We start from the raw sequence: 81,936 nt of genomic DNA on the forward strand, positions 1-81,936 counted from the left end.
AGCCGCGGGACCGAAGTCCAGCGGCTTTTCGACCAGCACCTCGAAAGGTGCTGTAGCGTAAGAATTAACGCTTCGAGAATTGCTTTGCGCGACGTGCTTTGCGCAGACCAACTTTTTTACGCTCGACTTCACGTGCATCGCGTGTTACGAAGCCGGCTTTAGCCAGTTCCGGTTTCAACGCTGCATCGTAGTCGATCAGAGCGCGGGTGATGCCGTGACGAACTGCACCAGCCTGGCCCGACTCACCGCCGCCATGGACGTTGACTTTGATGTCGAAACGCTCGACATTGCCGGTCAGTTCCAGAGGTTGACGGATGACCATCAGACCCGTTTCGCGCGAAAAGTATTCGTTTGCTGGTTTGCCGTTAACAACGATCAAGCCTGTGCCAACTTTGATAAAAACCCGAGCCACTGCACTTTTGCGACGGCCGGTTCCATAATTGTAATTACCGATCATGTCAGTTCCTTAGAGAACAAGTGCTTTAGGTTGCTGAGCAGCGTGCGGATGGGAACCTTCCGCGTACACTTTCAGCTTCTTGATCATTGCGTAGCCGAGTGGGCCTTTAGGCAGCATGCCCTTGACCGCTTTCTCAAGCGCGCGACCTGGAAAACGCTGTTGCATTTTCTGGAAGTTGGTTTCGTAGATGCCGCCTGGATAGCCAGAGTGACGGTAGTAAATTTTCTCAGTAGCTTTGGTACCGGTCACACGCAGTTTGCCTGCGTTGATGACGACGATAAAGTCGCCGGTATCGACGTGAGGAGTAAATTCTGGTTTGTGTTTGCCGCGCAGTCGGAGTGCCACTTCGCTGGCAACACGTCCGAGGACTTTGTCCGTCGCGTCAACCACGAACCAATCGCGCTGGACTTCATGTCCTTTAGCGGAAAATGTTTTCATGTTGACTTCCTAATAGATTACACGCTCAAATGGTGGTTCCGCCGATGCTGCTATGCGGACTCTGCCTTATTTACTTTTCCTGAGCGAACGGAAAGCCGACAAGTATAAGCGGCTTTGCCTTGCCGCGTCAAGCCACGATGCAGACCGGCTGCGGGCTGGCAGGCGGCACATGGACAGGCATTCCTCTATTACAATACAAAACGCTTACAATTTTCGGAGAGTACGATGGAATGCAAAGTCAGCTGGAATGGCCCGTCGGGCATGAGTTTTCGGGCAGAAACCGGCTCCGGCCACCTGGTGACCATGGATGGCGCGCCCGATGGCGGCGGCCACAACCTGGCGCCACGCCCCATGGAAATGGTCTTGCTGGGCACGGGCGGCTGCACCGCCTATGACGTGGTGCTGATCCTGAAACGGGGGCGCGAAGCCGTCAGTGGCTGCGAAGTGACCCTGAAGGCCGAGCGTGCCGACACCGACCCGAAAGTGTTTACCAAAATCCACTTCCATTTCACCGTGCGGGGCAAGGCCCTGAAACCGACGGCAGTGGAACGGGCCGTGACTTTGTCGCACGACAAATATTGCTCGGCGTCGATTATGCTGGCGAAAACTGCCGAGATTACGCACTCGTTCGAGATTATTGAAGAATAATTCTTACCCCCAGCGACGAAATGCCGGGGTCGGACCCTGAGGGGGAATACGCCCCAGTGGGGCGTATTCCGATCCCGCAGGGACTGACCCGGCTCTTTTCTGCGTCTATATATAGTAAGCCGTCTTGGTCATGACCTTGCCCATCAGCCCCATCAGCGCCTTCACCGGCGCCGGGGTATCGATGGCGCCCAGGCGCTGGGCGGCGGCGCCATGTTCCACTTCATCGATGGCCATCTGTTTGACGATGGCGCGCGATTTCGCGTCCTGCGGCGGCAATTCCTGCAAGTGGCTGGCCAGGTGCGCTTCCACCTGGCGCTCCGTTTCCACCACGAAACCCAGACTGCGGCCGTCGCCCATGCGCGCGGCGATGGTGCCCAGCGCAAACGAACCCGCATACCACAGGGGATTGAGCAGGCTCAGACGCGAGCCCAGCTCCGTCAGGCGCTGCGCCGTCCAGGCCAGGTGGTCTTCCTCTTCGCGTCCCGCCTCGTCGAACTGGGCGCGGATGGCCGGGCTGTGCGCATAGCGCGCCTGCGAGTTGTACAGGGCCTGGGCGCACACTTCGCCGACGTGGTTGACGCGCATCAAGCCGGCGCTGTGGCGCTGCTCGGCCGCGCTCAGCTGCGCATCGGGCGCATGCGTGGCCGGAGTGGGGCGCGAGGCCGAAGCCACGCCCGCGATGACGCGCAAGGCCTTGTCGGCGCCAACAATCAAACGATCCAAGGGGTCAAAATGGCGGTTCGCGGTCATCGTGGCTATGCTCATGAGTAGTAAAGCATGAATTATAGGACGATCGGGGCCAGCCGTACCCACGCCACGCGCAGGGTGAACGGGGCTTTATTGACTTGTGCGCGCTTTTTCCTGCTCGATCCAATCGACCACGGGGCCGACGGCGTCCAGGCCGGACAGGCTTTTCGCCACGCCCAGGTTCAGTGAAACGAGAAAGGAAATGCTGTCGACGGGAATGTCCGGGCAATGCTCGGCAAACGCGGCGCGAAAACGCTCCGACTGCAGCACGCGCAAGACTTTCTCGCCACTCATGAATTGCAGCACGCTAGCAATGCTGTGCCCGCCACCTAGCGAGTGGTAGATAAAGCGGTTGTACTTCGCGTCGATCTGCTTGAAATCGAGCGCTTCTTCCGTCATCAGGCCGGCCAGGTAGTACAAGCCGAGGCTGACACGGAAGAAACCGATGGCTTCGGCACTGGTCATGCCGGCGCGCGCCACGGACAGTACCTTGTCCTGCATCGCCTGATCGATCGTTCGCATTGCACTCTCCCGCGCCGTCCGCCGGCGCCCACCGGGCCAGCTTGCATGAAGATGCTGCTTTTTTCAATAGACCAAACGATATTTCCACCTTGCAAGTTACATTTTTTGCATGCTACTCTCGTTCTTCACCGTCAAATGGATGAAGCACATGATAGAGGTCAAGCACCTGGCAAAACGTTTCCGCATGCCTCCCCACAAGGGCAAGGGCGTGCACGTCAGCGATCCGCGCGAACATGAGGGCTGGTTTCACGCCGTGCGCGACGTCAGTTTCAGCTGCGCCCCGGGCGAGGTGCTGGGCCTGCTGGGCCCGAATGGCGCCGGCAAGACCACCACCTTGCGCCTGCTGTCGACGGCCCTGCAAGCGGACGCGGGCAGCGCCCTCGTCAACGGCGTCGATGTGCTGCGCCAGCCGCTGGTGGCGCGCCAGAGCATCGGTTTCCTGTCCGGCTCGACGGGCTTGTATGGGCGCCTGACGGCGCGCGAGAACGTGGAATATTTCGGCCGCCTGCATGGCATGCCGGCCGACAAGCTGAAACGCCGCTGCGACGAGCTGTTTGCCCTGCTGCACATGGAGGAATACGGCGGCAAGCGGGCCGATCAGTTGTCGACGGGCATGAAACAGAAGTGCGCGATCGCCCGCACCGTCGTGCACGAGCCGCAGGTGGTGATCCTCGACGAGCCGACCACGGGCCTCGATGTGATGTCGGCCAAGATCCTGCTCGACTTCATCGCCAGCTACAAGGCGCTGCGCGTGCCGCTGATCTTTTCCACGCACCACCTGCACGAGGTGGAAAAACTGTGCGACCGCGTCTGCATCATCAACCGCGGCACCACCGCCTTCAATGGCACGGTCAACGAACTGCGCCACCTGGGCGGCAGTACCGATCTGTACGATGCCTTCGTCAGCGTCATCAACCAGGGAACCTGAGCCATGTGGACCATTTATCTGAAAGAGTTGCTGGAACTCACGCGCGACCGCAAGACGCTGATTTTCACCATCCTCATCCCCATCTTTGCCATGCCGCTGATCTTTGGCGGCTTCGCTTATGTTTCAAACAATATGTTCAAGAACGCCAAGACGGCGGAAATGCGCTATGCGCTGTTCGGCAAGGACCATTCGCCGGGCTTGAGCGCGCGTTTTGCGCAGCAGCACAACTTGCGCGAAGTGCCGCTGGCCAGCGAGGCGGAGATTCGCCGCGCCATCGGCGATGACAGCATCAAGTTCGCCGTCGTCATTCCGCCGCATTTTGAAGAGGCGCTGCAGCAACGGCAACAGGCCAAGGTGGTACTGCACTACAACAGCGCCAGCACGGTCGACGTGACCCTGCAGCGGGTGCGCGAGATCGTCGAGGCCTACAACACCAGCCTGCGCGAAAGCGCGCTGTCGGCCCTGAAGCTGAGTCCGGCCCAGCTGGCCTTCGCCCTGCACCCCATCGTGCTCGACAAGCAGTCGACGGCCAATGAGCGTGAGCAGATGGGCGCCATCGTCGGCGGCATGCTGCCCTATCTGCTGCTGATGGTGTGCCTGACGGCGGCCATGTATCCGGCCATCGACCTGGGCGCCGGCGAAAAGGAGCGGGGTACGCTGGAAACCCTGCTGCTGGCGCCCGTGCCGCGCAGCGCCATCGTGCTGGCCAAGTTCCTCGTGCTGTTTACGGTGGGCATGACCTCGGCCGTGCTGATGGTGGGCAGCATGGGCGCCCTGCTGGCCATCTTCGGCAGTTCGCTCGAAGGCAACATGGCCGTCATGGTGCGCAGCATCGGCTTGCCTGACCTGGCCATGGTGACCCTGATGCTGGTGCCGACGGCCGCCATCTTTGCCTCGCTGCTGCTGTCGATCTCGATCTACGCAAAAAGCTACAAGGAAGCGGCCGGCATGATCACGCCATTGATGCTGTTCGTCATCCTGCCCACGGTGGCGGCGATGCTGCCCGGCGTCGAGCTGAACTGGATATGGGCCATGGTGCCGCTGACCAACGTGTCGCTGGCCATGAAGGAGCTGGTCAAGGGCACCATGGATTACCGCATGTTCGGCGTGATCCTGGCCTCGACCACGGTGATCGCGGGCGCGCTGCTGATGCTGTGCCGCTGGTGGTTTAACCGGGAATCAGTACTGTTCCGTAATTGATACTCACGCGGCGCGCCAGCGGGGCAAAACAGCCCCCGATATGGCGCGCCATCCACCCCGCCCATCTGCACTCTGGGCACGCGAAAATGCCGTGTATCGCATGCAACTGCCCAGTACGTCTTAAATTCAATACAATGCCAGCATAGAGTAGCCCTGTAGCATCGGGCAACAACGCATGAGTCAGGAGTTGTATGGAATTGCAGATTCGCAAATTGTCGAAGACCTACGCGAATGGCGTGGTGGCGCTGGATAACGTGTCGCTGACGATACCGCCCGGGATGTTTGGCTTGCTGGGCCCGAATGGCGCCGGCAAGTCGACCCTGATGCGCACCCTGGCCACCCTGCAGGAGTGCGATTCCGGCTCCATCTTCTTCGGCGACTACGACGTGCTCGACGACAAGGACGAGATCCGCCGCATGCTGGGCTACCTGCCGCAAGACTTCGGCCTGTATCCAAAAGTGACGGCGTACGAGCTGCTCGACCACTTCGCCATGCTGAAAGGGCTGTCGCAGCGGGCGCGCCGGCGCGAGGTCGTCGATGGCCTGTTGCAGCAAACCAATCTGTTCGACGTGCGCCACCAGCGCCTGGGCAGCTTTTCCGGCGGCATGCGCCAGCGCTTCGGCATCGCGCAAGCCCTGCTGGGCGACCCGAAACTGATCATCGTCGACGAGCCGACGGCCGGCCTCGACCCGCAAGAACGCGTGCGCTTCCATAATCTGCTGTCCGATATCGGCGAAGACAAGACGGTGATCCTGTCGACCCATATCGTGTCCGACGTGGCCGACCTGTGCGCCAACATGGCCATCATCAACAAGGGCCATTTGCTGCTGTGCGGCAAGACCCAGGAATTGATCGATGAAGTCAGCTGCAAGATCTGGGCGCGCTTTGTCGAAAAGAAAGAACTGGCCAGCTTCCAGCAGCGCCACGCCGTCATTTCCACGCGCTTGCTGTCGGGCCGCACCCTGATCCACGTCTACAGCGACGACGACCCGGGCGACGGCTTCGAGGAAGCCATCGGCGACCTGGAAGACCTGTATTTCGCCACCATTGCCGGGCGCCACCGCGTCGCCCCGCAGTGCGACTGAGGGGGCGGCCATGTTTGCCATCGCCCGCTTTGAAGCGCGACAGCGGCTCAAGCTGCTGTCCACCTGGGTGTATTTCGCCATGTTCCTGGCCCTGGCCATGCTGTGGATGGCCGCCGCCGGCGGCGTCTTCAAGGAAGCGAGCATCAGTTTCGGCGGCAAGTTCCTGATCAACGCGCCCCGCTCGCTGGCGTTCACGTGCAGCCTGCTGGGCTGCTTCGGCGCCGTGGTGGTGGCCGCCATGATGGGCCGCTCGGTGCAGCAGGATTTCGAGTACGGCATGCAGCACTTCTTCTTCAGCGCGCCGATCAAAAAATACCAGTACGTATTTGGCCGCTTCCTCGGCGCCTATCTGGTGCTGGCCGTGGTGTTTTCCAGCATCGTCATCGGGGCCTGGCTGGGCGCCTGGCTGCCCGGCATCGATCCCGAACGGCTGGGGCCGCAACGCGCGCTGGCCTATTTGATGCCGTATGTCTTTACCCTGCTGCCCAACCTGTTCATCTTCGGCGCCATCTTCTTCGTCATCGCGGCCCTGACGCGGCGCATGCTGCCCGTGTACATCAGCTCGGTAGTCATGCTGATCGGCTACCTGGTGGCGCCCTCGCTGGCGCGCGACCTCGACTACAAGACCCTGGCCGCCCTGATCGACCCCTTCGGCACCACGGCGCTGATACGCCTGACGGAATACTGGCCGAATGCGGAGCGCAACACGCGCCTGGTGACCCTGGAGGGCGTGTATTTGCTGAACCGCGCCATCTGGTCCGGCTTCGCCCTGGTGGCCTTGCTGCTCGGCTATTGGCGCTTCCAGTTCCACGCCACGACGGACGCGGGCGCCAGCAAGCGCCGCAGTGACGGCGATGTGCCGCTGCGCCTGTCGAGCGCGTCGCTGTCCACGCAGGAAGCGCCTGATTTTGCGCAGCGCAACCTGGCCGCCCTGCTCGTCAAGATGAGCTGGCTGAACCTGCGCGAAACCATCAAGAACATTTATTTTGTCGTCATCGTGCTCGCTGGCGTGCTGACCATGTATGCGGGCGCGCTCGACATGGGTTCCATGTACGGCACGAATACCTATCCGGTGACGGAAAAAGTGCTGGACATGGTCAGCGCCTCGTTCGCCCTGTTCATGCTGATCATTACCACCTTCTATGCGGGCGAACTGGTGTGGCGCGAACGCGAGACCAGCATCCAGCTGATGCTCGACGCCCTGCCCGTGCCAAACTGGCTGCCGCTGCTGTCAAAGCTGTTCGCCCTGATCGGCCTGCAAGCATTGCTGAGCCTGGTCATCATGCTGTGCGGCATGTCGATCCAGGTCTTCAAGGGCTATTACCGCCTCGACCCCGGCCTGTACCTGGAATCGCTGTTCCTGTCGCACCTGCCCTACTACGCACTGATCGCCGTGCTGGCCATCTTTTTGCAGGTAGTGATCAATCACAAGTACCTGGCGTATTTCGCCATGATTCTGTACCACATCGCCAGCATCAGCTTTGCCTCGCTGGGCCTGGGCGACCCGCTGCTGCTGTACGGCAGCACGCCGGACTTCATCTATTCAGCCATGAACGGCGCCGGCCACTATGTGTTGCGCGAGCGCTGGTACTTGCTGTACTGGAGCGGCGCGGCCATCATGCTGACGGTGCTGTCGCTGCTGCTCTGGCCCCGCGGCGCGCAGGATAGCTGGCGCATCCGCTTGCGCCTGGCGCGCCACGGCCTGACGCAAGGCGTGCTGGCCAGCTTTGCCATCGGCCTGTTGATTTTCGTCAGCGCCGGCGGCGTGCTGTTCTACGTCTTTCACGTGGCCAACGATTACCAGTCCGAATTCGCCCGCGATGCGGACCGCGCCAGCGTCGAGCGCCAGTACCGCAAGTTTGCCGCCACGCCGCAGCCGAGAATCACCGACGTGAAACTCGACGTGGCCATCTACCCGGCGCAGCGCACCCTGGCCGTCACGGGCCGCTATGTGCTGCAAAACAAGACCAGCCTGCCGATCAGCCACATTTTTGTGCAGCAAGACCCCACCGCCACCATGCGTCTGCGTTTTGATGCGCGCGTGCACCCTGGCCTCGATGACGGAAAGCTGGGCTTTTACAGCTACCGCCTGGCCACGCCGCTGGCGCCGGGCGCCAGCCTGGGCCTCGATTTCGACATTGCCTATGCGCCGCGCGGCATCTTCGGCCTGGGCCAGGACACGCCCGTCGTGGCCAACGGTACCTTCTTCACGAATGCCGTGCTGCCGCACATCGGCTACCAGCCGCAGCTGGAATTGACGGACCCGCGCGACCGCAAGAAACACGGCTTGCCGGCGCGCGAACGGGCCTTGCCGCGCGACGATGCACGGGGACTGGCCGACAATTACGTCAGCATGGACGCCGACCGCATCAACTTTGACGCCACCGTCAGCACCGTCGATGGCCAGACGGCCATCGCGCCGGGCATGCTGGACAACGACTGGATCGCCAAAGGCCGCCATTACTTCCATTACACGATGGACCAGCCTATCCTGAATTTCTACGCGTTCCAGTCGGCCCGCTACGCCGTCAGACACGAGCGCTGGCAAGATGTGGCCATCGACGTGTATTACCATCCTGGCCATGAGTACAACCTCGATCGTTTCGTGCGTGGCAGCAAGGAAGCGCTCGATTACTACACGAAAAACTTCGGCCCCTACCAGCACAAGGTCTTGCGCATCGTCGAATTCCCCCGCTACGCCACGTTTGCGCAGTCGTTCCCGAACACGATTCCGTACTCGGAAGGCCTGGGCTTCATCGCCAAGGTGGACGACAAGAATCCGAAAGACCTCGACTATCCGTTCTACGTCACGGCGCATGAAGTGGCGCACCAGTGGTGGGCGCATCAATTGGTGGGCGGCAACACGCGCGGCGCCACCGTGCTCAGCGAAACCCTGGCCGAATATTCGGCCCTGATGGTGATGAAAAAAACCACGGGACCGGCCAAGATGCGCCGCTTCCTGCGCTATGACCTGAATCAATACCTGAGGGGACGCAGCGAAGAACGCAAGAAGGAGCTGCCGCTGGCCGAGAATGAAAACCAGGCCTATATCCATTACCACAAGGGCAGCCTGGCCATGTATTTGCTGCAGGACATGATCGGCGAAGACAAGGTCAACGGCGTGCTGCGCGAGCTGCTGAAGACGTATGGCCAGAAGGGACCGCCGTATGCGAGCGTGACGGCGCTGGTGCAGGGCTTGCGCCAGGTCACGCCGCCCGAGCAGGCTTACCTGATCGATGACCTGTTCGAGAAGATCGTGCTGTTCGACAACCGCGCCCTGTCGGCCACGGCCACCAAACGCGGCGATGGCAAGTACGCCGTCACCCTCAAGGTGCAGGCGAGCAAATTGACGGCCGGCGAACAGGGCGAGGAACACGACGCGCCCCTGCACGACTGGATCGAGATCGGTGTCGACGACGCGAATGGCCTTCCGCTGCTGCGCGAACGCCTGCGCATGACGGCGCGAGAAGCGAGCTACACCGTCATCGTCGGCAGCCGGCCCGGCAAGGCGGGCATCGATCCCGACAACAAGCTGATCGACCGCAAGCCCGATGACAATATGGTCACCGTCGAGCTCGACGAACCATGACGAAAAATGGCCACCCTGGACAGGTGGCCATTTTTTTCAGTGTCACACGGGAATCAGGCCGCGGCGCAGCGCGTCACCAGGCTCAGGCTGATGCCCATCTCCGTCAGGTGCTGCATGTCGACCAGGGTCAGGTCCATCGGCGCATCGACCGTGTCGTCGCCGTTCAACTCCAGTTGCAGCTCGGCCACGATGCGCGGCATGCTGAACGTGACGCCGCGCGAGCGGCACTCGGCCAAGTAGCTGCGTATGCGCGAAGGCAGCACTTGCGCTTTGGACGCCTGCGCAATGACCACTTCGAAGCCGGAATCGAGATGCACGCGACCTGCCGCGCCCTTCGCCTCACCCTTGCGCCATTGCCGTTCCGGATCCGTGGGCAAGACTTCGAGAATGGATTTGAGCGTGGGATCGTCCCCATGCACAGACAGCTTCACCATATTCATATTGCAAGACTTTCTAGTCAGGATGCCGCCAGGAAGACGGCACCATCATCAGACCGACAAGTCTACGCATGGAAGGCAAATATGTCCATACGGCAATATTTTATATCAAGCACGAATTTGTGCTGCATCAAACAGGCGGAACAAATCTGTTCCGCCTGCAACACACGGTTACAAGGCCACGCCGCGTGCCTGCAAGGCGGCCCGTACGCCGGCGCCGTAGGCAGCATCAGCCTGGTCGAAGTGGCCCAGCTGACGCTGCAAGGTTTCCGGCCGCACCTGGCTCAATGGTCCTGCCAGGTTGTCGAACAGGTTCTGCTTTGCCTGGACGGACATCAGACGGAACAGATTGCCGGCCTGCGTGTAGTCGTCTTCCGTGCCGCGGCCATCATAGCGCGCCGCGCCGCCGTCGAGCGCCAGCGATGGTTCACCATGGCCCAGCCCTTGCGGCTGCGTGCCTGCCGCCGCCACGTTGGCGTAATTCTGCGCCGCACCGCCGTTGTGGATCGCCATGCCGCCGTCGCGCTGCTGGTTGTGGAAGGGGCAGCGGGCCGCATTCACGGGCAGATGCTGGTGGTTGGTGCCAACCCGGTACAGCTGGGCGTCGTGATAGGCGAACAGCCTGCCTTGCAGCATCTTGTCCGGCGAGTATCCCATGCCCGGCACGGCATTGGCCGGCGAAAAGGCCGCCTGCTCGACTTCCGCGTGGTAATTGTCCGGGTTGCGATTCAGCTCGAAAATACCCACCGCCAGCAGCGGGAAGTCCGCGTGCGGCCACACTTTCGTCAGGTCGAACGGGTTCCAGCCCGTGCGCTGCTCCCATGCATCGAGTTGCTCCTGCGTCGCCACTTGCAGCTTGACTTCCCACTGGGGAAAATCACCGCGGTCGATGGCGCCGAACAGGTCGCGCTGGGCGTAGTCGGGGTCGGCACCGGCCAGGCGGCCGGCCTCGGAGGCAGGCAGATTCCTGATGCCCTGGCGTGTCTTGAAGTGCCATTTCACGTACACGCGCTGGCCCTCGGCATTGATCAGGCTATACGTGTGGCTGCCGAAGCCATCCATGTGGCGGTAACCATCCGGCGTGCCGCGGTCCGAGAACAGCATGGTGACCTGGTGCAGGCTTTCCGGCGCATGGCTCCAGAAGTCGAACATCATCTCGGCCGATTTCAGATTGCTTTGCGGATCGCGCTTTTGCGTGTGGACAAAATCGGGGAACTTGATCGGGTCCTTGATGAAGAACATGGGCGTGTTATTGCCGACCAAATCCCAGTTGCCCTCTTCCGTATAAAAACGCACGGCGAAGCCGCGCGGGTCGCGTTCCGTATCGGCACTGCCGCGTTCGCCACCGACGGTGGAAAAGCGCGCGAAGGTGGCCGTCTGCTTGCCCACTTCAGCAAACAATTTGGCCTTGGTGTAACGCGAAATATCGTGCGTGACGGTAAAGGTGCCGTAGGCGCCCGAGCCTTTTGCATGCACCACGCGCTCGGGAATGCGCTCGCGGTTGAAATGCTGGAGTTTTTCGATCAGGTGGAAGTCTTGCAGCAGCAGGGGGCCGCGGGGGCCGGCGCTGATGGAATTCTGGTTGTCGGCGACGGGGATGCCCGAGGCGGTGCTGAATGGCGGCTGTTGACTCATGACTGCTTTTCCTTCGTTGTTGACTGATGGAACCAGTGTAATGAAGTCAACAACAAAGGAAAAGATAATTGATTTTATCGAAGCGATAGATATTTACAATGAACAACCGTGGGCATCGCATACGCCGCCCAGCTGCGCCTGCAACTTCGCCGGCTGGCCCAAAAAGCCGCCGATATCGATCACGGACAGCTTGCCGCTGCCATCGTCGAGCACGAACGTGGGAAAGCCCTGCCCGCCCACCTGCGCCAGCAAGGCGCGGCTGGCGTCGATGTGCCGCTGCGTGGCGGCGCCCGCCTGCCGCGCATACTCGGCCTGGAAGGCGACGCCATCCAGGCCCAGCTCTTGCGCCAGCGCCAGCAGCACGGGCAGGTCGGCGATGCGCAAGCCGTCCATGTAATGGGCGCGCTGCACGCGCTGCAGCATGTCCAGGCCCTTGCCGGCCAGAACTTCAGCCGTCAGGATGGCCGTGATCGGTGGTGCGGAATCCATCATGGCCGTGGTGTCGTTCAGCAAGCCGTTGACATAGGCGTCGCCGAAGGGCTGGCCCGACAGTTGCTCGATGCGCCGGTCATGCGGCAACACATAGCCGCGCCATTCGGGCGTGATCTGGCGGCGATTGCTGCCCGTCATCATGCCGCCGCCGTGGAAGGCCACCGTCAGGCCGGGCACGGCGCGCGCCGCCTCGACCAGCGGCGCGGCGCCGTAGCACCAGCCGCACAGGGGATCGAAAATGTAGTGCAGCGTGGGCATGGCGACCTCCTTGTTGCTGTTTACCATTTCATTTCGCCTTTTGCCACTTTCGCGCTGGTCTCTAAAGCGCCATCGAGACCCAGCTTCGGATAGTGCATTTTCATGGCCTCGATCAGGGCGGCAGAATTGGCGGCCTTGGCCGTTTCAGCTTCGAACGTCACCAGGTAGTCGCGCGTAAAACCGATGCTGTCGGGCGTCAGGGGCGAACCGACCTTGAAGTGGCCGGGCACGACGGTGACCGGTTTCAGCGCGGCAATGCCATCGAGCGTCTTGAGCCAGTCCTGGCGTGATTGCAGGCTTTGCGTATCGGCCGTCCAGACGTGCAAGTTGCCAAACAGCGCCACGCCACCGACGACGGCCTTGATCGAGGGAATCCACACATAGGTGCGCGCTGGCGTCGGCCCGGCGATGTCGAGCGACTGGCCTTCCAGCGTGATGCGCTGGCCTTTCAACGCTTCGGGAATGACGATGCCGTGCGGTGCGTTGTCTTTCAGGATCGGGCCCCAGTAGGCGACCTTGGCGTCAGCCTTGCGGCGGATCTCGGCCACGGTTTCCGGCGTGGCGACGATTTTTGCCTGCGGGAAAGCTGCCTTGATCACGTCGAGGCCAAAGTAAAAATCGGGGTCGCTGTGGCTGATGTACACCGTCGTCAGTTTCTTGCCGCTGGCGCGGATCTTTTCCACCAGCTTTTGCGCTTCGGCGCGCGAAAACTGTGCATCGATCAGCACGGCGTCATGCTTGCCCGCGACCAATACGGAAGCGACGGGGAAGATGGCCGCTTCGCCCGGGTTGAACACTTCCAGGGTCAGGGGGGCGCTGGCGGCGGCCGAGGCGGCGCCGGCGGCAAACAGGGTGGAAACAAGAACGCTGCTGATGGATTTGGAGAACATGATGCGCCTTCACAAGATGATTGGGATGACTGCATCTTACGTTGCTTTATTCGGTAGAAAAACCCGATAAAACGCAATAGTTTGTTGCATATTTCGATGCAATTTAAGATGGAGGGTACGCTACGGTGTATTTTTCCAGCGAGGACGTGCGCAAAAGCCACACCGCCTGCGCCTGCGCAGCAGCATCACAAAATGTGTCACAGCGTCATGAGGATGTCACATTGAATTGTTATCTTGCTAGCTCTTTCAAACCTAGCCGGATGAACCACATGACACGCAGAAAAATTTCCGTCGCTGGCTGCAGCGTCGCCATCACCCTGATGCTGGCCGCCTGCGGCAGCGACGCCAAAAAAGAAGACGTGACGCCAGAAGCACCACCGAAAAACGTCATCTTCTTCCTCGGCGATGGCATGGGCCTGACCACCATGACGGCCGCGCGCATCTACTCGGTAGGCGAAGAGGGTGCACTGACCATGGACACCTTGCCGGAAACGGCCTTCGTCAAGACCTTCTCGAACGATGCGCAAGTCACCGACAGTGCGCCATCGATGGCCGCCTACATGACGGGCATCAAAATGAACAATGAAGTCATTTCCATGTCGGCCAACACGCTCGCCATCGATCCGGGCAAGGATGCCAACGGCAACAAGCTGGTCAACAAATGCGGCACCGGCAACGGCACGCCCGCCACCACCTTGCTGGAACTGGCCAAGGCCAAGGGCTACGCGGCAGGCGTCGTCAGCACGGCGCGCGTGACGCACGCCACGCCGGCGGCGACCTACTCGCACATCTGCCACCGCGACCTGGAAAACGATATCGCCGCAGCGCTCGTACCAGGCGGCACGGGCTACAACAACGCCCTGGGCACCACGGGCCTGGAAGTGGTGCTCGGCGGCGGCGCGCAATTCTTTACGCCATTCAAGAACGGCGGCAAGCGTTCCGACGACCGCGACCTGGTGGCCGAACTGAAAGCGAAGAGCTACACCATCGCCAACAACGCCACCGACTTCAAGGCTGTCGATGCGGCCAAAACGGATCGCCTGTTCGGCGTGTTCACCTCCAGCCACATGAGCTACGACCTGGACCGCGATGCGGCCAAGGAACCTAGCCTGGCGGAAATGACCACCAAGGCCATGGATGTATTGGCCAAGAACAAGAAAGGTTATTTCCTGATGGTCGAAGGCGGCCGCATCGACCATGCGCTGCACGAAACGACGGCCAAGAAGGCCCTGCAAGACACGGTTGCTTTTGACAACGCCATCAAGGCCGCCATCGAAAAAGCCAAGCTCACCGATCCGACCCTGGCCAATACCCTGATCGTCGTCACGGCCGACCATGACCACACCCTGGTGCTGAACGGCTACGCCAAGCGCACGGGCAAGACGGCTGCCGGCAACGCTGGCGTGCTGGGCGTGGTGAAGAACTACGTCACCGGCGCGGTCGAGAAAGACCTGGACGGCGCACCGTACTCGATCATCGGCTTCGGCAATGGCGAAAAACGCACGCAATCGAGCCGCGCCGCCATGGCCAGCCTCGATGACACCGTCACCAGCGCCAATACTTACCATCAGGAAGCGGTGATCCGCACCGCGGTCGGCAATGAAACCCACGGCGGCACCGACGTCTTCCTGGGCGCCATCGGCAAGGGTTCGGAAACCTTCCTGGGCACCATCGACAACACCACAGTATTCGGCCTGGTCAAGACCGCCGGCGGTCTGTAATCCCCAAGAGACAAGAATTGGACAAGCACATGAAACCTGCATCGAAACCCGCCGTACTGAAATCGGCCCTGAAACTCTCCTTGCTGAGCACGCTCGTGGCCGCCAGCGTCGCCAGCGCCTACGCCGCCGACGCCAAGAACGTCATCTTCTTCCTCGGCGACGGCATGGGCCCTTCCGTCGTGACGGCGGCGCGCATCTTCAAGTACAAGGAAGAGGGCAGCCTGAACATGGACAAGCTGGAACGCACGGCGCGCATCAAGACGTTCTCGCACGATGCGCAAACGACGGACAGCGCCCCATCGATGGCCGCCTACATGACCGGCGTCAAGATGAACAATGAAGTCATCTCGATGGCGCAGGAGACCATTGCCAAGGAACCGGGCCGCGACGCCAACGGCAACCTGGGCGTGGACAACTGCCCGGCCGGCGGCAAGAGCGTGCCGACCATCCTGGAACTGGCGAAAGCCAAGGGCAAGGCCGTGGGTGCCATCACCACCACGGAATTGACGCACGCCACGCCGGCGACGACCTTCTCGCATATCTGCAACCGCAATGCGCAATACGCGATCGCCGCGCAAACGGCGCCGGGCGGCGCCGGCTACAACATGGCCCTGGGCGACGGCGTGGACGTGCTGATGGGTGGCGGACGCAACCACTTCACGCCATGGTCCGCCAGCAACAAAGCCGGCCGCGCCGACGGCCGCGACCTGCTGGTCGAATTCGCGGCCAAGGGCTACACCGTGGCCGCCAACAAGGCGGAAATGGCGGCCGCGCCGAGCAACAAGAAATTCATCGGCCTGTACAGCGCGAAGAGCCACCTCGACTATGAACTGGACCGCACCTCGTCCAAGCCATCGCCCGACGGCGCCAACCAGCCTAGCCTGTCGGAAATGACGCTGAAAGCCATCGACCTGCTGTCGAAAAACAGCGCTGGCTACTTCCTGATGGTCGAAGGCGGCCGCATCGACCACGCCTTGCACGGCATCAATGCCAAGCGCGCGCTGGTCGACACCATCGCCTTCGACGACGCCATCAAGGCGGCCATCGACAAGGTCAGGGAAACCGATCCGAAGCTGGAAAATACCCTGATCGTCGTCACGGCCGACCACGACCACACCTTGGCCTTCAACGGCTACGGCAAGCGCGGCAACCCTATCCTCGACATCAACCGCGGCTACAAGGATAACGCGCCAAGCAAGGATGAAGACGGCAATACCTACACCACCCTGGTGTTCGGCAACGGCCCGAACCGCCCTGACCTGCGCACCAACGTCGACAGCGCCACGGCCCTGTCCGACAACTACCTGCAAGAAACAGGCGTGCGCCTGGCCAGTGAAACCCACGGCGGCGGCGACGTCAAGCTGCTGGCCACGGGCGCCGGCGCCAAGGCCTTCAAGGGCACGCTGGACAACACCAAGGTATTTGACTTGCTGAAGGCGGCATTCGGCTTCTGATCTGCATCAACACGGTAACCCCACCGGGGCGGATGGCAGTTTTGCCCTCCGCCCCTCTGCACGATAAAGGCAACACCATGAAATCGACCCTGATCGCCGTCCTCCTGGCCGCCGGCTTTGCCGCCAGCGCGCAAGCCGCTCCTGCAGCCCCTTCCGCTCCCGCCGACCTGGACCTGGGCATCACCTATTACAGCCGCGTGCTGACGCCGGAAGGCGTGACGCGCGAAAGCCGCTACGAAGAAAAAATGCTGCGCCGACCCGGCCACGTGTGGGTCGAGCGCGTGCTGGCGCCAGCGACCGACGCGCATGCCGGCCACAAGCATGGCGAAAATACCAAAGTCGCGCTGAAGGCCACGCAACATGAACACAAGCATTTCAATCCTGTGCTGATACCGCGCCACGTGATGCTGGAAAAGAACACCGTGCGCGTGGAATACATCGATGCGCACGACAAGATCGTCGTCTCCATCCCCAAGGCCGAGTATGAAAACGTGAATTTCGACGGTTCCTGGGAAAACAGTTTTTATCTGCTGGACCCGAAACTGGTCACCGCCATGCCATTGTCGAAACAGGCATCGAACGTGACGGGTGCACGCTGGCGCGAAGTGGAAAAGAATGGCGTGTTCCAGCGCATCCTGTGGGATGAGCAAAAACAGATTCCGCTGGTCATCGAAAGCGGCGACCGCGCGAACACCTTCTATCGCCGGGTCGACGTCAAGCTGCAGCCCACCGTCAGCAAGGCGCAACCGTGGGCGAATCTGCAGAACTACGCGCAGCGCGAGTATTCCGACTACCTGGACTAAGAATCAACTAAAATCGGGACGTAAAAAAGCCAGGGACATCCCTGGCTTTTTTGTGGCTGGCGCCCGATTACTCCGCCGCTGCCGCTTTCTTTGCCGGCGCCTTTTTGGCGGCCGGCTTTTTCACGGCCGCAGCTTTCTTCGCTGGCGCCTTTTTGACGGCTGCCGCTTTCTTGACGGCCGTTTTCTTCGCTGGCGCCGCGCCTTCTTCGCCTTCGACCTCGGTCGCTGCCGCCTTCGGCTTGGCGCCCGGCTTGGCCTTGCGCTCTTCAAACTCGAAGCTCACTTTGCCATCCTTGCCGCGTACGAGGAAAGCCTTGAACGGGCGACGGGTACGCTGCGACACAAAGCCCGGCAGCAAGTCCGTTTTGCCATCGTTGAGCAGTTTTGCCATTTGTTCCGGCAAGATTTCCTGCTGCAAGATGATGCGGCCGCTGCGGAAATCGCACGTCTTCGGCTTGGCCATGCTGTGTTCGCACACATAGGCCAGGCCCATCTCGTACACGCCGGCGTTGCACTTGGGGCAAGGTCCCACGGGCGTCTGGCCCGTGAAATCGACACCTTCACCATCTTCGCTTTCGTCGTTCTGGCCGAAATCGAATTCCAGCTTGAAATTCTTGATCTCTTCATCGCGCACGATGCGCAGGATGGCGGCGAACGGACGGCCCATCTTCGAGCGGAAACCTTGCAGCGGGCCAATGGTGCGGTCCTTCAGCAATTGCTCCACTTCGGCGATTTCGAACTGGCGCGAACCCGGCGTCTTGCTCATCGAGAATTCGCACTTGGTGCAGGCGAAACGACGGTAGTTTTCCTTCACCACGCCGCTGCAATTCGGGCATGGCGTTTCCAGGGTGGCGTAATCACCAGGAATGGTGTCGTTGTCGTATTCCTTGGCGCGCTTGACGATAATTTGCGTCATCTGCGCGATTTCACGCATGAATTCTTCACGCGAAATCTTGCCTTTTTCCATTTGCGACAGCTTGTATTCCCACTCGCCCGTCAGCTCCGGCGCCGTCAATTCATTGACGCCCAGGCCCTTGAGCAACGTCATCAGCTGCGAGGCCTTGGCCGTCGGGATCAGTTCGCGGCCTTCGCGGATCAGGTAGCGTTCCGTCAGCAAGCCCTCGATGGTGGCCGCGCGCGTCGCTGGCGTACCAAGACCCTTGCCGGCCATCGCATCGCGCAGCTCATCGTCGTCGATCAGCTTGCCGGCGCCTTCCATGGCCGACAGCAAAGTCGCCTCCGTGAAGCGCGCGGGCGGCTTGGTGACCAGGCCGTTGGCGTTGACGCTTTCCGTCTGTACTTTCTCACCCTTGGCGACTGGCACCAGGTTGCCGTTGCCGTTGCTTTCCTTATCCGCGTCCGTCGATGCTTCCTTGCCGTAGATGGCCAGCCAGCCCGGATTGGTCATGACCTTGCCTTCAGTCTTGAACTGATGGCCGGACACTTCCGTGTAGCGCGTGGTGACCTGGAATTCCGCAGGCGGGAAGAACACGGCCATGAAGCGGCGCGTGACCAGGTCGTACAATTTTTGTTCCGGTTCGGACAAATTCTTTGGCGCGATCGTCGTCGGAATGATCGCGAAGTGATCCGAGATCTTGGTATTGTCGAAGATGCGCTTGTTCGGCTTGACCCAGCCCTTGTCGATGATCTGCTTGGCGAACTGGTGATAGTTGCTGTTTTCCTTGACCGTTTCCAGCGCCTGCAGCACGGTCGGCATGTAGTCTTCCGGCAGGTGGCGCGAATCGGTACGCGGATACGTCAGCACTTTATGCTTTTCATACAGCGCCTGGGCCAGGCCCAGGGTGTTCTTGGCCGAGAAGCCGAAACGCGAGTTTGCTTCGCGCTGCAAGCTGGTCAGGTCGAACAGGCCCGGCGCCATCGAGGTGGTCGGTTTCGATTCTTCCGTGACGATGCCTTGGCGACCGCGGCAGGCGGTGGCGATCGAGTCGGCAGCCGTCTTGCTCCACAGGCGCTCGGCGCGCTTCTCGGGGTCGTTCTCATCTTTCTTGAACTTCGTGTCGAGCCAGCGGCCTTCATAGATACCGGCCGCGCACACGAATTCGGCACGCACTTCCCAGAAGTCGCGCGGCACGAATTTTTTGATCTTGTCTTCGCGTTCAACCACGATCGAGAGCGTCGGCGTCTGCACACGGCCCACGGTGGTCAGATAGAAGCCGCCTTCTTTCGAATTGAACGCCGTCATGGCACGCGTGCCATTGATACCGATCAACCAATCGGCTTCCGAACGGCAGCGGGCCGCGTCCGCCAGCGGCAACATTTCTTCGTCGCTGCGCAGGTGCGAAAAACCGTCGCGGATGGCGCCCGGCGTCATCGACTGCAGCCACAAACGCTTGACCGGTTGCTTGGCCTTGGCGTTTTGCGCGATCAGGCGGAAAATCAGCTCGCCTTCGCGCCCCGCATCGCATGCATTGATGAGGGTGGTGACGTCTTTGCGTTTGATCAGCTTGTTTAATACTTTGAGGCGCGCTTCCGTCTTGGCGATCGGGTTCAGCGCGAAATACGGTGGAATCATCGGCAAGTGCGCGAAACTCCATTTGCCGCGCTTCACGTCGAATTCTTCCGGTACGGCGATCTCCAGCAAGTGGCCAACCGCCGACGACAGGACGTACTCATCCGATTCAAAGTACTCATCGTGCTTGGTGAAGCCGCCAAGCGTCTTCGCGATATCGTTCGCGACAGAAGGCTTCTCGGCGATGATGAGGGTTTTTGTCATATTTTGTGGTCTCGAAAAATGCTCTAGGATAGTTTCAGCATGCGCATCATACAGTGCATTGCCAGGCACCGACGCTTTTGTCTGCGCAATGCCTTGTGACTTGTGGTCTTGTCAAGCGGCCAATGATAAGCGCCTATTGAAGAATTCGGCAAGTTATCTGCAAGCAAGAATGCGCCAGCGCAAACACAATGGGCTGGCGTGTGCGCCGGTGCAGGGCATCTTAAAGGGGATGGCGCGGCAGCGGCGCCAGGATCGGGCCCAACGGCTGCAGTGGCAGCCGCAAGACAGCATAAAAATGTTCAGGGCAAGGCGCAGCGTCGCAGACAGTACGCCAGTACGGCAAGACGCTGTAACGCCGCCATGGACATTTTTATTAGTGCAATAGGCGGGGAGGCAGGTCTTCGTCGTCTACAAACAGGTCGTCGAACATCAGCGCGTCCGGTTCCTTGCCCTGGCTCCACAGCAGCATGAGCACGATGACTTTCAGCTTGCCCAGCGAAACGGGGGCCTCGTCGAGCGCCAGCGCCCGTTCGATGACGATTTCACGCTGCAGCGGCGAGAGCACCTTGGCGCTTTCCAGGAACTGGATGAAACCGATGGCGGCCGTGCCCAGCACGTCGCTTTCCTGCTTGACATAGAAGCGCGTGCCTGTGGAACTGGCCGTCAGGGTTTGCTCGACACCGGCCATGGCGTTCAAGTCCGTCAGCCAGACAAGCGCTTCGGAAATCTCCACGTCGTCGAAACCGACGGCCGACAGTTTGCGCGCCAGGACTGCCGGCTCGGGGCAGGCGTCGGGGCGATAGTAAGTCTCGTAGAGGTACACCAGGATATCGAACATGGCTCTACTCTATCAGCTAAGTTCGCTGCGACACAAGGGTGCGCACCGACAAAGCACGCCCGTGCGGCAAGGCCGCCACACAAGTGACAAGCTGTCATTTGCAGCGTTGAAACAGTCCTCCCGGCAAGCGTTCAAGCAAGCCCGCCAGCTCCAGCGCCAGCAATTCGCCCATCAGCGCGCCCATGGCCAGGCCGCTGCGCGCGGCCAGGGTATCGGCATCGAGCGGATCGTGCCCCAGTGCGGCCAGCAGGGGCGTCTCGTCTGCCACCACTGGCGGCACAAGGGGAACGCCGCCCAGCCAGTGCAACTCTTGTAGCACGTCATCGGCCGACTCGACCAGCTTGGCGCCCTGCTTGATGAGCGCATGGCAACCCTTGGCCAGGGTGGCATGGATGGAACCGGGCAAGGCATACACATCGCGCCCCTGCTCGCCGGCCAGGCGGGCCGTGATCAGGGAGCCCGATTGCGCGGCCGCCTCGATCACCAGCACGCCGCGCGCCAGACCGCTGATCAGGCGATTGCGACGCGGAAAGTTAGCTGGCATGGCCGGCAAGCCCAGCGCGTACTCGCTGACGATGCAACCTTGTTCGGCAATTCTTTGCGCCAGATCAAGGTTGCGTCGCGGATACACCAAATCGGCGCCCGTGCCGATCACGGCCACGGTGGCGCCCGCACCGCGCAAGCCGCCCTCGTGCGCGTGCGTGTCGATGCCCAGCGCCAGCCCGGAAATGATGGTCAGGCCCGCCGCGCTGAGGGCGTGGGCAAAGGCGGCCGCATTCTGCATGCCTTGCGCGCTGGCATTGCGGCTGCCGATGATGGCCACGCCGGGACGCGACAGCAGTTCCACCCGCCCCCGTACATATAACAATAGCGGCGGATCGGCGATTTCCAGCAGCAGGGGCGGATACGCGGCATCGGCCAGGGTCAGCACGGCATTGCCGGGCCGTTGCAGCCACTGCAGGGTGAGCGCCAGCTGGCTGTTGGCCACCGGCTTGGGCGGCTGCACGATGGCACGCGCCACGCTGACCGGCACCACCTCGCGCAAGGCATCGAACGGCGCGGCAAAGATTTGCGGCGGCAAGCCGAAGCGGGCCAGCAAGGCGCGCGCCGCCACCGGCCCCACGCCGGGCAGATGCTGCAGGCGCAGCCAGCCCGCCAGTTCCGTGGCCGTGTCTGCCGTTGCTGCAATTGCATGCATGACAACCTCACTGTGTACTGTGCCCTCCCATGCTAGCGCCCTGCCAGACACGCGATACCGACGCGCGCAAGGATGCGTGCAATGGCGCTGCAAAACGGCCCCGCATCCACAGCGCCATGGGCGTCTGTGATAAAATTTCCCTTTGCAGCAAACGAATAGCGCACTGGCAAACGCATCTGCCGCGCCGTTGCGCCATACGCGCCCCGCCGTAGCGCATACGAATAAAATAGCCCTGCCATCGTCCGCATGGCCCAGGCATGAATAATCCGGCGCACCGCGCCCACCTTAACCAGTCGAATCCGTATGTCCATATTAAATATCCTGCGTTACCCCGATCCGCGCCTGCACACGATCGCCAAGCCCGTCACCGAATTTGGCGAGCGCCTGCAAACCCTGATCGACGACATGGCCGAAACCATGTACGACGCCCCAGGCGTCGGCCTGGCAGCGTCGCAAGTGGACGCGCATATCCAGATGATGGTGATCGACATCACCGAAGAGAAAAACCAGCTGCAAGTGTTCGTCAACCCGGAAATCACCTGGGCCAGCGAAGAAAAGCAGGTCTACGACGAAGGTTGTTTGTCCGTGCCCGGCGTCTACGATGGCGTCGAGCGTCCGGCCCGCATCAAGGTGCGCGCCCTGGACCGCCACGGCAAGCAGTTCGAGCTGGAAGCCGATGGCTTGCTGGCCGTCTGCATCCAGCATGAGATGGATCATTTGCTGGGCAAGGTATTCGTCGAATACCTGTCGCCACTCAAGCGCAACCGCATCAAGGCCAAGATGATCAAGGAAATCCGTGGTCTCGAGCGCGAAGCGAGTCTGCGCGCTCAGAACCGCCGCTTCTAACACCTGACCAAACCTACTGCGCGTCGCGACTTGCGGCCTGCGATGCTCACTGTGCTCCAGCACAGTTCCGCTTCTCAGCCACAATTCGCTTCCGCTCGCTACGGTTTTGTAAGGTGTTAAAGGAGTTTTTGCAGTACTGCTGATAGACTAAGCAGCAACAGTCGCCGTAACACCATGCCAGCCTGGCGCCTCCGGCGCGGGCCTGCGCACCTCACGTCAAGGAACCATATGAAAGTGATCTTCGCAGGCACGCCTGAATTCGCCGCCACGGCCCTGAAAGACTTGCACGAAGCGGGATTCGACATTCCGCTGGTGCTGACCCAGCCCGACCGCCCGGCCGGACGCGGCATGCAACTGCACGCCTCGGCCGTCAAGCAATATGCGCAACAGCATGGCATCGAGGTGCTGCAGCCCTTGTCCCTGCGCTTGGACAGCAAGGACCCGCAGCGCGCCGCCGAGGCAAAAGCGGCCCACGAGCGCCTGCTGGCCACCGATTACGACGTGATGGTAGTGGCTGCCTACGGCTTGATCTTGCCGCGCAGCACACTCGACATCAAACCCTGCATCAATATCCACGGTTCATTGCTGCCGCGCTGGCGCGGTGCCGCACCGATTCACCGCGCCATCGAGGCCGGCGACGATGAAACGGGCGTGACCATCATGCAGATGGAAGAAGGCCTCGATACGGGCCCCATGCTGGCCATCGAGCGCACGCCCATCGAAGCGGGCGATTCCACCGCCAGCCTGCACGACAAACTGGCCACCCTGGGCGGCAAGATGATCGTCGAGACCCTGCGCAAGATGCAACAGCAGCCGCTGGAAGCCGTGCCGCAGCCGGAAGCGGGCGTCACTTACGCGGCAAAAATCGCCAAGGACGAGGCGGCGCTCGATTTCAGCCAGCCTGCGCTGGAACTGGGCCTGAAAATCCGCGCCTTCAATCCGTTTCCCGGCGCCTGCGGCCAGGTCGATGGCGTCACCATCAAGATCTGGGCCGCCGAGGTACTCGAAGCGGACAGCAAGGAAGCGCCGGGCCAGGTGCTGGCGGCCGATGCCCAGCACGGCATCGTCGTGGCCTGCGGCGATGGCTCCCTGCGCCTGACGGAGCTGCAAAAACCGGGCGGCAAGCGCCTGCCCGCGGCCGAATTCATCAAGGGTTTCCCGCTGGAAGGCAAACGCTTCGTTTAAGAACCTGGCGCCATAAAAAAAGGGCTTGCCGCGGCAAGCCCTTTTTACGTCCAGCCACGGCCTTAGCGGCGCTGCACCTGCATCAAACGTCCGCCCACGGACGACGACAGGCTGACCTCGAAACGTCCGCCGGCCGGCAAGGCGCTGACGTCGACGCTGGCATTTCCACCCGTCAAGCCGCTGGCGACCACCGTCTTGCGGCCATCGGCTGCCACGTGCAGCACGGCCGCATACGGCTCCGCCTGGGCATCCCAAACCAGGGCCAGCTGGCCAGCGCTTTGCGTTACCTCAAAGCTGCCATCGTTGGCGGCCTTGCTGTGGCGCGCCGAACGCTCCAGCCGGGTCAATGGCTTACCATTTGACAATACTTCCACGTCGCTGATATCGCCCGGGTTGGCGAAACTGACGCGGAAGTGGCGCATGGCGCTGCCGCCGTGGTCGGCCACGGTGACCGCATCGAAGGGCAAGTCGATAGTTGCTCCCGATGACGTCAGCACCCGCAGGGTGTACGCCTGGCCGCTGCCGCTGGCCGCTGCGCCCACACGCGTGGACGAGGCAACGGCTGGACGCAAGGCTATACCGGCCGGCGTGATGCTGCCGGAAATGGTCAGGTAGCCATTTTCTGCCACGGACATGCTGGCGGCCAACACATTGCTGCCCGTCATTTGCGTGCTGCGTTTTTCCAGGAATTGCTGCACCCGCGCATAGCTGTAGTCGGAGAACCAGGCGCCGCTGCAATAGCTCATCACGTCCTTCATCGGCGTGGCGCCATAGACGGCCTTGCTCAGCTGGCCGATGCTACCCGCATAGTCGCTGTTATACAGCGGTTGCGGGCCCAGATTGCCATCCGTATACGGGTAGTCGGTCACCGCACCAGCCGGGTTGCCGCAGGCAACGTGCTGCAGCGAGTGATTGTGACCCAGCTCATGCACGAGCGTGGTCAGCCATTCAGGCCAGCCATTGCCGAAGGGATCGAACGCCGCGACACTGATAGCACTGGCGTCCAGGCCGATGGCCGAGGTGCTGTCGCTGCCGCTGCTGCGTCCGTTGATATAGGCCAGGCCGGCGGCACGGGTGACAGACATTTTCGGTACGAAACCATAATAATAGGCGCCGCTGTCTTCCTGCATCCGCTTGCTTTCCAGCTCTCCCAGAGCAGTGCTCCACCAGCTGTCGGCCGTGCTGCTGCCAGGCATGCTCAGCGCAGTGCGCGTGGTGATGCTGATATTTTCCGTCGCATACGGATATACGCGCAGCAGCGCGGCGCGGATATCCTTGGCGTCAGGCAGTTGTGCCACGCCATCATCGGTGCTCAAGGGCACGAGTACCAGACGGATGCGCGCCGCGCTGGAGACGGCCGGCGCCGCGTCCTGGCTCACTTGCACGCCATCATTGCCCACGGCCGTCACGCGTACGCGCACGCCGGGCAAGATCCAGCCTGCAGGCAGGACGGCACTGAAATTGCCGTTGAAACTGTAATCGCTTTTCGCCGTCGGCAAGACCGATGGACCGCTCATGCTGATGCTGCCCAGGTTGCTGCCATTGGCGGCGGTCGCCACCAAGGTCACTGCGGGGCTAGCCTGGCCCACTTGCGTGGCCAACACGGACACGCGCACGGCGGCCTGCTTGCCGCGCGTCAGGCGCAAGGCCGTATTGCTGGCGTTCAGGTTCAGTACCTGCGCGAAATCAATGCTGCCCAAGGTAAAGGCCGACACCGTACCCGCATTGACGGCGATGCGCGCAGCGGCTGACAGCATCACATCGCCCGTTGCCGAGCCTGGTGCAGACAACACCAGCTGGCTGGCATTGGCGCTGACGATAAGGGCTGGCGTTTTGCCCACCGAAGCCGAGCTGACCTGGTCAAGATTGCTGCCCTGCAGCGTCACCGACAAGGTCCCGCTGTTGACAGCCGACGTGATCGACGTCACGACCACGCTCGCCAAGACCTGGTACGTATCGCTGCTGATGGCATCGTTGTAAGGACCGCGCACCGTCAGCGCCCCCGTTGCCGCACCCAGGGGCACCAGCACGGTCACGCTGCCGGCCGTCTGGCTTTGCGGCGTCGCCGCAGCACCATTGCCAAACTGCACCGCCGTCACGGCGCCCATGCCACCGCCCGCGATCGTCACGCTGGAACCGACGCCGCCCATCGCTGGTGCGATGCTGCCCACGCTCAATGGCAGGTACACATTGACGTTATAGCTGGTGGCCGCCGTGCCGCTGGCGCTGACCAGGCTCAAGGCGCCCGATACGGGCACGCCCGGCATGGCCAGGGTCACGCTGGTGTCGCTGGCGGCGCTGGTGGCAAGCGTCACGCCGCCCACCTGGAAGGCCGTCACGCGGCCCAGGTTAGTGCCCGTGACTACCAGGCTGCCACCCACGGCGACGTTCGCCGCCGAAACGGCCGTCACGGCAGGAATCACGACGGGATTGCCCGAGGTGGTCGCCACCACCGTGTCGCCACCACCACCGCCACCGCAGGCGGACAGACCCAACATGACAAACAATGCAACAAGCAAATGGTTTTTCACGGCTGGCCCCCATGCTGATGCAGCGCGATGCCGGAGAGAACACGAGAGAAATGTGACATATTGGTGACTTTTGGTGAGAATTTACTTTCGAGGAACCAATATTATCGGTTAATTCGATTCCTAAAGACAACTATTGCTACTTTTGATTCATTAAAAACAGGCTGATATGGCAAAAATAATGTAAAAATTTTTCCACATCCTGGTCGACATCCATTTCTGCCAATTTTGGCGGAAGAATTAACGTTTTGAGCAAGATTTTCAGGAATGTTATTTTCAGAAACAGGCCAGGCGCAAGGCGATGTGTTGCAAGAAAGCTTGCCGTGGGGCGAACGGCCGCTTTTGCTTAAAACCAAAGCAGCCTGATGCCGTATAATTTTAGACCCGGTGAAATCAGGCGATTGCCACCTTCTGCCCGCCCTACCCGGCTGGCACTCTCCGTCAGCGGATCCTGCTGACCCGCAACCGCCCCGTACCTGTCTTGTCGCCGCGCCGCCGCCCGTTTGCCTATTGAAAGCATGAAATGAACGATACCGTGATCCCCGCCATGTCCCCGACCGAAGCCACCTTGCGCGCCATTCTGGCGCAGCGGATCATGATCCTCGACGGCGCCATGGGCACGATCATCCAGCAATACAAGCTCGACGAAGAAGCGTACCGTGGCGGCCCCGCCGGCCGCTTCATCGATTTTGCCGCGCCGGCCGACAGTGGCGCGCGCGAATTGTTCGTTAAAGGCAACAATGAGCTGCTCACGCTCACCCAGCCGCACATCATCCAGGAAATCCACGAGCGCTACCTGGCGGCCGGCGCGGACCTGATCGAGACGAATACCTTCGGCGCCACGACGATCGCGCAAGACGATTACCACATGGCCCACCTGGCCTATGAAATGAACGTGCAGGCGGCCAAGCTGGCGCGCGCCGCCTGTGACAAGTACTCCACCCCGGACAAACCGCGCTTCGTCGCCGGCGCCCTGGGCCCCACGCCGAAAACGGCATCGATCTCGCCCGACGTGAACGACCCGGCCGCGCGCAACGTCAGTTTCGACCAGCTGGTGGCCGCCTACCTGCAGCAGACGCAGGGCCTGGTGGAAGGCGGCGCCGATGTGCTGCTGGTGGAAACCATTTTCGATACCTTGAACTGCAAGGCGGCCCTGTTCGCCATCGACCTGTTCTACGAGCAAAATCCGACCGTCGTGCGCCTGCCCTTGATGATTTCCGGCACCGTCACGGATGCCTCGGGACGCATTTTGTCGGGCCAGACCGTGCCCGCCTTCTGGAATTCCGTGCGCCATGCGAAACCGCTGACCATCGGCCTGAACTGCGCGCTGGGCGCCGCCCTGATGCGTCCGTACGCGGAAGAGCTGGCCAAGATCGCCGACACCTTTGTCTGCATCTACCCGAACGCGGGCTTGCCCAACCCCATGAGCGATACGGGCTTTGACGAGTTGCCAGCCGACACGTCCGCCCTGCTGCGCGAATTCGCCGACGCAGGCTTTTTGAACATGGCGGGCGGCTGCTGCGGCACCACGCCCGAGCATATCGCCGCCATCGGCGAATTGCTGTCAAAGAACACGCCACGCAGCGTGCCGGCCCCATCGCACGACTTGCGCCTGGCCGGCCTGGAGCCGTTCGTCGTTAACGACGAATCGCTGTTCGTCAACGTGGGCGAGCGCACCAACGTCACGGGCTCGAAGGCGTTCGCGCGCATGATTCTCAACGAGCAATACGACGAGGCGCTCTCCGTGGCACGCCAGCAAGTGGAAAACGGCGCGCAAGTAATCGACATCAACATGGACGAGGCGATGCTCGATTCGCTGGCCGCCATGACGCGCTTCCTGAACCTGATCGCCTCGGAACCCGATATTTCGCGCGTGCCCATCATGGTCGATTCGTCGAAATGGTCGGTCATCGAGGCGGGCTTGAAATGCGTGCAGGGCAAGGCCATCGTCAACTCGATTTCGATGAAGGAAGGCGAGGCAGAATTCCTGCGCCAGGCCAAGCTGTGCCGCCGCTATGGCGCCGCCGTGATCGTCATGGCTTTCGATGAAAAAGGGCAAGCCGATACCTTCGAGCGCAAGATCGAGATTTGCGCGCGCGCATATCACTTGTTGATCGATGCGCTGGACTTCCCGCCGGAAGACATCATTTTCGACCCGAACATCTTTGCCGTCGCCACCGGCATCGAAGAGCACAATAATTACGCCGTCGACTTCATCAACGCCACGCGCTGGATCAAGGAAAACTTGCCGTACGCGAAAATCTCGGGCGGCGTGTCGAACGTGTCGTTCAGTTTCCGCGGCAACGATCCAGCCCGCGAAGCCATCCATACCGTCTTCCTGTACCACGCCATCAAGGCTGGCATGACCATGGGCATCGTCAACGCCGGCATGGTGGGCGTGTATGACAACCTCGACCCGGAATTGCGCGAGCGCGTGGAAGACGTGGTGCTGAATCGCCGCGACGATTCCACCGAGCGCATGATCGAGATCGCCGGCACGCTGAAGGCGGGCGGCAAGGCCGAGGCGCAAACCCTGGCCTGGCGCGAAGGCACGGTGCAGGCACGCCTGTCGCACGCGCTGGTGCACGGCATCACGCAATTCATCGTCGAAGACACGGAAGAAGCGCGCCAGGAACTGCTGCACAATGGCGGCCGCCCAATCCACGTGATCGAGGGCCCGCTGATGGCCGGCATGGACGTGGTCGGCGACCTGTTTGGCCAAGGCAAGATGTTCCTGCCGCAAGTGGTGAAATCGGCGCGCGTGATGAAGCAGGCCGTGGCCCATTTGATTCCCTACATCGAGGAAGAAAAGCTGCTGGAAGAAAAACGCACGGGTATCGTCGCCAAGCCGAAGGGCAAGATCATCATGGCCACCGTGAAAGGCGACGTGCATGACATCGGCAAGAACATCGTCACCGTCGTCCTGCAGTGCAATAACTTCGAAGTGGTCAACATGGGCGTGATGGTGCCCTGCTCGGAAATCCTTGCCCGCGCCAAGGTGGAAAACGCGGACATCATCGGCCTGTCCGGCCTGATCACGCCGTCGCTGGAAGAAATGGCATATGTCGCCAAGGAAATGCAGCGCGACGAACACTTCCGCATGCTGAAGATTCCCCTCTTGATCGGCGGCGCCACCACCAGTCGCGCCCACACGGCGGTGAAAATCGCGCACAACTACGAAGGCCCCGTGATCTACGTGCCGGACGCCTCGCGTTCCGTGTCCGTGGCGCAATCGTTGCTGACGCCGGAACAGCGCGACAAGTATGTGCAAGACATCGAACTCGACTACGCACGCATCCGCGAGCAGCACGCCAACAAGAAGGCGCTGCCCATCCTGCCCCTGGCGCAAGCGCGTGCCAACAAGATGCTCGTGCCCTTCGACGGCGCCTGCACGCCTGTGAAACCGAAGTTCATCGGCCGCCGCGTGTTTAAAAATGTCGACCTGGCCACCCTGGCCAATTACATCGACTGGGGCCCGTTCTTCCAGACCTGGGACCTGGCCGGCCCCTTCCCCGCCATCCTCACCGATGAAGTGGTGGGCGACGCGGCCACCAAGGTCTACGCGGAAGGCCAGGCCCTGCTGAAAAAACTCATCGACGGGCGCTGGCTGACGGCCAATGGCGTCGTGTCATTGCTGCCGGCGAACAGCGTCAATGACGACGATATCGAGGTGTACACGGACGATACGCGCAGTAGCGTGGCGTTTACGTATTACGGCATGCGCCAGCAGGGCGTGAAACCCGTGGTCGACGGCGTGCAGCGGCCGAACCAGTGCCTGGCCGATTTCATTGCGCCGAAGGCGTCGGGCGTGAAGGATTACATCGGCATGTTCGCCGTCACCTCCGGCCTGGGCATCGAGAAATACGAAAAGCGTTTCGAGGATGCGCACGACGATTACTCGTCCATCATGTTGAAGTCCTTGGCGGACCGCCTGGCCGAAGCGTTTGCCGAATACCTGCACGAGCGCGTGCGCAAGGATTTGTGGGGCTATGTGCCGGAAGAGCACTTGAGCAACGACGACATGATCGGCGAAAAATACGTCGGCATCCGCCCCGCGCCCGGCTACCCGGCCTGCCCCGAGCACACGGTCAAGAAAGAGATGTTCGAGGTCATGCAGGCCGAGGACATCGGCATGCAGCTGACGGAATCGTATGCCATGTTCCCCGGCGCGGCCGTCTCCGGCTTCTATTTTGCCCACCCGGAGTCGAAATACTTCGTCGTCGGCAAGATCGGCATGGACCAGGTGGAAGACATGGCCAAGCGCCGCGGCGCCAGCATCGAGGACGTGGAACGCTGGCTGGCACCGAATCTGTCGTAGTGCCATAATATAAGCACAAGGCGCGCGGAACTTATCGCGCGCCGCAGCGCACTAACGCAGTATGCCGGTCGGCATGCTGCATGCCCGCTCCGGCCCGTTCCCTGACTGGCTAAGGAGGATATATGGCAAGCAATTTCAAACTGAAACGCTGGCAAGATCAAGTGATCCTGTTGCTGGGCCTGTGGCTGCTCGTTTCGCCTTGGGCCTTTTCCTATCCCGAGGGCTCACCGCAGATGCTCAATGCCTTTGTCTCGGGCCTGGTGATCGCCATCCTGGCCGCCTTCGACCTGTACAAGACCTATTTCTGGGCCGTCGTCGTCAACCTGCTGGTGGGCGTCTGGGTCGCCGTCTCGCCATGGGTCCTGCGCATCGCCGAACAGCGCGTCGTCATGTGGAACGAGCTGATCGTCGGCATCGCCGTCGTCGTGCTGGCCCTGTGGGAACTGCGCACCGACCCCGAGCTGCACAAGCACTGGCCCGGCGCCGCCGCGTAGCGGCGCAAAAAAGCCCTGCCACGGCTAAGCCGTGCAGGGCTTTTTAAAATACGAACAGCACCGCAGATACGCGACGTCTCAGCACCTGACAAAACCGTAGCGAGCGGAAGGAAGAGGTGGCCGAGAAGCGGAGCCGTACTTTAGTACGGTGAGCATCGCAAGCCGCCTATGCCGACGCGCAGTAGGTTTGGTCAGGTGCCAACTACAGAGCGTAGCGGACTACGTTGTCGCTCCACTCGTAGGCGGCCATTTCCAGCTCCACCAGGTCGTCCGGCGACATGGCCAGGTCGCGCAGGGTCGGCACGATCTCGCCTTCCATGTCTTCGATGCGCTCGATGCATTCGGCCAGGCGCAGCAGGTCGCCGTAGAAGCCTTCGCGCGACAGCAGCGCTTCGGCCACTTCATCGATCACTTCGATCTGGCTGAGGATTTCCGACATCGGCACGCCGAACAGGGTATCCATCAGGGACATGATGCCGACCGTAAAGGCGATATCGGCCGAATGGGAATGGTTCGGGCGCAGTTTATGCGCGAGCAACTCCAGCAAACGGCCGCGCGTGGTGGCCAGCATCAGCAGCGGCGTCATGCTATGGCCGCGCTTGCTTGGCTCCGCGTACAGCATGATTTGCAGCCAGCGCTGCAGTTGGCGGCGGCCCAGCACGGTCACGGCCTGGCTCAGCGAATCGATGCGCTGGCGCGCCCCCACGGCCGGTGTATTCACCAAACGCAACAGGTTCAAAGCCAGCGACACGTCGCGCTTGATGGCGCGCTCGATATCCATGTTGTCGGCATCCGACGTCACCAGAGTCATCAGTTCCATGACGGCCAGTTGCGACGGCGACAGCTTCTTGCCCGTCATGATGGCGGGCTTGGCGAAATAATAACCCTGGAAATAATCGAAGCCCAGGTCCAGGCCTGACTTGAATTCTTCGCGCGTCTCGACCTTTTCCGCCACCAGTTTCTTGTGTTCCCGTTTGAAACGGGGCGCCAGCGCCGCCAGCACTTTCGGGTCGACCGTGCTCATGTCCATCTTGACGTACTGCACCAGCGGCAACAATTCCTGCACTTGTGCCGTATCGGCCACCACGTTTTCCAGCGCGAAAGTAAAACCATGGCCCACCAGTTCACTGATGCGCGCGCGCACTTCCGGCGTGACGGGCATCGATTCGACGATTTCCAGCACGACTTTTTCACGCGGCAGGAAAACAAAGATATCGCTCATGATCACGTCGGCATCGACGTTGACGAAACCGAGCGCGTCGCCGATCACCTTTTCCATCCCCAGTTGGGAAGCGTGGGCGATCACGGACGCCGTGGCGGACAGGTCGCTGGTAATGTTGGCGGGGCCGACCGGAGCGTTGCGGAATAGCAACTCATAGCCGAACAGGGCCTGGTTGCGGTCGAGAATAGGTTGTCGACCCAGATAGAACTCGCGCACGCGCAAGGGTTTCGGGGTGATGTCATTGCTGGAAATATCGATCATTAAGTCTTCATCAATCAGGTCGAGTGACACCGGCCGCGCGGTGCCCGCATCAAGGTTCACTATTGACAATACTTTAGCTGAATTTCGCCCGCGCTGTGGGTATTTTGGCAGCAATCCGGCGTATTGTCGTCAACAAATTAGGCCACTGGCGTGTCTTGCACCATCCCGTCGACAAATAATTTCAATTCACCGGGCGCAAACGCCGTCCACTGCTCATTCGTCGTCAGCGGCTGAGTAACGATCACGGCCACGCGGTCCTGGGGCGTCGTCACCTGGGAAAAGTCCACGCTCAGGTCTTCATCGGAGAGTTTAGCAGTTGGAAACGGATGTTGTCGCACCAGATAGTGCAAGCTGGTCGAGCAATGGGCAAACAGCGCCTCGCCGCTCGACAGCATCATGTTGAAAGTGCCGTGGGCGGCGATGCTGGGCAACAATTCCGCCAGCGCGGCATGCAGTTGCGGCAAGGCCGGCGGAGCATCGCCAAAGCGCGCATGCAATTCCTGCAGCAGATAGCAGAAAGCCAGTTCGCTGTCCGTGCAGCCGACGGGGCGGTAACTGCCCGTCAGCACGGGATGAAATTGCTTCAAATCGCCATTGTGGGCGAACACCCAGTAGCGGCCCCACAGTTCGCGCACGAACGGGTGGCAATTTTCCAGCGCCACCTGGCCTTGCGTGGCCTTGCGGATATGCGCGATGACATTGCGCGACTTGATGGGGTAGCGTTTGATCAGTTCGGCCACGGGCGAGGCGATGGCCGCCTGGTGGTCGACGAAATGGCGCACGCCGGCACCCTCGAAAAAGGCGATGCCCCAGCCGTCGTGGTGGGTATCGGTATGGCCGCCGCGCATGGCGAAGCCGGTAAAACTAAAGACAATGTCCGTGGGGACATTGCAATTCATTCCGAGAAGTTGGCACATGGTCTGTTTGCGGCTGGATAACACGGCCACCATACCATGCCGCCCGGCGGATTGGTATGGTGACGATAGCCACCACCCTAGTGCAACAGGACTGGCTGGCTCATGAGGGAATCGTAGCTGCCCAAAAATTCATCGATCTCTTCCATGCTGGGTTCGCTGGCGATCAATTCCGTGACGTCGCGGCGGAAGTTTTGCGCAAGGATGCCGGCGATAAACGTCTCGCGTTTGCCGCCCTTGTCGACGATTTCATAGCCGCCAAAGCGCAAGGCTTCCAGGTCGACGTCGGCGCCGAATTCCACGACGCTGTATTGTTCGCTGTTATAGATCAGGTTCATTTTGCATCCTTCGCTCAAGCAAGAGAAACTCTTGCGGTTTCAGAACAGAGGTGGGGCTGATACGGCGCCATTTCAAGCGCCATGCCACCCGGCGGGCTACAGAGTTGTAACGAGATGCAAACTGCGACTTCGGTAAGTCGATCGAGAAATCGTCAGGAAAGCACGATGTCGGCTTGCAGCGCCAGCAGGACGTCGTAGGGACTGGCAGTGAGCCAGGCACGCAATTGTTCGATGTGCGTGGCATCGGCCAGGCTGATGAACAGGCGCGCGGGAGGATGGCGCAGCAGACGATTCAATGTTACACGCAATACGAGATTGCCGCTGCAGCACAGGCAACCGGGCGCGATGCGCAACAGTTGCAATGGAAATGGTGAAGAAGGGGAAACTTGCCCAGCCAGGTCGGCCAGGATGGCGTTGCCGTCAGCCAATCCCTCAAGGATCACGGCGGCCGGCTCGCCAGGCGCCAAGGCTTGCGCGATGGCGGCCTCGCGCTCGGCGGCGCGTCCACCGCTGACCAGGGTCAGCGGCGTCGGACGCCGCACGGCTGCCGTCACAGGCTTTTCTTGGCCAGCTTGCCCGGTTCGACGCCCAGCTGTTTCAGCTTGCGGTACAAATGGGTACGTTCCAGGCCTGTTTTTTCCGCCACGCGGGTCATGCTGCCGCCTTCGCGGCCCAGGTGGTGTTCGAAATACATGCGCTCGAACGCGTCGCGCGCCTCGCGTAACGGCAAGTCGAACGACAGGTTGTAGCCATGGCCTTCCGCCACCGCCGGTACGGCGATGCCTGGGCGCACCATCAGCTGTTGCGGCGCACTGCCGCCAAAACTGGGCACGGGATGGCTGCTTTCCTCGGCCACCACGGGTGCCACGGGACGCGGCGCCACGCTCGGCGCGCGCACGGTTTCCTGTGCCCGCGTCAAGCCTTGCTGGACTGCTTTCAGCAGTTTTTGCAGGGCAATCGGTTTTTCCAGGAAGTTCATGGCACCGATGCGCGTCGCCTCGACCGCCGTATCGATGGTGGCGTGGCCCGACATCATGATCACCGGCATGGTCAGCAAGCCATCGCGCTGCCATTCCTTGAGCAAGGTCACGCCATCGGTGTCGGGCATCCAGATATCCAGCAATACCAGATCCGGCGCACCGGCGGCGCGCGCTTCACGCGCCTGCTGCGCATTTTCGGCCAGCTGGATAGCATGTCCTTCGTCGCCCAGAATTTCCGAGAGCAACTCACGGATACCCATTTCATCATCCACTACGAGTATGTTTGCCATTCGTGTCTTGCCTTCCTCATTTCGCCGGCCGGCGCGCACAAGATGTACACGACGGACAGCTATGATTTTATTAGTGTTTTAAATACTAAACCAGACCCTCACGCCAGGAAATCCTGGGCAGGAGTGTCGGGAGCTAACTTTAACAGCAAAATGACCACCGAAGCGCCACTGCCGTCGACCCGGTTCTCGATATCGATGCGTCCGCCATGTTCATCGATAATTTTCTTTACCATCGCCAGGCCCAATCCCGTGCCGCGCGCCTTCGACGTCACATAGGGTTCGAAGGCGCGCGCCAGGATTTTTGGCGCGAAACCAGGGCCATTGTCGGTGATGGCCAGCCGCACGGCGATATTCACGCCGCCGTCCGCACTGCGATAATGAATTGCTTCCGTCCTTACGTCAATCCGCGGATGCGGCGAGTCCGGCGGCAGGTCGGCCATGGCGTCTTGCGCGTTCTGCAGCAAGTTATGGATCACCTGGCGCAACTGGGTCGGATCGCCCATCACCATCGGCAGATTCGGCGCCAGTTGCGGGTGGATGATGTCGCCATCATCGCCGCGCAGGTACAGGTTCAGGATCTCTTCGATCAGTTCGTTCAGGCGCAGCGGCGTGAGCACGGCCGGCGGCGTGCGCGCATAGTCGCGGAAGTCGTCGACCATGCGTTTCATCGCATCGACCTGCTTGACGATGGTGGTGGTGGCGCGGTTGAGCAAGTCCGCATCGGGCTGCTCCAGCTTGCCTTCGAGCTTCATCTGCAGGCGCTCGGCCGACAGCTGAATGGGCGTGAGGGGATTCTTGATTTCATGCGCCAGGCGGCGCGCCACCTCGCCCCAGGCGATCGAGCGCTGCGCGGAAATCACATCGGAAATATCATCGAAGACGACGATGTAGCCGCTGCCGGACTCCAGCGGCAAGCGCGAACCGCGCGCCAGCAGGGTGATGTCATGCTCGTCGGCACTGCTGCCCAGGCGGCGCGGAATCTCGATCTGGCGCTGCCAGTGCAGGCGCTGCTGGTTGCGGCCCGACGCCGATTGCGCGCTTTGCGCCGTGAAGGCGCTGATGATGGCGCCGCCAAACTCTTCCATTCCAGCAATATGCGCCAGCGGCTGCCCCACGATGCTCATGCCCGAATGCTGCAAGATGCGCTCGACCGATTCATTGCACGTCACCAGCTTGAAATCACCGTCGAGCACCATCACGCCGGCCGACATGTTCGCCAGCACCGATTCCAGGTGGGCCTTGGCGTTTTGCAGCGCGGCGCGGTTGCTTTCCACGGCCGTGCGCGCGTCGAGCAACTGGCGCGTCATGATGTTGAACGACTGCGTCAGGGTGCCCAGTTCATCCTTGGTGGCGACGATGGGGCGCGGCGACAGGTCACCCTCGGCCACGGCGCGCGTGCCTTCCGCCAGCAGCAGCAGGGGTTGGGCCAGGTTGCCCGCGATCAGGAAAGCGCTGCCGATGGCGCCAAAAATGGCCAGCAGCAAGGTCAAGGTGAGGATTTCCATGTACATCTTGCGCAAGCCCACGCGCGCGACGAAACGTTCCTTGTATTCGCTGTAGGCGGCGCGCAGCACCTCGCCGTTCGTCGCCAGCTTGGGCGGCACCGCCTGCAGCAATTGCAGGTAGCGGGGCGAAACCGAGGGCCCCGGCACGGCCACCAGCACGCGCAAACGCAGGCTGGCCGCCGTTTCCAGCGATGCCGGCGTGCCCGCGCGGAAACCGCCGCCGCCCGACTCCGTGCCGTCGTCGTGCAACTCCAGCCCCCCTTCGGCGGAGGCATAGCCGGCCGGCGAGGCGGCCTGCACCAGCATGGCCGGCGTGGGCAAGTCTGCCGCGCTGTGCGGCCCGGCGCTGGCCAGCAACACGCCGTCACCGCTGACAACCATGACATTTTGCATGCCTTCTTCGCGCAGCAGGCTGGTCAGCACGGCCGGACCGGCCACCGGATCGCTGCCCAGGTCCGCGACCGCCTTGTGACCCCGGTGGTCCAGCTCGACCAGGGCCGCATCGAGGCCGGCGCGGCCCAGCTCAATCCCCGATTCCAGCGCCGCTTCGATCTTGACGTTGAACCAGGATTCGATGGAGTGGGAGACGAATTGCACAGAGACAAGAAAAATCACCAGGCCCGGCAGGATGCCGACGGCGGCGAACAGCATCACCAAACGTGTCATCAGCTTGGAGCCGAACTTGCCGCTCTTGTAGCGCACGTACAGGCGGCCCAGGGAAATGCCCACCAGCGCCAGCAGCGACACGGCCACGGCGGCATTCAGCCCCAGCAGCCAGGTGTAATAACGGTCGAAAAAACCGGAATTGTCGGAAGCCGACGCCAGCAGGAACAGCAGGATACTGACAATGCCGCCGCCCACCACCAGCAGATAGCGCAATGCTTGACTCACTACTCCGCCGTATACAAAAAGGTTTTTTTATTCGAAGCCAGGCGCCAGTCGCTGTTATTGAAGGCATTGACCTGTATCGGCTTGGGCAGGTAGTCGCGGTCCATGCCCATGCGCAAGGTGACGTTATACGTCTGCCCCACTTTCAGCGCGCCGCGCGGCGCCACCAGCCAGCGGCTGGGGCGGCGGATCAGGAACAGCGCGTCGTCGAGCGTGGGGAAGCTTTGCTGCAAGCCGCCGCCCGACACATGATACTGGCGCGTGAGCACGTTGTACGACAGCCGGCTGGTCTGGCGCGCCACGATGGCCTTTTCATCGAACCAGTACCAGCGGGGCCGGGTCAGTTCGATTTCTGTCGTGAAAAACAGCGGCACGCCATGCTGCACAGCATCATCGAGGTCGTGATTGAGATCAAAGGAGTAGGTGGCGGCCAGCTTGTAGCCCTCTTCGCTCGACTCGATGTAGGCACGGGTGATCTCGACCATGTCGGCGGCTTGCGCGCGTGGCATGGTACATGCCAGCATCAGCAGCAGGGCCAGGAGTCGGAAGAGTCGTGTTGTCACAAGTGTGCCGGTGGTGTCCGTAGGAAAAGGTTCGACGAATCGCTCAAGCCGCATTTTTTTGGAATAGCGCATAGAACAAACCGTCATGGTCCTGCTCCGCGCTGCCAGTCGGCAACAGCTGGCCAGGCGCTGTCAATCGGGTCGCATTATTGCGCACCGCAAATGCCGCCGCCTGTGCCTCGGACTCTTGCGGCCACAATGAACATGTCACGAATAGCAATTTACCATCGGGACGCAGCATCTGCCACAGGTTGTCCAGAATTTTGGAGGAAAGTGTTGCAAGTTGGAACGCGTCGCCCTTGCGGCGCAACCAGCGAATGTCCGGATGGCGGCGCACGATGCCCGAGGCCGTGCACGGCACGTCGGCCAGGATGCGGTCGTACTGCTGGCCGTCCCACCACGCGCTCGATTGCGCATCCTGCGCCTTCAAGGTAGCGTCCAGACCCAGGCGCTCGAGGTTTTCCGCGATGCGCGGCAAGCGCTTGGCGTCCGCATCGATGGCCGTCACGTGCACGTCGGCCAGTTCCAGGATGTGGCACGTCTTGCCGCCGGGCGCCGCGCAGGCATCCAGCACGCGCATGCCATCTTGCAAGTCCAGCAGTGGTGCGGCCAGTTGCGCGCCGGCATCCTGCACGGAGACGACGCCCTGCTCGAAGCCGGGAATCAGCGCCACGCCGATGGGCTTGTCCAGGCGTACGGCAAACGGTCCCACCTGGCGCGCGGCAATACCCGCCTCCTGCAACACAGCCAGATACGCTACAACCGTGCTCTTGCGGCGATTCACGCGCAAGGTCAATGGCGGCACGGCATTGCCGGCGGTCAATATGGCTTGCCAGTCGCGCGGGTAAGCCAGGCGCAGCGAATCGATCCACCATTGCGGATAATTCCATTGCGCCAAAGGTTGCTGCAGGGCCGCTTCCAGCAAGGACTTTCGCTCGCGCAAGAAACGCCGCAAGACGGCATTCACCATGCCCTTGGCATGCGCCAGGTCAGGGTGCGAGGTGGCCACCGTGACAGCCTGGTCGACAACGGTAAATTCTTCGTACGGCTGTTCGCCCGGCTCGGCCGACATCAGCGACAGCGCGCAGCACAGCAGCGCGGCCAGCATCGGCGGCTCGGGCGCCTTCGACGTCATCAGGCCGACCAGGGTTTCGCTGCGGCCCAGCTGGCGCATGGTACGGTAGGAAATATCCTGGATGGCGCCGCGCGCCTGCGGACTGGCGTTCGATTGCGCAAACACCTTGGCCAGCGCCTGCGGCAGGGCCGTGCCCGTGCGCACTTGCGCCACGGCATTGGCGGCGCCCAGCAGGCAAAACGCCAGCGAGTCGGCGCGCAAATCGGGTTGGAAGCCTGGCTGCAAGACCGGTTTCAGGTCGGGATGGTAGCTGGGACGCAATTTCGGTGCGGCAGGAGCCTGGGCTGGCGCCGGCTTGGTTTTCAATTTCAGCGTGGGGCGCTTGTTCATAGTTATCCGGTGTGGCTGCGCGCGGTGGGCTGCATGGTGGCAAAGTCGCGGCCGCGCGTTATCAATAAAGGGTCGATTGTAGCGTTTGTGGCGCCCTCTGGCCCAAGCGATTGCAGCGATACATGTAAATTGCGGCAAAAAACTGCATATATACAAGCAGAATGCGCCATGCTGATGTTTTCATGCACCAACATGGGCATGTTGTCCTGATAATATCGTGAAATGCGCCGCCACGGGGACCTTGCCGGCAAGCGTATTGTTCCCGCCGGCAAACCAGTATAATTGACGCAGTCTGGGCGGCTTGGGTACTTGCCGTCCGTTTTGCTTTTTGATTCATTCTATTCATTCTTAACGCGGTTCCACCGCCATCCTGCTCATGCTCGCCCAACAGAAACAAGAAATCATCGCCCTGTTCCAGGCCGCCCTCGCTCCCGTCCTGGCCGGCACTACGCTGACGCCATCCGTGGTGCTCGAGCGACCACGCGACGCATCGCATGGCGACGTCGCCTGCAACATCGCCATGCAACTGGCCAAGCAGCTGAAACAGAATCCCCGCGAACTGGCGCAAACCATCGTCAGCGCCGTGCTGGCCAATCCGGCTGGCAAGGGCCTGATCGAGGCAGTGGAAATCGCCGGTCCCGGCTTCATCAACGTACGCGTGTCAAACGCCGCCAAGCAAGCCGTGGTGAAAACCATCTTGAGCGAGGCCGACAGCTATGGCCGCAGCACGGCAGGCGCCGGCAAGCAAGTCATCCTGGAATTCGTCTCGGCCAACCCGACCGGCCCCCTGCACGTGGGCCACGGCCGCCAGGCGGCGCTGGGTGACGCCCTGTCGTCGCTGTTCGACGCGCAAGGCTACCAAGTGACGCGCGAGTTCTACTATAACGACGCAGGCGTGCAGATTCAGACCCTGGCCAATTCCGTGCAGGCGCGCGCACGCGGCTTCAAGCCGGGCGACGCCGAATGGCCCGAACCGGCCTACAACGGCGACTACATCGCCGACATCGCCAACGACTTCAAGGCTGGCAAGACGGTGTCGGCCAGCGATGGCTTGCCCGCCACGGCGAATGGCAACATCGACGACATCGATTCGATCCGCCCGTTTGCCGTCACCTACCTGCGCAACGAGCAGGACATCGACTTGCAGGCGTTCGGCGTGAAGTTCGACAATTACTACCTGGAGTCCTCGCTGTACGCGGACGGCAAGGTCAACAGCGCCGTGGAAACCTTGATCAAGGCGGGCCACACCTACGAGCAGGATGGCGCGCTGTGGCTGCGCACCACCGACTTCGGCGATGACAAAGACCGCGTCATGCGCAAGACGGACGGCACCTACACGTATTTCGTACCGGACGTCGCGTATCACCTGGTGAAATGGCAGCGCGGCTTCGTGCAGGCCATCAATATCCAGGGCAGCGACCACCACGGCACCATCGCGCGCGTGCGTGCCGGCCTGCAGGCGGTCGACATGGGCATCCCGCAAGGCTATCCCGACTACGTGCTGCACAAGATGGTCACCGTCATGAAGGACGGCGAAGAAGTCAAGATTTCGAAGCGCGCCGGCTCCTACGTGACCGTGCGCGACCTGATCGAATGGTCGGGTGGCGGCGACATCGCCAAGGGCCGCGACGCCGTGCGCTTCTTCCTGATCTCGCGCAAGGCCGACACGGAATTCGTCTTCGACGTCGACGTGGCACTGAAAACCACCGATGAAAACCCGGTGTATTACGTGCAGTACGCGCATGCGCGCATCTGCCGCATCCTGGAAAACTGGGGCGGTGATGAGAACACGGTCGCCGGCATCGATTTGTCTCCTTTGACGGCACCGACCGAAGCGACCCTGCTGGCGACCCTGGCCGCCTACCCGGAAACGCTGGCGCGCGCGCAAGCGGAACTGGGACCGCATCAAGTCGCGTTCTACCTGCGCGACCTGGCCGCCAACCTGCACAGCTTCTACTTCGCCGAAAAAGTGCTGGTCGAGGACGACGCCGTCAAGATGGCCCGTCTGGCCCTCGTCATCGCCGCGCGCCAGGTGCTGCGCAACGGCCTGGCACTGATCGGCGTATCCGCGCCAAACAAAATGTAATCGCGAAGGTCTAACCGTCAATGAGTCACGCTTCCCCCCACGCCTCCCGCTTCTCTTCGACCCGGCGCCAGCAGGGCAACACGCTGGTCGGCATCATCATCGGCCTGGTCATCGGCCTGGGCATCGCCGTGGTGGTCGCCCTGGTGATCACCAAGGGCGCCTCGCCCTTCACCGACAAGTCGGGCAAGGCCGGCAAATCGGCCGAACCGACCGCCGGCCAGATCGCCGATCCGAACAAGCCGATGTACGGCAACAAGGAAGCGGCCAAGGAAGCGGCGCGCGACTTCTCCAAGGAGCCGCGCGAGATCGTCACGCCGACGCAGCCAGTCGCACCGGCACCCGCTCCCGCGCAGCAGCCGAAGGCACCGCCGCCGGACGCGTTGCAGGAACTCATCGGTACATTAAAGGACAAGCCGGCGCCGAAAACGCCGGTGGCGGCAGCGCCAGCGCCGCAAGCCAAGGCCGACGTGAAAGAGGCCAAGGCCGATGCAGCCAGCGACAAATGGATTTATTATCTGCAGGCAGGCGCCTTCCATGACATGTCGGACGCCGAAAGCACGCGCGGCAAACTGGCGCTGCTGGGCTTCGAAGCGGCCATCAGCGACCGCAGCACCGATGCCGGTGTGCTGCACCGCGTGCGCATCGGGCCGTTCAACCAGCTCGAAGCGATGAACCGTGCGCGCACCAAGCTGTCTGAAAACGGCATCGATGTCGCCGTCGTCCGCAACCAAAAATAAGGAACCAGCATGCGTTTTCTGAAGAAAATCCTGTTCGCCGCCGCCCTGTGCACCGTTGCCCTGGGCGCATCGGCCTCGCCGGCCGAGCCGAAAAACGGCGTCGAATACGACACCCTGGCCACGCCGCAGGCGACGGAGTCGGGCAAGAAAATCGAAGTGACGGAATTTTTTGCGTATTACTGCCCGCATTGCAACGTGCTCGAACCGCAACTGGCGGCCTGGGTCAAGAAACAGGGCGACAACATCGTCTTCAAGCGCGTGCACGTGTCGCGCGATGACAGCGTGGCGCCGCAGCAGCGGCTGTTCTTCACCCTGCAAGCCATGGGCCTGCTCGACAAGCTGCACACCGGCGTCTTCCACGCCATGCACGTGGAACGCAACCGTCTGGCCACCGACGACGCCGTCTTCGACTTCGTCGCCAGGCAGGGCGTGGACCGCCAGAAGTTCATCGACACCTACCGTTCGATGGGTGTCTCGGCCCGGGTGCGCCGTGCGGACGCCATGATGCAGGGCTATAACGTGACGTTCTGGCCCATGATCGCCATCGACGGCCGCTACATCACCTCGCCTTCGCAAGCCGATCAGGGCAGCAAGTCAGCCAAGAACGAAGAGCAACTGAACGCCCAGGCACTGACCGTGATGGACGTGCTGCTTGCGAAAGCCAAAGCGGAAAAGAAATAAGCATGGCCACTTCCCTGGCGCGCCCGGGCATCGCCTGATGCACAGCGTTTTCATCACGGGCGCGTCGAGCGGATTGGGCGCTGCCCTGGCGCTGCAGTACGCGCGCCAGGGCGCCCATTTGGGCTTGCTGGCGCGCCGCGGCGAGACCCTGCAGCAACTGATCGCTTCCCTGCCCCACCCTGAACGCCACCGCGCCTACGCCGTCGATGTGTGCGACCATGCCGCCCTGAAAAACGCGGCGCAAGACTTCATCGGCCATGCCGGGCATGTTGACGTCGTCATCGCCAGCGCCGGCGTGTCGTACGGCACCTTGAGCGAACACGCGGAAGACCTCGACGCCTTCGCGCGTTTGATGGCCATCAACGTCACGGCCACCGTCGCCACCTTCGCACCCTTCATCGCCGCCATGAAAAGCCAGGGCAGCGGACGCCTGGTGGGCATCGGCAGCGTGGCCGGCATCCGCGGCCTGCCCGGCGCCGAAGCCTACAGCGCCTCGAAGGCGGCCGTCATCAGCTACTGCGAATCGCTGCGCCTGGAATTGAAACCGGCCGGCATCAAGGTCGTCACCATCACGCCCGGCTACATCGACACGCCGATGACGCGCCACAACGCCTATCGCATGCCCTTCCTGATGCCGGCCGAAAAATTCGCCGTGCGCGCCGCGCGCGCCATCGCCGACGGCGACAGCTACCGCGTGATCCCGTGGCAGATGGGCGTCGTCGCCAAGCTGCTGCGCGCGCTGCCGAATGCCGTCTACGACCGGGTCTTCGCGAATGCGCCGCACAAGGCGCGCAACTGAACCAATCACCATGACGAAGCACTCAGACCTGAACAGCGCGGCCATCGCCGCCCATTGCGCCACGGGCGCCGCCCACGTATGCATTGAGGTGGTCGACGAAACGGGATCGACCAACGCCGACCTGCTGGCGCGCTGCGCCACCCTGGCCGGCCCCACCCTGCGCATCGCCGGCCAGCAGACGGCCGGCCGCGGGCGGGCCGGACGGCCGTGGGTGTCGCAGGCGGACGCCAGCCTGATGTTCTCGCTGGCCTGGCGCTTCAAGGGACCGCTGCATCAGCTGGTCGGCCTGCCGCTGGCCGTCGGCGTGGCGCTGGCCGAAAGCATGACGGCGCTGGGCGTGCCGGTGCAACTGAAATGGCCGAATGACCTGCTCAAGGATGGTCACAAACTGGCGGGCATCCTGGTCGAGACGCAACAGGCGCCCGAGGGCAACGGCGTGTGGGCCGTGATCGGCTGCGGCATCAATTTGCTGATGCCCGATGCGCTGGAACGGCAGATCGGCCGCAGCGTCTCGGCCGTGCCGTGGCTGGCGCAGATGGAGCGCAATACCCTGGTGGCGGCGCTCCTGAGCCGCCTGGCCGGCGTGCTGGCCGAATTCGACGACACGGGTTTTACGCCGTTTGCCGAACGCTGGAACCTGCTGCACGCCTGGCAGGGCCAGCACGTGAAAATCCTCGACAACGGCCAGCTGCTGCGGCAAGGCGTGGCGGCCGGCGTGGATCACCTGGGGCGTTTGCTGCTGCGCACCGATGGCGGCTTGCAGGAAATCATGTCGGGCGACATGTCCTTGCGCCTGAGCGGGGAGTAAGCGCATGCTACTGCTGATCGACGCCGGCAATACGCGCATCAAATGGGCACTCGTGGCCGCCGATGGTGCCGTCGGCGGCTGGCTGGCCAGCGGCGCCGTCACGCATGCGCAGCTCGATACCCTGGCGGCGCACTGGGAGAAACTCGCCATCAGCGAAGCGCTGCTGTCGAACGTGGCGGGCAGTGTCATCGGCATGCGCCTGCGCGCCATGCTGCCGGTGGCACCCTGTGACTTTGTCTCGCTGCCGCGGTTGGCCGGACTGACGAATGGCTACCGCACGCCGTCGCAACTGGGCTGCGACCGTTTTGCCGCCGCCATCGGCGCGCACGTACTGGCGCCTGGCCAGGCCGTCATCGTCGCCAATTGCGGCACCGCCACCACCATCGACGCCATCACGGCCGATGGCGTTTTCCTCGGCGGGATGATCTTGCCGGGACTGGGATTGATGGCCAGCTCGCTGGCGCGCAACACGGCGCAGCTGCCGCAAATCGCCAGCGACGCCATGCTGCCGGCCGGCTTTGCCGACAACACGGACGACGCGATTTTGAGTGGATGCCTGGCGGCCCAGGCGGGCGCCATCGAACGGGCCGTGCGCATGCACGGCGCCAGCGCCTGTTTATTGTCAGGCGGCGCCGCGCCGCGTATCGCACCGGCCCTGGCACTGCCGGTACCGCTGCATCTGGTGGACAATATCGTCATGCTCGGCCTGCAGGCATCCGCACGCGCCGACGCGGCGGGAACACAAGGAAAGCACGTATGCTGAAATTCGTCTTCTGGCTGCTGGCCGGCGTCAACCTGCTGGTGCTGGCCATCGGCCAGGGTTATCTGGGCAGTTTTCGCACGGAGACGCGCGAACCGGCGCGCCTGAAAAACCAGCTGCAGGCGAATAAACTCACCTTGCTGACGCAGGAGCAGGCCACGGCACCGGCCGCGCCGCCAGCCGCCGAGGCAGCTGTGACGCCGGCGCCGCCGACATCGTATGCCTGCACGGAAGTGGGCAATTTCCTGCTGGCCGACGGGCGCCGCTTCGAAGCGCAAGTAGCGGCGCTGGACCTGGGCGACCGCCAGTCGCGCCGCAACGTGGCCGGCCAGGACATTTCCAGCTACATGGTGTACATCCCGCCGCAGGGCAGCAAGGAAGGCGCCGACCGCAAGGCCGGCGAATTGAAGCAGCTGGGCGTGACGAATTACTTCATCATCAACGAAAGCAGCCCGCTGCGCTGGGGTATTTCGCTGGGTGTGTTCAAGTCGGAAACCAGCGCGCAAAGCCAGCTGGCATCGCTCAACAAACAGGGCGTGCACAGCGCCCGCGTCGCGCCGCGCTACAGCGCCAGCAAGCAGCTGGCCTACCAGTTCCGCGACCTCGACGCCGCCACGCGCGCGCGCCTCGAAAAGATCAAAACGCAGTTCCCGGAGCAGGAACTGCATAGTTGTAAGTAACTACCTTTGAATCACGATAGGCTTGATACCCGTCGACTCAGGCAAATTCGCCGCCGCCCGCGCCGCCTCGGCACGGCTGGAAAACGGCCCGCCATACAGGCGGAACAGGTTACCGGCCTGCACCACCCCAAGCGTACCCAGGGCCGCCGCGTATGGCGCCAGGCGCGACCGCCCCGTTTCCGCATTGTCGGCGCGCGAGTAGGCACCCAGCTGCAAATAAAAACCGCTGGTCAACGCGGCCGGTGCTGGCGCGGCCACCGTGGCATCCATCTGCGTCGACACTTCCGGCTGCACCACGGCCCCCGTCTCGGGCGGTGTATCGATGGAAATGGCCACCACGGAAGGCGTCAACGGTGCCGGCTTGGGTGCCGCGCGGGCAGCCAGGATGGCATCGATATCGGCCGGCAGCAGCCGTTCGACGACCACCTGGTGGCTGCCCTTGCCCAGGAAGCCCAGTTTCAGCGCCGCCGTGTAGGACACGTCGATCACGCGCGTGGCGTGGAAGGGACCACGATCATTGACGCGCACGATCACCTGTTCGCCGCTGTCGATGCTCGTCACACGCGCATACGACGGAATCGGCAAGGTGGGATGGGCCGCCGTCATCTTGTACATATCGTAGATTTCACCCGACGAAGTGCGCTGGCCATGGAATTTCTTGCCATACCAGGTGCCCGTGCCCTTCTGCGTAAATGGTTCGTTGTCGGTGATCGGCGTGTACGTCTTGCCGAACACAACGTAAGGACGATTCGAGCGCGTCGAATACGGCTCGTTGCGCACTTCCGCATCGGGCACGTCGCGCAGGTTGGCCGGCGGATTGTCGCCCGGGCCGTCATCCTTGTAGTAGCCGCCGCGCCCGGACCCGGCCGCCGGCAACGCCGGCAAGGTGGGGTCCTGGCGCACGGGGGACTTGATCTTGCCGCCTGACGGCAGCGGCACGTTAGTCGATGCGGGCTTGTGCGGCGTGGTGCCGCAGGCGGCCAGGGTCAGCAAAGCGGCCAAGCTCAGCCCGCGCATGGCGAGAGTGTCAAAAGGCGCGCGCATCAGGTCTGCACCAGCTTGCGATGGCGCTGGATGCTCATCAGGATACCGGTGGCCACACCCAGGGTCAGCAGCGCGGTGCCGCCATAGCTGAGGAAAGGCAGGGGAACGCCGACCACCGGCACAATGCCGCTGACCATGCCCATGTTGACAAACGCATACGTAAAGAAAATCATTGTTATCGCTCCTGCCAGCAGGCGAGTGAAAAAACTGGGGGCGTTGGCGGCGATCATCATGCCCCGTCCCACCAGCAGCAAATACATCAGCATCAGGATCAAGTTACCGACCAGTCCGAATTCCTCGGAATATACGGCAAAAATAAAATCGGTCGTGCGCTCCGGGACGAATTCCAGGTGGGCCTGGGTGCCGTGCGTCCAGCCCTTGCCCGTCATGCCGCCCGAACCGATGGCGATGATGGACTGGATGATATGGAAGCCCTTGCCCAGCGGGTCCTTGGTCGGGTCGATCAGCATCATCACGCGGTCGCGCTGGTAATCATGCAGATGCGACCAGGCGATCGGCAGACAGGAAACAAAGGTGATCAGCAAACCGGCCAGCACCTTCCACGACAGGCCCGCCAGGAAGATGACGGTGAAGCCGGCCGCCACCACCAGCAGCGCCGTGCCCAGGTCGGGCTGGCGTGCGATCAGGTAGACGGGTGCCAGCAACAGCACGGCCGCCATCAGGAACGATTTCCAGCGCAGGGCGCCCGCATTGTGCTGGAAGAACCAGGCCAGCATCAGGGGCGTGGCGATTTTCAGGAACTCGGAGGGCTGGATGTCGATCACGCCGATATGCAGCCAGCGCCGCGCGCCCAGCTTGATGGTGCCGAACAGCGCCACGGCCACCAGCAGTATCACCGATATCGTATACGCGGGCACGGCGATGCGCATCATCATCTGCGGCGTGATGTTGGCCGCCACCCACATGACGAAAAAGCACAGCAGGATGTTGCGCAGGTGGTCCTCGATCTTGCCGGGGATGCCGATGCTGGCCGAATACAGGGTCAGCAGACTGGTGCTGAGCAGCATCAGGATGATGATCATCAGCGGCGGATCGAACACCGCCAGATAGGGTTTGGCGCGCCGCCACAGCGAGCGCCTTTCGTTAATGGGCATGTGCTTCCTTATTGCCTGGCAGGCGGCGCCGGGGCGGCCTGCTCGTCGGTGATTTCTTCCAGGGTGCGCACTTCGTCGACATCTTCCTTGGGCACCTTGGTGGTGTCTTTTTCCTTGTCGCTCGGGCGCTTGCCCAGCAGGTAGTAGTCGAGCGCCTTGCGCGCGATCGGCGCAGCCACGCCGGCACCGAAGCCCGCGTTTTCCACCACGATGGCAATGGCGATGCGCGGCTTGTCGGCCGGCGCGAAGGCCGTAAACAAGGCATTGTCGCGCAAGCGTTCGGCCAGCAGCTTGGCATTGTACTTCTCGTTTTTCTTGATGCCCACCACCTGTGCCGTCCCCGTCTTGCCGCCCACCGTGTACTGCACACCGGCGAAAATGCGCGCGGCCGTGCCGCCCTGCTCGCTGGTCACGCCCACCATGGCGCGCTTGATGACGTCGATGTTTTCCTGCTTGAGCGCGATGCGGTAGCTTTCCTTCGGTACCGTCAGGGTGCGCGCGCGCGTGGCCGCGTCTTCGATGATCTTCACCAGATGCGGCTTCATCACCACGCCGTTATTGGCCAGGTTGGCCGTCGCGTGGGCGATCTGCAGCGGCGTATACGAGTTGTAGCCGGAGCCGTTACTCACCGAAATCGTGTCGCCACCCACCCATTTTTTCTGCTGCGGCGTCTTGAAGCGGTTGCGCTTCCATTCCATCGACGGCAGCACGCCCGTCTTTTCATTATTCAGGTCGATGCCCGTCAGCTGGCCGAAACCGAACGGTTTCATGAAGTCGTGGATGGCATCGATGCCCATGTCGCGGCCCAGCTGATAGTAGTACGTGTTGCACGAGACGACGATGGACTTGTGCATGTCCACCGTGCCGTGGCCGCCCACCTTGTCGTCGCGGAAGGTGTGGCCACCGAGGATGAAGAAACCCGGATCGGAAATCGACTGGCTCGGCGTGCGCTTGCCCAGTTCCAGCGCGGCCAGCGCCATGAAGGGCTTGAAGGTCGAGCCGGGCGCGTAGGTGCCGGACAGGGGCCGGTTGACCATCGGCCGATCCAGCGAAGTATTGAGTTCATTCCAGCTTTGCTGGTCGATGCCGTCGACGAACAGGTTGGGGTCGTAGCCGGGCTTGGAGACGTAGGCCAGGATATCGCCCGTGGCCGGGTCGATCGCCACGGCCGCGCCGCGCCATTCGCCGAACGCTTCCTCGACCACTTTTTGCAGTTCGATGTCGATCGACAGGATCAGGTTGTTGCCAGGGGTGGCCGCCGTGCGCGACAGGGTGCGCATGGCGCGTCCGCCGGCCGACACTTCCACTTCTTCGTAGCCGGTGGTGCCATGCAGCTGCTTCTCGTAGCTTTTTTCCAGGCCTTCCTTGCCGATATGGTCGGTGCCGTTGTAGTTGGCCGCATCGTCGCCCTCTTCCAGCCCCTTGGCTTCATTGCGGTTGATGCGGCCGATGAAGCCCACCACATGCGAGGCGATTTCGCCCATCGGATACTGGCGAAACAAGCGCGCCTGCACCTCCACGCCAGGGAAGCGGAAGCGCTGCGCCGTGAAACGCGCCACTTCCTCGTCCGTCAGGCGCGTACGCAGCGGCACACTGACAAAATTCTTCGAGTCTTCCAGCAGCTTCTTGAAGCGGCGGCGGTCCTTGATGTCGATCTGCACCAGGGTCGACAGCTCGTCGATCACCGAATCGAGGCTGGCGCTCAATTTCGATGGCGTGATTTCCAGCGTATAGGCCGAGTAATTGCGCGCCAGGACCACGCCGTTACGGTCGAGGATCAGGCCGCGCGTGGGCACGATGGGCACCACGGCGATGCGGTTGTCTTCGGCCTTGGTCGCGTAATCCTCGTGCTTGATCACCTGCAGCCAGATGAAGCGCGCCAGCAGCAGCGAAAAGCAGACGAAGACGAGCGCGCCCAGGATGGTCAGGCGCATGCGGAAAAAATGCAGCTCGCGCTCGGTATTTTTCAGTTCAGTCATGGCGGGCGCCCGTCAAATCGGCCGGTTATGGTCGCGGTCCACGGCGCGCCGCTGTGGCGCCAGCAAGACCCATGTGACGAAGGGCCACAGGGCCACGGCGACGAAGCTCTCGATGAAATTGAGCCAGCCGGGGAAACGGCCCGAGACGATCAGGCGCGTCAGCAATTGCAGCGCCTGCGTCAGCTGCAGCAGCGGCAGCACATGCAGCGCCTGCGTCAGGATGGGGAACCACAGCACGCGGCGGTGCATCATGATGGCGAAGTACGACAGCAAGGTGTAGGCCAGCGCATTCTCGCCCAGCAGGGTCGAGTCGTGCACGTCCATCATCAGGCCCATGAAGAACGCCACGCCGATGCCGACCTTGCGCGGCTGGTGTATGCCCCAGAAGACCAGCACCAAAGCGACGAAATCGGGCACGCCGACGAACTGCCCCCATGGCAGCAGGTTCAGCAGAAAAGCGCACAGCAGGGAGAAGCCGATGAACAGGGGGCTGACCGGCAGCAGGATGTAATGCGGGCGGTTCATCGTGGCGCCTCCTTCGGTGGCACGGCGGCAGGTACCACGGCCGGTTTCGGCACGGCGGCAGGCGTGGCTGGCGGTTTTGCCACGGGTGTCGCGGCGGCGGGCGGGGTCGCTGCGGCCGCCGGGTCCTTGATCGGCGCCATCTTGCCAGCGATCTTGCGGCCCGTCTTGACGTCTTCGACTGGCGGACGCGCCGGGATCTCCGGCGACGTCATCAAGATGAGCAGTTGGGTGTTGCGTTCGATGCCGGCCAGCGGCTGGCACACGACGCGGCCGAACGGGCCATGCGCGTTGCGCTCGACCAGGGTCACGCGCGCCACGGCCAGGCCGGCCGGGTACAGGCCGTCGAGGCCCGAGGTAATGACGATGTCACCGATCTGGATGTCGGCGGTGGGCGCCGTAAAACGCAGCTCCATGGTGCCGGACTTGCCGCGGCCGATGGCCACGCTGCGCACGCCATTGCGCAGCAGCTGCACGGGAATGGCCTGTTCTTCATCGGTCAGCAAGGTCACTTCCGAGGTGAACGGGAACACGCGCGTGACTTGTCCCACCACGCCCAGGTTATCGATCACGGGACGGCCCAGTTCCACGCCATTCTGAATGCCCCGGTCCAGCACGATCTTGCGCGTGGCCGAATCGCGCGTGTCATACAGGACTTCAGCCATCAGGGTCTTCACGGGAACGCGCTCGCGCGCTTCCATCAGCTTGCGCAAATGGTTGTTCTCAACGATATTGAGCTGCGCCTGCTGCATGATCTGCGCCGAGGCGATTTGTTCGTGCTTCAGGTCGCGCACCTGTTTTTCCAGGGAGGACAGCGAAGAAAAGTAGTTGCCGACGCCCAGCGCCACATCGCGCGGCACCAGGGCCGCCATCTGCACCGGATACAGCACGGTACCGACTGCCTGGCGCACGGCCGTCAAGGCGTGCATGCGCGAATCGACCAGCAACAGGGCGATAGAAATGCCGGCGAACACCATCATCTTGACGCGGGCGGAGGCGCCTTGTTTGAAAAGTGGCGGAGGACTGTATTCCATGACATCCAATAATCAGGCGCGGTGCGCCAACGTACGAGCCCCGGTCGAACGCCGGCGCCAAAACCTAAAAAAGGCCGGAATTGGCTTCCGGCCCTTCTGTCAGATTATTCGTAGGAGAAGATCGAGCCGAGCTTGTCCATACGCTCCAGGGCCATCCCGGAACCGCGCACCACGCAGGTGAGCGGGTCCTCGGCCACCAGCACCGGCAGGCCGGTTTCCTCCATCAGCAGGCGATCCAGGTCGCGCAGCAGTGCGCCGCCGCCCGTCAGCATCATGCCTTTTTCGGCGATGTCGGCGCCCAGTTCCGGCGGCGTCTGTTCCAGCGCGTTCTTCACGGCCGAGACGATGTTGTTCAGCGGATCGGTCAGCGCTTCGAGAATCTCGTTGCTGGAAATGGTGAACGAACGCGGGATGCCTTCGGACAGGTTGCGGCCCTTGACTTCCATTTCCTTCACTTCCGAACCCGGGAAAGCCGAACCGATGGCCTTCTTGATGGCTTCAGCCGTTTGTTCGCCGATCAGCATGCCGTAGTTGCGGCGGATGTAGTTGACGATGGCTTCATCAAACTTGTCGCCGCCCACGCGCACGGAACCCTTGTAGACCATGCCGCCCAGCGAGATGATGCCCACTTCCGTGGTGCCGCCGCCGATGTCGACCACCATCGAGCCGGTCGCTTCCGATACCGGCAAGCCGGCGCCTATGGCCGCCGCCATCGGTTCTTCGATCAGGTACACCTGCGAAGCGCCGGCGCCCAGCGCCGATTCGCGGATCGCGCGGCGCTCGACCTGGGTCGAACCGCACGGCACGCAAATGATGATGCGCGGCGATGGACGGAAGAATTTCGAGTCATGCACCATGCGGATGAATTGCTTGAGCATCTGCTCGGTCACGGTGAAGTCGGCGATCACACCATCTTTCATCGGACGGATCGCTTCGATATTGCCCGGCACCTTGCCCAGCATCTGCTTGGCTTCCTTGCCGACTGCCTGAATGGTCTTCTTGCCATTCGGACCGCCTTCCTGGCGGATGGCGACGACGGACGGTTCGTCAAGGACGATACCGAGGCCGCGCACATAAATAAGGGTGTTGGCCGTGCCCAAGTCAATGGCCAGATCGGTGGAGATATACCTGCGTAAAAAACCAAACATGAGTGTCCTGTAGCGCATCGAGCTGCGCAAAAGCTGTTTATGGGGAGTTTCAAAGCGGGCGCTTTCAGGCACCCTGAAAATCCATGAAGGCGATTTTTTCGGGTTTCGCTTGGCGCTTGCGCAATCTTTTCTATGCTGCGGCTGCGGTCCATCAGCGCCGGCAACGCATTAACCCGCCATTCTACCTTATAATTTGAATGCGATTTGCTCAAAAACCATGGAAAAGTGCGACTCTTGCAGCCGCGAGTTACGCGGCATTCCTCGGCTTTTGTGAACAAAAAAGCAGTAAATATTCGCGTTTTATCGAAACGCCAACTTAATACTAATGCGCGGCACTCCGCGCCATTCGCCATGTCCCTGACACTCTCCGACGTAAAACGCATCGCCCACCTGGCACAACTCGAAATGGCCGACGATCAGGCCGTCACGTCCCTGGCCCAATTGAACAAGATTTTTGCCCTGGCGGAACAAATGCAAGCCGTCAATACCGATGGCGTGGCCCCCCTGAGCCACCCGCTGGCTGCCCATATGGACAATATCGCCCTGCGCCTGCGCGAAGACGTCGCCACGGAAAAAAATCACCGCGACGCCTACCAGGCCGTGGCGCCGAAAGTCCAGGATGGCCTGTATCTCGTCCCCAAGGTTATCGAGTAACTGGCACCTGACATAAGCTACTGCGCGTCGCGATTTGCGGCCTCCGATGCTCACTGTGCTAAAGCACAGCTCCGCTTCTCGGCCACAACTCACTTCCGCTCGCTACGCTTCTGTCAGGCGCTAGAACGGCGCAGTACACGAATCACAACCTTGTCGAATAGATAAAAATAGAAACGCCATGCATACAAAATCCATCAAACAGCTGTCCACGCTCTTGCAGAACAAGGAAATTTCCGCCGTTGCGCTGGCGACGCATTTCCTCGACCGCATCGCAGCGGACACTTCGAACGCCTTCCTGCACGTCGACCGTGCCCTGACCCTGGCGCAAGCTGCCGAGGCCGACGCGCGCATCGCCGCCGGCACGGCCACGCCATTGACGGGTGTGCCGATCGCGCACAAGGACCTGTTCGTGACCAAAGGCTGGCGCACCACGGCCGGCTCGAAAATGCTGGCCAACTACGCCAGCCCGTTTGACGCCACCGTGGTGGAAAAATTCCAGGCGGCCGGCATGGTCACCCTGGGCAAGGTCAATTGCGATGAATTCGCCATGGGTTCCGGCAATGAGAACTCGGCCTTCGGTGCCGTGCGCAATCCGTGGGACAAGACGGCCGTGCCAGGCGGCTCGTCCGGCGGCTCGGCTGCCGCCGTCGCCGCCGGCCTGACGCCAGCGGCCACCGGCACCGACACGGGCGGCTCGATCCGCCAGCCGGCTGCTTTTTGCGGCATCACCGGCATCAAGCCGACGTATGGCCGCGTCTCGCGCTTCGGCATGATCGCCTTTGCCTCGTCGCTGGACCAGGGTGGCCCGATGGCCCGCTCGGCCGAAGACTGCGCCCTGCTCTTGAGCGCCATGGCCGGCTTCGACGAGCGCGATTCGACCAGCCTGTCGCCGGAACAGGGCGGCGTGACGGAAGATTTTTCACGTGAACTGGGCCAGCCGTTGACGGGATTGCGCATCGGCGTGCCGCGCGAGTACTTCGGCGAAGGCCTGGCCAAGGACGTGGAAGCGGCCGTGCGCGGCGCGCTGGCGCAGTATGAAAAGCTGGGCGCCACCCTGGTCGACATCTCGCTGCCGAATACGGCCCTGTCGATTCCCGCCTACTACATGATCGCGCCCGCCGAAGCCTCGTCGAACCTGTCGCGCTATGACGGCGTGCGCTACGGCCACCGCGCCGCCGAGTACAAGGACTTGCAGGACATGTACAAGAAGTCGCGCGCCCAGGGCTTCGGCCCGGAAGTGCAGCGTCGCATCATGGTCGGCACCTATGTGCTGTGCCACGGCTACTACGACGCCTACTACCTGAAGGCGCAAAAGATCCGCCGCCTGATCGCGCAGGATTTCGATGCCGTATTAAATGGCCCGAACGCCGTCTGCGACGTCATCATGGGACCGGTCGCGCCGACCGTCGCCTGGGACCTGGGCGACAAGACGGACGACCCGGTGGCAAACTACCTGGCCGACATCTACACTCTGTCGACCAGCCTGGCCGGCCTGCCCGGCATGTCGATTCCATGCGGCTTTGGCGACGGCGAGAAAAACAGCAAGCGCCCCGTCGGCCTGCAAATCATCGGCAATTACTTCGGCGAAGCCAAACTGCTGAACGTGGCCCACCAGTACCAGCTGGTGACGGACTGGCATACGCGCAGCCCGGCCGGCATTTAAGAAAAAAAATTCGCGCCGCCGAGGCGGCGCCACCAAAAAATAAGCGAGAACACTATGCAATGGGAAGTCGTCATCGGTCTTGAGAACCACGTGCAGCTCACGACCGAATCCAAAATTTTCAGCGGTTCGCCGATCAAGTACGGCGCCGACGCCAACACGCAAGCGAGCCCCGTCGACCTGGCCCTGCCAGGCGTGCTGCCGGTGATGAACAAGCAAGCCGTCGACCGCGCGATCCGCTTCGGCCTGGCCGTGGGTGCCACCGTGGCGCCGCACTCGGTCTTCGCGCGCAAGAACTATTTTTATCCGGACTCGCCCAAGGGCTACCAGATCAGCCAGTTCGAAGACCCCGTCGTCATCGGCGGCGCCCTGACCTTCGGCTACGAAAAGGATGGCGAATTCGTCACCAAGACGGTCAACCTGACGCGCGCCCACCTGGAAGAAGACGCCGGAAAATCCCTGCATGAAGACTATGCGGGCATGAGCGGCATCGACTTGAACCGCGCCGGCACGCCGCTGCTGGAAATCGTCTCGGAACCGGAAATCCGCAGCGCCGCCGAAGCCGTGGCCTACGCCAAGGCGCTGCACTCGCTGGTCATGTGGCTGGGTGTTTGCGACGGCAACATGCAGGAAGGCTCGTTCCGCTGCGACGTCAACGTCTCCGTGCGCCCCGTCGGCCAGAAGGAATTCGGCACCCGCTGCGAGATCAAGAACCTGAATTCCTTCCGCTTCATCGAGGAAGCCGTGCACGTCGAAGTGCGCCGCCAGATCGAACTGATCGAAGACGGCGGCAAGGTCGTGCAAGCGACGCGTTTGTACGATCCGGACCGCAAGGAAACACGCGAAATGCGCAGCAAGGAAGACGCCCAGGATTACCGCTACTTCCCGGACCCTGACTTGCCGCCACTGGTCATCTCGCCAGAGTGGATCGCCACCATCAAGGCCTCGATGCCGGAACTGCCGGCCGCCATGCGCGCGCGCTTCATCAGCGAATACGCGCTGCCGGACTACGATGCGCTGGTGCTGACGCAATCGAAAGCCATGGCCACCTATTTCGTCGCCGTGGTGGACAAGGCCGGCAAGGAAAACGCCAAGGCCGCCGCCAACTGGCTGATGGGCGACGTAGCGTCGACCCTGAACCGCGAAGGCGTGGACCTGGACGACGCGCCCGTCTCCGCCGCGCAGCTGGCCGCCATGCTCAAGCGCATCGCCGACGGCACGATCTCGAACAAGGCGGCAAAAGAGGTCTTCGCGGGCATGTGGGAAGCGAAATCGAGCGACGAGCACCTGGTCGACACCATCATCGATGCCAAGGGTTTGAAGCAGATTTCGGACTCGGGCGCACTGGAAGCCATCGTCGATGAAGTGCTGGCGGCGAATGCCAAGTCGGTGGAGCAGTACCGTGCCGGCAAGGAAGCGGCCATCAACGCGCTGATCGGCCAGGCCATGAAGGCCTCCAAGGGCAAGGCCAACCCGGCCCAGCTGACGGAATTGCTGAAGGCCAAGCTGGCGGGCTAACTCTCCCCCATCCCCAAAAAAGACGCTGCGGCGTCTTTTTTTTTTCGCTTGTACGCATCGTTTATAAACAGCCTTGTCTAGACTTTTCCTCAGCACTGAAGGGCATTTGCAGACCGCCTTAAATTAAAGTATACATTTTTGTCTACAAGGTTTAATCTAGCCATATTGAATTTCAGGCAAGAGGAAACAGCATGACCAAGACGCACGACATCCCGAAACCGACGGCAGCCGAACTCGATCTGCTGCAGGCACTGTGGCCGCTGGGCGCCGCCACGGCCAAGCAGGTGCACGAGGCGATGACGTTGACCAAGCCGGCCATCACGTATGGCACCGTGCTGCGCTTGATGCAGATCATGCACACCAAGGGCTTGCTGATCCGCGACGCAAGCCAGCGTTCGCACGTGTATGCGCCGGCGCAGGCGCAGGACAGCCTGCAGACGAACCTGCTCAAGGAATTGATGCAAAAAGCCTTTGCCGGTTCGGCCAAGGCGCTGGTGCTGGCGGCGCTGCGCACGGGCGTGTCGCGCGCCGAGCGCGAAGAGATAGAAAAAATGCTCAAGGACGATCAATCATGAGCGGCTTCGTGCCAGCGCTGGGCTGGACTCTGCTGCATTTCCTGTGGCAAGGCTTGCTGATCGGCTGCGCCACGGCGCTGGCGTGGGCCGCCCTGCGCAATGCGCGTCCCGAGGCACGCTACGCCGTCGGTTGCGGTGCCCTGCTGGCCTGCCTGGCATGGCCGGCAGCGGGCTTGTATTTGCGCCTGGCCGATGGCGATGCCACGGGTGCCATGTTCTCCAGCACCTTGCTGCCGGCCGCACTGCTCATGCCCACGACCTTGCCGGACCTGGACCTGCTTCTTCGCGCCATCGTCGGCGTCTGGGCCCTATACACCGCAGTGCTGGCCATGCGCATGGCACTGGGCATGCTATGGATAGAGCGCAGCGCCAGCAGGACGGGCGCCACACATGAACAACTGCAGACAAGGCTGTCGCGCATGGCGCAGGATGCCGGCGTGGCGCGGCCCGTGCGCCTGCGCGTACTCGACAACATCGCCAGCCCGCTCACGGCCGGCATCTGGCGCCCCATGGTGCTGGTGCCCGCAGCGCTGATCACCGGCATGCCGCCGCAGCTGCTCGATGCGCTGCTGGCGCACGAACTGGCGCACATCCGGCGCCACGATTATCTGCTCAACCTGTTGCAAAACGCCATCGAGGCGCTGCTGTTCTTCCACCCTGCCGTCTGGTGGATCTCTCGCGGCGTGCGCCTCGAACGCGAACATATTGCAGATGATTTCGCAGCAAGACAACTGGGCGAACCGCGGCGTCTGGCTCTTGCACTCTCGGAACTGGAACGTCTCCAGTTCTCAACCCACCACCTGGCCCAGGCGGCCAACGGAGGAGATCTTATGTCACGTATCAAACGATTGCTGCGCCCTGCACCACAGCCCCTGAACTGGAAAGCGGCCGTGCCGCTGCTGGCCCTCGCCGGCGCCTGCCTCGGCATCTACGGCCAGGCCGTCGCCGCCGACAGTGCGCCGGTACTGGAGCGCCGTCCCATCATCGACTTTGGCGTCTGCGGCAAACCGGTCTACCCAGCCGCATCGCTGCAGGCGAAGGAAGAGGGCACGGTCAACATGTCCTTTGACGTCAATGCCTCCGGCAAGGTATTGGGCTCGAGCGTGGTCAAAAGCAGCGGCCATCCGGCCCTCGACGAGGCGGCGCGCAGCGGCATTGCCAAGTGTACGTTCAAGCCTGCCCTCGCTGGCGGCAAGCCCGTCAGCGCCAGCGTCAAGGTGCAATACGTCTGGAGCCTGAACTAATGCATGCGCGGCGGCATCGTGGCAACATTGCAGCAGCGGTGCCGCCGCCCGCTTGCGGGTATGATCATGGATTCTTCCACGCACCTGTGAACCCGCCATGAACAAGATCAAGACCGGCCTCGTCGGCTACGGCTTTGCCGGCTCCACCTTCCACGCTCCCGTGCTGTCCACCATCGATGCCCTGGAATTGACGGCCGTCGCCTCCAGCAAGCCAGAACTCGTGCACAAGGACTGGCCGCACGCCACCGTGTATGCGGAAGCGGCGCAGCTGTTTGCCGACCCATCCATCGAATTGGTGGTCATTGCCGCGCCCAACGAGGCGCACTTCAGCCTGGCGCAAGCGGCGCTGCAAGCGGGCAAGCACGTGGTGGTGGACAAGCCCTTCACCATTTCCAGCGTTGAAGCGCAGAGCCTGATCACGCTGGCGCAAGAACGCAAGCTGGTGCTCAGCGTGTATCACAACCGGCGCTGGGATGGCGACTTCCTGACCCTGAAAGCGCTGCTGGCACAGGGTACGCTGGGGCGCATCGCCAGCGTCGAATCGCATTTTGACCGTTTCCGCCCGGAGATCCGCCAGCGCTGGCGCGAGTCCGGCGCGCCCGGCGGCGGCCTGCTGTACGACCTGGGTCCGCACATGCTGGACCAGGCCATGCAGCTGTTCGGCCAGCCGGAAAAGCTGTACGCCGATATCGTCCTGCAGCGCGATGACGCGCAGGCTGTAGATTATTTCCACCTTGTTCTGTACTACGACCGGCTGCGCGTGGTGCTGCAAGCGGGCTGCCTGGTAAAAGCGCCGACGGCGCGCTTCGCCGTGCATGGCGACAAGGGGAGTTTCGTGAAGTTTGGCCTCGATCCGCAGGAAGACGCCCTGAAGGCGGGCGGCAGGCCGGGCCAGCCCGGCTGGGGCGTGGACCCCGTGCGCGGCGCGCTGCACCTGGGCGCGCAGCCGGACGGGCATTGTGAACACCTCGACATGCAGGCCGGCCGCTACCAGGACTTTTACCAGGGCATGGCCGACGCCATCCGCCACGGCGCAGCGGCGCCCGTGGCGGCCGAAGATGCGGCGGCGACGATACGCCTGATCGAACTGGCGCTGCAAAGCGCCGCCGAAGGGCGCGTACTCGCGGTCAGCTGATCGGGCCGCCGTCGCCCATCAAGGCCGGCCCTGATTCGTTCCCGTCGGCCAGACCAGCTCCACGCGCGCGGAGCTGCCCGCCTTGACCTGCACCTTGCGTTCCAAAGTCTTGCCGGCCAGCATGGCGCGCAAGCTGTAGCTGCCCGGTGGCAGTTTCGCCAGCAGGAACGGTCCGCTGGCCGTCGTTTCCAGTACCGGCGCGCCCTTGGCGTCGCGTATTGTCAGCTTCACGTCGGAGGCGAATTCCGCCTTGCCCGCCGCCTGCACGGAAAACACCAGGCTCAAGGGCCAATGCCGGCTGGCACTCTTGATGGCGGTCGACTCATCGAGGCCGATGCCGCCGCTCAGATACTCCACCGCCCCGCTCTTTTGCACGGGCGGCAGTGCGCTATCGGTCTGCGCCTGCGCCACACTTCCCAGCAACAGCCCGGCGGCCAGCATCGCCGCCGCCAGGTTCAAGGTACCGCGTCTGTCTGGTGCCATCTCACTCTCCTCATGTCAGTTGCATCAAGATAGGAAGCGCAGCTTAGGCCAGCCTTAGCTTGGAGCCTATCTCAGTAGATGAATACATCCCCTGCTGGCGCCCCTCAGAAGCGGGGACTGCGTTGATCGTCGTTGCGTGGCTCGCCACGCGTCCTCCTCACGCCTTGTCCGCGCTCCTGATGAACTGCCAGCAGAAGACGCTCCCTACTGGGATAGGCTCTTAGCGCCGGCGCATGGCCTCGGCGATCTTCTGGTCCGTCTTGTACTGGCTCAGCGAGTACACGGCCCAGATCGTCGCTGGCAGCCAGCCGATCAGGGTAATTTGCAGGATCAGGCAAATGATGCCGGCAATGGGGCGGCCGATCGTGAAAAAGGTCAGCCACGGCAGTAACAGGGCAATCAGCAAGCGCATCGTTCGTTCCTTGAGTATTCCCCTGTGCCGCGGGGACCGGGCCGGCATGCGCCGGCGGTCAATTCATTGAACCGATTATAACGATACTGGCGCCTCACGCCGGCACGGGTGCCAGCAGTTTCTCGATCCAGGCCAGGATCGCGGCAAAGATCACGTCACGGTTCACCTCATTGAAGTTCTCGTGATAATTGGCCGGGTAAAAATGGTAGTCGAGCAGGCCATCGGGCACGCTGCGCAGCAGGCTTTCCGTGGCGCGGCTGTCGGCCAGCTTGTCGTCGCCGGCCACCACGGCGAACAGGGGGAAGCGCCAGTCCGACAAGCCGCCCGCCAGTTCCTTTTGCGCCGACGTCAAGGCATGGGCGAAGCGCACCGACGCCGCACTGGCGCGGATGCCATCGCGCTCATCCTGGAAATGGCGCGCGGTGATGGTCTGATCATGCGTCAGCAGCATGGTCAGATTCCCCAGCGGTACCTTAATCGTCGGGAAGCGCCGCGCCAGCCAGCCGGACAACATCTGCAGCACCTTCGGCACGGGAATCGCATTCACGTAATACGGCGATGAGATGATGAAGCCTTTGATCGCCGGGTCGCCCGTAAAGCGCCGCAGCCCCAGGTGCGTGGCGATCAGGCCGCCCATGGAATGCCCCATGACAAAAATCGGCACGCCGGGATACGCCTGCTTGACCCAGGCGAGGAACAATTCCTCGTCGTCGAGGAAGGCCTCGAACGAGGGGATATCGACCTTGCGCTTGCCATCGTGGCCCACCATGTCGAAGCTGACGGTGGCGATGCCGTGCTGGCGGAAGGTCAGCGCCGGCGTGACATAGTCACCCGCATGCGCCATGCCGCCGTGGATCGCCAGGATCACGGCGCGTGGGTGCTCCGGTTGCCAGATGTGGATGGGACGCTCGACCTGGTCGCTGCACCGCAGGCTGGCCATCTTGTCTTCTGAAAAACGCATCGCTGCTCCTGTCTTGCCCTGTCACGCTTTCAGATGATCGATCAACTGGCGCGCATACAGGGGTAATTCACTGAACTGGCGCACGCAGATCGTCAGATTGCGTACCGACCAGGGATCGGATAATTCCAGGCAGCGCAGCGCCATCGTCTGCTGGCAGCGGCTGGCAGCCGCCAGCGGCACCACGCTGATGCCCACGCCGCTGGCCACCATGCGGCACACGGCATCGAAACTGCGCAAGCGCACGCGCACCTTCAAAGGACGGCCCAGGCGCGCCGCGTGCATGCCCAGGTACTGCTGCATCGCGCTGTCGTCGGCCAGGCCGATGAAATCGTGATCCAGCAGCGTGGAGAACGCGACGACGCCATCCTGGCCGAGCGCGCGGTGATGCACGCCGTCGGCCGCCGCGATGACGACTAAACGGTCGGGGCGGAACAAAAACGTCTGCAAGCCGCGCATGTCGACCGAGTCGGACACGATGCCCATGTCGGCCAGTCCTTCCGAGACGGCCTTGACGATATCGTAACTGAGGCGCTCTTCCAGGTCGATGGTCAGGTTCGGATGGCGGTCGAGAAAAGCGCCGAGCGCCTCGGGCAAAAATTCGCTGAGCGCGGCTGTATTGCACAGCAGGCGCAACTGCCCTTTCAAACCGCGCGCAAATTCGCCGAGCTCACCGCGCATTTTCTCCATTTGCAGCAACACCAGGCGCGCGTGATGCAGGAGGGTCTGCCCTACCGGTGTCGGCTCCACGCCGCGCCGCCCGCGCAGCAGCAGGGGCATGCCCAGCGCCTCTTCCATGCCGCGCACGCGCGCGCTGCTCGACGCCAATGCGAGATGGCTGCGCGCGGCGCCCGCCGTCAGGCTGCCCGCCTCCACCACGTTGACAAACAGCTGCAAATCGACCAGATCAAAGCGCATGGCGACTCTCCTTTTCGCCATCTTATCAGCCTTCGGCTACCCCTTAGGCTGGCTCAAAATAATCCACCTTGGCGAAAGTCCCGGGCAAGCGCAAAATCCAGGCAAAATCACTGTGGATAAAAAAGATGGAGACGTCATTCCTGCTGGTCGTCGGCGCCAGCTTCCTCGTCGCTGGCTTCGTCAAGGGCGTAGTCGGACTGGGACTGCCGACGGTGGCCATGGGCACACTCAGCCTTGTTATGCCGCCCGTGCAGGCGGCGGCCCTGCTGATCGTGCCGTCGATGGTGACGAATGTCTGGCAGCTGGCGGCAGGGCCGGGCCTGCGCGCCCTGCTGCGCCGTTTGTGGCCCATGCTGGCCACCGTCATGGCCGGCACCCTGGCGGGTGGCGCCCTGCTGCCGAAGGACAGCGGCACCTGGGCCGTCGTCGCGCTGGGCGTGGCGCTGATGCTGTATGCGCTGGCGGGATTATTCTCGCTGCAGTTGCGCGTGCCGGCGCGGCACGAAGCCTGGCTGGGACCCATGGCGGGCGCGGCGACGGGGCTGGTGACGGCCGCCACGGGCGTGTTCGTCATCCCCGCCGTGCCGTATCTGCAAGGACTGGGGCTGGCACGCGATGCACTGGTGCAGGCGCTGGGCCTGGCGTTTACGGCATCGACCGTGGCGCTGGCGGCCAGCCTGGCCCTGCACGGCGACTTCAGCCTCGGTGCAGCCGGCGCTTCCGCGTATGCGCTGCTACCGGCGCTGGCCGGCATGCTGGCCGGTCAATGGCTGCGCGGGCGCATCGCGCAAGCAGTATTCAAGCGGTGCTTTTTTGCCGGGCTGTTCGCCCTGGGCTTGCATGCGGCGCTGAAACCATGGCTGGCGTGATGCACATCGATTGGCAAGGGGACAGCGCGCTGTGCGCGTGGATCGACGGCCAGCAGGTGGCCATGCTCGACATCAGCAAGAACATGGATGGGGTGACGGTGAACATGCTGTTCGTGAAACCGCCGTTCCGCCGGCGCGGCATCGGTGGCGCGCTGTTGCGGCGGCTGTTGCAATGTCATCCGCAAGCTGGCGCCGCCTGCAGCGACCCGCGGCTGCGGGCGCTGCTGGAAAGTAGTGCGACTTAAAGTGCTCAGGGCAAGGCGCGGTGCGGCAGACAGCACGCTAGTGCGGCAACGCGCTGCAACGCCGCCATGGGCGCTTTAAATGCCGTAGCGGGTGCGGTAGGCGGAGACGGCTTCTTTGTACTTCAACAGTTCCGGATCGGCGCCCGCGCCGTTCAGGTAGCCGAACAAGTCGTCCAGGTTGCCGATCGAGATGACGGGAATGCCGTACTGTTTCGACACTTCCTGCACCGCCGAACTTGGCGACAGCTGGCCATCCGGGCCCGAACGCTCCATGCGGTCCAGGGCGATCAGCACGGCGCATGGCTCGGCACCGGCGGCGCGGATCATGTTCACCGATTCGCGCACCGAGGTGCCGGCCGAGATCACATCGTCAATGATGACAACCTTGCCATGCAGCTTGGCGCCGACGATGGTGCCGCCTTCGCCATGGTCCTTGGCTTCCTTGCGGTTGAAGGCGAACGAGGTGTTGCGGCCCTTGCCGGCCAGCGCCACGGCGGTGGCCGACGCCAGGGTGATGCCCTTGTAGGCGGGACCAAACAGCATGTCGAATTCCACGCCCGAGTCGAGCAGGGTCTGCGCGTAGAACTGCGCCAGCTCGGCCAGGGTGGCGCCGTCATGGAACAGGCCCGCATTGAAGAAGTACGGCGACTGGCGTCCGGCCTTGGTGGTGAACTCGCCAAACCGCAAGACGCCCTTGGATACTGAAAACGCGATAAACTGCTGGCGTAAATTATTCACATTAGCCTCATTTTTTAAAAGTGCCTGTATTTTAATCCGCGCGCAGCGGCGAGACAATCGCCATGCCGCGTCCGCCGGCCCCGTCCAGCGCCCTTTTCATTCTCAACCTATGCCAAAAATTATCTCCGCCAACCTGAACGGCATCCGTTCCGCCGCCAAAAAAGGCTTTTTCAACTGGATGGGCACGCAAACGGCCGATTTCATCTGCGTGCAGGAATTGAAGGCGCAACTGCCCGACATGACGCCGGAATTCCTCAATCCGCACGGCTACCATGGCCATTTCCACTATGCCGAGAAAAAGGGCTATTCCGGCACGGGCGTGTACAGCAAGGTGGAACCGGATGCCGTGCATATCGGTTTCGGCAGCCCCGAATTCGATGCCGAAGGGCGCTATGTGCGCTGTGATTTTGGCAACCTGTCCGTCATTTCCGTGTACTGCCCGTCCGGCTCATCCGGCCCGGAACGCCAGGAAGCGAAGTTCCGCTTCATGGAACTGTTCCTGCCGCACCTGCTGGCATTGAAGGCGCTGGGACGCGAAGTGGTCATCTGCGGCGACTGGAACATCGCCCACCACGAAATCGACCTGAAGAACTGGAAGGGCAACAAGAAGAATTCCGGCTTCCTGCCGGAAGAGCGCGCGTGGCTGACGCGCGTCTTCGACGAAGTGGGCTTTGTCGACGTGCACCGCGGCCTGGACAAGCGCGAAGACCAGTACACATGGTGGAGCAACCGCGGACAAGCCTACGCGAAAAACGTCGGCTGGCGCATCGATTACCACGTCGCCACCCCCGGCATCGCGGCGCAGGCGCATACGGTCAGCGTCTACAAGGACGAGCGTTTTTCCGACCACGCACCCTTGATCATCGATTACACGCTCAAGGGCTGATCTGATACGTCCGTGGTGACGTCGGATTACGCTGCGCTAAGCCGACCTACGCTGGATCTATCGTAGGTCGGATTAGGAGCGCAGGGCCGTAATCCGACAACATTGTTGGCCGCGCCTGTGGCGGCGTCTAATTACCCGAGCACGCGCCGGCTCTCAAAATGGCGCGGCTCGCCACTCAACGGGTCCGTGAAATCGATGGCGCGCGCCAGCAACTGCAGCGGGTGCGACATGTCGTCTTCCTTGCACGGCTGGGCCAACGGGTAAAAAGCATCGTTGACGATGGGGATGCCGAGTGCAGCCAGGTGCACGCGCAGCTGGTGCTTGCGCCCCGTGTGCGGCTGCAGCCGGTACAGGTTGACATCGCCGCGCCGCTCGATCACGTCGATGATGGTTTCCGAGTTCGGCTCGCCCGCTTCCTCGCGCATGAGGAAGAACTGTTCGCCCTCGACCATGCGGCTGCGATACGTGAACGGAAAATCGCGGCCTGCCAGGACGGGCGCCAGCGCCTCATACGTCTTGCGCACTTCGCGGCGCTGGAACAGCGTCTGGTAGGCGCCACGACTGGCTACCTGGCGCGAAAAAATCACCACGCCAGCCGTCTCGCGATCGAGGCGGTGGATCGGCGTCAGCTCGGCGCAGTCCAGGCTTTTCTTCAGGCGCGTCAGCAGCGTCTCCTGCACGAAGCGCCCGGCCGGTGTCATGGGCAAGAAGTGCGGCTTGTCGACCACCACCAGGTGTTCGTCCTGGAACAGGATCTCTTCGTGGAACGGGATCGGCGTTTCCCGTTCCAGCTCGCGGTAGTAAAAAATGCGCATGCCGCGCCGGTATGCGCTGCCGGGGCCGAGCACGGCGCCGTCACCATTGAGCACTTCGCCGCGCGCCATGCGGTCCAGCCATTGCGCGGCACCGATCTGCGGATAGCGCTCAATCAGAAAGGTGAGCATGTCCGGCCACTGCCCCTCCGGCAGCCACAGATAACTGGGCGCCACGCCGTCGCGCATGGGCAAGGGTGCGGCGGCGTGACGCTTCGACATCCTAGCGCTGCGCGATGGCGGTGCTGCGGTACGGCGGCAAGGCATCCACGCTGACGCCCTTGCTGCGCGCGTACAAGGGCAGCACTTGCGCCATGTGGCTGTTCATCTGCGAAATGCGGTCCTTGCCCGACGGGTGGGTCGAGAGGAATTCCGGCGGCGCGCCCTTGCTCACGGCGGCCATTTTCTGCCACAGGACCACGCCGGCACGCGGATCGAAGCCGGCGCGTGCGGCCAGGTCCATCCCGATCAAATCTGCCTCGCGTTCATCGTCGCGCGAGAACTTCAGCATTACGCCCTGCGCCGCCATATTCGTGGCGGTACTGGTAATGTTCGGATCGACGCCGAGCCAGGCCGACAGCCCGGCGCCGGCCAGCTTGGCGCCGACGGCAGCCAGGTTGCCCTTGCCGGCCTGCGCCTGCGAGTGTTCGCGCAGTGCGTGCGAAATTTCATGCCCCATGACGATGGCCACTTCATCGTCGGTCAAATTGAGCTTGGTGATGATGCCACTGTAAAAAGCGATCTGCCCGCCCGGCATGCAAAAGGCGTTGACCTCGTCCGAGTTGAGCAGGTTGACTTGCCAATTCCAGCTGGCCGCCGCCTCGTTCCAGCGCGTGGCGAACGGGATGATGCGCTGGGCGATGGCGCGCAGACGTTTCACTTGCGGGTCGCTGTCCGGCACCAGCGCGTTTTTTTCCTTCGCTTCGTTGACCAGCTGCGCATATTGCTGCTTCGATTGCGCATTGAAATCGGCGCCGCCGGCAAAGATGCGCGAAGTCGACAAGGGGCGTACCTTGATGCCATCCTGGACCGTCGCCTGCTGGGCGTGGGTGGACAGGGGCGCCAGCGCGGTAGCCGTGCACAGGCTGGCCAGGACGGCGTAACGTTTAAGGGATATTGGTGCCATTGGCAGACCTCCATGGAGCGATTTTAGGCAGCATCATCATGGCCGGGAAGGCCAGGAAGAAGCAAACAATGAAAAACGAGAACCAGCCCAGCTCGGCGACCAGAAAGCCCACCGAGGCATTGATCAGGGTGCGCGGCACGGCGCTCAGGCTGGAAAACAAGGCATATTGCGTGGCAGTGTAGCGCGGGTCCGTGGTGCGCGACAGGAACGCGACAAAGGCGGCCGCACCCAGGCCCAGACTGGCAAAGGCTTCAAAACCGATCACGGCGCTGAGCAGCATGGTATTCGGCCCCACCTGCGCCAGCCAGGCGAATCCCAAAATCGCGATCGCCTGCAGCGCACCAAAGACCCACAGGCCCCGGTTGATGCCCAGTTTGAGCATCCACACGCCACCCACCACGCCGCCGGCCAGACTGGCCCAGAAACCCGTGGTGTTGGCAGCCAGGCCGATCTGCGTCATGCTGAACCCCAGGTCCAGATAAAACTTCGTCGCCAGCGCCGTGGCCATGCTGTCGCCGATTTTGTAGAGTAATACGAAGGCGAGTATCCACATTGCGTTACGCCAACCATCGCGTGCGATGAATTCCTGGAACGGCAAGATGATCGCTTCGCGCATGGTCTTCGGCGGCGAGCCGTAGACGGTGGGCTCCTTGATCAGCAAGGTGCACACGAGGCCCGGCAGCATGAAGGCGGCCGTGATCCAGAAGACGGGCTGCCACGGCATGCGGTCGGCCAGGATCAGCGACAGCGCGCCCGGCACCATGCCTGCCACTTTATACGCGTTGACGATGACGGCGGCGCCCAGGCCCTGCTCGTTGTCGCTAAGGATTTCGCGCCGGTAGGCATCGATGACGATGTCCTGGCTGGCCGACAGAAAGGCCACGCCGCCCGCGGCGGCGGCGATCAGGCCGATCTGCGTGAGCGGGTCGAGCATGCCCATGCCGCCGATGGCAAAAAACAGCGCCACCTGCGTGAGCGCCATCCAGCCGCGCCGGCGCCCCAGTCCCAGGATGCGGTAGCGGTCCATCAGGGGCGCCCACAGGAATTTCCAGATGTACGGGAACTGCACCAGGGCGAACAGCCCCAGCGCCTTGACGTTCAGTCCCGACTTGGCCAGCCATGCCTGCAGCAGGTACAGCAGGATGAACAGGGGCAGGCCGGAACTGAAACCCAGCACCAGCACGGCCAGCATGCGGCCGTTGGCATAGGAACGCCAGCCTGGCGCCGGGCTTGTCGTCATCAATGCACCGCTTTTTTACGCAGGCGGAAGACGGCAAGGTCGCCGCGCAGGTTCGGCAGCACGGAGACCATCTTGCCTTCGGCCAGGGCCACGCATTCGATCACTTCCAGGCCGCATTCCTCGGCCAGTTCGCGGAAGTCGTTGATGGTGGCGCAGCGCACGTTGGGCGTGTCGTACCACTGGTAGGGCAGCGATTTCGACACGGGCATGCGGCCTTTCAGCAATGCCACGCGGTGCGGCCAGTAGGCGAAGTTGGGGAACGAGACGATGGCCTCGGCGCCCACGCGCACGATGTCGCGCAGCAGCGGCTCGACCTGCTTCATCATCTGCAGCGACGACAGGCACAGCACCGTATCGAAGCTGTTGTCGCCAAAGATGGCCAGGCCCTTTTCCATGTCCTGCTGGATCACGTTGACGCCGCGCAGGGTGCTGGCCAGCACCTTGTCGTCGGCGATCTCGATGCCATAGCCGCTGCACTCCTTGTCGCTTTGCAGGTACTGCAGCATCACGCCTTCGCCGCAGCCCACGTCCAGCACGTGCGCGTTGTTCGGCACCCAGTGGGCGATGAAGGCCAGGTCGGGGCGCAGTGCGCTCAATTCGTCAAAAGTCATGCGGTCTCCTTGGCGCCCTGGCGGACGGCGGTGTGCTGTGCGGGAGCGGGCAAGCCCGCCCCGATATCGTTCCATACCTGGCCATAATAGGCGCGCACCATGTTCATGTAGCGCGCATCTTCCAGCAGGAAGGCGTCGTGGCCATGCGGCGCGTCGATCTCGGCATACGTGACCTGGCGGCGGTTGCACACCAGCGCTTCGACGATTTCGCGGCTGCGCTCGGGCGAGAAGCGCCAGTCGGTGGAAAACGAGGCGAGGAAGAACTTGGCCTTGGTGCCCGACAGGGCCTTGGCCAGGTCGCCGCCATGCGCGCGCGCCGGGTCGAAATAGTCGAGCGCCTTGGTGATCAGTAAGTACGTGTTGGCGTCGAAGTACTCGGAGAACTTGTCGCCCTGGTAGCGCAGATACGATTCGATCTCGAAATCGATGCCGAAGCCGAATTTGTAGTCGCCCGTCTGCGCCGCGTCGCGCAGCTTGCGGCCGAATTTCTCGGCCATGTCGTCATTCGACAGATACGTGATGTGGCCCACCATGCGCGCCACGCGCAAGCCGTTCTTCGGCACCACGCCATGCGCATAAAAGTCGCCGCCATGGTAATCGGGGTCGGACAAGATGGCCTGGCGCGCCACGTCGTTGAAGGCGATGTTCTGCGCCGACAGCTTGGCCGTCGAGGCGATCACCACGCAGTGACGCAGCCGCTCGGGGAACATGATGCTCCACGCCAGCGCCTGCATGCCGCCCAAAGATCCCCCCATCACGGCGGCGAACTGGGCGATGCCCAGTTCATCGGCCAGGCGCGCCTGCGCGCTGACCCAGTCTTCCACCGTGACGACGGGGAAAGAGGCGCCATACGGCTTGCCGGTGGCGGGATTGGTGTGCATGGGGCCCGTCGAGCCGAAGCAGGAACCGAGGTTATTGACGCCGATGACGAAGAATTTATTGGTGTCGAGCGGCTTGCCCGGTCCCACCATATTGTCCCACCAGCCCGTGCTTTTCGGCTCGTCCGCATACACGCCGGCCACGTGGTGCGAGGCGTTCAGGGCGTGGCAGACCAGCACCGCGTTCGATTTGTCGGCGTTCAGGGTGCCGTAGGTTTCATACATCAACATATAGTCCCGCAGCGATGCTCCGCTTTGCAGCTGCAGGGGTTGCGCAAAATACATGGTTTGCGGCGAAACGATTCCAATGGATGACATGTGTGTCGGTTTATAAAAGGGGGTGGCCCCACGGGCCATGGTCGATGCGGCACCGCGATGATAGGTGCTGCAACTTTAGCATCAGGACACCTCTTGCCGCGCGCGACGTGTCCTGATGCTGATAAGGTGACAGTTTACATGAGCTGCAGTTGCCGGACGGCTTCCGCGATCACATTTGGTTCCATGGAACGCATAATTTTGCGCATTTGTGGTGCGATCAGGCCCAGGTCGCTGTTGAGGATCTCTTGCTTGACCGCCAACAGCTGGGCCGGATGCATGGAAAACTCGCGCAGTCCCATGCCCAGCAGCAAGCGCGTGAGCTTCACGTCGCCCGCCATCTCGCCGCACACGGCCACGTCGATGCCCGCCTTGTGGCCGGCCGCGATCGTCATCGAGATCAGTTGCAGCACGGCCGGGTGCAGCGGATTGTACAAATGCGCCACTTCGTAATCGACGCGGTCGATGGCCAAGGTGTACTGGATCAGGTCATTCGTGCCGATCGACAGGAAATCCATGCGCTTGACGAACATGGGCAGGGCCAGCGCGGCGGCGGGAATTTCGATCATGGCGCCCACTTCGACGGCGTCGTCGAACTTGACGCCGTCCTCGCGCAGGCTGGCCTTGGCTTGCGCGATCATGGCCAGCGACTGGTCGATCTCGAACGCATGCGCCAGCATGGGGATCAGGATGCGCACCTTGCCGAACGCCGAGGCGCGCAGGATCGCCCGCAGCTGCGTCAGGAACAACTGCGGCTCGGCCAGGCAGTAACGGATGGCGCGCAAGCCCAGGGCGGGATTGAGGGCCGTATGGTCGGACTGGTCGAGCGGCTTGTCGGCGCCGATGTCGAGCGTGCGGATGGTCACCACGCGCCCTTTCATCGACATCACCGTGTTGCGGTAGGCGTCGAACTGCTCGTCCTCGGTGGGAATCTTGTGGGCGCGGCCCATGAACAGGAATTCGGAGCGGAACAGGCCCACGCCGCTGGCGCCGGACTCCAGCGCAAACGGACAATCCTCGGGCAATTCGATATTCGCCAGCAAGGTGATGGGGGTACCGCATTTGGTGACGGCCGGCGTCTTTTTCAGCTTGCCCAGCTTTTTGCGCGCGCGCTGCATGGCCATCTGGCGCTCGCGGTACTGCTCCAGTACCAGCGCGCTGGGGTTGGCGATGACCACGCCGGCGTCGCCGTCGATGATCAGCCAGTCGTCCTGCTCGATCAGCATCGACGCCTGCGACATGCCGACGGCGGCCGGGATATCCAGGCTGCGCGCGACGATGGCCGTGTGCGAGTTCTGTCCGCCCACGTCGGTGATGAAGCCGATGAAGGAGCGGTCGCGAAATTGCAGCATGTCGGCCGGAGAAATATCGTGGGCGACGACGATCATCTGCGCCACCAGCTCATCCGCGGTGGCCGCCTTGGGCAGCAGCTGTTCGGTGCCCAGCAAGACCTTCAGCACGCGCTCTGCCACTTGCTGGATATCGGCCTTGCGCTCGCGCAAATACGGGTCTTCGATTTCGTCGAACTGCGCCGATAATTCATCGATTTGCGTCAGCAGTGCCCATTCGGCGTTGTAATGGCGCGAACGGATGATGTCGAGTGGCGCTTCGGCGATCAATGGGTCCGACAGGATCAGCGCATGCACGTCGATGAACGCGCCCAGTTCCGTGGGCGCGTCTTTCGGTAGCTCGTTCCACAGGGTTTGCAGTTCCTTGTGGACGGCGGCGATGGCGTTTTGCAGACGCTGGACTTCGGCTTCGATCTGTTCCTGGGCGACCAGGTAGTGTTTGACGTCAAGGGCGGCCGGCGCCAGCAGATGCGCGCGGCCAATGGCGATGCCGCGGGAGACCGGGATGCCGTGGAGCGTGAAAGATGCCATGGGGTGACCTGTCGGAATGCGGCTGCGGCTACGTTCGGCGGGCATTACTCGCCTTCGCCAAACCTGTCATTAATCAGGGCGGTGAGCGCATCGACACATGCCTGCTCATCATCGCCCTCGGCTTCCAGGGTCACTTTTGCGCCCTTGCCGGCGGCCAGCATCATCACGCCCATGATGGACTTGGCGTTGATGCGGCGCGCGTTGCGGGTCAGCCAGACGTCGCTCTTGAACTTGGCGGCGAGCTGGGTAAATTTGGCGGAGGCGCGTGCGTGCAGTCCCAGCTTGTTGATGATTTCGAGTTCTTTTTGAATCATTTTTGTATGGTCTCTATCCCTGAATGCACTACGCTGATGACAATCTTGGCCTATAAAACCCGCCGCCTTCAGGGCGGCGGCCTTGCACTTCCCTATTCGCCCACGCGGATGCGGTTATCGACGCGCACGGCACCGCTTTGCGCGCCGGCCAGCGCCATCTCCACCACCACGTCGAGCGTGTCGCGGCGATACGTGATGGCGCGCAGCAGCATCGGCAGGCTGATGCCGGCGATGACTTCCACCCGCCCCGCATCGGCCAGCTTGTTGCAGCAGTTCGACGGCGTGCCGCCCTTCACGTCGGTAATCACCAGCACGCCGGAGCCGTCGTCGAGGCGGCAGATGGCTTCCGATGCCAGCTTCTGCACCTCCGCCAGGTCCTGATCGGCGACGACGTCGATGGCTTCAAAACGTTCCGTTGGCCCGCGAAACACATGCGCGCAGGCGGCGATGAACGCCTGTCCCAGCGGTGCATGTGTCATGAGCAAAATCCCTACCATGGTCATTTCACCTTCTGATGCTGCTGCGCTTGCGCAACGCCATGCTCGACGGCGTCGACAAACATGGCAGCCACATCAAAACCCGTCTGCTGCATGATTTCTTGGAAGCAGGTCGGGCTGGTGACATTGACTTCCGTCAGATAGTCGCCGATCACGTCCAATCCTACCAGCATCAGGCCACGCGCGGCCAGGATCGGGCCCAGTTTTTCAGCGATTTCCAGGTCGCGCGCCGTCAATGGCTGCGCCACGCCCGTGCCGCCGGCGGCCAGGTTGCCCCGTACTTCACCCGCCTGCGGGATGCGCGCCAGCGAAAACGGCACCGGCTTGCCGCCGATGACGAGGATGCGCTTGTCGCCCTTGACGATGTCGGCGATAAAGCGCTGCGCCATGATGGTCTGCGCGCCGTTCTCGCTCAAGGTCTCGATGATGGCGCCCAGGTTCAGGCCATCGGCCTTGACGCGGAAGATGCCCGTGCCGCCCATGCCGTCGAGCGGCTTGAAGATGACGTCCTGGTGCTTGGCGTGGAAGGCGCGCAGGCGCGCTTCATCCGACGTTACCAGGGTCGGCGAGGTGAATTCGGAAAACTGGGCAATGGCCAGCTTTTCATTGTTGTCGCGGATGGCGGACGGCTTGTTGAAGACGCAGGCACCCTGCTTTTCCGCCAGTTCCAGCAGATACGTGCCGTACACGTATTCCATGTCGAACGGCGGGTCCTTGCGCTCGATGATGGCGTCCAGGGTCGACAAACGTACTTCCTCGGTGGAGACGACCTTGTACCAATCGTGTTCGTCACCGGTCAGCTCGATGTGTTTTACCCGTGCCGTGACGATGCCCTCTTCCAGCGCCATGTCCTTCTGTTCGAACGCATACACGGCGTGGCCGCGTTTGGCCGCCTCGCGCATCATGGCGAAGGTGGAATCTTTGTAAGTCTTGAAGCCTGCCAGCGGGTCGGCAAGGAATGCAATTTTCATGGTGCGTCCAATCGGGGAGCCTGATAAGGAATGCTTGATTCTAGCCGAGATCGCCAGGCACAGTGGTCACCGCGCCCGGCAAGCTGCGGGGAGGGATCAATACACCTCGGGATTCGGGTCCGTGCGCTCCATTTCCAGCGACGCGGCCAGCAAGGCCAGGCGCGCCACCACGCCGTACACATAGAAGCGGTTCGGCGCGGCCGTGCCCGGCTTGGCCTTCAAGTCCGGCACGGCATGCTGCTGGGCAAACGCCAGCGGCACGTACTGCGAGCCGGGCGCGTTCAGGTTCTGGTCGACGCCCTTCTCCGCGTGCACGCGGTAGAAGCCGCCCACCACATAGCGGTCGATCATGTAGACGACAGGCTCGGCCACGGCATCCTTGATGCTTTCAAAGGTCGGCACGCCTTCCTGGATGATCACATCGGTTACCAGCTGGCCATCCTTGACGATGGACATTTTTTCGCGCTGCTTGCGCGACAGGTCGCGCACTTCGCTGGCGTCGCGCACCGTCATGATGCCCGTGCCATACGTGCCCGCATCGGGCTTGACGATGACAAACGGCTTTTCCTTGATGCCGTATTCCTTGTATTTCTTGCGGATCTTGGCCAGCAGCACATCGACGCTGGCGGCCAGCGCATCTTCGCCCTCGCCTTCCTGGAAATTCACGTCGCTGCACTTGGCGTGGAAGGGATTGAGCATCCACGGGTCGACATCGATCATCTTGCCGAATTTTTTCACCACTTCATCGTAAGCCGTGTAGTGGTTGCTCTTGCGGCGCAAGGCCCAGCCCGCGTGCAGCGGCGGCAGCAGGCTTTGCTCATGAATATTTTGCAAGATATCGGGGATACCGTCCGACAAGTCATTATTCAGCAAGATCGTGCACGGATCGAAATCCTTCAAGCCCAGGCGGCGGCCATTGTTCAGGCGCACGAGCGGCTCGATGACGAGCATGTTGCCATCTGGCAACGCCAATGGCGTCGGCTGGGTGATCTCGGGCGACCACGAGCCCAGGCGTACGTGCAAGCCCGTCTGGCGAAAGATCTGCATCAAGCGCGCCACGTTTTGCAGGTATTGCGGCGTGGTGTTGTGCAATTCCGGCACCATCAGCAGATTGCGGGCGTCCGGACAATACTTGTCGATGGCAGCCATGGCCGCCTGCACGGACAAGGGCAGCATTTCCGTGGCCAGGTTATGGAAGCCACCAGGGAACAGATTGGTATCGACGGGCGCCAGCTTGTAGCCCGCGTTACGCAAGTCTACCGAGCAATAGAAGGGCGGCGTGTGCTCTTGCCACTCCATGCGGAACCAGCGCTCAATGGCAGGCGTCGCGGCCAGAATCTTTTTTTCGAGGTCGAGCAGCGGTCCGGTCAGGGCCGTGACGAGATGGGGAACCATAGTTACATCCTTAAATTATGTGCAGTATTCAAAAAAGCACACAGAACTGCCGACTATATTACCGTGTAAGTACCCCAAATCGGGGCAAAAGCCTTGTTTTAAAGACCTTTTCCATTCGCACAACGAAAAAAAGGCACCTCAATGAGGCGCCTTTTCCAGCCGGACATGCCGCGCCGGGGCGCTGGCATGCCAGATAATTATCATTTAACCATGGTAAGCTTGCTCGCCATGGCTGGTGATATCGAGGCCTTCGCGCTCTTCTTCTTCCGGTACGCGCAGGCCGATGACGATGTCGACCAGTTTATAGGCGATGACGGAGACCACGGCCGACCAGATGATGGTGGTACCAACCGCTTGCGCCTGCACCCACACCTGATGACCGATCGAGTACGGATCCGCCGACATCTTGTTGGTGACATAGTCGAAGATGCCCTGGCCGCCCAGTTGTGGTGCAGCAAACACACCCGTCAGCAAGGCACCCAGGATACCGCCCACGCCGTGTACGCCGAACACGTCGAGCGAATCGTCGGCGCCGATCAGGCGTTTCAGACCGTTCACGCCCCACAGGCAGACGATACCGGCCAGCAAGCCCATGACCAGGCCGCCCATCGGACCGACAAAGCCGGCCGCCGGGGTGATCGCCACCAGGCCGGCCACGGCGCCCGATGCGCCACCGAGCATCGATGGCTTGCCTTTGCCGATCCATTCGCCAAACACCCACGACAGGGTGGCGGCGGCAGTGGCCAGCAAGGTGTTGACGAAGGCCAGGGCCGCCACGTCGCCCGCTTCCAGCGAGGAACCGGCATTGAAACCGAACCAGCCCACCCACAGCAAGGATGCGCCGATCATGGTCATCGTCAGCGAATGCGGCGCCATCGATTCGCGGCCGTAGCCGACGCGCTTGCCGATCATGATGGCGCCTACCAGGCCGGCAACGGCGGCGTTGATGTGCACCACGGTGCCGCCGGCGAAGTCCAGCGCGCCTTTTTGCCAGATCCAGCCCGCCTTCAGGGCTTCGCTGGCCGAGGTGGCGGCGTTGGTGATCAGGTCAGGACCGGTCCAGAACCACACCATGTGGGCCGCTGGCAGGTAGGCGAACGTGAACCACAGCACGACGAAGGCCAGCACGGCGGCAAACTTGGCGCGCTCGGCAAAGGCGCCAACGATCAGTGCGCAGGTGATGGCGGCAAACGTGCCCTGGAAAGCCACGAAGACGAACTCGGGAATGACGACGCCCTTGCTGAAGGTGGCGGCGGCGGCAAACGTGCCCTTGGCCGGATCCCAGATACCGTTCAGGAACAGGCGGTCGAAGCCACCGAAGAAGGCGTTTTTTTCCGTGAAGGCGATCGAGTAGCCGTAGATGCACCACAGCACGATCACCAGCGCGAACACCATGAACACTTGCATCAGCACCGACAGCATGTTCTTCGAGCGCACCAGGCCGCCGTAGAACAGGGCCAGGCCGGGGATGGTCATCAAAATCACCAGCAAGGTGCTGATCATCATGAAACTGGTATCACCCTTGTTGGCGACGGGCGCGGCGGCTGGCGCGGCAGCGGCAGCGGCCGGGGCCGGAGCGGCAGCAGCGGGCGCGGCGTCAGGCACGGGCGTGACGGCGGGCGCGGCAACGGCCGTGGTCGTGGCCGCCTCCGTCTTGGCGGGCGCATCGGCAAAGCTCGGCGTGGCGATGCCAAACGCACACAGGCAGGCTATCCCGGCGAGCAATTTTGTTATATTTTTATGCATCAATATTCCCCTTAGAGCGCTTCGTTGCCGGTTTCACCGGTACGGATGCGGATAACCTGTTCCAGGTTGTAGACGAAAATCTTGCCATCGCCGATTTTACCGGTACGCGCGGCACCTTCGATCGCTTCGATGGCCTGGTCGACAATGGCGTCATCGACGGCCGCTTCAATCTTGGTCTTTGGCAAGAAATCGACGACATACTCAGCCCCACGGTAGAGTTCCGTGTGACCTTTCTGGCGGCCGAACCCTTTCACTTCGGTGACGGTAATGCCTTGCACATTGATAGCCGACAAGGCTTCACGTACTTCGTCCAGTTTGAACGGTTTAATGATTGCGGTAATCATTTTCATGGCAGTCTCGCTTAAAAGGTTTTGGACACGGTCAGCACGAGACCGGATTTCGCCAGGTTCTTGCCATTCGGTGCCAGCGACGTGATGTTGGCCTTGACGGCGGCCAGAGCCACGGTCACCACGCCGAAATCCTTGGTCACGCCGATCTTGACATCGTTATAACTGAGGGAATCGTTGTGCTCGACTTTCTGGCGGCCCACATGCACGTTCATGATATAGCCGTCAATCAGGTCAAAGTTGCCACCCACGTCAAGATAGCCACTGTTCTTGCTGTCGGCGACGCCGAAAAGATTGGTAGTCGAGTGCGAGTACTTGATGTACAGCGGGCCATAGCCAAGCTGACCGTACAGCTCGAAGGTGTTGGCATTGGTGCTCAGCCCATTCGAGGGATAGAAGTAATACAGGCCGCCCACGTCATAGGTGAAATCCTTGCTGATCTCGCCACGCTTGCCGCCGTAGACATCCCATTCCAGGTTGGTATCGCCACCGCCATCCTTGATCCATTTGATGCTCGACAGCCAGGTGCCGACATACAGGCCCGTGGGATTGTGGGTATAGTCGGCACCGCCGCTGACGGCCGGGTTCAGGCGGCTTTGCGACACACCGCGGTAACGGTAATCGCTGGTCAGCGCCACGTTGTAGCTCACCACGTTATCAGGTACGGCTTCGGCCGCAGCAGGCGCTGCCACTGCATCCTGGGCCACGGCGCTACCGCACACGGCGGTCATGGCCAGCGTCAACGCTGCTACTAAAGTCATGTTCTTGGAGAGATTCTTCATGGCGATTTCCTTTTATTGAACTTTTAAAGCGGTTGAGGTTTAAAATCTTGGCTGGAGATCACAAAGCGTTCATACCTTCTTTAGCAGAATACGTGCCAGCTCTCTTGCCACCTTGACAGGTGCATTTCCGTCCATACATACCCTGCAAGCCCTTGGGCATGCGGGAATGGGCTGCTGAAGCGTTGTGGATTTGCCTATTTTCGCACCAGATTAACACCGCTGTGCACCGCAATGGTGCGATGCACATGCCGCACCATAAAAGGACTGACCATGGACATGAATACCTTCTTTAACGACTTGCAAGGCAAGATTCACCAGGCCATCGAGAACTCGCCAGCCAAGGATATCGAGAAAAACGTGAAATCGATGATGACCCAGGGCTTCGCCCGTCTCGATCTCGTCACGCGCGAGGAATTCGATATCCAGGCGCAAGTGCTGGCCAAGACCCGCGCCAAGCTGGACGCACTGGAATTGCGCCTGATCGAACTGGAAACGCGCCTGAACGACCCAAAGGCATAAAGTGCCGCCAGCAAGATCGCGTTATACACGGCCTTGCTGGCATATCTCAAGCCTGACAGCGCTTCAGGCGCTAGACTGATCCTGACCGCGCTCGCGCCACAGGGGAGTCTGATGAGTCTGGCCGTCCTGAAAAGCCGCGCCCTGGCCGGCATGGAGGCACCCGAGGTAAGTGTCGAAGTCCACCTTGCCAATGGCTTGCCCTCGTTTACGATAGTCGGCCTGCCGGATACGGAAGTGAAGGAATCGCGCGACCGCGTCCGTGCCGCGTTGCAAAACTGCGGCTTTGAAATGCCCGCGCGGCGCATTACGGCCAACCTGGCGCCGGCCGACCTGCCCAAGGAATCGGGCCGCTTCGACTTGCCCATTGCGCTGGGTATCCTGGCCGCCTCCGGCCAGTTGCCGGGCGACCAACTACACCACTACGAGTTCGCGGGCGAACTGTCGCTGTCGGGCCAGCTACGCCCCATCCGCGGTGCGCTGGCCATGACTTTTGCCATGCAGCGCAGCCATTCGGACACACCACGCGCCTTCATCCTGCCGCAAGCGAACGCGGACGAGGCGGCGCTGGTCAGCGATGCCTGCATCTATCCCGCCCACAGCCTGCTCGAGGTCTGCGCGCATTTTGCCGCGCCCGCCAGCCAGACGGCCCTGCAACGCCATCTGCCCGTGCTGGCAGCGCACGCTTTTGCGTATCCCGACTTTGCCGATGTACAGGGGCAGCAGCAGGCGCGACGCGCACTGGAAGTGGCGGCCGCGGGCGGTCACAATGTCTTGATGGTGGGGCCGCCGGGTGCGGGCAAGACCATGCTGGCCAGCCGGTTTCCCGGCGTGCTGCCGCCCATGAGCGATGCAGAGGCATTGGAATCGGCCGCCGTGCATTCGCTGGGCGGCCACTTCAAGGTGGAACACTGGAAACGACGGCCGTATCGCGCCCCGCACCAGACGGCGTCCGGCGTGGCCCTGGTGGGCGGCGGCAACGTGCCGCGCCCGGGAGAAATCTCGCTGGCACACTGCGGTGTGTTGTTTCTCGATGAAATCGCCGAATTCCAGCGCCGGGTCCTCGATGTCTTGCGCCAACCCATGGAATCGGGCGTCATCAGCATTTCGCGCGCGGCCCGTCAGGCCGAGTTTCCTGCCCGCTTTCAGTTGATCGCCGCCATGAATCCCTGCCCGTGCGGCTATCTGGGCCACGCTTCCGGCCGTTGCCGCTGTACGCCCGACGCCGTGCTGCGCTATCACAGTCGCCTGTCCGGCCCGCTGCTCGACCGTATCGACCTGCAAATCGAAGTTGCCGCCATGCCACCGGCGGCGCTGGGGCGGCACGCAGGCACTGGCGAAAGCACGCAATCCATCGCCACGCGGGTAGCGGCAGCCTTTGCCCTGCAGCTGGCACGCCAGGGAAAAGCGAACCAGCGCCTGAGCAGCACGGAAATCGAACAGCATTGTCGCCTGGAGCCACATGGCGAACAGTTGTTGCATGGGGCCATGGCGCGCCTGCACTGGTCGGCACGCACCTACCACCGGGTACTGCGCGTGGCGCGCAGCATCGCCGACCTGGCGGGCAGCAGCGCCATCACGCAGCCGCATGTCGCCGAAGCGATCCAGTACCGGCGCGTACTGCGTGAAATGTAAGGAGAGCAATGAACGCCACACGTGCGCGATTGCGCGTGACTGGCGGCACTGCTACCATCTGCTGATGAAAAAACCATCACTTGCCCTCTTGCTGGCTACGCTCGCGGCCACCAGCGTCCTGTCCGCCTGCAGTCCGAAATTCGACTGGCGCGACTATCGCAGCCCCGACGCTCAATTCACGGCCCTGTTTCCAGGCAAGCCGGCCGTGCTGACGCGCGAGATCGATCTCGATGGCAAGAAAGTCAGCCTGACCATGACGGCGAGCGAGGTTGATGGCAATACCTTCGCCATCGGCAGCGCCGTGCTCGACAGCGCAGAACAGGCGCAAGCGGCCCTGCCCGCCATGCAAACCGCCCTCTTGAAAAATATCAACGGCACTGTGCGCAGCGAAAAATCCGCATCGGCAGCCAGCAGCACTGCTGCCGGAATGCATCAGCGCAGTTCGCTCAGCATCGAGGCCAGCGGCACGCAGCAAGGCAAGCCTGTGGTGCTGGTCGGCCGTTTTGTGGCACAGGACAAGCACATCTTCCAGATCATCATTCTCGGTGAAGAGCGCAAGCTGTCGCGTGACACCATCGACACCTTCATGGACTCAGTGAAACTGGATTGAGACTTAACGATCGCTTAAACAGGCAGCGGCCTGGAACAGCCGCCCTTGTAAATACGTGTGTTGTCCAACAGATGGCGATATCCGGCTCGCCAATGTGCAATCCGCGCAATCGGACGGCCTGTGCGATATTTCAAGTCGTGATATTGTTTCGACACTAACAACAAGTCTCAGAAAGCCCCTATGTTGATCTCATTCAAATCCAAATCCTCCCCTGAAGTGCTGATGTACCAGGAACATGCCCAGCGTATCCTCGACATCCTGCACAAGAATCCCACCCGCGGCGTCATTACTCCAACGGAAGCGGGCGATGCCCTGGCCCTGCTGGAAAAAGAAGTCGCGGAAAGCAAACTGCATCCGGAAAATGACATCGAACACGATACACATACGCCGGAAACGCTGGAAGATGGCGAATCGGGCGCACATGCGCGCGCGCAAAAAGTACATTTTTCGCAGCGCGCCTATCCCTTGATGGAGATGCTGCGCTCGGCCAAGGCGGAAGGTGAAAGTATCACCTGGGGCATCTAGTCCCATGAACGCTGCAGACGAAAAAAAAACCCCGCACCTAGCGGGGTTTTTTTATATAACAAGCCTGACGATAACCTACTTTCACACTGGTTGCAGCACTATCATCGGCGCAAAGTTGTTTCACGGTCCTGTTCGGGATGGGAAGGGGTGGGACCAACTTGCTATGGTCATCAGGCA

At 62.1% G+C, this 81,936-nt stretch carries 77 protein-coding genes and 1 rRNA gene; 32 read left to right on the forward strand and 46 right to left on the reverse strand.

What is annotated here, in order from left to right; all coding sequences use genetic code 11:
• Positions 1-64: 64 nt before the first annotated feature.
• The gene (gene rpsI, locus O0882_RS24850; protein ID WP_010393285.1) at positions 65-457 is read right to left on the reverse strand and encodes a 30S ribosomal protein S9; all 393 of its coding nucleotides are present in this window, start codon (positions 455-457) and stop codon (positions 65-67) included.
• Positions 458-466: 9 nt separating this feature from the next.
• Positions 467-895, reverse strand: coding sequence for a 50S ribosomal protein L13 (gene rplM, locus O0882_RS24855; RefSeq protein ID WP_010393282.1), 429 nt, complete (start codon positions 893-895; stop codon positions 467-469).
• 225 nt (positions 896-1,120) lie between these two features.
• Here rplM and O0882_RS24860 point away from each other — a divergent pair, with 225 nt between their 5' ends.
• Positions 1,121-1,543 (forward strand): OsmC family protein, encoded by a 423-nt coding sequence (locus O0882_RS24860; RefSeq protein WP_071079492.1) that lies wholly within the window; start codon positions 1,121-1,123, stop codon positions 1,541-1,543.
• A 105-nt stretch (positions 1,544-1,648) separates the two neighbouring features.
• Here O0882_RS24860 and coq7 read toward each other — a convergent pair whose 3' ends face one another.
• A complete protein-coding gene (coq7, locus tag O0882_RS24865; protein ID WP_289952348.1) occupies positions 1,649-2,293 on the reverse strand; it encodes a 2-polyprenyl-3-methyl-6-methoxy-1,4-benzoquinone monooxygenase in 645 nt (214 codons plus the stop codon).
• 87 nt (positions 2,294-2,380) lie between these two features.
• A complete protein-coding gene (locus O0882_RS24870) occupies positions 2,381-2,812 on the reverse strand; it encodes a hypothetical protein (RefSeq protein WP_289952349.1) in 432 nt (143 codons plus the stop codon).
• A 148-nt stretch (positions 2,813-2,960) separates the two neighbouring features.
• Here O0882_RS24870 and O0882_RS24875 point away from each other — a divergent pair, with 148 nt between their 5' ends.
• The 4 genes from O0882_RS24875 to O0882_RS24890 all read left to right on the forward strand — a co-directional run bounded on the left by O0882_RS24875 (position 2,961) and on the right by O0882_RS24890 (position 9,614).
• A complete protein-coding gene (locus tag O0882_RS24875; protein ID WP_289952350.1) occupies positions 2,961-3,740 on the forward strand; it encodes an ATP-binding cassette domain-containing protein in 780 nt (259 codons plus the stop codon).
• 3 nt (positions 3,741-3,743) lie between these two features.
• Positions 3,744-4,940: an ABC transporter permease gene (locus tag O0882_RS24880; RefSeq protein WP_289952351.1), complete on the forward strand. Its 1,197-nt coding sequence runs from the start codon at positions 3,744-3,746 to the stop codon at positions 4,938-4,940.
• A gap of 191 nt (positions 4,941-5,131) precedes the next feature.
• Positions 5,132-6,025 (forward strand): ABC transporter ATP-binding protein, encoded by an 894-nt coding sequence (locus O0882_RS24885; protein WP_096233797.1) that lies wholly within the window; start codon positions 5,132-5,134, stop codon positions 6,023-6,025.
• Positions 6,026-6,035: 10 nt separating this feature from the next.
• Positions 6,036-9,614: a M1 family aminopeptidase gene (locus O0882_RS24890; protein WP_289952352.1), complete on the forward strand. Its 3,579-nt coding sequence runs from the start codon at positions 6,036-6,038 to the stop codon at positions 9,612-9,614.
• Positions 9,615-9,667: 53 nt separating this feature from the next.
• Here O0882_RS24890 and O0882_RS24895 read toward each other — a convergent pair whose 3' ends face one another.
• From O0882_RS24895 to O0882_RS24910, 4 genes are all read right to left on the reverse strand, one after another.
• Positions 9,668-10,048 carry a hypothetical protein gene (locus tag O0882_RS24895; RefSeq protein WP_289952353.1) on the reverse strand — a complete coding sequence of 127 codons (381 nt, stop codon included), beginning with the start codon at positions 10,046-10,048 and terminating at the stop codon, positions 9,668-9,670.
• Between the two features lie 174 nt (positions 10,049-10,222).
• The gene (locus O0882_RS24900; protein ID WP_289952354.1) at positions 10,223-11,686 is read right to left on the reverse strand and encodes a catalase; all 1,464 of its coding nucleotides are present in this window, start codon (positions 11,684-11,686) and stop codon (positions 10,223-10,225) included.
• Positions 11,687-11,779: 93 nt separating this feature from the next.
• Complete coding sequence (locus O0882_RS24905; protein ID WP_289952355.1) at positions 11,780-12,436, reverse strand: DsbA family protein; 657 nt, start codon at positions 12,434-12,436, stop codon at positions 11,780-11,782.
• A 20-nt stretch (positions 12,437-12,456) separates the two neighbouring features.
• Entirely contained in the window at positions 12,457-13,326 is an 870-nt protein-coding gene (locus O0882_RS24910; RefSeq protein WP_289952356.1) for an MBL fold metallo-hydrolase, read from the reverse strand.
• Positions 13,327-13,646: 320 nt separating this feature from the next.
• Between O0882_RS24910 and O0882_RS24915 the strand changes: the two genes are divergently transcribed.
• The 3 genes from O0882_RS24915 (at position 13,647) to O0882_RS24925 (ending at position 17,304) form a co-directional block, all read left to right on the forward strand.
• The gene (locus tag O0882_RS24915; RefSeq protein ID WP_289952438.1) at positions 13,647-15,047 is read left to right on the forward strand and encodes an alkaline phosphatase; all 1,401 of its coding nucleotides are present in this window, start codon (positions 13,647-13,649) and stop codon (positions 15,045-15,047) included.
• A 29-nt stretch (positions 15,048-15,076) separates the two neighbouring features.
• Positions 15,077-16,501: an alkaline phosphatase gene (locus O0882_RS24920; RefSeq protein WP_289952357.1), complete on the forward strand. Its 1,425-nt coding sequence runs from the start codon at positions 15,077-15,079 to the stop codon at positions 16,499-16,501.
• A gap of 77 nt (positions 16,502-16,578) precedes the next feature.
• A complete protein-coding gene (locus O0882_RS24925; protein WP_289952358.1) occupies positions 16,579-17,304 on the forward strand; it encodes a hypothetical protein in 726 nt (241 codons plus the stop codon).
• 67 nt (positions 17,305-17,371) lie between these two features.
• Here O0882_RS24925 and O0882_RS24930 read toward each other — a convergent pair whose 3' ends face one another.
• From O0882_RS24930 to O0882_RS24945, 4 genes are all read right to left on the reverse strand, one after another.
• Positions 17,372-20,038: a DNA topoisomerase III gene (locus O0882_RS24930; protein ID WP_289952359.1), complete on the reverse strand. Its 2,667-nt coding sequence runs from the start codon at positions 20,036-20,038 to the stop codon at positions 17,372-17,374.
• A 373-nt stretch (positions 20,039-20,411) separates the two neighbouring features.
• Positions 20,412-20,876, reverse strand: a complete 465-nt coding sequence (locus O0882_RS24935) for a DUF494 domain-containing protein (protein ID WP_096233791.1) — start codon at positions 20,874-20,876, stop codon at positions 20,412-20,414.
• A gap of 94 nt (positions 20,877-20,970) precedes the next feature.
• Positions 20,971-22,074, reverse strand: coding sequence for a DNA-processing protein DprA (gene dprA / locus O0882_RS24940; RefSeq protein ID WP_289952360.1), 1,104 nt, complete (start codon positions 22,072-22,074; stop codon positions 20,971-20,973).
• 32 nt (positions 22,075-22,106) lie between these two features.
• On the reverse strand, positions 22,107-22,385 hold the full coding sequence (locus O0882_RS24945) for a hypothetical protein (protein ID WP_289952361.1): 279 nt from the start codon (positions 22,383-22,385) through the stop codon (positions 22,107-22,109).
• On the opposite strand from O0882_RS24945, the gene def reads away from it, so the two are divergent.
• Together def and fmt are read left to right on the forward strand one after the other, a co-directional pair.
• Positions 22,378-22,920, forward strand: coding sequence for a peptide deformylase (def, locus tag O0882_RS24950; protein ID WP_289952362.1), 543 nt, complete (start codon positions 22,378-22,380; stop codon positions 22,918-22,920). The two genes, O0882_RS24945 and def, sit on opposite strands and share 8 nt — an antisense overlap.
• Positions 22,921-23,148: 228 nt before the next feature.
• A complete protein-coding gene (gene fmt / locus O0882_RS24955) occupies positions 23,149-24,105 on the forward strand; it encodes a methionyl-tRNA formyltransferase (RefSeq protein ID WP_289952363.1) in 957 nt (318 codons plus the stop codon).
• 62 nt (positions 24,106-24,167) lie between these two features.
• On the opposite strand, the gene O0882_RS24960 is transcribed toward fmt, so the two are convergent.
• Complete coding sequence (locus O0882_RS24960; protein ID WP_289952364.1) at positions 24,168-26,603, reverse strand: hypothetical protein; 2,436 nt, start codon at positions 26,601-26,603, stop codon at positions 24,168-24,170.
• Positions 26,604-27,156: 553 nt separating this feature from the next.
• Here O0882_RS24960 and metH point away from each other — a divergent pair.
• Positions 27,157-30,951, forward strand: coding sequence for a methionine synthase (gene metH / locus O0882_RS24965; protein ID WP_289952365.1), 3,795 nt, complete (start codon positions 27,157-27,159; stop codon positions 30,949-30,951).
• 122 nt (positions 30,952-31,073) lie between these two features.
• Positions 31,074-31,445: an SPW repeat protein gene (locus tag O0882_RS24970; RefSeq protein ID WP_289952366.1), complete on the forward strand. Its 372-nt coding sequence runs from the start codon at positions 31,074-31,076 to the stop codon at positions 31,443-31,445.
• A gap of 202 nt (positions 31,446-31,647) precedes the next feature.
• On the opposite strand, the gene O0882_RS24975 is transcribed toward O0882_RS24970, so the two are convergent.
• From O0882_RS24975 to rsmB, 8 genes are all read right to left on the reverse strand, one after another.
• The gene (locus O0882_RS24975; protein WP_289952367.1) at positions 31,648-32,928 is read right to left on the reverse strand and encodes an EAL domain-containing protein; all 1,281 of its coding nucleotides are present in this window, start codon (positions 32,926-32,928) and stop codon (positions 31,648-31,650) included.
• 137 nt (positions 32,929-33,065) lie between these two features.
• The gene (locus O0882_RS24980; protein WP_289952368.1) at positions 33,066-33,845 is read right to left on the reverse strand and encodes a class II glutamine amidotransferase; all 780 of its coding nucleotides are present in this window, start codon (positions 33,843-33,845) and stop codon (positions 33,066-33,068) included.
• Between the two features lie 77 nt (positions 33,846-33,922).
• The gene (locus tag O0882_RS24985; protein ID WP_071079509.1) at positions 33,923-34,180 is read right to left on the reverse strand and encodes a DUF3567 domain-containing protein; all 258 of its coding nucleotides are present in this window, start codon (positions 34,178-34,180) and stop codon (positions 33,923-33,925) included.
• Positions 34,181-34,332: 152 nt separating this feature from the next.
• Positions 34,333-34,734: a GTPase gene (locus O0882_RS24990; RefSeq protein WP_289952369.1), complete on the reverse strand. Its 402-nt coding sequence runs from the start codon at positions 34,732-34,734 to the stop codon at positions 34,333-34,335.
• A complete protein-coding gene (locus O0882_RS24995; protein WP_034784724.1) occupies positions 34,731-35,450 on the reverse strand; it encodes a response regulator in 720 nt (239 codons plus the stop codon). The genes O0882_RS24990 and O0882_RS24995 overlap by 4 nt, the downstream gene beginning before the upstream one ends.
• A 98-nt stretch (positions 35,451-35,548) precedes the next feature.
• Positions 35,549-37,846: an ATP-binding protein gene (locus O0882_RS25000; protein WP_289952370.1), complete on the reverse strand. Its 2,298-nt coding sequence runs from the start codon at positions 37,844-37,846 to the stop codon at positions 35,549-35,551.
• Complete coding sequence (locus O0882_RS25005) at positions 37,846-38,352, reverse strand: DUF4390 domain-containing protein (RefSeq protein WP_257572158.1); 507 nt, start codon at positions 38,350-38,352, stop codon at positions 37,846-37,848. The genes O0882_RS25000 and O0882_RS25005 overlap by 1 nt, the downstream gene beginning before the upstream one ends.
• Positions 38,353-38,449: 97 nt before the next feature.
• A complete protein-coding gene (rsmB, locus tag O0882_RS25010; protein WP_289952371.1) occupies positions 38,450-39,871 on the reverse strand; it encodes a 16S rRNA (cytosine(967)-C(5))-methyltransferase RsmB in 1,422 nt (473 codons plus the stop codon).
• Positions 39,872-40,247: 376 nt separating this feature from the next.
• Here rsmB and argS point away from each other — a divergent pair, with 376 nt between their 5' ends.
• The 7 genes from argS to O0882_RS25045 are packed head-to-tail and all read left to right on the forward strand — an operon-like array spanning position 40,248 to position 46,422.
• On the forward strand, positions 40,248-41,957 hold the full coding sequence (argS, locus tag O0882_RS25015) for an arginine--tRNA ligase (RefSeq protein ID WP_289952372.1): 1,710 nt from the start codon (positions 40,248-40,250) through the stop codon (positions 41,955-41,957).
• Between the two features lie 20 nt (positions 41,958-41,977).
• On the forward strand, positions 41,978-42,694 hold the full coding sequence (locus O0882_RS25020; RefSeq protein ID WP_289952373.1) for an SPOR domain-containing protein: 717 nt from the start codon (positions 41,978-41,980) through the stop codon (positions 42,692-42,694).
• Between the two features lie 9 nt (positions 42,695-42,703).
• Positions 42,704-43,375: a thiol:disulfide interchange protein DsbA/DsbL gene (locus tag O0882_RS25025; RefSeq protein ID WP_289952374.1), complete on the forward strand. Its 672-nt coding sequence runs from the start codon at positions 42,704-42,706 to the stop codon at positions 43,373-43,375.
• Between the two features lie 37 nt (positions 43,376-43,412).
• The gene (locus O0882_RS25030; protein WP_289952375.1) at positions 43,413-44,174 is read left to right on the forward strand and encodes an SDR family oxidoreductase; all 762 of its coding nucleotides are present in this window, start codon (positions 43,413-43,415) and stop codon (positions 44,172-44,174) included.
• Between the two features lie 10 nt (positions 44,175-44,184).
• Positions 44,185-44,982 carry a biotin--[acetyl-CoA-carboxylase] ligase gene (locus O0882_RS25035; protein WP_289952376.1) on the forward strand — a complete coding sequence of 266 codons (798 nt, stop codon included), beginning with the start codon at positions 44,185-44,187 and terminating at the stop codon, positions 44,980-44,982.
• Between the two features lie 4 nt (positions 44,983-44,986).
• On the forward strand, positions 44,987-45,745 hold the full coding sequence (locus tag O0882_RS25040; RefSeq protein ID WP_289952377.1) for a type III pantothenate kinase: 759 nt from the start codon (positions 44,987-44,989) through the stop codon (positions 45,743-45,745).
• The gene (locus O0882_RS25045; protein ID WP_289952378.1) at positions 45,739-46,422 is read left to right on the forward strand and encodes an SPOR domain-containing protein; all 684 of its coding nucleotides are present in this window, start codon (positions 45,739-45,741) and stop codon (positions 46,420-46,422) included. Before O0882_RS25040 ends, O0882_RS25045 begins: the two co-directional genes overlap by 7 nt.
• Here O0882_RS25045 and O0882_RS25050 read toward each other — a convergent pair whose 3' ends face one another.
• The 6 genes from O0882_RS25050 to O0882_RS25075 form a co-directional block, all read right to left on the reverse strand.
• Positions 46,423-47,466 carry a septal ring lytic transglycosylase RlpA family protein gene (locus O0882_RS25050; RefSeq protein WP_289952379.1) on the reverse strand — a complete coding sequence of 348 codons (1,044 nt, stop codon included), beginning with the start codon at positions 47,464-47,466 and terminating at the stop codon, positions 46,423-46,425.
• Positions 47,466-48,581 (reverse strand): rod shape-determining protein RodA, encoded by a 1,116-nt coding sequence (gene rodA / locus O0882_RS25055; RefSeq protein WP_071079522.1) that lies wholly within the window; start codon positions 48,579-48,581, stop codon positions 47,466-47,468. Before rodA ends, O0882_RS25050 begins: the two co-directional genes overlap by 1 nt.
• An 8-nt stretch (positions 48,582-48,589) precedes the next feature.
• Entirely contained in the window at positions 48,590-50,560 is a 1,971-nt protein-coding gene (mrdA, locus tag O0882_RS25060; RefSeq protein ID WP_289952380.1) for a penicillin-binding protein 2, read from the reverse strand.
• 12 nt (positions 50,561-50,572) lie between these two features.
• A complete protein-coding gene (mreD, locus tag O0882_RS25065) occupies positions 50,573-51,085 on the reverse strand; it encodes a rod shape-determining protein MreD (protein WP_289952383.1) in 513 nt (170 codons plus the stop codon).
• Positions 51,082-52,116, reverse strand: coding sequence for a rod shape-determining protein MreC (gene mreC / locus O0882_RS25070; protein WP_289952385.1), 1,035 nt, complete (start codon positions 52,114-52,116; stop codon positions 51,082-51,084). Before mreC ends, mreD begins: the two co-directional genes overlap by 4 nt.
• Positions 52,117-52,220: 104 nt before the next feature.
• Positions 52,221-53,264 carry a rod shape-determining protein gene (locus O0882_RS25075; RefSeq protein WP_010393186.1) on the reverse strand — a complete coding sequence of 348 codons (1,044 nt, stop codon included), beginning with the start codon at positions 53,262-53,264 and terminating at the stop codon, positions 52,221-52,223.
• A gap of 351 nt (positions 53,265-53,615) precedes the next feature.
• On the opposite strand from O0882_RS25075, the gene gatC reads away from it, so the two are divergent.
• The 6 genes from gatC (at position 53,616) to O0882_RS25105 (ending at position 60,050) form a co-directional block, all read left to right on the forward strand.
• Positions 53,616-53,918 carry an Asp-tRNA(Asn)/Glu-tRNA(Gln) amidotransferase subunit GatC gene (gatC, locus tag O0882_RS25080; protein ID WP_289952387.1) on the forward strand — a complete coding sequence of 101 codons (303 nt, stop codon included), beginning with the start codon at positions 53,616-53,618 and terminating at the stop codon, positions 53,916-53,918.
• A gap of 178 nt (positions 53,919-54,096) precedes the next feature.
• A complete protein-coding gene (gatA, locus tag O0882_RS25085; protein ID WP_289952390.1) occupies positions 54,097-55,581 on the forward strand; it encodes an Asp-tRNA(Asn)/Glu-tRNA(Gln) amidotransferase subunit GatA in 1,485 nt (494 codons plus the stop codon).
• 39 nt (positions 55,582-55,620) lie between these two features.
• On the forward strand, positions 55,621-57,096 hold the full coding sequence (gatB, locus tag O0882_RS25090; protein WP_289952439.1) for an Asp-tRNA(Asn)/Glu-tRNA(Gln) amidotransferase subunit GatB: 1,476 nt from the start codon (positions 55,621-55,623) through the stop codon (positions 57,094-57,096).
• Between the two features lie 191 nt (positions 57,097-57,287).
• Positions 57,288-57,671, forward strand: a complete 384-nt coding sequence (locus tag O0882_RS25095) for a BlaI/MecI/CopY family transcriptional regulator (RefSeq protein ID WP_289952391.1) — start codon at positions 57,288-57,290, stop codon at positions 57,669-57,671.
• Positions 57,668-58,915 (forward strand): M56 family metallopeptidase, encoded by a 1,248-nt coding sequence (locus tag O0882_RS25100; protein WP_289952393.1) that lies wholly within the window; start codon positions 57,668-57,670, stop codon positions 58,913-58,915. Before O0882_RS25095 ends, O0882_RS25100 begins: the two co-directional genes overlap by 4 nt.
• A gap of 97 nt (positions 58,916-59,012) precedes the next feature.
• Positions 59,013-60,050, forward strand: a complete 1,038-nt coding sequence (locus O0882_RS25105) for an oxidoreductase (RefSeq protein ID WP_289952395.1) — start codon at positions 59,013-59,015, stop codon at positions 60,048-60,050.
• Between the two features lie 18 nt (positions 60,051-60,068).
• Here the strand turns inward: O0882_RS25105 and O0882_RS25110 are convergent, their stop codons facing one another.
• The 4 genes from O0882_RS25110 to O0882_RS25125 all read right to left on the reverse strand — a co-directional run bounded on the left by O0882_RS25110 (position 60,069) and on the right by O0882_RS25125 (position 62,821).
• On the reverse strand, positions 60,069-60,533 hold the full coding sequence (locus O0882_RS25110; protein ID WP_289952397.1) for a carboxypeptidase regulatory-like domain-containing protein: 465 nt from the start codon (positions 60,531-60,533) through the stop codon (positions 60,069-60,071).
• Between the two features lie 220 nt (positions 60,534-60,753).
• Positions 60,754-60,945: a YqaE/Pmp3 family membrane protein gene (locus O0882_RS25115; protein WP_071079579.1), complete on the reverse strand. Its 192-nt coding sequence runs from the start codon at positions 60,943-60,945 to the stop codon at positions 60,754-60,756.
• A 94-nt stretch (positions 60,946-61,039) separates the two neighbouring features.
• Positions 61,040-61,906 (reverse strand): alpha/beta fold hydrolase, encoded by an 867-nt coding sequence (locus O0882_RS25120; protein WP_289952401.1) that lies wholly within the window; start codon positions 61,904-61,906, stop codon positions 61,040-61,042.
• 21 nt (positions 61,907-61,927) lie between these two features.
• On the reverse strand, positions 61,928-62,821 hold the full coding sequence (locus O0882_RS25125; protein WP_071079533.1) for a LysR substrate-binding domain-containing protein: 894 nt from the start codon (positions 62,819-62,821) through the stop codon (positions 61,928-61,930).
• Positions 62,822-62,946: 125 nt separating this feature from the next.
• Here O0882_RS25125 and O0882_RS25130 point away from each other — a divergent pair, with 125 nt between their 5' ends.
• Both O0882_RS25130 and O0882_RS25135 read left to right on the forward strand, forming a co-directional pair.
• A complete protein-coding gene (locus tag O0882_RS25130) occupies positions 62,947-63,690 on the forward strand; it encodes a sulfite exporter TauE/SafE family protein (protein ID WP_289952404.1) in 744 nt (247 codons plus the stop codon).
• Positions 63,690-63,935, forward strand: coding sequence for a GNAT family N-acetyltransferase (locus tag O0882_RS25135; protein WP_289952405.1), 246 nt, complete (start codon positions 63,690-63,692; stop codon positions 63,933-63,935). Before O0882_RS25130 ends, O0882_RS25135 begins: the two co-directional genes overlap by 1 nt.
• Positions 63,936-64,010: 75 nt before the next feature.
• Here the strand turns inward: O0882_RS25135 and pyrE are convergent, their stop codons facing one another.
• Positions 64,011-64,673 carry an orotate phosphoribosyltransferase gene (pyrE, locus tag O0882_RS25140; RefSeq protein WP_289952408.1) on the reverse strand — a complete coding sequence of 221 codons (663 nt, stop codon included), beginning with the start codon at positions 64,671-64,673 and terminating at the stop codon, positions 64,011-64,013.
• A gap of 109 nt (positions 64,674-64,782) precedes the next feature.
• On the opposite strand from pyrE, the gene O0882_RS25145 reads away from it, so the two are divergent.
• A complete protein-coding gene (locus O0882_RS25145; RefSeq protein WP_099760747.1) occupies positions 64,783-65,559 on the forward strand; it encodes an exodeoxyribonuclease III in 777 nt (258 codons plus the stop codon).
• A 131-nt stretch (positions 65,560-65,690) separates the two neighbouring features.
• On the opposite strand, the gene O0882_RS25150 is transcribed toward O0882_RS25145, so the two are convergent.
• The 13 genes from O0882_RS25150 to O0882_RS25210 all read right to left on the reverse strand — a co-directional run bounded on the left by O0882_RS25150 (position 65,691) and on the right by O0882_RS25210 (position 78,473).
• Positions 65,691-66,593 (reverse strand): pseudouridine synthase, encoded by a 903-nt coding sequence (locus O0882_RS25150; RefSeq protein WP_289952412.1) that lies wholly within the window; start codon positions 66,591-66,593, stop codon positions 65,691-65,693.
• A 1-nt stretch (position 66,594) separates the two neighbouring features.
• Positions 66,595-67,497 (reverse strand): M48 family metallopeptidase, encoded by a 903-nt coding sequence (locus O0882_RS25155; protein ID WP_289952413.1) that lies wholly within the window; start codon positions 67,495-67,497, stop codon positions 66,595-66,597.
• On the reverse strand, positions 67,478-68,737 hold the full coding sequence (locus O0882_RS25160) for an AmpG family muropeptide MFS transporter (RefSeq protein ID WP_289952415.1): 1,260 nt from the start codon (positions 68,735-68,737) through the stop codon (positions 67,478-67,480). Before O0882_RS25160 ends, O0882_RS25155 begins: the two co-directional genes overlap by 20 nt.
• A complete protein-coding gene (gene metW / locus O0882_RS25165; RefSeq protein ID WP_070222822.1) occupies positions 68,737-69,348 on the reverse strand; it encodes a methionine biosynthesis protein MetW in 612 nt (203 codons plus the stop codon). Before metW ends, O0882_RS25160 begins: the two co-directional genes overlap by 1 nt.
• The gene (locus O0882_RS25170; protein ID WP_289952418.1) at positions 69,345-70,544 is read right to left on the reverse strand and encodes a homoserine O-acetyltransferase; all 1,200 of its coding nucleotides are present in this window, start codon (positions 70,542-70,544) and stop codon (positions 69,345-69,347) included. Before O0882_RS25170 ends, metW begins: the two co-directional genes overlap by 4 nt.
• A 134-nt stretch (positions 70,545-70,678) precedes the next feature.
• On the reverse strand, positions 70,679-72,421 hold the full coding sequence (ptsP, locus tag O0882_RS25175) for a phosphoenolpyruvate--protein phosphotransferase (protein ID WP_289952419.1): 1,743 nt from the start codon (positions 72,419-72,421) through the stop codon (positions 70,679-70,681).
• A gap of 44 nt (positions 72,422-72,465) precedes the next feature.
• Entirely contained in the window at positions 72,466-72,735 is a 270-nt protein-coding gene (locus tag O0882_RS25180) for an HPr family phosphocarrier protein (RefSeq protein WP_010393142.1), read from the reverse strand.
• 92 nt (positions 72,736-72,827) lie between these two features.
• Positions 72,828-73,232, reverse strand: a complete 405-nt coding sequence (locus O0882_RS25185) for a PTS fructose transporter subunit IIA (protein WP_029496035.1) — start codon at positions 73,230-73,232, stop codon at positions 72,828-72,830.
• A 2-nt stretch (positions 73,233-73,234) separates the two neighbouring features.
• A complete protein-coding gene (gshB, locus tag O0882_RS25190; RefSeq protein WP_096233749.1) occupies positions 73,235-74,203 on the reverse strand; it encodes a glutathione synthase in 969 nt (322 codons plus the stop codon).
• A gap of 96 nt (positions 74,204-74,299) precedes the next feature.
• The gene (gene gshA, locus O0882_RS25195; RefSeq protein ID WP_219134926.1) at positions 74,300-75,598 is read right to left on the reverse strand and encodes a glutamate--cysteine ligase; all 1,299 of its coding nucleotides are present in this window, start codon (positions 75,596-75,598) and stop codon (positions 74,300-74,302) included.
• A 204-nt stretch (positions 75,599-75,802) separates the two neighbouring features.
• Positions 75,803-77,344 carry an ammonium transporter gene (gene amt / locus O0882_RS25200; RefSeq protein WP_289952426.1) on the reverse strand — a complete coding sequence of 514 codons (1,542 nt, stop codon included), beginning with the start codon at positions 77,342-77,344 and terminating at the stop codon, positions 75,803-75,805.
• An 11-nt stretch (positions 77,345-77,355) separates the two neighbouring features.
• Positions 77,356-77,694 carry a P-II family nitrogen regulator gene (locus O0882_RS25205; RefSeq protein WP_010393464.1) on the reverse strand — a complete coding sequence of 113 codons (339 nt, stop codon included), beginning with the start codon at positions 77,692-77,694 and terminating at the stop codon, positions 77,356-77,358.
• Between the two features lie 11 nt (positions 77,695-77,705).
• Positions 77,706-78,473 carry a TorF family putative porin gene (locus O0882_RS25210; protein WP_289952428.1) on the reverse strand — a complete coding sequence of 256 codons (768 nt, stop codon included), beginning with the start codon at positions 78,471-78,473 and terminating at the stop codon, positions 77,706-77,708.
• 270 nt (positions 78,474-78,743) lie between these two features.
• Between O0882_RS25210 and O0882_RS25215 the strand changes: the two genes are divergently transcribed.
• The 4 genes from O0882_RS25215 to O0882_RS25230 all read left to right on the forward strand — a co-directional run bounded on the left by O0882_RS25215 (position 78,744) and on the right by O0882_RS25230 (position 81,759).
• A complete protein-coding gene (locus O0882_RS25215) occupies positions 78,744-78,992 on the forward strand; it encodes an accessory factor UbiK family protein (protein WP_035824443.1) in 249 nt (82 codons plus the stop codon).
• A 111-nt stretch (positions 78,993-79,103) separates the two neighbouring features.
• Positions 79,104-80,624 (forward strand): YifB family Mg chelatase-like AAA ATPase, encoded by a 1,521-nt coding sequence (locus O0882_RS25220; RefSeq protein WP_289952429.1) that lies wholly within the window; start codon positions 79,104-79,106, stop codon positions 80,622-80,624.
• Positions 80,625-80,688: 64 nt separating this feature from the next.
• Positions 80,689-81,234: a hypothetical protein gene (locus O0882_RS25225; protein ID WP_289952432.1), complete on the forward strand. Its 546-nt coding sequence runs from the start codon at positions 80,689-80,691 to the stop codon at positions 81,232-81,234.
• Between the two features lie 180 nt (positions 81,235-81,414).
• Positions 81,415-81,759, forward strand: a complete 345-nt coding sequence (locus tag O0882_RS25230) for a DUF1840 domain-containing protein (RefSeq protein ID WP_141171650.1) — start codon at positions 81,415-81,417, stop codon at positions 81,757-81,759.
• A 62-nt stretch (positions 81,760-81,821) separates the two neighbouring features.
• On the opposite strand, the gene rrf is transcribed toward O0882_RS25230, so the two are convergent.
• Positions 81,822-81,934, reverse strand: a 5S ribosomal RNA gene (rrf, locus tag O0882_RS25235).
• Positions 81,935-81,936: the final 2 nt, after the last annotated feature.

Source organism: Janthinobacterium sp. SUN073 (assembly GCF_030397665.1).
Classification (GTDB): Bacteria; Pseudomonadota; Gammaproteobacteria; order Burkholderiales; family Burkholderiaceae_D; genus Janthinobacterium.

Coding starts and splice junctions, on each gene's coding strand:
- rpsI (WP_010393285.1), bottom strand. CDS start 457: ATGATCGGTAATTACAATTATGGAACCGGCCGTCGCAAAAGTGCAGTG.
- rplM (WP_010393282.1), bottom strand. CDS start 895: ATGAAAACATTTTCCGCTAAAGGACATGAAGTCCAGCGCGATTGGTTC.
- O0882_RS24860 (WP_071079492.1), top strand. CDS start 1,121: ATGGAATGCAAAGTCAGCTGGAATGGCCCGTCGGGCATGAGTTTTCGG.
- coq7 (WP_289952348.1), bottom strand. CDS start 2,293: ATGACCGCGAACCGCCATTTTGACCCCTTGGATCGTTTGATTGTTGGC.
- O0882_RS24870 (WP_289952349.1), bottom strand. CDS start 2,812: ATGCGAACGATCGATCAGGCGATGCAGGACAAGGTACTGTCCGTGGCG.
- O0882_RS24875 (WP_289952350.1), top strand. CDS start 2,961: ATGATAGAGGTCAAGCACCTGGCAAAACGTTTCCGCATGCCTCCCCAC.
- O0882_RS24880 (WP_289952351.1), top strand. CDS start 3,744: ATGTGGACCATTTATCTGAAAGAGTTGCTGGAACTCACGCGCGACCGC.
- O0882_RS24885 (WP_096233797.1), top strand. CDS start 5,132: ATGGAATTGCAGATTCGCAAATTGTCGAAGACCTACGCGAATGGCGTG.
- O0882_RS24890 (WP_289952352.1), top strand. CDS start 6,036: ATGTTTGCCATCGCCCGCTTTGAAGCGCGACAGCGGCTCAAGCTGCTG.
- O0882_RS24895 (WP_289952353.1), bottom strand. CDS start 10,048: ATGGTGAAGCTGTCTGTGCATGGGGACGATCCCACGCTCAAATCCATT.
- O0882_RS24900 (WP_289952354.1), bottom strand. CDS start 11,686: ATGAGTCAACAGCCGCCATTCAGCACCGCCTCGGGCATCCCCGTCGCC.
- O0882_RS24905 (WP_289952355.1), bottom strand. CDS start 12,436: ATGCCCACGCTGCACTACATTTTCGATCCCCTGTGCGGCTGGTGCTAC.
- O0882_RS24910 (WP_289952356.1), bottom strand. CDS start 13,326: ATGTTCTCCAAATCCATCAGCAGCGTTCTTGTTTCCACCCTGTTTGCC.
- O0882_RS24915 (WP_289952438.1), top strand. CDS start 13,647: ATGCTGGCCGCCTGCGGCAGCGACGCCAAAAAAGAAGACGTGACGCCA.
- O0882_RS24920 (WP_289952357.1), top strand. CDS start 15,077: ATGAAACCTGCATCGAAACCCGCCGTACTGAAATCGGCCCTGAAACTC.
- O0882_RS24925 (WP_289952358.1), top strand. CDS start 16,579: ATGAAATCGACCCTGATCGCCGTCCTCCTGGCCGCCGGCTTTGCCGCC.
- O0882_RS24930 (WP_289952359.1), bottom strand. CDS start 20,038: ATGACAAAAACCCTCATCATCGCCGAGAAGCCTTCTGTCGCGAACGAT.
- O0882_RS24935 (WP_096233791.1), bottom strand. CDS start 20,876: ATGTTCGATATCCTGGTGTACCTCTACGAGACTTACTATCGCCCCGAC.
- dprA (WP_289952360.1), bottom strand. CDS start 22,074: ATGCATGCAATTGCAGCAACGGCAGACACGGCCACGGAACTGGCGGGC.
- def (WP_289952362.1), top strand. CDS start 22,378: ATGTCCATATTAAATATCCTGCGTTACCCCGATCCGCGCCTGCACACG.
- O0882_RS24945 (WP_289952361.1), bottom strand. CDS start 22,385: ATGGACATACGGATTCGACTGGTTAAGGTGGGCGCGGTGCGCCGGATT.
- fmt (WP_289952363.1), top strand. CDS start 23,149: ATGAAAGTGATCTTCGCAGGCACGCCTGAATTCGCCGCCACGGCCCTG.
- O0882_RS24960 (WP_289952364.1), bottom strand. CDS start 26,603: ATGTTGGGTCTGTCCGCCTGCGGTGGCGGTGGTGGTGGCGACACGGTG.
- metH (WP_289952365.1), top strand. CDS start 27,157: ATGAACGATACCGTGATCCCCGCCATGTCCCCGACCGAAGCCACCTTG.
- O0882_RS24970 (WP_289952366.1), top strand. CDS start 31,074: ATGGCAAGCAATTTCAAACTGAAACGCTGGCAAGATCAAGTGATCCTG.
- O0882_RS24975 (WP_289952367.1), bottom strand. CDS start 32,928: ATGATCGATATTTCCAGCAATGACATCACCCCGAAACCCTTGCGCGTG.
- O0882_RS24980 (WP_289952368.1), bottom strand. CDS start 33,845: ATGTGCCAACTTCTCGGAATGAATTGCAATGTCCCCACGGACATTGTC.
- O0882_RS24985 (WP_071079509.1), bottom strand. CDS start 34,180: ATGAACCTGATCTATAACAGCGAACAATACAGCGTCGTGGAATTCGGC.
- O0882_RS24995 (WP_034784724.1), bottom strand. CDS start 35,450: ATGGCAAACATACTCGTAGTGGATGATGAAATGGGTATCCGTGAGTTG.
- O0882_RS25005 (WP_257572158.1), bottom strand. CDS start 38,352: ATGCCACGCGCGCAAGCCGCCGACATGGTCGAGATCACCCGTGCCTAC.
- rsmB (WP_289952371.1), bottom strand. CDS start 39,871: ATGAACAAGCGCCCCACGCTGAAATTGAAAACCAAGCCGGCGCCAGCC.
- argS (WP_289952372.1), top strand. CDS start 40,248: ATGCTCGCCCAACAGAAACAAGAAATCATCGCCCTGTTCCAGGCCGCC.
- O0882_RS25020 (WP_289952373.1), top strand. CDS start 41,978: ATGAGTCACGCTTCCCCCCACGCCTCCCGCTTCTCTTCGACCCGGCGC.
- O0882_RS25025 (WP_289952374.1), top strand. CDS start 42,704: ATGCGTTTTCTGAAGAAAATCCTGTTCGCCGCCGCCCTGTGCACCGTT.
- O0882_RS25030 (WP_289952375.1), top strand. CDS start 43,413: ATGCACAGCGTTTTCATCACGGGCGCGTCGAGCGGATTGGGCGCTGCC.
- O0882_RS25035 (WP_289952376.1), top strand. CDS start 44,185: ATGACGAAGCACTCAGACCTGAACAGCGCGGCCATCGCCGCCCATTGC.
- O0882_RS25040 (WP_289952377.1), top strand. CDS start 44,987: ATGCTACTGCTGATCGACGCCGGCAATACGCGCATCAAATGGGCACTC.
- O0882_RS25045 (WP_289952378.1), top strand. CDS start 45,739: ATGCTGAAATTCGTCTTCTGGCTGCTGGCCGGCGTCAACCTGCTGGTG.
- O0882_RS25050 (WP_289952379.1), bottom strand. CDS start 47,466: ATGCGCGCGCCTTTTGACACTCTCGCCATGCGCGGGCTGAGCTTGGCC.
- rodA (WP_071079522.1), bottom strand. CDS start 48,581: ATGCCCATTAACGAAAGGCGCTCGCTGTGGCGGCGCGCCAAACCCTAT.
- mrdA (WP_289952380.1), bottom strand. CDS start 50,560: ATGACTGAACTGAAAAATACCGAGCGCGAGCTGCATTTTTTCCGCATG.
- mreD (WP_289952383.1), bottom strand. CDS start 51,085: ATGAACCGCCCGCATTACATCCTGCTGCCGGTCAGCCCCCTGTTCATC.
- mreC (WP_289952385.1), bottom strand. CDS start 52,116: ATGGAATACAGTCCTCCGCCACTTTTCAAACAAGGCGCCTCCGCCCGC.
- O0882_RS25075 (WP_010393186.1), bottom strand. CDS start 53,264: ATGTTTGGTTTTTTACGCAGGTATATCTCCACCGATCTGGCCATTGAC.
- gatC (WP_289952387.1), top strand. CDS start 53,616: ATGTCCCTGACACTCTCCGACGTAAAACGCATCGCCCACCTGGCACAA.
- gatA (WP_289952390.1), top strand. CDS start 54,097: ATGCATACAAAATCCATCAAACAGCTGTCCACGCTCTTGCAGAACAAG.
- O0882_RS25095 (WP_289952391.1), top strand. CDS start 57,288: ATGACCAAGACGCACGACATCCCGAAACCGACGGCAGCCGAACTCGAT.
- O0882_RS25100 (WP_289952393.1), top strand. CDS start 57,668: ATGAGCGGCTTCGTGCCAGCGCTGGGCTGGACTCTGCTGCATTTCCTG.
- O0882_RS25105 (WP_289952395.1), top strand. CDS start 59,013: ATGAACAAGATCAAGACCGGCCTCGTCGGCTACGGCTTTGCCGGCTCC.
- O0882_RS25110 (WP_289952397.1), bottom strand. CDS start 60,533: ATGGCACCAGACAGACGCGGTACCTTGAACCTGGCGGCGGCGATGCTG.
- O0882_RS25115 (WP_071079579.1), bottom strand. CDS start 60,945: ATGCGCTTGCTGATTGCCCTGTTACTGCCGTGGCTGACCTTTTTCACG.
- O0882_RS25120 (WP_289952401.1), bottom strand. CDS start 61,906: ATGCGTTTTTCAGAAGACAAGATGGCCAGCCTGCGGTGCAGCGACCAG.
- O0882_RS25125 (WP_071079533.1), bottom strand. CDS start 62,821: ATGCGCTTTGATCTGGTCGATTTGCAGCTGTTTGTCAACGTGGTGGAG.
- O0882_RS25130 (WP_289952404.1), top strand. CDS start 62,947: ATGGAGACGTCATTCCTGCTGGTCGTCGGCGCCAGCTTCCTCGTCGCT.
- O0882_RS25135 (WP_289952405.1), top strand. CDS start 63,690: ATGCACATCGATTGGCAAGGGGACAGCGCGCTGTGCGCGTGGATCGAC.
- O0882_RS25145 (WP_099760747.1), top strand. CDS start 64,783: ATGCCAAAAATTATCTCCGCCAACCTGAACGGCATCCGTTCCGCCGCC.
- O0882_RS25150 (WP_289952412.1), bottom strand. CDS start 66,593: ATGTCGAAGCGTCACGCCGCCGCACCCTTGCCCATGCGCGACGGCGTG.
- O0882_RS25155 (WP_289952413.1), bottom strand. CDS start 67,497: ATGGCACCAATATCCCTTAAACGTTACGCCGTCCTGGCCAGCCTGTGC.
- O0882_RS25160 (WP_289952415.1), bottom strand. CDS start 68,737: ATGACGACAAGCCCGGCGCCAGGCTGGCGTTCCTATGCCAACGGCCGC.
- metW (WP_070222822.1), bottom strand. CDS start 69,348: ATGACTTTTGACGAATTGAGCGCACTGCGCCCCGACCTGGCCTTCATC.
- O0882_RS25170 (WP_289952418.1), bottom strand. CDS start 70,544: ATGTCATCCATTGGAATCGTTTCGCCGCAAACCATGTATTTTGCGCAA.
- ptsP (WP_289952419.1), bottom strand. CDS start 72,421: ATGGCATCTTTCACGCTCCACGGCATCCCGGTCTCCCGCGGCATCGCC.
- O0882_RS25180 (WP_010393142.1), bottom strand. CDS start 72,735: ATGATTCAAAAAGAACTCGAAATCATCAACAAGCTGGGACTGCACGCA.
- O0882_RS25185 (WP_029496035.1), bottom strand. CDS start 73,232: ATGGTAGGGATTTTGCTCATGACACATGCACCGCTGGGACAGGCGTTC.
- gshB (WP_096233749.1), bottom strand. CDS start 74,203: ATGAAAATTGCATTCCTTGCCGACCCGCTGGCAGGCTTCAAGACTTAC.
- gshA (WP_219134926.1), bottom strand. CDS start 75,598: ATGGTTCCCCATCTCGTCACGGCCCTGACCGGACCGCTGCTCGACCTC.
- amt (WP_289952426.1), bottom strand. CDS start 77,344: ATGCATAAAAATATAACAAAATTGCTCGCCGGGATAGCCTGCCTGTGT.
- O0882_RS25205 (WP_010393464.1), bottom strand. CDS start 77,694: ATGAAAATGATTACCGCAATCATTAAACCGTTCAAACTGGACGAAGTA.
- O0882_RS25210 (WP_289952428.1), bottom strand. CDS start 78,473: ATGAAGAATCTCTCCAAGAACATGACTTTAGTAGCAGCGTTGACGCTG.
- O0882_RS25215 (WP_035824443.1), top strand. CDS start 78,744: ATGGACATGAATACCTTCTTTAACGACTTGCAAGGCAAGATTCACCAG.
- O0882_RS25220 (WP_289952429.1), top strand. CDS start 79,104: ATGAGTCTGGCCGTCCTGAAAAGCCGCGCCCTGGCCGGCATGGAGGCA.
- O0882_RS25225 (WP_289952432.1), top strand. CDS start 80,689: ATGAAAAAACCATCACTTGCCCTCTTGCTGGCTACGCTCGCGGCCACC.
- O0882_RS25230 (WP_141171650.1), top strand. CDS start 81,415: ATGTTGATCTCATTCAAATCCAAATCCTCCCCTGAAGTGCTGATGTAC.